At 57.6% G+C, this 115,343-nt stretch carries 89 protein-coding genes, 2 tRNA genes, 3 rRNA genes, 1 other RNA gene and 2 pseudogenes (2 of these 97 cut by a window edge); 43 read left to right on the forward strand and 54 right to left on the reverse strand.

Annotation, left to right across the window (positions count from 1 at the left end):
• Together KQP88_RS03275 and KQP88_RS03280 are read right to left on the reverse strand one after the other, a co-directional pair.
• Nucleotides 1–1,319 carry the 5' portion of a uracil-xanthine permease family protein gene (locus tag KQP88_RS03275; protein ID WP_200994956.1) on the reverse strand. Its footprint begins 79 nt before the window's first position, so 1,319 of the gene's 1,398 nt are visible here — the first part of the coding sequence; its start codon is at nt 1,317–1,319; its stop codon lies off the left edge, out of view.
• 176 nt (nt 1,320–1,495) lie between these two features.
• A complete protein-coding gene (locus KQP88_RS03280) occupies nt 1,496–2,416 on the reverse strand; it encodes a LysR family transcriptional regulator (protein ID WP_216704842.1) in 921 nt (306 codons plus the stop codon).
• Nucleotides 2,417–2,527: 111 nt separating this feature from the next.
• On the opposite strand from KQP88_RS03280, the gene KQP88_RS03285 reads away from it, so the two are divergent.
• From KQP88_RS03285 to recD, 10 genes are all read left to right on the forward strand, one after another.
• On the forward strand, nt 2,528–3,874 hold the full coding sequence (locus KQP88_RS03285; protein WP_200994954.1) for an aspartate aminotransferase family protein: 1,347 nt from the start codon (nt 2,528–2,530) through the stop codon (nt 3,872–3,874).
• A gap of 51 nt (nt 3,875–3,925) precedes the next feature.
• Nucleotides 3,926–5,419, forward strand: coding sequence for a CoA-acylating methylmalonate-semialdehyde dehydrogenase (locus KQP88_RS03290; protein WP_216704843.1), 1,494 nt, complete (start codon nt 3,926–3,928; stop codon nt 5,417–5,419).
• Nucleotides 5,420–6,006: 587 nt separating this feature from the next.
• A 16S ribosomal RNA gene (locus KQP88_RS03295) occupies nt 6,007–7,545 on the forward strand.
• Between the two features lie 64 nt (nt 7,546–7,609).
• Nucleotides 7,610–7,686 (forward strand) — tRNA-Ile (locus tag KQP88_RS03300).
• 7 nt (nt 7,687–7,693) lie between these two features.
• A tRNA-Ala gene (locus tag KQP88_RS03305) sits at nt 7,694–7,769 on the forward strand.
• A gap of 239 nt (nt 7,770–8,008) precedes the next feature.
• Nucleotides 8,009–10,901, forward strand: a 23S ribosomal RNA gene (locus KQP88_RS03310).
• Nucleotides 10,902–11,050: 149 nt separating this feature from the next.
• A 5S ribosomal RNA gene (rrf, locus tag KQP88_RS03315) occupies nt 11,051–11,166 on the forward strand.
• The 16S, 23S and 5S rRNA genes sit together here with 2 tRNA genes alongside, the layout of an rRNA operon.
• Nucleotides 11,167–11,339: 173 nt before the next feature.
• Nucleotides 11,340–14,816, forward strand: a complete 3,477-nt coding sequence (recC, locus tag KQP88_RS03320; RefSeq protein WP_216704844.1) for an exodeoxyribonuclease V subunit gamma — start codon at nt 11,340–11,342, stop codon at nt 14,814–14,816.
• The gene (gene recB, locus KQP88_RS03325; protein WP_407681812.1) at nt 14,813–18,514 is read left to right on the forward strand and encodes an exodeoxyribonuclease V subunit beta; all 3,702 of its coding nucleotides are present in this window, start codon (nt 14,813–14,815) and stop codon (nt 18,512–18,514) included. The genes recC and recB overlap by 4 nt, the downstream gene beginning before the upstream one ends.
• Nucleotides 18,511–20,595, forward strand: a complete 2,085-nt coding sequence (recD, locus tag KQP88_RS03330) for an exodeoxyribonuclease V subunit alpha (protein ID WP_216704845.1) — start codon at nt 18,511–18,513, stop codon at nt 20,593–20,595. The genes recB and recD overlap by 4 nt, the downstream gene beginning before the upstream one ends.
• 27 nt (nt 20,596–20,622) lie before the next feature.
• Here recD and KQP88_RS03335 read toward each other — a convergent pair whose 3' ends face one another.
• Nucleotides 20,623–21,156 carry a DUF3833 domain-containing protein gene (locus tag KQP88_RS03335; RefSeq protein WP_025258398.1) on the reverse strand — a complete coding sequence of 178 codons (534 nt, stop codon included), beginning with the start codon at nt 21,154–21,156 and terminating at the stop codon, nt 20,623–20,625.
• A gap of 220 nt (nt 21,157–21,376) precedes the next feature.
• Between KQP88_RS03335 and mmsB the strand changes: the two genes are divergently transcribed.
• Nucleotides 21,377–22,264, forward strand: coding sequence for a 3-hydroxyisobutyrate dehydrogenase (gene mmsB / locus KQP88_RS03340; RefSeq protein ID WP_216704846.1), 888 nt, complete (start codon nt 21,377–21,379; stop codon nt 22,262–22,264).
• Between the two features lie 4 nt (nt 22,265–22,268).
• Here mmsB and KQP88_RS03345 read toward each other — a convergent pair whose 3' ends face one another.
• The gene (locus tag KQP88_RS03345) at nt 22,269–22,475 is read right to left on the reverse strand and encodes a DUF6124 family protein (RefSeq protein ID WP_038400159.1); all 207 of its coding nucleotides are present in this window, start codon (nt 22,473–22,475) and stop codon (nt 22,269–22,271) included.
• 303 nt (nt 22,476–22,778) lie between these two features.
• Between KQP88_RS03345 and KQP88_RS03350 the strand changes: the two genes are divergently transcribed.
• The gene (locus KQP88_RS03350) at nt 22,779–24,755 is read left to right on the forward strand and encodes a TonB-dependent receptor domain-containing protein (RefSeq protein WP_216704847.1); all 1,977 of its coding nucleotides are present in this window, start codon (nt 22,779–22,781) and stop codon (nt 24,753–24,755) included.
• 126 nt (nt 24,756–24,881) lie between these two features.
• On the opposite strand, the gene KQP88_RS03355 is transcribed toward KQP88_RS03350, so the two are convergent.
• Both KQP88_RS03355 and KQP88_RS03360 read right to left on the reverse strand, forming a co-directional pair.
• Complete coding sequence (locus KQP88_RS03355) at nt 24,882–26,216, reverse strand: ATP-binding protein (RefSeq protein WP_216704848.1); 1,335 nt, start codon at nt 26,214–26,216, stop codon at nt 24,882–24,884.
• 29 nt (nt 26,217–26,245) lie between these two features.
• Complete coding sequence (locus KQP88_RS03360; RefSeq protein ID WP_216704849.1) at nt 26,246–27,004, reverse strand: response regulator transcription factor; 759 nt, start codon at nt 27,002–27,004, stop codon at nt 26,246–26,248.
• 238 nt (nt 27,005–27,242) lie between these two features.
• Between KQP88_RS03360 and ggt the strand changes: the two genes are divergently transcribed.
• The 4 genes from ggt (at nt 27,243) to KQP88_RS03380 (ending at nt 31,501) form a co-directional block, all read left to right on the forward strand.
• Nucleotides 27,243–28,970: a gamma-glutamyltransferase gene (ggt, locus tag KQP88_RS03365; RefSeq protein WP_025258404.1), complete on the forward strand. Its 1,728-nt coding sequence runs from the start codon at nt 27,243–27,245 to the stop codon at nt 28,968–28,970.
• A gap of 70 nt (nt 28,971–29,040) precedes the next feature.
• Complete coding sequence (locus tag KQP88_RS03370; RefSeq protein ID WP_216704850.1) at nt 29,041–29,805, forward strand: sulfite exporter TauE/SafE family protein; 765 nt, start codon at nt 29,041–29,043, stop codon at nt 29,803–29,805.
• Between the two features lie 172 nt (nt 29,806–29,977).
• A complete protein-coding gene (locus KQP88_RS03375; RefSeq protein WP_216704851.1) occupies nt 29,978–30,562 on the forward strand; it encodes an NAD(P)H-dependent oxidoreductase in 585 nt (194 codons plus the stop codon).
• Between the two features lie 39 nt (nt 30,563–30,601).
• Complete coding sequence (locus KQP88_RS03380) at nt 30,602–31,501, forward strand: LysR family transcriptional regulator (protein WP_216704852.1); 900 nt, start codon at nt 30,602–30,604, stop codon at nt 31,499–31,501.
• A gap of 133 nt (nt 31,502–31,634) precedes the next feature.
• Here the strand turns inward: KQP88_RS03380 and KQP88_RS03385 are convergent, their stop codons facing one another.
• A complete protein-coding gene (locus KQP88_RS03385; RefSeq protein ID WP_025258408.1) occupies nt 31,635–33,218 on the reverse strand; it encodes a peptide chain release factor 3 in 1,584 nt (527 codons plus the stop codon).
• 344 nt (nt 33,219–33,562) lie between these two features.
• Between KQP88_RS03385 and KQP88_RS03390 the strand changes: the two genes are divergently transcribed.
• The 4 genes from KQP88_RS03390 to KQP88_RS03405 are packed head-to-tail and all read left to right on the forward strand — an operon-like array spanning nt 33,563 to nt 37,015.
• A complete protein-coding gene (locus KQP88_RS03390; RefSeq protein ID WP_216704853.1) occupies nt 33,563–34,276 on the forward strand; it encodes an ABC transporter permease in 714 nt (237 codons plus the stop codon).
• A gap of 15 nt (nt 34,277–34,291) precedes the next feature.
• Nucleotides 34,292–35,185, forward strand: a complete 894-nt coding sequence (locus KQP88_RS03395) for a glycine betaine ABC transporter substrate-binding protein (protein ID WP_216704854.1) — start codon at nt 34,292–34,294, stop codon at nt 35,183–35,185.
• 13 nt (nt 35,186–35,198) lie between these two features.
• Nucleotides 35,199–35,852: an ABC transporter permease gene (locus tag KQP88_RS03400; RefSeq protein WP_216704855.1), complete on the forward strand. Its 654-nt coding sequence runs from the start codon at nt 35,199–35,201 to the stop codon at nt 35,850–35,852.
• Complete coding sequence (locus tag KQP88_RS03405) at nt 35,849–37,015, forward strand: osmoprotectant ABC transporter ATP-binding protein OsmV (protein WP_216704856.1); 1,167 nt, start codon at nt 35,849–35,851, stop codon at nt 37,013–37,015. The genes KQP88_RS03400 and KQP88_RS03405 overlap by 4 nt, the downstream gene beginning before the upstream one ends.
• A gap of 60 nt (nt 37,016–37,075) precedes the next feature.
• Here KQP88_RS03405 and KQP88_RS03410 read toward each other — a convergent pair whose 3' ends face one another.
• Complete coding sequence (locus tag KQP88_RS03410) at nt 37,076–38,200, reverse strand: DUF3472 domain-containing protein (protein WP_216704857.1); 1,125 nt, start codon at nt 38,198–38,200, stop codon at nt 37,076–37,078.
• A 542-nt stretch (nt 38,201–38,742) separates the two neighbouring features.
• On the opposite strand from KQP88_RS03410, the gene KQP88_RS03415 reads away from it, so the two are divergent.
• Nucleotides 38,743–39,906, forward strand: a complete 1,164-nt coding sequence (locus KQP88_RS03415; RefSeq protein WP_216704858.1) for a type III PLP-dependent enzyme — start codon at nt 38,743–38,745, stop codon at nt 39,904–39,906.
• A gap of 74 nt (nt 39,907–39,980) precedes the next feature.
• Here the strand turns inward: KQP88_RS03415 and KQP88_RS03420 are convergent, their stop codons facing one another.
• The 3 genes from KQP88_RS03420 to KQP88_RS03430 form a co-directional block, all read right to left on the reverse strand.
• Nucleotides 39,981–40,799, reverse strand: coding sequence for a hypothetical protein (locus KQP88_RS03420; protein WP_216704859.1), 819 nt, complete (start codon nt 40,797–40,799; stop codon nt 39,981–39,983).
• A 79-nt stretch (nt 40,800–40,878) separates the two neighbouring features.
• Entirely contained in the window at nt 40,879–41,883 is a 1,005-nt protein-coding gene (locus KQP88_RS03425) for an alpha-xenorhabdolysin family binary toxin subunit B (protein WP_216704860.1), read from the reverse strand.
• 2 nt (nt 41,884–41,885) lie between these two features.
• Nucleotides 41,886–43,133: an alpha-xenorhabdolysin family binary toxin subunit A gene (locus tag KQP88_RS03430; protein WP_216704861.1), complete on the reverse strand. Its 1,248-nt coding sequence runs from the start codon at nt 43,131–43,133 to the stop codon at nt 41,886–41,888.
• A gap of 411 nt (nt 43,134–43,544) precedes the next feature.
• Here KQP88_RS03430 and KQP88_RS03435 point away from each other — a divergent pair, with 411 nt between their 5' ends.
• Nucleotides 43,545–46,067 (forward strand): PepSY domain-containing protein, encoded by a 2,523-nt coding sequence (locus KQP88_RS03435; protein ID WP_216705878.1) that lies wholly within the window; start codon nt 43,545–43,547, stop codon nt 46,065–46,067.
• A gap of 60 nt (nt 46,068–46,127) precedes the next feature.
• Here the strand turns inward: KQP88_RS03435 and KQP88_RS03440 are convergent, their stop codons facing one another.
• The 12 genes from KQP88_RS03440 to KQP88_RS03495 all read right to left on the reverse strand — a co-directional run bounded on the left by KQP88_RS03440 (nt 46,128) and on the right by KQP88_RS03495 (nt 62,838).
• Complete coding sequence (locus tag KQP88_RS03440) at nt 46,128–47,102, reverse strand: peptide ABC transporter ATP-binding protein (RefSeq protein ID WP_200994813.1); 975 nt, start codon at nt 47,100–47,102, stop codon at nt 46,128–46,130.
• Nucleotides 47,102–48,070, reverse strand: coding sequence for an ABC transporter ATP-binding protein (locus tag KQP88_RS03445; RefSeq protein ID WP_200994812.1), 969 nt, complete (start codon nt 48,068–48,070; stop codon nt 47,102–47,104). Before KQP88_RS03445 ends, KQP88_RS03440 begins: the two co-directional genes overlap by 1 nt.
• Before the next feature lie 10 nt (nt 48,071–48,080).
• A complete protein-coding gene (locus tag KQP88_RS03450) occupies nt 48,081–48,992 on the reverse strand; it encodes an ABC transporter permease subunit (RefSeq protein WP_200994811.1) in 912 nt (303 codons plus the stop codon).
• An 11-nt stretch (nt 48,993–49,003) separates the two neighbouring features.
• Nucleotides 49,004–50,014: an ABC transporter permease subunit gene (locus KQP88_RS03455; RefSeq protein WP_200994810.1), complete on the reverse strand. Its 1,011-nt coding sequence runs from the start codon at nt 50,012–50,014 to the stop codon at nt 49,004–49,006.
• A gap of 70 nt (nt 50,015–50,084) precedes the next feature.
• A complete protein-coding gene (locus KQP88_RS03460; protein ID WP_200994809.1) occupies nt 50,085–51,680 on the reverse strand; it encodes an ABC transporter substrate-binding protein in 1,596 nt (531 codons plus the stop codon).
• A gap of 85 nt (nt 51,681–51,765) precedes the next feature.
• Complete coding sequence (locus KQP88_RS03465; protein WP_200994808.1) at nt 51,766–53,145, reverse strand: OprD family porin; 1,380 nt, start codon at nt 53,143–53,145, stop codon at nt 51,766–51,768.
• 156 nt (nt 53,146–53,301) lie between these two features.
• Nucleotides 53,302–54,900, reverse strand: a complete 1,599-nt coding sequence (locus tag KQP88_RS03470) for an ABC transporter substrate-binding protein (RefSeq protein ID WP_216704862.1) — start codon at nt 54,898–54,900, stop codon at nt 53,302–53,304.
• A 266-nt stretch (nt 54,901–55,166) separates the two neighbouring features.
• A complete protein-coding gene (locus KQP88_RS03475) occupies nt 55,167–56,789 on the reverse strand; it encodes an ABC transporter substrate-binding protein (protein ID WP_260406417.1) in 1,623 nt (540 codons plus the stop codon).
• Between the two features lie 264 nt (nt 56,790–57,053).
• Nucleotides 57,054–58,655, reverse strand: a complete 1,602-nt coding sequence (locus KQP88_RS03480; RefSeq protein WP_216704863.1) for an ABC transporter substrate-binding protein — start codon at nt 58,653–58,655, stop codon at nt 57,054–57,056.
• Between the two features lie 284 nt (nt 58,656–58,939).
• Nucleotides 58,940–60,493 (reverse strand): HET-C-related protein, encoded by a 1,554-nt coding sequence (locus KQP88_RS03485; RefSeq protein ID WP_216704864.1) that lies wholly within the window; start codon nt 60,491–60,493, stop codon nt 58,940–58,942.
• 235 nt (nt 60,494–60,728) lie between these two features.
• A complete protein-coding gene (locus KQP88_RS03490; RefSeq protein ID WP_216704101.1) occupies nt 60,729–61,700 on the reverse strand; it encodes an IS110 family RNA-guided transposase in 972 nt (323 codons plus the stop codon).
• Between the two features lie 424 nt (nt 61,701–62,124).
• Nucleotides 62,125–62,838, reverse strand: coding sequence for an SIMPL domain-containing protein (locus KQP88_RS03495; protein WP_200994804.1), 714 nt, complete (start codon nt 62,836–62,838; stop codon nt 62,125–62,127).
• A 185-nt stretch (nt 62,839–63,023) separates the two neighbouring features.
• Between KQP88_RS03495 and KQP88_RS03500 the strand changes: the two genes are divergently transcribed.
• The 7 genes from KQP88_RS03500 to garD all read left to right on the forward strand — a co-directional run bounded on the left by KQP88_RS03500 (nt 63,024) and on the right by garD (nt 71,839).
• The gene (locus tag KQP88_RS03500; protein WP_200994803.1) at nt 63,024–64,283 is read left to right on the forward strand and encodes an ATP-binding protein; all 1,260 of its coding nucleotides are present in this window, start codon (nt 63,024–63,026) and stop codon (nt 64,281–64,283) included.
• Entirely contained in the window at nt 64,280–64,843 is a 564-nt protein-coding gene (locus KQP88_RS03505; protein ID WP_025258431.1) for a response regulator transcription factor, read from the forward strand. The genes KQP88_RS03500 and KQP88_RS03505 overlap by 4 nt, the downstream gene beginning before the upstream one ends.
• Before the next feature lie 90 nt (nt 64,844–64,933).
• Complete coding sequence (locus tag KQP88_RS03510) at nt 64,934–66,655, forward strand: ABC transporter ATP-binding protein/permease (RefSeq protein WP_216704865.1); 1,722 nt, start codon at nt 64,934–64,936, stop codon at nt 66,653–66,655.
• 97 nt (nt 66,656–66,752) lie between these two features.
• Nucleotides 66,753–67,502 (forward strand): FadR/GntR family transcriptional regulator, encoded by a 750-nt coding sequence (locus KQP88_RS03515; RefSeq protein WP_200994801.1) that lies wholly within the window; start codon nt 66,753–66,755, stop codon nt 67,500–67,502.
• Between the two features lie 318 nt (nt 67,503–67,820).
• Nucleotides 67,821–68,732, forward strand: coding sequence for a 5-dehydro-4-deoxyglucarate dehydratase (kdgD, locus tag KQP88_RS03520; protein ID WP_200994800.1), 912 nt, complete (start codon nt 67,821–67,823; stop codon nt 68,730–68,732).
• Nucleotides 68,733–68,898: 166 nt separating this feature from the next.
• Nucleotides 68,899–70,275: an MFS transporter gene (locus KQP88_RS03525; protein WP_216704866.1), complete on the forward strand. Its 1,377-nt coding sequence runs from the start codon at nt 68,899–68,901 to the stop codon at nt 70,273–70,275.
• Nucleotides 70,276–70,285: 10 nt separating this feature from the next.
• A complete protein-coding gene (garD, locus tag KQP88_RS03530; protein WP_200994798.1) occupies nt 70,286–71,839 on the forward strand; it encodes a galactarate dehydratase in 1,554 nt (517 codons plus the stop codon).
• A gap of 85 nt (nt 71,840–71,924) precedes the next feature.
• Here the strand turns inward: garD and KQP88_RS03535 are convergent, their stop codons facing one another.
• Nucleotides 71,925–72,551: a Yip1 family protein gene (locus tag KQP88_RS03535; protein WP_216704867.1), complete on the reverse strand. Its 627-nt coding sequence runs from the start codon at nt 72,549–72,551 to the stop codon at nt 71,925–71,927.
• A 223-nt stretch (nt 72,552–72,774) separates the two neighbouring features.
• On the opposite strand from KQP88_RS03535, the gene KQP88_RS03540 reads away from it, so the two are divergent.
• Complete coding sequence (locus KQP88_RS03540) at nt 72,775–73,014, forward strand: PLD nuclease N-terminal domain-containing protein (protein WP_200994796.1); 240 nt, start codon at nt 72,775–72,777, stop codon at nt 73,012–73,014.
• 8 nt (nt 73,015–73,022) lie between these two features.
• Here the strand turns inward: KQP88_RS03540 and KQP88_RS03545 are convergent, their stop codons facing one another.
• From KQP88_RS03545 to KQP88_RS03555, 3 genes are read right to left on the reverse strand one after another with little or no spacing between them, the layout of a single operon-like run.
• The gene (locus tag KQP88_RS03545; RefSeq protein ID WP_200994795.1) at nt 73,023–73,793 is read right to left on the reverse strand and encodes an alpha/beta hydrolase family protein; all 771 of its coding nucleotides are present in this window, start codon (nt 73,791–73,793) and stop codon (nt 73,023–73,025) included.
• Entirely contained in the window at nt 73,777–74,901 is a 1,125-nt protein-coding gene (locus KQP88_RS03550; RefSeq protein ID WP_216704868.1) for a DUF3182 family protein, read from the reverse strand. Before KQP88_RS03550 ends, KQP88_RS03545 begins: the two co-directional genes overlap by 17 nt.
• Nucleotides 74,902–74,914: 13 nt before the next feature.
• A complete protein-coding gene (locus KQP88_RS03555) occupies nt 74,915–75,292 on the reverse strand; it encodes a termination factor Rho (RefSeq protein ID WP_216704869.1) in 378 nt (125 codons plus the stop codon).
• A gap of 194 nt (nt 75,293–75,486) precedes the next feature.
• Between KQP88_RS03555 and KQP88_RS03560 the strand changes: the two genes are divergently transcribed.
• Complete coding sequence (locus KQP88_RS03560; protein WP_216706046.1) at nt 75,487–75,699, forward strand: hypothetical protein; 213 nt, start codon at nt 75,487–75,489, stop codon at nt 75,697–75,699.
• Between the two features lie 255 nt (nt 75,700–75,954).
• Here the strand turns inward: KQP88_RS03560 and KQP88_RS25220 are convergent, their stop codons facing one another.
• On the reverse strand, nt 75,955–76,146 hold the full coding sequence (locus KQP88_RS25220; RefSeq protein ID WP_117184083.1) for a hypothetical protein: 192 nt from the start codon (nt 76,144–76,146) through the stop codon (nt 75,955–75,957).
• Nucleotides 76,147–76,375: 229 nt separating this feature from the next.
• Here KQP88_RS25220 and cysC point away from each other — a divergent pair, with 229 nt between their 5' ends.
• A complete protein-coding gene (gene cysC / locus KQP88_RS03565; protein ID WP_216704870.1) occupies nt 76,376–76,975 on the forward strand; it encodes an adenylyl-sulfate kinase in 600 nt (199 codons plus the stop codon).
• Here the strand turns inward: cysC and KQP88_RS03570 are convergent.
• Entirely contained in the window at nt 76,959–77,744 is a 786-nt protein-coding gene (locus KQP88_RS03570) for a sulfite exporter TauE/SafE family protein (RefSeq protein WP_216704871.1), read from the reverse strand. The genes cysC and KQP88_RS03570 overlap by 17 nt on opposite strands.
• Nucleotides 77,745–77,846: 102 nt before the next feature.
• A complete protein-coding gene (locus KQP88_RS03575; protein ID WP_216704872.1) occupies nt 77,847–79,661 on the reverse strand; it encodes a putative bifunctional diguanylate cyclase/phosphodiesterase in 1,815 nt (604 codons plus the stop codon).
• A 285-nt stretch (nt 79,662–79,946) separates the two neighbouring features.
• On the opposite strand from KQP88_RS03575, the gene KQP88_RS03580 reads away from it, so the two are divergent.
• Entirely contained in the window at nt 79,947–80,189 is a 243-nt protein-coding gene (locus KQP88_RS03580) for a con-10 family general stress protein (protein ID WP_216704873.1), read from the forward strand.
• A 159-nt stretch (nt 80,190–80,348) separates the two neighbouring features.
• Here the strand turns inward: KQP88_RS03580 and KQP88_RS03585 are convergent, their stop codons facing one another.
• Entirely contained in the window at nt 80,349–80,852 is a 504-nt protein-coding gene (locus tag KQP88_RS03585) for a GAF domain-containing protein (protein WP_216704874.1), read from the reverse strand.
• A gap of 358 nt (nt 80,853–81,210) precedes the next feature.
• Here KQP88_RS03585 and KQP88_RS03590 point away from each other — a divergent pair, with 358 nt between their 5' ends.
• Both KQP88_RS03590 and KQP88_RS03595 read left to right on the forward strand, forming a co-directional pair.
• Nucleotides 81,211–82,008, forward strand: coding sequence for a hypothetical protein (locus tag KQP88_RS03590; RefSeq protein WP_216704875.1), 798 nt, complete (start codon nt 81,211–81,213; stop codon nt 82,006–82,008).
• 130 nt (nt 82,009–82,138) lie between these two features.
• Complete coding sequence (locus tag KQP88_RS03595; protein ID WP_198726242.1) at nt 82,139–82,498, forward strand: I78 family peptidase inhibitor; 360 nt, start codon at nt 82,139–82,141, stop codon at nt 82,496–82,498.
• A gap of 25 nt (nt 82,499–82,523) precedes the next feature.
• On the opposite strand, the gene KQP88_RS03600 is transcribed toward KQP88_RS03595, so the two are convergent.
• Entirely contained in the window at nt 82,524–83,615 is a 1,092-nt protein-coding gene (locus tag KQP88_RS03600) for a tartrate dehydrogenase (protein WP_216704876.1), read from the reverse strand.
• Nucleotides 83,616–83,702: 87 nt separating this feature from the next.
• Here KQP88_RS03600 and KQP88_RS03605 point away from each other — a divergent pair, with 87 nt between their 5' ends.
• Complete coding sequence (locus KQP88_RS03605; RefSeq protein ID WP_253950544.1) at nt 83,703–84,620, forward strand: LysR family transcriptional regulator; 918 nt, start codon at nt 83,703–83,705, stop codon at nt 84,618–84,620.
• Nucleotides 84,621–84,760: 140 nt separating this feature from the next.
• Here the strand turns inward: KQP88_RS03605 and KQP88_RS03610 are convergent, their stop codons facing one another.
• Both KQP88_RS03610 and KQP88_RS03615 read right to left on the reverse strand, forming a co-directional pair.
• Nucleotides 84,761–85,336 (reverse strand): PIN domain-containing protein, encoded by a 576-nt coding sequence (locus tag KQP88_RS03610; RefSeq protein ID WP_216704878.1) that lies wholly within the window; start codon nt 85,334–85,336, stop codon nt 84,761–84,763.
• Nucleotides 85,333–85,800 carry a helix-turn-helix domain-containing protein gene (locus KQP88_RS03615; protein ID WP_216705880.1) on the reverse strand — a complete coding sequence of 156 codons (468 nt, stop codon included), beginning with the start codon at nt 85,798–85,800 and terminating at the stop codon, nt 85,333–85,335. Before KQP88_RS03615 ends, KQP88_RS03610 begins: the two co-directional genes overlap by 4 nt.
• Before the next feature lie 362 nt (nt 85,801–86,162).
• On the opposite strand from KQP88_RS03615, the gene KQP88_RS03620 reads away from it, so the two are divergent.
• Nucleotides 86,163–87,173: a PDDEXK nuclease domain-containing protein gene (locus KQP88_RS03620; RefSeq protein ID WP_216704879.1), complete on the forward strand. Its 1,011-nt coding sequence runs from the start codon at nt 86,163–86,165 to the stop codon at nt 87,171–87,173.
• Between the two features lie 49 nt (nt 87,174–87,222).
• Here KQP88_RS03620 and KQP88_RS03625 read toward each other — a convergent pair whose 3' ends face one another.
• From KQP88_RS03625 to KQP88_RS03705, 17 genes and pseudogenes are all read right to left on the reverse strand, one after another.
• A complete protein-coding gene (locus tag KQP88_RS03625) occupies nt 87,223–87,447 on the reverse strand; it encodes a DUF6124 family protein (RefSeq protein WP_253950545.1) in 225 nt (74 codons plus the stop codon).
• A 551-nt stretch (nt 87,448–87,998) separates the two neighbouring features.
• On the reverse strand, nt 87,999–88,292 hold the full coding sequence (locus KQP88_RS03630; protein WP_253950546.1) for an ATP-binding protein: 294 nt from the start codon (nt 88,290–88,292) through the stop codon (nt 87,999–88,001).
• 255 nt (nt 88,293–88,547) lie between these two features.
• Complete coding sequence (locus KQP88_RS03635) at nt 88,548–88,796, reverse strand: hypothetical protein (protein WP_216704880.1); 249 nt, start codon at nt 88,794–88,796, stop codon at nt 88,548–88,550.
• A gap of 487 nt (nt 88,797–89,283) precedes the next feature.
• Nucleotides 89,284–90,354: a hypothetical protein gene (locus KQP88_RS03640; RefSeq protein WP_216704881.1), complete on the reverse strand. Its 1,071-nt coding sequence runs from the start codon at nt 90,352–90,354 to the stop codon at nt 89,284–89,286.
• Between the two features lie 225 nt (nt 90,355–90,579).
• Nucleotides 90,580–91,281, reverse strand: coding sequence for a M48 family metallopeptidase (locus KQP88_RS03645; protein ID WP_216704882.1), 702 nt, complete (start codon nt 91,279–91,281; stop codon nt 90,580–90,582).
• Nucleotides 91,278–94,604, reverse strand: coding sequence for a type I restriction endonuclease subunit R (locus KQP88_RS03650; RefSeq protein WP_216704883.1), 3,327 nt, complete (start codon nt 94,602–94,604; stop codon nt 91,278–91,280). The genes KQP88_RS03645 and KQP88_RS03650 overlap by 4 nt, the downstream gene beginning before the upstream one ends.
• A gap of 299 nt (nt 94,605–94,903) precedes the next feature.
• Nucleotides 94,904–95,152, reverse strand: a pseudogene (locus tag KQP88_RS25700) (AlbA family DNA-binding domain-containing protein); the annotation flags it as partial.
• Nucleotides 95,112–96,509 carry a restriction endonuclease subunit S gene (locus KQP88_RS03660; protein ID WP_216704884.1) on the reverse strand — a complete coding sequence of 466 codons (1,398 nt, stop codon included), beginning with the start codon at nt 96,507–96,509 and terminating at the stop codon, nt 95,112–95,114. The gene KQP88_RS03660 and the pseudogene KQP88_RS25700, both read right to left, overlap by 41 nt.
• A complete protein-coding gene (locus KQP88_RS03665) occupies nt 96,502–98,997 on the reverse strand; it encodes a type I restriction-modification system subunit M (RefSeq protein WP_216704885.1) in 2,496 nt (831 codons plus the stop codon). Before KQP88_RS03665 ends, KQP88_RS03660 begins: the two co-directional genes overlap by 8 nt.
• 526 nt (nt 98,998–99,523) lie before the next feature.
• Nucleotides 99,524–100,003 (reverse strand): annotated as a pseudogene (locus KQP88_RS03670) (tyrosine-type recombinase/integrase); the annotation flags it as partial.
• Nucleotides 100,004–100,110: 107 nt separating this feature from the next.
• Nucleotides 100,111–100,502, reverse strand: a transfer-messenger RNA (tmRNA) gene (ssrA, locus tag KQP88_RS03675).
• 118 nt (nt 100,503–100,620) lie between these two features.
• Nucleotides 100,621–100,908, reverse strand: coding sequence for a hypothetical protein (locus KQP88_RS03680; protein WP_117184056.1), 288 nt, complete (start codon nt 100,906–100,908; stop codon nt 100,621–100,623).
• A gap of 123 nt (nt 100,909–101,031) precedes the next feature.
• Complete coding sequence (locus KQP88_RS03685) at nt 101,032–103,842, reverse strand: FAD-binding and (Fe-S)-binding domain-containing protein (RefSeq protein WP_216704886.1); 2,811 nt, start codon at nt 103,840–103,842, stop codon at nt 101,032–101,034.
• On the reverse strand, nt 103,839–104,510 hold the full coding sequence (locus KQP88_RS03690; protein WP_216704887.1) for a LutC/YkgG family protein: 672 nt from the start codon (nt 104,508–104,510) through the stop codon (nt 103,839–103,841). Before KQP88_RS03690 ends, KQP88_RS03685 begins: the two co-directional genes overlap by 4 nt.
• Nucleotides 104,510–105,967, reverse strand: a complete 1,458-nt coding sequence (locus tag KQP88_RS03695) for a LutB/LldF family L-lactate oxidation iron-sulfur protein (protein ID WP_216704888.1) — start codon at nt 105,965–105,967, stop codon at nt 104,510–104,512. Before KQP88_RS03695 ends, KQP88_RS03690 begins: the two co-directional genes overlap by 1 nt.
• Nucleotides 105,964–106,788 (reverse strand): (Fe-S)-binding protein, encoded by an 825-nt coding sequence (locus tag KQP88_RS03700; protein WP_200994769.1) that lies wholly within the window; start codon nt 106,786–106,788, stop codon nt 105,964–105,966. Before KQP88_RS03700 ends, KQP88_RS03695 begins: the two co-directional genes overlap by 4 nt.
• 97 nt (nt 106,789–106,885) lie before the next feature.
• The gene (locus KQP88_RS03705) at nt 106,886–108,577 is read right to left on the reverse strand and encodes a lactate permease LctP family transporter (RefSeq protein WP_216704889.1); all 1,692 of its coding nucleotides are present in this window, start codon (nt 108,575–108,577) and stop codon (nt 106,886–106,888) included.
• A 357-nt stretch (nt 108,578–108,934) separates the two neighbouring features.
• Between KQP88_RS03705 and KQP88_RS03710 the strand changes: the two genes are divergently transcribed.
• Nucleotides 108,935–109,702, forward strand: a complete 768-nt coding sequence (locus KQP88_RS03710; protein ID WP_200994767.1) for a GntR family transcriptional regulator — start codon at nt 108,935–108,937, stop codon at nt 109,700–109,702.
• Nucleotides 109,703–109,843: 141 nt separating this feature from the next.
• Here KQP88_RS03710 and smpB read toward each other — a convergent pair whose 3' ends face one another.
• Nucleotides 109,844–110,326, reverse strand: coding sequence for an SsrA-binding protein SmpB (gene smpB / locus KQP88_RS03715; RefSeq protein WP_122316933.1), 483 nt, complete (start codon nt 110,324–110,326; stop codon nt 109,844–109,846).
• A gap of 228 nt (nt 110,327–110,554) precedes the next feature.
• On the opposite strand from smpB, the gene KQP88_RS03720 reads away from it, so the two are divergent.
• Nucleotides 110,555–110,989 (forward strand): type II toxin-antitoxin system RatA family toxin, encoded by a 435-nt coding sequence (locus tag KQP88_RS03720; RefSeq protein WP_216704890.1) that lies wholly within the window; start codon nt 110,555–110,557, stop codon nt 110,987–110,989.
• Nucleotides 110,982–111,296: an RnfH family protein gene (locus KQP88_RS03725; RefSeq protein WP_216704891.1), complete on the forward strand. Its 315-nt coding sequence runs from the start codon at nt 110,982–110,984 to the stop codon at nt 111,294–111,296. The genes KQP88_RS03720 and KQP88_RS03725 overlap by 8 nt, the downstream gene beginning before the upstream one ends.
• 230 nt (nt 111,297–111,526) lie before the next feature.
• On the opposite strand, the gene KQP88_RS03730 is transcribed toward KQP88_RS03725, so the two are convergent.
• On the reverse strand, nt 111,527–112,048 hold the full coding sequence (locus KQP88_RS03730; RefSeq protein WP_025258483.1) for an outer membrane protein assembly factor BamE: 522 nt from the start codon (nt 112,046–112,048) through the stop codon (nt 111,527–111,529).
• A 98-nt stretch (nt 112,049–112,146) separates the two neighbouring features.
• On the opposite strand from KQP88_RS03730, the gene fur reads away from it, so the two are divergent.
• On the forward strand, nt 112,147–112,554 hold the full coding sequence (gene fur / locus KQP88_RS03735) for a ferric iron uptake transcriptional regulator (RefSeq protein ID WP_025258484.1): 408 nt from the start codon (nt 112,147–112,149) through the stop codon (nt 112,552–112,554).
• A 51-nt stretch (nt 112,555–112,605) separates the two neighbouring features.
• Here fur and recN read toward each other — a convergent pair whose 3' ends face one another.
• Nucleotides 112,606–114,279, reverse strand: a complete 1,674-nt coding sequence (gene recN, locus KQP88_RS03740; RefSeq protein WP_216704892.1) for a DNA repair protein RecN — start codon at nt 114,277–114,279, stop codon at nt 112,606–112,608.
• A gap of 271 nt (nt 114,280–114,550) precedes the next feature.
• On the opposite strand from recN, the gene grpE reads away from it, so the two are divergent.
• Both grpE and dnaK read left to right on the forward strand, forming a co-directional pair.
• On the forward strand, nt 114,551–115,114 hold the full coding sequence (grpE, locus tag KQP88_RS03745; protein ID WP_200994764.1) for a nucleotide exchange factor GrpE: 564 nt from the start codon (nt 114,551–114,553) through the stop codon (nt 115,112–115,114).
• Nucleotides 115,115–115,179: 65 nt separating this feature from the next.
• A protein-coding gene (gene dnaK, locus KQP88_RS03750) for a molecular chaperone DnaK (RefSeq protein ID WP_260412787.1) crosses the window boundary here: on the forward strand, nt 115,180–115,343 show its beginning. It continues 1,792 nt past the right edge of the window; 164 of the gene's 1,956 nt are visible here — the first part of the coding sequence; its start codon is at nt 115,180–115,182; its stop codon lies beyond the right edge, outside the window.

Consider the following 115,343-nt stretch of genomic DNA (forward strand, 5'->3'; position numbering starts at 1 on the left):
AGGCACATGACGATGGCCGTGATACCACCGCTGGTGATTGCCGAGTCGAACAGGTTCTGCACCAGTTGCGGCATGTGGTGCAGCAGCGAAGGTTGCGCTGCGATGCCCAGGCCGACGCCGAACGAGGTGGCGATGATCAGCATGCTGCGACGGTCCAGCGGGGCCTGGGCAAGAATGCGTACACCCGCCGCCGCGACACTGCCAAACATCACCAGCGTCGCGCCGCCAAGCACGGGCTTGGGAATCTGTTGCACCACTGCGCCAATGGTCGGGAACAGGCCAAGCATGAACAGCACCACACCTATATAGAGGCCGACATAGCGGCTGGCGACACCGGTCAACTGGATCACGCCGTTGTTCTGGGCAAAGGTGGTGTTGGGGAAGGCACTGAACGTGGCGGCAATCATGCAACTGACACCGTCGCCCAGTACGCCGCCCTTTAGCCGCGACACATAGCTCGGGCCGCTGATGGGCTGGCGGGCCAGCATGCAATTGGCGGTCAGGTCGCCGACGGTTTCGATGCTGCTGATCAGATAAATCAGCGCGACGGGCAGGAAAGCGGTCCAGTCGAAGCTGAAACCGAATCTGAACGGGACCGGCACGCTGATCAGGGGCAAGTCATGAATGGGTTGCGGGACCAGCTTGCCGCTCATCCATGCGGCGACACTGCCCACGGCCAGACCGATGATGATCGCGGACAAACGAATCCAGGGTGTGCGGGAGCGGTTGAGCGCAATGATGATCGCGAGTACGAATACACCCAACGCCAGGTTGAGAGGGGCTCCGAAGTCCGGTGCGTTGAAACCGCCTCCCAGGTCCGTGACGCCGACCTTGATCAGGCTGATGCCGATCAGGGTGATGACAATGCCGGTAACCAGCGGCGTGATGACGCGACGCAACTGGCCAATGAAACGACTGAGCACGATCTGCACCAGCGCCCCGAAGAAGCAGACCCCGAAGATCATCGCCATGATGTCTTCCGGGCTGCCGCCGCGTTGTTTGACGATAAACCCGGCAGACAGCACCGCGCCGAGGAAGGCGAAGCTGGTGCCTTGCAGGCAGATCATGCCTGCGCCGATGCCGAACGGGCGACGGGCCTGAATGAACGTCCCGACACCTGAAACCATCAGGGCCATGCTGATCAGGTACGGCATGTAAGCGCCCAGGCCCAGTGCCGAACCGATAATCAGGGGCGGGGTAATGATGCCGACGAAACTGGCGAGCACATGTTGCAGAGCCGCAAGTATGGCCGTTACCGGCTTGGGGCGATCATTGAGGCCGTAGAGCAGGTCATTGTTATCGGAGGTTTCAGGCTGCATGTCGAGGGCTCGGAATGAGGTGTGGTCACGTCTTAGCCAAGCACATTGCAAAAACCTGTCCACTTGCTCAGATTATTTTTCGCTCTCTCGATAAATGCATATCTATTTCAAGGGGATAAGCTGTTCCGCAGTTTTTTGGACCAGCCCCATTCAGCCTTTTATTCATCCTCGGTGCGTTATCGCGTAGCAGCCAGGCTCTCCAGAAAGCTCTCCAGCACCAAATGAGGGCGACGGCCTTTGCGGGTGACGGAGACCAGGCTCAGATCGTAAAACCGTGATTCCGGTTTCAAGGTGCGCAGCCTGCCTTGCTGGAGCCAGACATTGGCGTAGTGATCTGGCAGATAGCCTATATAGCGACCGGTCAGGATCAGAAAGGCCATGCCTTCGCGATCCGAAGCACTGGCGGTGCACTTGAGTGCCTGATAGTGAGCCTGAATATCGACCGGCAAGCGAAAGGTGGGGGCGATGGCTTCCTGGGCTGCAATCCGCTCATCTTCGAGTTCTGCATCGTTCACATAAAACAGAGGGTGGCCGACTGCGCAGTACAGCAGGGAGCGCTCGCTATATAGAGGCTGGTACTCGAGGCCGGGCAGGGCGTTGGTCTGCGGAACGACGCCGACATGCAGGCTGCCATCAAGCACGCCTTGCTCCACTTCCGAAGGGGAGAGCATGCGGATGTTGATATGCACGTCCGGGCCGCGTTCCTTCAATTGCGACAGGGCATTGGTGATGCGCATGTGCGGCAGCGTCACCAGGTTATCTGTCACGCCGATATTCAGCTCTCCGCGCAGGTGCTGGTGCAGGCCGTTGACCTCGGTGCGAAAACTCTCAAGTGCGCTGAGCAACTGCAGCGACGACTGATAGACCTCGCGGCCCTCATCTGTCACCGAGAAACCGGCTCGTCCTCGCTGGCACAGGCGCAAACCAAGGCGCTGCTCCAGGTCGCTCATTTGCTGGCTTATGGCCGAACGGCCAATGCCGAGCACGCTTTCTGCTGCCGAGAAACCACCGGCTTCTACTACGCTTTTGAAGATGCGCAGCAGACGGATATCGAAGTCGCTGACTTGTGCCAAGGGATCGGGGCGGCGAATGCTCATTGTTTAGTAATCGCTTAACTAAAGATCGTAAAAGTTGGGTTTTTTAAACCTTATGGTCATGTCACCTTGACTGTAATTGCTCCAATAACACACCTTGTGAGGCTCGTTGCAATGAATGCGTTCGAAGTGTCTGATGTGCCTTCAGCCACCCAATTGAAGCTAGATGCTCATTGGATGCCTTATACCGCCAACCGCAATTTTCAGCGTGACCCGCGGATGATCGTTGCGGCACATGGCAGCCATCTCACTGACGACAAGGGACGCACGATCTACGACGGGCTTTCCGGGCTTTGGACCTGTGGCGCCGGACACACCCGCAAGGAAATCCAGGAAGCGGTTTCCAGGCAATTGGGTGTTCTGGATTACTCACCAGGGTTTCAGTTCGGCCATCCGCTGTCGTTCCAGCTCGCGGAAAAGATCACCGACCTGACGCCGGGCAATCTGAACCACGTTTTTTATACCAACTCCGGTTCCGAGTGCGCCGATACCGCCGTGAAAATGGTCCGCGCCTACTGGCGCCTCAAAGGCCAGTCGACCAAGACCAAAATGATCGGTCGTGCTCGTGGCTATCATGGCGTGAATATCGCGGGTACCAGCCTCGGGGGTGTGAACGGTAACCGCAAGATGTTTGGCCAGTTGATGGATGTGGATCACCTGCCGCACACCTTGCTGGCCAGCAATGCATTTTCCAAAGGGATGCCCGAGGCCGGAGGCATCGCACTGGCCGATGAAATGCTCAAGCTGATCGAATTGCATGATGCCTCGAATATTGCCGCCGTCATCGTTGAGCCGATGGCCGGTTCGGCCGGTGTGATCGTACCTCCTCAGGGGTATCTCAAGCGCCTGCGTGAAATCTGCGATCAGCACAACATCCTGCTGATCTTCGATGAAGTCATCACCGGTTTCGGTCGCACGGGCTCCATGTTCGGTGCCGACAGCTTTGGCGTCACGCCAGACCTGATGTGCATTGCCAAGCAGGTCACCAACGGTGCCATTCCCATGGGCGCGGTGATTGCAAGCAGCGAAATCTATCAAACCTTCATGAATCAGGCCACGCCGGAATATGCCGTGGAATTTCCCCATGGCTACACCTATTCCGCTCACCCGGTTGCCTGTGCCGCAGGTCTGGCGGCGCTGGAGTTGTTGCAGCGTGAAAATCTGGTCCAGCAGGTCGCTGAAACCGCGCCGCACTTTGAAAGCCTGTTGCATGGCATCAAAGGCACGAAGAACGTCATCGATATCCGTAACTACGGTCTGGCAGGCGCCATCCAGATCGCGCCACGGGATGGCGATGCGATCGTTCGTCCGTTCGAGGCTGCGATGAAACTGTGGCAGGCCGGATTCTATGTGCGCTTTGGCGGCGACACCCTGCAGTTCGGGCCAACCTTCAACTGCAAGACGCAAGACCTGGATCGACTGTTCGATGCCGTAGGTGAAGCGCTTAACCTGATTGACTGATTGCCGGGGCTTTATACCGGTGGTGGACGCGAATTTTCTGGAGCCATTTGCATGAGCAGTATCCAACACTTGATTCACGGTGAGCTGACTTCCGATAACGGACGTACTGCCGACGTGTTCAATCCGTCGACGGGTCAGGCGATTCACCAGGTCGCGCTGGCCAGTCGCGAAACCGTGCAACAAGCCATCGACTCGGCCAAGACCGCTTTCCCGGCCTGGCGCAACACGCCGCCAGCCAAGCGTGCCCAGGTCATGTTCCGTTTCAAGCAATTGCTGGAGCAGAACGAGGCGCGTATCGCCCAGCTCATCAGCGAAGAGCACGGCAAGACTCTTGAAGACGCGGCAGGCGAACTGAAGCGCGGGATCGAAAACGTCGAGTACGCCTGTGCCGCGCCGGAAATCCTCAAGGGCGAATACAGCCGCAATGTCGGCCCGAACATCGATGCCTGGTCGGACTTCCAGCCGTTGGGGATTGTTGCCGGCATCACGCCGTTCAACTTCCCGGCCATGGTGCCGCTGTGGATGTATCCGTTGGCGATTGCCTGCGGTAACTGCTTCATCCTCAAGCCTTCGGAGCGTGATCCGAGTTCTACCTTGTTGATTGCCCAGTTGCTGCACGAGGCCGGTTTGCCCAATGGCGTGCTCAACGTTGTGCATGGCGACAAGGTGGCCGTCGATGCGCTGATCGAGGCGCCGGAGGTCAAGGCACTGAGTTTTGTGGGCTCCACGCCGATTGCCGAGTACATCTATAAGGAAGGCGCTGCGCGAGGCAAGCGTGTCCAGGCGTTGGGTGGTGCAAAGAACCATGCGGTACTGATGCCCGATGCCGATCTGGATAACGCCGTCAGTGCCCTGATGGGCGCGGCCTATGGTTCATGCGGCGAGCGCTGCATGGCGATTTCGGTTGCAGTCTGTGTGGGCGATCAGATTGCCGATGCACTGGTGGCCAAGCTGGTCCCGCAGATCAAGAGCCTGAAGATTGGTGCTGGCACCAGTTGTGGCCTGGACATGGGCCCGCTGGTAACCGGGCAGCATCGCGATAAAGTCAGTGGCTATATAGAAGACGGTGTTCAGTCCGGAGCAACGCTGGTGGTCGATGGGCGTGATATCCGCGTTGCGGGCAATGAAGAAGGCTTCTTCATGGGCGGCTGCCTGTTTGATCGCGTGACACCGCAGATGCGAATCTATAAAGAAGAGATCTTTGGTCCGGTGCTGTGCATCGTGCGCGTGGATAGTCTTGAGCAGGCGATGCAACTGATCAACGACCATGAATACGGCAACGGCACCTGCATCTTCACCCGCGACGGTGAAGCGGCACGCTTGTTCTGCGATGAGATCGAAGTCGGTATGGTCGGGGTCAACGTTCCGCTGCCGGTGCCGGTTGCCTATCACAGCTTCGGCGGCTGGAAGCGTTCACTGTTTGGTGACCTGCATGCCTATGGCCCGGATGGCGTGCGCTTCTATACCCGCCGCAAGGCCATTACCCAGCGCTGGCCGCAGCGTGCCAGTCATGAGGCATCGCAGTTTGCTTTCCCGAGTCTTTAAATAATGAATGCCGGGGATCGTCTTGTTAAGACAGTCCCCGTGTTTATTGGGGTAGCAGAGTTTTATGACAGTATTCTGAAATTAAGTGTTGACGGGCGATTTAATCTCTCTATAATTCGCCCCACTTCCGGCGCAGACGGAACTGAAAAAGCCTTGTAAATCAACAGTTTGCAAGTGTTTGGCGGTTCTGGAGTCGGGCTGGAAGTGCTTCGATCGATGTTGGATCGACAGCGGTGTGAGAAAGCGTTTGACACAGCCTTCGGGTCCTGTAGAATTCGCCTCCCGCTGACGAGCAACGCGAAGTTGATCGAAGCGCAAGTGGTTGAAGTTGCAAAGGAAACTTTGAAACTTGTTGAAATAACCGCTTGACAGATGCAGAGGGTGCTGTAGAATGCGCGCCTCGGTTGAGACGAAAGGCTCAACCCACCGCTCTTTAACAACTGAATCAAGCAATTCGTGTGGGTGCTTGTGGTGTAAGACTGAAGTCAACAGATTATCAGCAACGCAAGTTACTCCGCGAGAAATCAAAGATGTAACCAACGATTGCTGAGCCAAGTTTAGGGTTTTCTCAAAACCCAACGATGTTTGAACTGAAGAGTTTGATCATGGCTCAGATTGAACGCTGGCGGCAGGCCTAACACATGCAAGTCGGGCGGCAGCACAGGTACTTGTACCGGGTGGCGAGCGGCGGACGGGTGAGTAATGCCTAGGAATCTGCCTGGTAGTGGGGGATAACGCTCGGAAACGGACGCTAATACCGCATACGTCCTACGGGAGAAAGCAGGGGACCTTCGGGCCTTGCGCTATCAGATGAGCCTAGGTCGGATTAGCTAGTTGGTGAGGTAAAGGCTCACCAAGGCGACGATCCGTAACTGGTCTGAGAGGATGATCAGTCACACTGGAACTGAGACACGGTCCAGACTCCTACGGGAGGCAGCAGTGGGGAATATTGGACAATGGGCGAAAGCCTGATCCAGCCATGCCGCGTGTGTGAAGAAGGTCTTCGGATTGTAAAGCACTTTAAGTTGGGAGGAAGGGTCGTTACCTAATACGTGACGATTTTGACGTTACCGACAGAATAAGCACCGGCTAACTCTGTGCCAGCAGCCGCGGTAATACAGAGGGTGCAAGCGTTAATCGGAATTACTGGGCGTAAAGCGCGCGTAGGTGGTTCGTTAAGTTGGATGTGAAATCCCCGGGCTCAACCTGGGAACTGCATCCAAAACTGGCGAGCTAGAGTAGGGCAGAGGGTGGTGGAATTTCCTGTGTAGCGGTGAAATGCGTAGATATAGGAAGGAACACCAGTGGCGAAGGCGACCACCTGGGCTCATACTGACACTGAGGTGCGAAAGCGTGGGGAGCAAACAGGATTAGATACCCTGGTAGTCCACGCCGTAAACGATGTCAACTAGCCGTTGGAATCCTTGAGATTTTAGTGGCGCAGCTAACGCATTAAGTTGACCGCCTGGGGAGTACGGCCGCAAGGTTAAAACTCAAATGAATTGACGGGGGCCCGCACAAGCGGTGGAGCATGTGGTTTAATTCGAAGCAACGCGAAGAACCTTACCAGGCCTTGACATCCAGTGAACTTACCAGAGATGGTTTGGTGCCTTCGGGAACACTGAGACAGGTGCTGCATGGCTGTCGTCAGCTCGTGTCGTGAGATGTTGGGTTAAGTCCCGTAACGAGCGCAACCCTTGTCCTTAGTTACCAGCACGTCATGGTGGGCACTCTAAGGAGACTGCCGGTGACAAACCGGAGGAAGGTGGGGATGACGTCAAGTCATCATGGCCCTTACGGCCTGGGCTACACACGTGCTACAATGGTCGGTACAGAGGGTTGCCAAGCCGCGAGGTGGAGCTAATCTCACAAAACCGATCGTAGTCCGGATCGCAGTCTGCAACTCGACTGCGTGAAGTCGGAATCGCTAGTAATCGCGAATCAGAATGTCGCGGTGAATACGTTCCCGGGCCTTGTACACACCGCCCGTCACACCATGGGAGTGGGTTGCACCAGAAGTAGCTAGTCTAACCTTCGGGGGGACGGTTACCACGGTGTGATTCATGACTGGGGTGAAGTCGTAACAAGGTAGCCGTAGGGGAACCTGCGGCTGGATCACCTCCTTAATCGACGACTCAGCTTCACCATAAGCTCCCACACGAATTGCTTGATTCATTGAAGAAGACGATTGGGTCTGTAGCTCAGTTGGTTAGAGCGCACCCCTGATAAGGGTGAGGTCGGCAGTTCGAATCTGCCCAGACCCACCAATTGTTTGGGGCCATAGCTCAGCTGGGAGAGCGCCTGCCTTGCACGCAGGAGGTCAGCGGTTCGATCCCGCTTGGCTCCACCATTTACGGCTGTATCACATGCATCAAAGCTTAGAAATGAGCATTCCACCACACGGTGCCTGAATGTTGATTTCTGATCTTTATCAGAATCGTTCTTTAAAAATTTGGGTATGTAATAGAAAGTTAGACTGTGAACCACTTTCACTGGTGGAATCACAGGCTAAGGTAAAATTTGTGAGTGAATTGCAAATTTTCGGCGAATGTCGTCTTCACAGTATAACCAGATTGCTTGGGGTTATATGGTCAAGTGAAGAAGCGCATACGGTGGATGCCTTGGCAGTCAGAGGCGATGAAAGACGTGGTAGCCTGCGAAAAGCTTCGGGGAGTCGGCAAACAGACTGTGATCCGGAGATGTCTGAATGGGGGAACCCAGCTGTCATAAGACAGTTATCTTGTACTGAATACATAGGTGCAAGAGGCGAACCAGGGGAACTGAAACATCTAAGTACCCTGAGGAAAAGAAATCAACCGAGATTCCCTTAGTAGTGGCGAGCGAACGGGGACCAGCCCTTAAGTTGATTCGAGATTAGCGGAACGCTCTGGAAAGTGCGGCCATAGTGGGTGATAGCCCTGTACGCGAAAATCTCTTGTCAATGAAATCGAGTAGGACGGGGCACGAGAAACCTTGTCTGAACATGGGGGGACCATCCTCCAAGGCTAAATACTACTGACTGACCGATAGTGAACCAGTACCGTGAGGGAAAGGCGAAAAGAACCCCGGAGAGGGGAGTGAAATAGATCCTGAAACCGTATGCGTACAAGCAGTGGGAGCCCACTTTGTTGGGTGACTGCGTACCTTTTGTATAATGGGTCAGCGACTTATATTCAGTGGCAAGCTTAACCGAATAGGGGAGGCGTAGCGAAAGCGAGTCTTAATAGGGCGTTTAGTCGCTGGGTATAGACCCGAAACCGGGCGATCTATCCATGGGCAGGTTGAAGGTTAGGTAACACTGACTGGAGGACCGAACCGACTACCGTTGAAAAGTTAGCGGATGACCTGTGGATCGGAGTGAAAGGCTAATCAAGCTCGGAGATAGCTGGTTCTCCTCGAAAGCTATTTAGGTAGCGCCTCATGTATCACTGTAGGGGGTAGAGCACTGTTTCGGCTAGGGGGTCATCCCGACTTACCAAACCGATGCAAACTCCGAATACCTACAAGTGCCGAGCATGGGAGACACACGGCGGGTGCTAACGTCCGTCGTGAAAAGGGAAACAACCCAGACCGTCAGCTAAGGTCCCAAAGTCATGGTTAAGTGGGAAACGATGTGGGAAGGCTTAGACAGCTAGGAGGTTGGCTTAGAAGCAGCCACCCTTTAAAGAAAGCGTAATAGCTCACTAGTCGAGTCGGCCTGCGCGGAAGATGTAACGGGGCTCAAACCATGCACCGAAGCTACGGGTATCACCTTCGGGTGATGCGGTAGAGGAGCGTTCTGTAAGCCTGTGAAGGTGAGTTGAGAAGCTTGCTGGAGGTATCAGAAGTGCGAATGCTGACATGAGTAACGACAATGGGTGTGAAAAACACCCACGCCGAAAGACCAAGGTTTCCTGCGCAACGTTAATCGACGCAGGGTTAGTCGGTCCCTAAGGCGAGGCTGAAAAGCGTAGTCGATGGAAAACAGGTTAATATTCCTGTACTTCTGGTTATTGCGATGGAGGGACGGAGAAGGCTAGGCCAGCTTGGCGTTGGTTGTCCAAGTTTAAGGTGGTAGGCTGAGATCTTAGGTAAATCCGGGATCTCAAGGCCGAGAGCTGATGACGAGTGTTCTTTTGAACACGAAGTGGTTGATGCCATGCTTCCAAGAAAAGCTTCTAAGCTTCAGGTAACCAGGAACCGTACCCCAAACCGACACAGGTGGTTGGGTAGAGAATACCAAGGCGCTTGAGAGAACTCGGGTGAAGGAACTAGGCAAAATGGCACCGTAACTTCGGGAGAAGGTGCGCCGGTGAGGGTGAAGGACTTGCTCCGTAAGCTCATGCCGGTCGAAGATACCAGGCCGCTGCGACTGTTTATTAAAAACACAGCACTCTGCAAACACGAAAGTGGACGTATAGGGTGTGACGCCTGCCCGGTGCCGGAAGGTTAATTGATGGGGTTAGCGCAAGCGAAGCTCTTGATCGAAGCCCCGGTAAACGGCGGCCGTAACTATAACGGTCCTAAGGTAGCGAAATTCCTTGTCGGGTAAGTTCCGACCTGCACGAATGGCGTAACGATGGCGGCGCTGTCTCCACCCGAGACTCAGTGAAATTGAAATCGCTGTGAAGATGCAGTGTATCCGCGGCTAGACGGAAAGACCCCGTGAACCTTTACTATAGCTTTGCACTGGACTTTGAATTTGCTTGTGTAGGATAGGTGGGAGGCTTTGAAGCGTGGACGCCAGTCTGCGTGGAGCCATCCTTGAAATACCACCCTGGCAACTTTGAGGTTCTAACTCAGGTCCGTCATCCGGATCGAGGACAGTGTATGGTGGGTAGTTTGACTGGGGCGGTCTCCTCCTAAAGAGTAACGGAGGAGTACGAAGGTGCGCTCAGACCGGTCGGAAATCGGTCGTAGAGTATAAAGGCAAAAGCGCGCTTGACTGCGAGACAGACACGTCGAGCAGGTACGAAAGTAGGTCTTAGTGATCCGGTGGTTCTGTATGGAAGGGCCATCGCTCAACGGATAAAAGGTACTCCGGGGATAACAGGCTGATACCGCCCAAGAGTTCATATCGACGGCGGTGTTTGGCACCTCGATGTCGGCTCATCACATCCTGGGGCTGAAGCCGGTCCCAAGGGTATGGCTGTTCGCCATTTAAAGTGGTACGCGAGCTGGGTTTAGAACGTCGTGAGACAGTTCGGTCCCTATCTGCCGTGGACGTTTGAGATTTGAGAGGGGCTGCTCCTAGTACGAGAGGACCGGAGTGGACGAACCTCTGGTGTTCCGGTTGTCACGCCAGTGGCATTGCCGGGTAGCTATGTTCGGAAAAGATAACCGCTGAAAGCATCTAAGCGGGAAACTTGCCTCAAGATGAGATCTCACTGGAACCTTGAGTTCCCTGAAGGGCCGTCGAAGACTACGACGTTGATAGGTGGGGTGTGTAAGTGCTGTGAGGCATTGAGCTAACCCATACTAATTGCCCGTGAGGCTTGACCATATAACACCCAAGCAATCTGCTGACGCAGGTTGTGGTGTAGTGAAGATGACAAACCGAAAGTTTGCGCCACACACAAATTGAACCAGTAAAAACTCTATTACACACCCATTCGCGGGTACGTGAACCTTCACGCACCGGCTACCGAATTTCTTGACGACCATAGAGCATTGGAACCACCTGATCCCATCCCGAACTCAGCAGTGAAACGATGCATCGCCGATGGTAGTGTGGGGTTTCCCCATGTGAGAGTAGGTCATCGTCAAGATTATATTCCGAAACCCCCATCTGCACACGCAGGTGGGGGTTTTGTCTTTCTGGTCCCAACCTTTTGTCTGCTGGCTTGACACATCAAATGTGGTGGATTGCTTATGGCAATCCCGGCCGCTTGCCCTTATGGTTTGGCCTCAGGTTTTACTCGTTCGAGTCAAGGAAGCATACATGTCCGTCACAACCTCTCTGAGCGCCGGCTTCATGGTGGTTCATGGCAACCGCCCGGATGAACTGCGCAGTCTGGTTGTCTCCTGGATGCGACGCTATCCCCTGGCTCCTCTGGAAAACGAAATTGCCCTGGTACAAAGCAACGGCATCGCCCAGTGGCTCAAGCTGGCATTGGCTGAAGATGCCCAGGATGAAGACCAGGGTGGCTGCGGTATTGCGGCTGCGATAGATGTTCAACTGCCCGGCAGTTTCATGTGGCAGCTGTATCGCTCCGTATTGGGCCGCAATGAAATCCCGGAAGTCTCCTTGCTCGACAAGGCTCCGCTGACATGGCGCCTGATGCGCCTCCTGCCGCAACTGATCAATCAGCCCCATTTCGAGCCCTTGCAGCGCTTCCTCACTGACGACACGGACCTGCGCAAGCGCTACCAGTTGTCCGAGCGTCTGGCTGATCTGTTCGACCAATATCAGGTGTACCGTGCCGACTGGCTGAAGGACTGGGCGGAAGGTCGTCATCAACTGCTCAATGTCCGAGGTGAAGCCAAGCCGCTGAGTGCCGCCAATTGCTGGCAGGCCGAGCTGTGGCGTGCGCTGCTGGACGATGTTGGTGCCGAAGGCATGGCCCAGAGCCGTGCCGGTGTTCATCAGCGCTTTCTGGCGCGTATCAACACCCTTGACGAGGCTCCGCCTGGCTTGCCTGCACGAGTGATCGTTTTCGGTATTTCGTCCCTGCCTGCTCAGGCACTGGAAGCTCTGGCCGGTCTATCGAAGTTCAGCCAGGTGCTGCTTTGCGTACACAACCCTTGTCGCCATCACTGGGCCGATATCGTCGCCGACAAGGACTTGCTTCGCCATCAGTACAAACGTCAGGCACGCAAGAACGGCATGCCAATGGCGCTTGATCCAGAGGCTTTGCATCAGCACGCGCATCCGCTGCTCGCGGCCTGGGGCAAGCAGGGTCGCGACTACATCAACCTGCTCGACAGCCATGACGAACCCAACAGCTACCGCTCCTCTTTCAAGGATGAGCGCATCGACCTGTTCAGCGAGAGCGAGCCGACAACCCTGCTCAACCAGTTGCAGGATGACATTCTCGAACTCCGGCCTCTCGACGAAACCCGCGAACACTGGCCCGCTGTCGACTCCCTGAAGGATCGCTCGATCCGTTTTCACGTAGCCCACAGTGCCCAGCGTGAAGTGGAGGTGCTGCACGATCAGCTACTGGCACGTTTCAGCCGGGACCCAGGCCTCAGGCCACGGGATGTGATTGTCATGGTCCCCGACATCGACAGTTATGCCCCGCATATCCGGGCCGTGTTCGGGCAGATCGACTCCCATGACCAGCGCTTCATTCCCTTCACCCTGGCCGACCAGGGCCAACGCGGCCGTGAGCCGCTGCTGATTGCGGTCGAGCATCTGTTGAAGCTCCCCGACAGCCGCTTTCCGGTCAGCGAAATCCTCGACCTGCTGGACGTTCCTGCCTTGCGGGCACGCTTCAAGATTCAGGAACATGACTTGCCGACCCTGCATCGCTGGATCGAAGGCGCCGGGGTACGCTGGGGGCTGAATGCACGACAGCGTGCCGGCCTGGGATTGCCCGACGAGCTGGAACAGAACAGCTGGCATTTCGGTCTGCGTCGAATGTTGCTGGGCTATGCCGTTGGGGCGGGTGAAGCTTATGAAGGTATCGAACCCTATGACGAAATCGGCGGGCTGGATGCTGCACTGATCGGCCCACTGGTTGCCTTGATCGACGCCTTGCAGGTTACCCACGCCGAACTGTCCCTGCCCGCGACCCCCGAGCAATGGGGCGCACGTTTGCAGGCTCTGTTGCAGGTGTTTTTCCAGGCCGAAAGCGAACATGACGATTACCTGCTGGGTCAGCTTGAGATGCTTCGAGAAACCTGGCTGAAGACCTGTGAAACAGTGGACTTGTTCGATGAGTTGCCACTGACCGTCGTGCGTGAAGCCTGGCTGGCCGGTCTGGACAAGGGCCGTCTGTCACAGCGCTTTCTGGCGGGCTCGGTCAACTTCTGCACCTTGATGCCTATGCGTGCGATTCCTTTCAAAGTAGTCTGCCTGCTGGGCATGAACGACGGCGATTACCCTCGCGCCCAGCCGCCACTGGACTTCGACCTGATGGGCTGCGACTACCGCCCCGGTGACCGTTCGCGGCGTGAAGATGATCGTTACCTGTTGCTCGAAGCGCTGCTCTCGGCACGGGACCAGTTGTATATCAGTTGGGTCGGCCACAGCATTCGCGACAACAGCGACCGCCCGGCTTCGGTGTTGATCGGCCAGTTGCGCGATCACCTGGCCAGCGGCTGGAAACTGGCCACTGACGAAGAGCCTGACAGCAAACAAGACCCGGGCGAACGCCTGCTCGATGCCTTGACCCTGCATCACCCGCTACAGCCGTTCAGTGCCAGTTATTTCCATGCCGACACCGGCTACTTCAGCTTTGCCCAGGAATGGCGGCTGCTGCATGAAGACAAGGCAGCTCCGGTCAGCGCGGCGGCCTTGCCACCTCACGAGCAGGATGAACCCCTGACGATTGCGCAGTTGCAGGACTTCCTGAGAAATCCGGTAAAGCACTTTTTCAGTCAGCGCCTGAAGATCTACTTTGAAACCGCTGAAGCGCCGGTGCCAGATGAAGAACCTTTCGTGCTCGACGCACTTGAGCGTTACGGTCTTAGCGAAAGCCTGCTGGCCGCCGCCATGGCCAGCCCGGACGATATCGAAGGGGCGTTGCAGGCTCAGGCACTCAAGCTGCAAAGCAGTGGTCTGTTGCCCATGGCCGGTTTCGGCACTCGCCTGCAGGCCGAGTTGATCGAGCCACTGCCTGATGTGCTCATGCGCTATCAGGCGTTGCTGGCCCTGTGGCCCGAGGCGTTGAGCAGTGCCTTGCCGGTGAGCTTTACCCATAACGACGTGAGTCTCGAAGGCTGGCTCGGCGGCCTGCACAGCAATGGGCAAGGCCAGTTGCTGACCGTAACGGTCATCCCCAACAGCATTGGCTCGAAAAGAACCCGCAAATGGCATCGACTGATTCGTCCCTGGGTCACTCATCTGGTCGCCAGTGCTTGTGGCTTGCCGCTCAATACGGCGCTGGTGGCCACGGATGACACGCTATTGCTGGCTCCGCTGGAGCAGGACGCCGCCAGCGCAATCCTCAGCGATCTTCTGACCACCTGGATGTTCGGCATGCAGCAACCTCTGCCGGTAGCGGTCAAGACCGCCTTTGCCTGGCTGGGGCAACCACTGGACAAGGCCGAGGCCGCTGCACGCAAGGCGTATGAAGGCGATGGGGTCACCAGTAACGGTGAGCTAGGTGAAAGCACCGCGTTGGCCCGGCAGTTCCCGGACTTCAATGCGTTGATGGACAGCGAAGAGTTCGTCGGCTGGTGTGAAGCGCTCTACAAACCTATTTACGAAGCACCCTGGCAGTCTCTGTCCGGCGGGGAGGCCAGCGCATGAGTACCTTGCAAGAACACGCCGTTCCTCTGGCGTTGCGCTTTCCACTTCGCGGCAGCCAGTTGATCGAAGCCAGCGCCGGTACCGGCAAGACCTTCACCATCTCGGCGTTATACCTGCGTCTGGTGCTGGGCCATGGAGATGACGCATCAGGTTTTGGCCGCGAGCTATTGCCACCACAGATCCTGGTGGTGACCTTTACCGATGCCGCGACAAAGGAGCTGCGTGACCGAATTCGTACCCGTCTGGCCGAAGCTGCCCGTTTCTTTCGTGACGAAATCGCCGCGCCCGACGACCTGATCGCCGACTTGCGTGCCCAGTTCAGCGCCGAACAATGGTCGGGCTGTGCCAACCGTCTGGATATCGCCGCGCAATGGATGGACGAGGCCGCTGTTTCGACCATTCACAGTTGGTGCCAGCGCATGTTGCGCGAGCACGCTTTCGACAGCGGAAGCCTGTTCACCCAGAGTCTGGAAACCGATCACAGTGATCTGCTGGGCGAAGTGCTGCGCGATTACTGGCGGCGTTTCTGCTACCCCATGAGTGGCGATGCTCTGGATTGGGTGCGGGAAAAATGGGGTGGTCCGGCCGCCTTGCTGCCACGTATTCGTGGTCTGTTTGGCCGCGAGCGCAGCCAGGTGACTCAAGAGCCGGCCGAGCTGATTCTCGCCTCCCTGCAACAACGTCGCGAAGCGCTGCAAACGCTGAAAGCGCCCTGGACCGATTGGGCCAACGAGCTGCATGCGATTTGTCAGGACGGCGTCAAACGCAAGATCGTCGATGGCCGCAAGATGCAGGAGCGCTACTTTGCGCCCTGGTTTGAAAAGCTCAAGGCCTGGGCCGCAGACGAAACCCAGGTAACGCTGGATCTGGGCACCGGCTTCACCCGCCTGACTCCAGATGGCGTTGCCGAAGCCTGGAAAAGCGACCCGCCGTCGCACCCGGCCCTGGAGGCCATGCCCGGACTGAAAGCGGCCATCGACGCACTTCCCAAACCCGATGCCGCCGTGCTGCAACATGCCGCGCAGTGGGTCAGCGCCCGCTTTGAAGAAGAAAAGCGTCGCCGTGCGGAAATGGGTTTCGACGACATGCTGCTCAGGCTCGATGCCGCACTACAAGGTGCTGGTGGGGAACGTCTGGCGACGCTGATTCGTGAGCAATTCCCTGTCGCGCTTATCGATGAATTCCAGGATACCGACCCGGTGCAGTACCGGATCTTCGAGAGCATTTATCGCCTTGAAGAGAACGACGAGCAGACCGGCCTGTTCCTGATCGGTGACCCCAAGCAGGCAATCTATGCCTTCCGTGGCGCTGACATCTACACCTACCTGCGCGCCCGTACGGCAACGGCGGGGCGCTGGCACACACTGGACACCAACTACCGTTCCAGTCATGCCATGGTCGAGTCTGCCAATCACATCTTCGATCAGGCCGAGCAGCGTGCCGAAGGGCGTGGCGCGTTTCTGTTTCGCGAGGGCGACAGGAATCCGGTGCCGTTTACCAAGGCTCTTGCCCAAGGCCGCAAGGAAACCCTGCAAGTCGATGGCGCACCACTCGCGGCCCTGACGGTCTGGCATCTGCCAAGTGACCAGCCGGTGTCCGGCACGGTTTATCGCCAGCAACTGGCAGCCAGTTGCGCCAGTGAAATCGTGCGTCTGCTTAAGGGCGGGCAACAAGGACAGACCGGCTTTGCGGCACCCGATAAAGCGCTGCGTGGATTGCTGCCTGCCGACATCGCGATTCTGGTGCGTGATGGCAAGGAAGCCCAGGCCGTGCGTAATGAGCTTGCGGTGCGCAACGTGCGCAGCGTCTACCTCTCCGACAAGGATTCGGTGTTCGCGGCGCAGGAAGCCCATGATCTGCTGGCCTGGCTCAAGGCCTGTGCCGAGCCGGACGCCGAACGCATTCTGCGTGCGGCTCTGGCCTGCATCACCCTGAACCTGCCGCTGGCCGAACTGGAGCGCTTGAATCAGGACGAACTGGCCTGGGAGCAGCGCGTCATGCAGTTCCGCGGCTATCGAAGCCTGTGGCGTCATCAGGGTGTGCTGCCGATGCTGCGCCGTCTGCTGCATGACTTTGCCTTGCCCCAGACACTGATCGCTCGCAACGATGGCGAGCGGGTGCTGACCAACCTGCTGCACTTGTCCGAATTGCTGCAGCAGGCCGCTGCCGAACTGGATGGCGAACAGGCCTTGATCCGGCATCTGGGCGAGCAGCTGGCGTTGTCCGGTCAGGCTGCCGAAGAGCAGATTCTGCGCCTGGAAAGCGATGAGCAACTGGTCAAGGTCGTGACCATCCACAAGTCCAAGGGCCTGCAATATCCGCTGGTGTTTCTGCCGTTCATCTGTTCGACCAAACCGGTGGATGGCAGCCGCTTGCCCTTGCAGTTCCACGATGCCGAGGGCAATGCCCAGATCAGCCTGCAACCCACGGAAGAGCTGATCGAACTGGCCGACAATGAGCGTCTGGCCGAAGACCTGCGCTTGCTCTATGTGGCCCTGACCCGTTCCGAGCATGCCTGCTGGCTGGGTGTCGCCGACCTCAAGCGCGGCAACCTCAACAGCTCCATGCTGCATCGTTCTGCGCTGGGTTACTTGCTGGGCGGTGGCGTGGCGCTGGGCGAGTCGGCCAACCTGAAACTCTGGTTGCGGGACCTGAGTCAGGGCTGTGAAAGCATTGCTTTGCAGCCAGTCCCCGAGCCCACCGCCGACACCTTCAGCCCGCCCCGCAATGAAGCCCGACTCGTCAAGGCACTGATGCCCAAGCGTCGAGCTGCTGAAAACTGGTGGATCGCCTCCTACAGTGCGCTGCGTATCGGCGACACCGTGACCACGAGCGGCGATGCGTCTCCCGACAGTCCGCAGGCGCAGAAGCTGTTCGACGACGAACGCCTTGATCCGCAGGCACCTCGCGAAGTGCTGGCAGCGGGTGACGATATCCATCGTTTTCCCCGTGGTCCCAACCCCGGCACCTTTTTACACGGTCTGCTGGAGTGGGCAGGCAACGAAGGCTTTGCCGCCGCAGCTCATGACCCGGAACTGCTGAGCGACGCCATTGCCCGCCGCTGCAACCGACGAGGCTGGGAAGGCTGGATCAACACCCTGACCGGCTGGCTGACACACCTGCTCAACATGCCTTTGCACTTGGGCAATGACGTGACGCCGGTCGCCCTGGGGCAACTGGATCAACCCAATCAGTACCGGGTTGAAATGGAGTTCTGGTTCGCCAGCAGCCAGGTCAACGTCACACAGATGGATGAACTCGTGCGTCATTACACCCACGGCAATGCGCCGCGACTGGTGACCCAGACCACGTCGCTCAATGGCATGTTCAAAGGCTTCATCGACCTGACGTTCGAGCATGAGGGGCGCTATTACGTGGCGGACTACAAATCCAACTGGCTGGGCGGTGACGAGACGTTCTACACCGAGCAGTCCATGGAAGCGGCCATTCTCGAAAACCGTTACGACCTGCAATACGTCCTCTACCTGCTGGCATTGCATCGCCAACTCAAGGCGCGGCTGGCCGATTACGATTACGACCGGCACATGGGCGGCGCGGTGTACCTGTTCCTGCGTGGCAGCCGCTCATCCACCCAAGGCGTGTACTTCACCCGGCCACCCCGTGAGCTGATCGAGAGCCTGGACCTGTTGTTCCAGGGCCAACCCCTGTCCACCGCCCAGCCTGGAGCGTTCGCATGAGCCGCACGTTTGCCGAACTCTTGCCCGCGCAACTGGATGCCGAGAGCCTGACCCATCTGAACCCGCTGAGCCGGGTCGACGATTTGCTGCTGTTGCTCGATCGCTGGGTGGAGCGTGGCTGGTTGCGTGCGCTGGACCGGGCTTTCGTGGCCTTTCTTGGCGAACTCGACCCGCACGCCGATTCCCGGGTATTGCTGGCGGCAGCCTTGAGCAGCCATCAGCTAGGTCACGGGCATGTATGCCTGGACCTGTATGAAACCCTCAAGGAGCCGGACTTCGCCCTGTCACTGCCACCGGAAGGCGACATGCAGAGCGTGCCGGTGATGTTGCCCTCCGAACTGCTCAAAGGGCTGGATGGCGCGACATGGTGTCGGGCACTGGCTGACAGCCCTTTGGTCGCCTTGGCCGAAGACGTGAGCCCGGCCGCTCTGCAAAAGCCGCTGGTGTTGTCTGATCGACGCCTGTACCTGCGCCGTTACTGGACGTATGAGCGCCGCATCGCAGCGGCCTTGCGTCAACGGCTGGCCCAGCCGGAAAGCGCGCCACAGGATCTGGCCCAACGCCTGGACGCTCTGTTCGGCGCGGCCAATACTGCGCCGGACGCCGTGATCGACTGGCAGAAACTGGCTTGCGCCCTGGCCACTCGCCGTGGTTTCAGCATCATCACCGGCGGGCCGGGCACCGGCAAGACCACGACCGTGGTGCGCCTGTTGGCCTTGCTGCAAGCGCCCGCGGTGCAAAGCGGTCAGCCACTGCGCATTCGTCTGGCGGCACCCACCGGCAAGGCTGCGGCGCGGTTGACCGAGTCCATCAGCCAGCAAGTGCAAAGCCTGGACGTCAGTGATGGTGTTCGGCAGAAGATCCCCAGTGAAGTCACCACCGTGCATCGTCTGCTGGGCAGTCGTCCGGGAACGCGGCACTTCCGTCACCACGCGGGCAATCCATTGCCGCTGGATGTGTTGGTGGTCGATGAAGCTTCGATGATCGACCTGGAAATGATGGCTAACCTGCTGGATGCATTACCGCCCGATGCACGCATGGTGCTGTTGGGCGACAAGGATCAACTGGCGTCTGTGGAAGCGGGCGCTGTGCTTGGGGATCTGTGTCGTGATGCGGAACAGGGTTTCTACAGCCCGCAGACTCAGGCCTGGCTGGAAGCGATCAGCGGCGAAGACTTGAGCAGGAGCGCGCTGCAACAAGGCGATGCCCAACAGCATCCACTCGCGCAGCAAGTGGTGATGTTGCGTCACTCGCGGCGTTTCGGGCAGGGCAGCGGTATCGGCCAGTTGTCGCGGCTGGTCAACCAGCAACAGGATCACGAAGCCCGTGGGCTGCTGGCGGCTCGCACTCACAAGGACCTGTTCAGTCTGGCCCTCAAGGGCGAGCAGGATCAGCGTTTTGAAAGCCTGTTACTCGACGGTCATGGCGACGGGCCGCAGGGTTATCGCCATTATCTGGGCGTGCTGTCCGGGCAGCGTCCGGCCGATGGCTCGCCACTGGAAGATGAATGCTGGACCCGATGGGCGCGTGAGGTGCTGCAGGCCTTCGATGCGTTCCAGTTGCTGTGTGCTGTGCGCAAGGGACCTTGGGGCGTCGAGGGCTTGAACCAGCGGATCACTCAGGCCCTGTCCGGCGCAGGCCTGATCGAAAAGGACCAACTGTGGTACGAAGGCCGCCCGGTTCTGATGACCCACAACGATTACGGCCTTGGTCTCATGAACGGCGACATCGGCATCGCCTTGTACCTGCCTGAACGCGATGGGTCAGGGAAGCAGGTCTTGCGTGTAGCCTTCCCGCGCAACGACGGCAGCGACGGTGTGCGCTTCGTGCTGCCCAGCCGGCTCAATGATGTGGAAACCGTGTACGCCATGACCGTGCACAAATCCCAGGGCTCGGAGTTCGCCCATACCGCCCTGATCCTGCCCGAAGCCCTTAATCCGGTGCTGACCAAGGAACTGATCTACACCGGTATCACCCGGGCCAAACACTGGTTCAGCCTGATCGAGCCACGCCAGGGCGTGTTCGAGGAGGCGCTGCGCCGCAAGGTCAAGCGCCTGAGCGGGTTGATGCTGGGGCTTTAGCGAAACCGTCAGAGGACGCCTGCCGACTCAGTGATTGTCGGCACCGCGTCTGAAGAACAGCGTCACTTGTCCCAGCTCGACCCCGAACTTGGACATGAACGAGCGATTGATCAGCGTGTCCTCGTCCATCAGGTACATCCAGTCGTCGAACTGCACCGGGTAGAACTTGCCATCGACCTCCAGGTTGAGGGTGTAGCGCCAGCGCAGTGCATTGCCTGCCACTTCGCCAATGGCCTCGCCGATGACATCGCCAGCGGTTCCTTTCCAGCGCCCCGGCCCGTCCGGTGTCAGGGTCCAGACCCGGCGTTGCAGCGTACCGTCGCTGTAGACAAAGTGTTCGTCGAGGATCAACTGCTCGCCTTGTTTGCGGCCTTCGATGGTGACCGTAAAGCGTTTGACCACTTCACCCGAACGCTTCTGAAACATGCCCCAGGCCTTTACCGGTTGCGAGAAAAAAGCAGGCAGATCCAGCTCGGGTTTCTCGTTACGGTACTGGCCGACTTCGATGCTTGAGCAACTGCTGAGCAACAGGCAGCAAGCCAGTAGCCAGGACTTCCACATTGCGACGTGATTCATTGCTTTTTCCTCGGAAGGCGCTGGTGCAGTTGAATTCTTGGTGGACAGCGATATCGACCTTCGCTTGTGTGGATAAATCCGTTTTCACCCGTATTTGAGTGACGAAGCCTGTTCCTCGGCTACCCGTGGCAGGGCTCTTCTATACTCGAGACTCTACGTATTGCGAGCTGACCTCTCTCACGCCAATCTGCCACGGAGAACAACAATGAAAATCGCATTTATCGGCCTGGGCAATATGGGAGCGCCCATGGCGCGCAACCTGATCAAGGCTGGTCATCATTTGCACGTGTGTGACCTCAACAAGACCGTACTGGCCGAACTTGCCGCCTTGGGGGCAAGCATCCGCGAAACCCCGAAGCATGCCGCTCAGGGCAGTGAACTGGTCATTACCATGCTGCCCGCCGCCGTCCACGTGCGCAGCGTTTATCTGGAGGAGGACGGCGTGCTGGAAGGCATTGCTGCCGGTGTGCCTGCCGTGGATTGCAGCACCATCGATCCACAGACCATTCGTGAGATATCGGCCATTGCCGCGAAAAAAGGTGTGGTTGTCAGTGATGCGCCGGTCTCTGGAGGAACGGCTGGCGCTCAGGCCGGGACGCTGACTTTCATGGCGGGAGGAACGCCTGAACACTTTGCCGTGCTCAAGCCGGTGCTGGAGCAGATGGGCCGTAATATCGTGCATTGCGGGGATGTCGGGACCGGGCAGATTGCCAAGATCTGCAACAACATGCTGCTGGCCATTTCCATGATCGGCATTTCTGAATCCATGGCTCTGGGCAATTCCCTGGGGATCGATCCTCAGGTGCTGGCGGGGATCATCAACACGTCGACCGGGAGTTGCTGGAGTTCAGAGTTCTACAATCCATGGCCGGGCATCGTGGAGACCGCGCCTGCTTCGCGAGGCTACACCGGCGGTTTTGGCGCAGAGCTGATGCTCAAGGATCTGGGCCTGGCAACCGAAGCCGCCAAGTCAGCGCATCAGCCTGTGATCCTTGGTGCCCTGGCCCAGCAGCTTTATCAGGCGATGAGTCTGCGGGGTGATGGCAACAAGGATTTTTCAGCGATCGTCGAAGGGTATCGACGCAAGGAGTGAAGGCTCAGGCCACTATCGAATCCAGTGAACGGTCGACCATTGCCTTGGCCATTTGCGCCAGGTGCAGGATCGAGATTGTCAGGTCATGGTTATGACCGTCACTGGCTTCATTGGCGGTGGCAATGATGCAACGCAGCAAGTCGGACGCGAGATTGAGTCCATCCTGCTGGCTGAGGGCTTCGTTGACGATGAACGGTTTGATGTCGGGCATGGGCAACTCGAAGATAAATGAAGCAGAGAAATGCATTCGCGCATCGGTGAGACTGCTTGAAATACAGACTCGCCTTCGCTCGAAGACATTGCCCGCAGAGCCTAGAGAGGCCGATTCCGGCACGCAATAGGGTGTAGCCGTCTCGGAAACTTCACTCAATAGAGCAAGATTCATCCCGCATTCGTGGCAGCGAATCTCTGGCAATCAGAGTGTGTTTCTGCCGTCTTGTCACATCTTGTCCAACCTTCGCGAATGTAGATGCATACGATTCTCTTTTACTTTAAAGAATCGTAAGGACGTTCCATGCATTCTCCCCTCCGTTTGCGGCCTTCGGCTGTGATGATCAAACTGGCGCTGGCTTGTCTGGCCTCGGGTCAGGCCTATGCGCAAGAGCAGACCGAACCTCAGGAATCGGCCAACGTGCTGTCGATTTCAGACGTGGTGGTCACTGCTGCCGGTTATGAGCAGAACCTGGAGGATGCACCGGCGTCGATGACTGTCATTACCGGTGACGAACTGCGCAAGAAGTCCTTCCGCGACCTGACCGATGCGGTGCGTGACGTGGAGGGCGTCACCGTCAACGGCGGGGCCAACGAAACCGATATTTCCATTCGCGGCATGCCTGCCGATTACACGCTGATCCTGGTGGACGGCAAGCGCCAGAGTGCGCGCGAGTCCCGGGTCAACGGCAATAGCGGCTACGAGCAGAGTTTCATTCCGCCAGCCGAAGCCATCGAGCGAATCGAAGTGGTACGTGGCCCGATGTCGTCGTTGTACGGCTCCGATGCCATCGGCGGCGTCATCAACATCATCACCCGCAAGGTAACGCCGGAGTGGGGCGGTTCGATCACCTACGATTACTCGGCTCGCCAGCACAGCGACCAGGGCAATGCCCGTCAGACCCAGTTCTACCTCAGTGGCCCGATCAAGGAAGACTTGCTTGGCTTGCAGGTGTGGGGACGTTATCTGGATCGTCAGGCGGACGACGATATCGAACAGACCAATGGCTTCAGCAAGGCGGATCACCGTGACCTCACTGCGCGGCTGGCGATTACCCCGAACGCCGATCACGAGATTCTGCTGGAAGCCGGTGCGACACGCCTGAAGAACGGCGATGGCCTGAGCGCCAACTGGGCGACTCGCGAGCAGGAAAACAACCGCGATCACTGGTCGATTTCCCATCAGGGACGCTGGGGCTGGGCGACTTCCGATGTGTCGCTGGCGTACGAAAAATCCAGCCGCGAAGGTCTGGCCGATTCGACCCAGACCGATGTGCTGGGCCGCAAGCCGGAAGTCGAGAACACCGTATTCGACGCCAAGCTGGTGATGCCCACCGAACACAACATCACCACGGTCGGCATGCAGTGGAACGACACCACGGTCACCGACTGGAACCAGGGCCTGGGCGATCGCCGGAACTACGAGTTCTCCGTTGTGCAGAGGGCGCTGTTCGCCGAAAACGAATGGTCGATGACCGATACGTTCTCTCTGACTACCGGCCTGCGCATGGACGATCACGAACAGTACGGCGTGCATTTCAGCCCGCGGGTCTATGGTGTCTGGCGTGCGACGGATGACTGGACCTTCAAGGGCGGCGTGGCCCGTGGCTTCAAGGCGCCTGAAGTGCGGGCCGTGGTTCCCGGCTACTCCTACCTGCGACGCAACAGATTCGTGATGTTCGGCAACCCCGACCTCAAGCCGGAAACCAGCACCAACTATGAGCTGTCGGCGCTGTGGTCCAACCGCAATAACCTGTCGGCCGGCGCGACGGTGTTCTACAACGACTTCCAGGACAAACTGTCGACCGTGACCACCACAGAGGTGTGGAACGGTTTCATTGTCATGGATCGGGTCAACGTCGACAAAGCCGTGATTCAGGGCGTCGAGCTGAATGGTCGTTGGGATGTGACATCGGCCGTCGCGCTCAAGGCCAACTTCACCTACACCGACTCCGAGCAGAAGAGCGGCGCCAACGCCGGTGCGCCACTTGCACTGACCCCGGAGCGCAAAGCCAACCTGCGCGCCGAATGGCAATTGAACGACCGCACCCAACTGTGGGCGGTGACCAATTACTACGGCAAGGAATACGGCAATACCATCACCGACGAAGCCTCACCGGCCTACACCACGGCTGACTTTGGCGGGTCTTACGAACTGAGCAAAAACATCTCGCTCAATGGCGCGCTGTATAACGTGACCAACCGGCGTCTGGATGATGAAACCTATGGCACCGTGAACTATGGCCGTACGCTGTGGGCGAGTACGACAGTGCGGTTCTGAGCGAATGTGAATCACTTTGTGGGAGGCAGCTTGCTGGCGAAAAAGGCCTGAAAACCGGCAAATATTCTGCGTCTGTAAAAGTCGCCAGCAAGCTGCCTCCCACAAGTGTTGTTGTGCCTTAATTAGTCATTCGCGAATAAAAGGCAGCCGCACAACCGCACATAGCCCCGCAGGCGGGCGGTTTTCCAGGGTCAGTTCGCCGCCATGGGCCTGGATGCAGGAGCGGGCGATGGCCAGGCCGAGGCCCAGCCCGCCCTGTGTGTTATCCGCTCCGTTATGGCTCAACTGCACGAAGGGCTCGAACACCTGGGTCAGCCAGGCCTGTTCGATGCCCGGTCCGTGGTCGAGGATTTCCAGGCGGATTTCCGGGCCCTCGACAGCCAGGCTCACAGTCGCATCCCCGGCATGGCGCAAGGCATTGTCGATCAGGTTGGTCAGCGCCCGCTTGAGCGCCAGCGGTCGGCAGTAGCAATGTACTTCTTGCCCGCGCTCCCAGACTATCGGTTGGCCCATGCTCTGATAACGTCGTGCGAGGTCGTCGAGCAGGGCGCTCAGGGATATTCTGATCGTCGCTTCCTGCACGGCATCGCCGCGCACAAAATTCAACGTTTCGCGCACCATGGCGCGCAGCTCATCAAGGCTGTCGAGCATGTCATCGCGTTCAGGGCTGTCTTCCAGCAACTCCATTTGCAGACGCAATTCAGTGATCGGCGTGTTCAGGTCATGGCTGATGGCGGCCAGCATCCGTGTCCGGCCTTCGACATGGCGGGCGATGCGCTCCTGCATCACGTTGAAAGCCCTGGTCAGATCCCGAGCCTCTTGCGGACCCGAGAGCGGCAGCGGCGAAATCCATTCTCCGCGACTGACCCGCTCGGTCGCCTGCGCCAGTGTCTTGACCGGCTGCACCACCCGACGCATGAAAAAGATCACGATCAGCAACACCGGAATGGTGGTGACCGGCAAGGTATAGGCCAGCATGCGACCCCATTCGTAACCGCCCGCCGGATGCTGGATGGCGTTTAACTGTTTGCCGTCAGGCAACCCGATGCTGGTGCGCAGCCGCAGGGGTGCCCAGCCGGCTGCCACAAAGACATGCTCCCGTGCCGGGCCACCGCTGATGCGTTCCAGTTGCATGCCGATAAGGGGATTGGCGGGCAGCGTCAGGCGCTTCCTGAGATCGCTGACCAGACGCTGTTCTTCCGGGCGCATGCCGCCGTTATCGGCGATGGCGTTGCTGTCGACCCAGAAGTGCGAGTCAGGCGTCTGCATGGAGGCCAGCAGGCGCGAGGCATCTTCGGCGGACAAGCCTTGTGCGACATGGTAGGCGGTGATCAGTCGTTCAATGGCCAGCGTGCGTGACAGTGGATGAATCAGGGCGCCTGTGCGTTGCAGGTAGAGCATGGCGATGGCATTGGAAGCCAGCAGCGCAAGCAGCAGCAAGACGCCCAGTTGATGGGCCATGCGCCTTGGCCATAAACGACGCAACAGCTTCATGCGTCGAGCAGGGTCACAGTGGCCGCCAACATATAACCGTCGCCCCAGATGGTGCGCAGCAGGTCCGGCTCCAGCGGGTTGTCATCGAGTTTGCGGCGCAGGCGGCTGATCTGCCGGTCGATGGCCCGGTCGAACACTTCAGTGCCGGGACGGCTGGTCAGGTCGATCAGTTTTTGGCGGCTCAGGACGGTATTGGGGTGGGCGAGCAGCACCTGCAGCAGACGGCTTTCCACCGTACTGAGCCGCACCGCCGAGCCATCAGGGCGAGTCAGGGTGCTGTTGCTTGCGCTGAAACTCAGCCCGGCGAATGCGTAACTTTGTGACAGTTCCGAGGTGTCGGCGGGAGGCAGCGTGCTGTCCGACCGGCTCAGGCCAGTGCCGCGCCGACGTAACAGGCTGTGGATCCGCGCCACCAGTTCGCGCGGTTCGAATGGCTTGGTCACGTAATCGTCTGCGCCGATATCCAGGCCGCGAACCCGGTCGGCACAGGTGTCGCGGGCTGTGAGCAGAATCACCGGAATCTTCTCGCGACGATGCAGCCTGCTGCACAGCTCGAAACCGTCGCCATCGGGCAGCATGACATCCAGCACGATGACATCGAATGCCTGCTGCCGGAGCAACTGCCACATGCCAGCAGCATCTTCCGCCGTGCGCACCTCGAACTCGTGACGACGCAGGTAGACGGCCAGCGGGTCGCGGATCTTGCGGTGGTCATCGACGACCAGAATGCGTGGAGCGGCGACAGCGGATGTCATGGTGTTCCTGGAAGGCAGCGGGACGATGGTGATATGGATGATTCTCATTTCAAGGCGCGATCTTATCCCATAAACCCCATGGTCGTTGAGTGTCTCGCCAGGCCCGGTTGTTGGCAGCGACGGCAGGAACCGCTACTTTGGACGGCGTTTGATCCGCGCAAGAGTGCCGCACATGGCCTTGAGGCGTTTTGCATGACGCTCGTCAAACGTCCCCCGACCTAAAAGAAGAAGGAACGACATGAAGTTTGAACCCCTCGCCAAGTCGCTGATCGCGACCGCACTCATTCTGGCTTACGCTCCCGTTCACGCCGCCTCCCAGGCACCGGTCGCCGCCGAAAACGGCATGGTGGTGACTGCCCAGCATCTGGCGTCACACGTGGGTGTCGACGTCCTCAAGAACGGCGGAAATGCTGTCGATGCCGCCGTGGCGGTGGGCTATGCACTGGCGGTGGTTTACCCCGCGGCAGGCAACCTGGGCGGTGGTGGTTTCATGACCATTCAACTGGCTGACGGGCGCAAGACGTTCCTGGATTTCCGCGAGAAGGCCCCGCTGGCGGCCACGGCCGACATGTACCTGGACAAGCAGGGCAATGTCATTCCTGACCTCAGCGCCAAAGGCCACTTGTCCGTGGCCGTGCCGGGAACGGTGGCGGGCATGGAACTGGCGCTGAGCAAGTACGGGACTCGCAAGCGTGAGGAAGTGATTGCTCCGGCCATCAAGCTCGCCGAAGACGGTTTTGTCCTGCAGCAGGGCGATGTCGATCTGCTGTCGACGGCCACTGAGGTGTTTCGGGCGGACATGGCCGACTCGGGTTCGATCTTTCTCGACAAGGGCGAGCCGATGAAGGTCGGTCAGAAACTGGTGCAAAAGGATCTGGCAAAGACCCTGGAGGAAATCTCCAGCAAGGGTAACGATGGTTTCTACAAGGGCTGGGTCGCCAAGGCTTTGGTGGATTCCAGTCAGGCAGGCAAGGGCATCATTACCCAGGCCGACCTCGATCACTACAAACCCCGTGAGCTGGCGCCCATCGAGTGCGATTACCGTGGCTATCACGTGGTGTCGGCACCACCACCGAGTTCGGGCGGTGTGGTCATCTGCCAGATGCTGAACATCCTCGAAGGCTACCCGATGAAAGAGCTGGGCTTCCGCTCGGCCCAGGGCACGCATTATCAGATCGAAGCAATGCGTCACGCCTATGTCGACCGCAACAGCTATCTGGGTGACCCGGACTTCGTCAAGAACCCTATCGAGCACCTGCTGGACAAGAACTACGCAACCAAGCTGCGTGATGCCATCGAGCCGCAGAAAGCCGGTGACTCCAACAAGATCAAACCGGGCGTCGCGCCCCATGAAGGCAATAACACCACCCATTACTCCATCGTCGATAAATGGGGCAACGCGGTTTCGGTGACCTACACCCTCAACAACTGGTTCGGTGCCGGCGTCATGGCCAGCAAGACCGGCGTCATTCTCAATGACGAAATGGACGACTTCACCACCAAGGTGGGCGTACCCAACATGTACGGGTTGGTGCAGGGCGAAGCCAATGCCATCGCTCCCGGCAAGACGCCGTTGTCTTCCATGAGCCCGACCATCGTCACCAAGGACGGCAAGGTGGTGATGGTCGTCGGTACGCCAGGCGGCAGCCGGATCATTACCGCGACCTGGCTGACCATGCTCAACGTGATCGACTACGGCATGACCATTCAGGAAGCGGTCGATGCGCCACGCTTCCATCAGCAATGGCAGCCGGAGACGACCAACCTTGAAGCGTTCGCCGTCAGCCCGGATACCCGCAAGATCCTCGAAAGCTGGGGGCACAAATTCGCCGGGCCTCAGCCGCTCAACCACGTTGCTGCGATCCTGGTGGGCGCGCCTTCGCTGGACGGCAAGCCGGTGGGCAACAACCGTTTCTACGGTGCCAATGACCCACGCCGTAATACCGGGTTGTCGTTGGGCTACTGAGTAAGCGGGATTGTTTGCGACCTAAAGACCTCGCCTCGGTCCTTGATCGAGGCGGGGTCAGGATAGAGCCATGAATACACTCCTGGATTTTTACCAGGCTGCCGGCTGGGGCCTCACGGCGCTGGTGATCGGCACTTTTCTGCTGGCCGGAACAGTCAAGGGCGTGATCGGGCTTGGTTTGCCGACCGTGGCCATGGGGCTGTTGGGGCTGGCCATGTTGCCAGCACAGGCTGCGGCCCTGCTGATCATTCCTTCGACGGTCACCAACCTCTGGCAACTGGCGACCGGCGGGCATCTTCGACCGCTGCTCAAGCGCCTGTGGCCGCTACTGAGCCTGATCGTGATCGGCACGAGCCTGGGCTCGTTCTGGCTGGGTATGAGTGGCGGGCACTCTATGACTCGGGCGCTGGGTGCAGCCTTGTTGCTCTATGCACTGAGCGGGCTGTTTCTACCCACGCTCAGGGTTGCCGCCAGTGCCGAGCGCTGGCTCGGGCCGGTATGCGGTTTCATTACCGGGATCATCACATCGGCCACTGGCGTGTTCGTGATTCCTGCCGTGCCTTACCTGCAAGCGCTGGGGCTGGAGCGCAATGAGCTGGTGCAGGCCCTGGGATTGTCATTCACCGTTTCGACACTGGCGCTGGCGGCTGGCCTGTTGTGGAACGGTTCGCTGGGTGGCGGTGAGTTGGGCGCTTCACTGCTGGCGCTGATCCCGGCCTTGCTCGGCATGCAACTGGGCCAATGGCTGCGGCAGCGAATCAGTGCCCTGATGTTCAAACGAGTGTTCTTTATCGGCATGGGGGCCTTGGGGCTGCATTTGCTGATAAGTGGCTGATCATCGAAAAATCAACAATGGGTGATTGATTCGTGATTTTCAGGCAAAAGTATTTTGCTTGATGGCTTATTACTCACCCGCACGTGTTTCTTTATTCTGCCGCCCATCGTTTTTGACTTTCGATCCGGCTTCCACTGGCCGGGTCTTCAAGCATTTATCCATGAGGCTCGGCATGAAAAAGATTCTGTTCCTGAACGGCGGCAAACAATTCGCTCACTCTGAAGGGCGCTACAACGCGACCCTTCACGAAGCCGGTGTGGCTTTCATGGACCGTGCAGGTTTTGACGTGAAGGAAACCTTTATCGACGGTGGCTACGACCTCGCCGAAGAAGTGCAGAAGTTTCTCTGGGCGGATGTCATCGTCTGGCAAATGCCGGGCTGGTGGATGGGGGCGCCGTGGACCGTGAAGAAGTACATCGATGAAGTCTTTACCGAAGGTCATGGCAGCCTGTACGCCAACGACGGTCGTACCCGCTCCGATGCTTCGCAGAAATACGGCAGCGGCGGCTTGCTGCACGGCAAGCAATACATGATTTCCGCGACCTGGAATGCCCCGCAGCAGGCGTTCGACGACCCGACCGACTTCTTTGAAGCCAAGGGCGTGGATGCGGTGTACTTCCCGTTTCACAAGGCCAACCAGTTCCTGGGCATGACCGGCCTGCCGACCTTTCTGGCTGTGGATGTCATGAAACGCCCGGATATCGACAGTGATGTGCAACGTTATGAGGCGCATCTGGCTCAGGTTTTTGGCGTCTAACAACGCTACTATCCAGCCTGTCTTGCGTAGAGAGCAGCCATGAAAGCCAGGTCCGATGAATTGCAGGTCTTTGTTTCGGTCATCGAAAGTGGATCGATTTCTGCCGCTGCCGAGCACATGGGGCAAACGCCTTCGGGGATCAGCCGGACCCTGGCGCGGCTTGAGGCCAAGCTGGAAACCACGCTGATCAACCGCACTACGCGTCGTATGGACCTGACGGAGGAGGGCAAGTTTTTTCTGGCGCGTGCCCGGCAGATCCTTGAGCAGATGGAGGACCTGGAAGAGCACCTGTCCTTGTCTCGGCAGAAGCCGTCCGGTCGTCTGCGGATCAACGCCGCTTCGCCGTTCATGCTGCACTCGGTCGTGCCTTATGTGGCCGAGTTTCGCGAGCTTTATCCAGACATTCAGCTCGAACTCAACAGCAACGATCTGGTCATCGACCTGTTGGAGCAGAACACCGACATCGCCATCCGCATCGGCACCCTGGCCGACTCGACCCTGCATGCCCGTTCTCTGGGATGTTCCCCAATCAACATCCTGGCCAGCCCGGATTATTTGAAACGACATGGTGTACCGACCTCGGTCGAGGAATTGGCGAACCATACGTTGCTGGGGTTCTCCCACAGCGAAACCCTGAATAACTGGCCGCTACGTCATGCGGGTGGAGATCGCTGGCTGATTCAGCCGGCATTATCGGCATCCAGTGGCGACACGTTGCGTCACCTGGCACTGGCGGGAGAGGGGATCGTGTGCCTGTCGCACTTCATGACCCACGAAGATATTCGCGAGGGGCGTCTTCAGGTTGTGCTGGCCGATGCCCACAGCGGGTACCGGCAGCCCATCCATGCGGTGTACTACCGAAACTCGAAGCTGGCGCTGAGGATTCAGTGCTTTCTGGATTTCATACAGGAAAAGCTGGCGCAGTACGCCTGTAAGTAATTCTGGAGCTCGTACCATCACTTGTGGGAGGGGCCTTGGCCGCGACGACCTGCTTGAAGGCAACACATTTTCAGCGTCTTCAAACATGCTGTCGCGGCCAAGGCCCCTCCCACGGATTGTGGCCCAGCCTGTATCAATGATGCTCGCGGGTTGCGCGGAATTTCACGTCCGGCCAGCGCTCTTCCATCAGGGCCAGGTTGACGCGGGTCGGGGCCAGGTAGGTCAGGTGACCGCCGCCGTCCAGTGCCAGGTTTTCCACGGCCTTGTTTTCAAACTCTTCGAGCTTCTTCTTGTCCGCGCAGTCGATCCAGCGGGCCGACCAGACGGTGATCGGCTCGTAGGCGCATTCGACCTTGTATTCTTCCTTCAGGCGGCTGGCGACCACATCGAACTGCAGCACGCCGACGGCGCCCAGGATGATGTCGTTGCTGCGCAGCGGGAAGAACACCTGCGTTGCGCCTTCTTCGGCCAGCTGTTGCAGGCCCTGGCGCAGTTGCTTGGACTTGAGCGGATCTTTCAGGCGTACGCGACGGAACAGTTCCGGAGCGAAGTGCGGGATACCCGTGAAGCCCAGGCTTTCGCCTTCGGTGAAGGTGTCGCCGATCTGGATCGTGCCGTGGTTGTGCAGACCGATGATGTCGCCTGCATACGCCTCTTCAAGCTGCTCGCGCTCGGAAGAGAAAAAGGTCAGGGCGTCGCCGATCCGCACGTCCTTGCCCAGACGCACATGGCGCATTTTCATGCCCTTGTCGTAACGGCCCGAACAGATGCGCATGAAGGCGATACGGTCGCGGTGTTTAGGGTCCATGTTCGCCTGGATCTTGAACACGAAACCGCTGAACTTCTCTTCCACCGGCTCCACGCTGCGCTCGTTGGCGACTCGCGCCAGAGGCTTGGGAGCCCAGTCCACCACGGCATCGAGCACGTGATCGACACCGAAGTTGCCCAAGGCAGTACCGAAGAACACCGGGGTCAGTTGACCGTTGATGAACTCTTCCTGATTGAACTCGTGGCAGGCGCCCTGCACCAGCTCAAGTTGCTCGACGAAACGGTCGTACTCGTCACCCAGGTGGGCGCGGGCTTCGTCCGAATCCAGCTTCTGGATGATTTTGGTTTCGGTGCGCTCATGACCATGACCGGCGGTGTAGACGATGATGTAGTCGTCGGCCAGGTGATAGACACCCTTGAAGTCGCGGTAGCAGCCAATCGGCCAGGTGATCGGCGCAGCCTTGATCTTCAGGACCGCTTCGATCTCGTCCAGCAGCTCGATCGGGTCGCGGATGTCGCGGTCGAGTTTGTTGATGAAGCTGACGATGGGCGTGTCGCGCAGACGGCAGACATCCATCAGGGCGATGGTGCGTGGCTCTACGCCTTTACCGCCGTCCAGCACCATCAGCGCCGAGTCCACTGCCGTCAGGGTGCGGTAGGTGTCTTCGGAGAAGTCTTCGTGGCCCGGGGTGTCGAGCAGGTTGATCATGTGCTCGCGATACGGGAACTGCATGACCGAGGTGGTGATGGAGATGCCGCGCTGTTTCTCCATTTCCATCCAGTCGGATGTGGCATGACGATCGGATTTACGGGATTTGACCGTACCGGCCACGGAAATGGCCTTGCCCATCAGGAGCAGTTTTTCCGTGATGGTGGTTTTACCGGCGTCCGGGTGGGAAATAATGGCGAAAGTGCGGCGTTTCGCGACTTCGGCGGCCTGTTGGGTCATGGGAAATCGCCTGAAAGAGAGTCAAAAAAGGGCGCAGATTATAGCTCAACTCAAAGCAATAACCGAGCCGTTCAGTCGATTCGGGGTGGCCAATTGGTGTCTCACGTGGGAACCTTTCAGACCGTGGAGACGTCCACTCTCTTGTAACCGGTTATGTATAGCCTGCTTCAAGAGCTGATAAATCAGCAAGTTAGCTTGACGAAGCTGCGCTCATGGCCTGTGTCTTCGCCGAGGAAAAATCCTCACTGGCGATCCACCTGCTGCTCTTCGCGAACGTGACTGCTGGCGCTCATTACCGGGCGTCAAAGACAGCGCGTTCGCCGACTGAAATAAGGAGTCCGCCCGTGGCTAATCGCTATGGCAAGGGGCTATTGGGAGGGACGGCTGCCATCGTCCTCCTGGCCCTGCTGGTCCACTGGATCGGCATCGATACGTTTGTGAAGTACAAGGATGATCTGCTGTTCTACCTGCAGGCCCATCTGGTTCTGGTTCTGGTTTCAATGTTGGCGGCTGTCGTGGTCGGTATTCCTGCCGGCATTGCCCTCAGCCGATCGAACATGGTTGGCCGCGCCGAACGCTTCATGCAGATCTTCAACATTGGCAACACTGTTCCTCCTCTTGCGGTTCTGGCCATCGCTCTCGGGATTCTCGGGATCGGCAGTGGTCCGGCCATCTTCGCTTTGTTCCTCGCCTCGTTGTTGCCCATTGTGCGCAACACCTACGAAGGCCTGAAAAACGTTCAGGGTTCACTCAAGGAAGCCGCCACCGGCATCGGCATGACACCGCGTCAGGTGTTGCTGCGTGTCGAGCTGCCCAATGCCGTGCCGATCATCGTGGGCGGTGTTCGCGTGGCGCTGGCGATCAATGTGGGGACCGCGCCGCTGGCGTTCCTGATCGGTGCCAACAGCCTGGGCAGCCTGATCTTCCCCGGCATTGCCCTGAACAATCAGCCGCAATTGCTGCTGGGTGCGGCGTGTACGGCGCTGCTGGCCCTGGTGCTCGATGGTCTGGTCACTCTGGTGAGTCGTCTCTGGCTGGAGCGCGGCCTGAGCCGCTGAGAGAAAGGAATTACCATGAAAAAACTAGCTTTGTTACTGGGCCTCGGGCTGCTGTTCAGCGGTTTTGCCCAGGCAGCCGAAAAGCCCTTGCTGCGCATCGGCGCACGGGTGTTTACCGAGCAGACCATGCTCGCCGAACTCACTGCGCAATACCTGCGCACCAAGAACTACGACGTGCAGATCACGGGCGGCCTGGGCAGCAATCTGGCCCGCAGCGCACAGGAAAGCGGTCAGCTCGACTTGTTGTGGGAATACACCGGTGTGTCGCTGGTGGCCTACAACCATATCGATGAAAAGCTCGACAGCGAGCAGACCTACGCGCGGGTGAAGGAAGTGGATGCGAAGAAAGGCCTGGTCTGGCTTTCCCCGTCCCGTTTCAACAACACCTATGCCCTGGCACTGCCGAAGAACGTTGCCGATCGGTACCCGCAGGTCAACACCATGAGCGACCTGACCAAGGTGCTCAAGGATGAAGCCAAAGAGGGTCATGTCGTAGCGCTGGACACCGAGTTTGCCAATCGCTCCGATGGCCTGCTCGGCATGGTCAAGCATTACGACATGAATCTCGGTCGCGAGAACACCCGGCAGATGGACGCCGGGCTGGTCTACACCGCCTTGCGTAACGGGCAAGTCTTCGCCGGGCTGGTGTACACCACCGACGGCCGCCTGAACGCCTTCAAGCTCAAGGTGCTGGAAGACGACAAGCACTACTTCCCGGATTACACCGCAGCGCCGGTGATCCGTCAGGAGTACCTGGATGCTCATCCGGAAATTGCCACGCTGCTCAAGCCACTGGCCGACCTTCTGGATAACCAGACCATGATCGAGCTCAACGCTCGCGTCGATGTCGGTCATGAAAGCCCGTCCACGGTGGCCGCAGACTTCCTGCGCCAGCATCCACTCAATTAAGGAAGGAGACGATATGAGTTTCTTGAACGCCTTCTCCCATCTGGACTGGGCACAGGTCATGCAACTGACCTGGCAGCACATCACCCTGGTCGGCATCGCCGTGAGCCTGGCGATTCTGGCGGGTGTTCCCCTGGGCATTCTGATGACCCGTTTTCCGGCGCTGGCCGGGCCGCTGCAAGCCAGCGCCACGGTCTTGCTGACCGTGCCGTCCATTGCGTTGTTCGGCCTGCTGCTGCCGTTCTACTCCAAGTTCGGCCAGGGCCTTGGTCCGTTGCCTGCGATCACGGCGGTGTTTCTCTACTCACTGCTGCCGATCATGCGCAACACCTACCTGGCTCTGACCGGTGTCGACGCCGGTATCCGCGAAGCCGCCAAAGGCATCGGCATGACCTTCGGCCAGCGCCTGCGCATGGTTGAACTGCCGATTGCCGTACCCGTGATTCTCGCCGGCGTTCGTACTGCCGTGGTGATGAACATCGGTGTCATGACCATCGCCGCCACCATCGGTGCCGGTGGCCTGGGCGTACTCATTCTCGCGTCAATCAGCCGCAGCGACATGTCGATGCTGATCGTCGGCGCGGTGCTGGTCAGCATTCTGGCCATCTTCGCTGACCTGCTCCTGCAATGGCTGCAACGCAGCCTGACTCCAAAAGGATTGCTCAAATGATCGAACTTCAGAATCTGACCAAAACCTTCACCTCCAACGGCAAAGACGTCAAAGCCGTGGACTCGGTAAGTCTGACCGTCAATGAAGGTGAGATCTGCGTCTTCCTCGGGCCTTCGGGTTGCGGCAAGAGCACCACGCTGAAAATGATCAACCGCCTGATCGTGCCGACCTCCGGCAAGGTGCTGATCAACGGCGAAGACACTACCGATCTGGACGAAGTGACCCTGCGTCGCAACATCGGTTACGTGATCCAGCAGATCGGCCTGTTCCCGAACATGACCATCGAGGAAAACATCGTGGTCGTGCCCAAGCTGCTCGGCTGGGACAAGAAACGCTGCCACGACCGTGCCCGCGAACTGATGAACATGATCAAGCTTGAGCCCAAGCAGTATCTGCATCGCTATCCGCGTGAGCTGTCCGGTGGTCAGCAGCAGCGTATCGGCGTGATTCGCGCCCTGGCGGCCGAAGCGCCGGTGTTGCTGATGGACGAGCCGTTCGGTGCAGTCGACCCGATCAACCGCGAGATGATCCAGAACGAGTTCTTCGAGATGCAGCGTGCGTTGAACAAGACCGTGATCATGGTCAGCCACGACATCGACGAAGCCCTCAAGCTGGGTGACAAGATTGCGATCTTCCGGGCGGGCAAACTGCTGCAGATTGACCATCCGGACACCTTGCTGGCGCACCCGGCTGACGAGTTCGTCAGCAACTTCGTCGGCCAGGACAGCACCCTCAAGCGCCTGCTGCTGGTCAAGGCCGAAGACGCCGCCGACAACGCCCCGTCGGTGAGCCCTGAAACTCCGGTGGCCGATGCGCTGGAAGCGATGGACGAAAACGACCGTCGTTACATCGTCGTCACCGACGGCGATAACAAGGCGCTGGGTTACGTGCGCCGTCGCGACCTGCATCGTCAGCAGGGAACCTGTGCCCAGTTCCTGCGCGAGTTCAACGCCACGGCCGCCTACGACGAGCACTTGCGCATCCTGCTGTCGCGCATGTACGAGTTCAACCGCGCCTGGCTGCCGGTGCTGGATGCCGAGCGGGTGTTCCTGGGTGAAGTGACGCAAGAGTCGATTGCCGCTTACCTGAGTTCCGGCCGTTCACGTGGCATGAAGACCAGCATTGTGTCGCCGGCGGAAGTGGCGGCGGAAGCGTTGAGCTGAGTGTGTCCGCCAGCCCGGCGCTGCAATGGCGTCGGGCTGGCATGATGATTCGGCTTCAGTTCAGGAGACACTGAATGACGTCGAGTAGTGCATTGCACCCAGATTGAAAATATTGGTGATGGCCAGTGTGGCGCTGTAACTGCCCGGAGCCAGTGTTCCAGTCTGGAACGTGGCATCTCTCTGTTCTGGCCGAGTGTTTGAGTTGGATGCGATGACCGTGCTTGATCCATCTTTACGAATTTCGATCCGGTAACTCAGTTGTGGCGGCGATGTATCGGGCACTCCCCATTCCACCCGCACGGCGGCAACTGACCCGAGATAAGTGGCCTGGAGCCAATCTACCCGCGATGCCTTGACGACTTTTGGTTTGTCGTCGAACTGATTGGGTTCAAGGTGGATGGAGGTTTTGTCATTGTTGAAGTAGCCGCCGGCGATGAGTTTGATATTGGCCGTTCCGGGAGTGTCTCCGCTGCCTACCAGCATTGCATTCCATGTGTGTGGATCACCCCCGGCAGTCGCTACGTAATGGGTCGGTTTTTGCCATGTGCCGTCTTTGCTCATTCTGAAGTTCTGGCCGTAGATGCCGAAATAGCCAAGCGCGTTGCCTGAAAAGCGTTCAAGAAACCCGCTGTTGTGCGCCGATGTAAAAGAGATATCTCCATCGGGTATGGAGGCTGACATGTAGTGCGTCCAGCGGTCATGGGTATACGAGTACATGAACATCCCCATGTGCGTCACACTTTCTCCGGGAATGAACCACCGTCTTATCACCATGCCGTACCACTGACCTGGGGTCCAGGGCATGGGGTGGGAGGTATGCAGGCCGGTGCCCTCGCCGCCGAAGTGCTTGGTATGCAAGCCCTTGAGTCCATAGTCCAGACTGACCTCAGGTTTCCCCGGGCTGTCTGCGAGATCCCATATCGAGCAGATGTTGTTATAGGTAAAGATTTGCCCATCGATCAGCACATTGTTTTGATGCTGAATGCCTGCGTAGCCCCCTCTGGGGCCGAAATTAAAATTACAGCCAGACCAGTAAATGTGGATGTTGTCTCCTGCTGACGGCACACACTGTTCTACGTATATCAGCTCGGCTGTGGTTTCTTTGTAGAAGGAGGCCACCGATGGACCGGAAGTGGGGACGTCTCCACTGCTGGCGTTATTGTTCGATTCGGTTTTCTCTGTCATGGCGATCACCTGATAGGAGTTTTGTCCCGATTGTGGGCCGCTCCTGAAACGCTTCGCATCTGTAGGAAATGACAGTTTTGAGATCGTTTTCAGCACGCAGGCAAGGAATCGGCAGATGTCTGGTGATATGAGGCAGTTCGCTGGCGATTGGCACATTTTTTACCGAAACGAGGTTGGGTAGGTCGCGAGGCGGTGCGATAGGGCCTCACTTGAATGGCTCTGAAAATGAACATCAGCCTGTCATGAGGGTCGGTTATAACGACGATCAACTCGGCAATCTGCCGAACGTGTGTCAAAACGCGACATTTTTTGTTGATCTATGGCCCCTCAGGTCCTAAAGTTCGCGCCGAACGTCCATGCTGGAAACGATCCATCCGGCTCAAGTACTGACGACGAGACAGCAAGGCCAAGGGGCATGATCCCCATGGCCTTTTTGCTTTCGGCGACATGCCTTGGGAAGTAGGCGAACCAAAGTGGGGATACGGAGGGCGTTCATTTACACCCATTTATATTCATCTGTTTGCCAAGTGGAGTTCCCAAGCATGCCGATCAAGGTCGAAGACTATTTCTCTGATGCTTCCTTCAAGAAAATCAAGTCGTTCGCTGACAAGCAAGAAACCCCTTTTGTCGTTATCGACACCCAGGTGATCAGCCAGGCCTATGACGACCTGCGCGCCGGTTTTGAATTCGCTCAGGTCTACTACGCGGTCAAGGCCAACCCGGCGGTCGAGATCATCGACCTGCTCAAGGAAAAAGGTTCGAGCTTCGATATCGCTTCGATCTATGAGCTGGACAAGGTGCTGAGCCGTGGCGTCGGCCCGGATCGCATCAGCTATGGCAACACCATCAAGAAGTCCAAGGACATTCGTTACTTCTACGACAAGGGCGTGCGTCTGTACGCGACCGATTCGGAAGCCGACCTGCGCAACATCGCCAAGGCCGCGCCAGGCTCGAAAGTCTACGTGCGTATCCTGACTGAAGGCTCGACCACCGCTGACTGGCCTCTGTCGCGCAAATTCGGCTGCCAGACCGACATGGCCATGGACCTGCTGATTCTGGCTCGTGACCTGGGTCTGGTGCCTTACGGTATCTCCTTCCACGTGGGTTCGCAGCAGCGCGACATCAGTGTCTGGGACGCCGCCATCGCCAAAGTGAAGGTGATCTTCGAGCGTCTGAAAGAAGAAGACGGCATCGAACTCAAGCTGATCAACATGGGTGGTGGCTTCCCGGCCAACTACATCACCCGTACCAACAGCCTGGAAACCTACGCTGAGGAAATCATCCGCTTCCTGAAGGAAGACTTCGGTGATGACCTGCCGGAAATCATTCTGGAGCCGGGCCGTTCCCTGATCGCCAACGCCGGTGTGCTGGTCAGCGAAGTCGTGCTGGTTGCGCGTAAATCGCGTACCGCCGTCGAGCGTTGGGTGTACACGGATGTGGGCAAGTTCTCCGGCCTGATCGAAACCATGGACGAAGCCATCAAGTTCCCGATCTGGACCGAGAAGAAAGGCGAGATGGAAGAAGTGGTCATCGCCGGCCCGACCTGTGACAGCGCCGACATCATGTACGAAAACTACAAGTACGGCTTGCCGTTGAACCTGGCCATTGGTGATCGCCTGTACTGGTTGTCCACCGGTGCCTACACCACCAGCTACAGTGCTGTTGAATTCAACGGCTTCCCGCCGCTGAAGTCGTATTACGTTTAAGCATTCAGCCTGTAGTACAAGAGCCCGCAAGCAATTGCGGGCTTTTTTTTGAGAGTGCTCCAGACCGGAACCCTTCAGGCAGGGCTGGCAGTCAGGCTGTTGTACCATTGTGTGAAACGCCGGACTTCCTTCAGGCTTGCCAGCATCAGCTTTGTCTCCACATAAGGGCGTGAAGCCGGGATGGTTTTGCGCATTAGCAGGGTGTGGGCGAACGAGATCCCGAGCAGGTCGCATACCCTTGTGATGTAAGAGTCCATATTGGCTGCTGCGCAGTAGGCTTCTGCATATTGTTTCTGGGCGAGGAACACGTAGCTTCGTGCTCCGTTGAGCCGTGCCTGTGGAGAAAGTGCAGGGCCTTTCTGGTTAAAAGGAATCGAGGCGGTGAGATTTTGCAGTGCAGCACTCTGCGCGTCGTTCTTTTCTATCAGGTTGTATTGATGGGCATGACGATAGATGTTGCTGTTCATGAAATCGATGAGGCGAGGAAGAATCGTATAGATGCCGTTGGTCAGGGTTTGCAGGGTTTCCCTGTGATCATCGATCTCTTCCAGAAAGATGCTCAGCCGGTTTCTGCTTTGCTCTATGAATTGCTGAGTGACATCCTTGCTGCTCCTGATGTTCTCGATCGATTGCACGATTTTCTCCAGAAATGTCTCGAGCTCTCTGTGCAGGTCCGCGATGGCTGGCAGGATTTTCAACCAGATGGATAAATGCTGGCTTGCCTTGGCCAGTAGTTTTGCAATTTCCGGTATGCGGTAGGAGCCGTATTCGCTTGCCGGAACCAGATCGAGATTGACCTTGAATGAGCGGGTGGAGTCCGGGAGTCTGCGCAAGACCTGTATGTAGTTGTCGAGCCCCGTAAGGTCGCTTTTATGAATCAGATTCCCGGTCATTATTGAGTCCTTGATGGGGCGTGCAGTGGACAAGGGAAATGGAACAGATCATTTCCCTTGTATTCAGCGTGTGAACTAATCAGCGGATGGGTTGCAGATAGCTGGCCAGTTGCAGCCCGGTATTGATGAAGCGCCTGCTGAACTCTTTTTCATCCAGTGCGACTGCCTGATTGATTGCCAGGAAGCTGTCTAGCGTTTGGGCGATTTTCTGATATTGCTCGACGTAAAGAGTGCGTTGATCGTCCATGGCGTGGAAGCATGCGATCAGCTCGATACGTTGAGTCAGCGCCAGCTTTTCCTTCTCCTTCTGGTTAACTTTTTCAAACAGCTTGTCGATTCGCTCGCGCATGCTGTCACGACGCTTGGTCATGGCGATGAAGTTGATGCCCTCGGCGCCATATTCCAGAGTTGCTTTCATTTGCTCGATTGCCAGGGTGATCACCGCTATTTGGGGTGGCTGTACACCCAGAGCAATGACTTTCTCTGCCGTGAGAAGGGTGTCCTTGGCAATGCTGGCGAACCCTTTGCTTTCAATGGCATCGATGGCTTCGGTCAACACCCGGCGCTCTTCCTGAAGACTGGCCAGCAGTGTGTTGGTCTCGTTGATTCCGGTTGTTGCCTTGAGAACGTCCTGTTCAAGGCTTGTCTGGAACTCCTGGGTCTGCTGACGACTGAAGGCTTCTTTCATCTCGTTCAGGGCATTGGCCAGCTTCACTGCTTCTGCACTTGCCGTGGCCGTGGCGTTTTTCAGGGTGTATACACGTTCTTCCTGAATGTCATTGAGATCATCCTGATCCTTGGTTTCGGCCAGTTCCTGATCGTACTTTCTCAATTGGGCGATTCGGGACTCGATATCGATCCTGAGCTTCATGCAAGCCCCGCCCAGGCGTTGGCGTTCAATGATGACCGCGTTATTGATCCGCTTGAAGCGTTGATAAATATTGGGCAAGTAGGCGGTCTTGGAATAAAGAATATCTGCTGTGACCAGTTTGCTGCTCAGGGCATTCTGGCTATTGGACATGGCCTGAAGGTCCGGTGTCTTGATATTCAGGGGGGTATCAATGGCGCTGATGGTATTATTCATGTTTATTTTCCATAAATCCGTTTGAATTCTTCGTCAGCCTCTTTGAATACGTTAAGTAACGCATCGGAGTCCTGTTCGATGGTCTTCCATGGTTGTACAACTTTTCTGAAACGATTCATGAATACTCGAAGTGACAGGGCGTCATTGATTTCGGCGGACGACTGTGCTGAGGTTTCAATGAATATGTATAGTTTGTTCCAGACAGTGATCAGGTTTTTGGTTGCGATATCTGCGTCAATCACGACGGTCACGAGATTCTGCAGATCAAACTTGACTCTGTTCAATGAGCCAAGAATCTTGTTTTTTAGCTGCAGTTCATCGATATCTCGGGTTTGTTGTGAAATCAGTTCGTTTCTTGCTTTACGAACACCTTCAGCTTCAACACCAAAGTAGATGCCCAGTGCAAGGCCGGCAATATTCAGTTTGCTGACCGATCCCAGAGATCTTTCAACAGCTGCCTTGTATTCCTTGTTCTTTTCATCGATATCCTTTGCTCTGCGCTCGATACTATCATTCAGCTTTGTGACATCAGCAGGCAATGAACTGTTATCGATTGCGATGACCTTGCGCTGAATCTCTGGCGTGACATAAAGCGCAAGATCCAGGCCGAATTTTTCCAGCTCCTCCTTGATGCCCTGAGCGTCTTCCTGGCTTTTCTTGACCTTGTTCAGTATCTCGGAGAGGTAGAATCCGATATCTTTTGCGGTTTCCTTGTCACCGTCGCTCAGCTCGATCCCCGGAAATTTATCACCCAGCTCCAACTTCAGTCGCTTTACATCTTCCGGTGTCTTGATGTCGAACTGTTCTACGATAGCCCCACTTTTGATATCGTTATAAATATCGTCCATGCTCGTGCCGTAAACCAGCATCTCTCCGGCAAACAGTTTCAGTTTGTCGCCTACCGTCAGTAACTGGGTGCGCAGTGGGCTCCAGCGCTTCGCATGCGTATGCACAATTCTATAACTTTTCAGAAAGTCTTCAGGCTCGAGCCCCGCACCGGCACCACTGCTGTAGCCCAGATAGGAAATGACGGCGTCAATATCTGTGGGTAATGCCAGGCCGACCAGTTCATATTGTTTGAGGTTGACGATCTGCTGCTTGGTCAGTATCAGGCCCGGTGTGCGTTGAACCTCGGAGTCATTACCCGAAGAAACATTAAAGAATACTTCCGGTGCCTTGACTGCTTCGTCGGTGACCGGGTCTCCGGTGGTGTTGTCAGCAGAGGCTAATCTTTCAAGTAATGCGGTCATTGGACATATCCTTATTTTCCAAGGGGACCGTTATTGGATCCCTGTTTGTGTGTTTCATTTGTTGCTTGAGACAAAGGTTAGGGGGCTTTGAATGTGAGTGTCAAAGGCGAAAGACAGTCGTGTCTTGTAGGATAAAAGTTTTGGATTGGTAAGTAGTTAAGTTAAGGTTTTGTGACAGTGTCTGAATGGGGTTTTATGCCGCTAGTTGATGTTATGGCGTAACTGGAAAGTTGGAAAATGTATGAGAATGCTTCTTTGTCGTAAGGTACGTGATATGCCATGCAGGGTTTCTGGCCCCATGCCCCGCGTGCGCAAAGCTGCATGTGGTGGAACTCCGTGTCTTAGAGATGAGAATAAATAACATTTAGCGCATACTACGACCCGCAAAATGCCAGCGAGGTAGTGGGTGTGCTGAAGAAGGTTCTGTTTCAGGTTCATTGGTTCTTCGGAATTACGGCGGGTCTGGTGCTGGCCTTGATGGGCATTACCGGCGCGCTGTATTCGTTCGAGGACGAGATTCTCGACGCACTCAACCCCGATGTCCTGCTGGTCCAGGAGCGTGCGGCCACCTTGCCTGCGCCCGAGCTGGTGCGCAGGCTCGAAACCGCCACAGGCCTGAAGGTGGCGATTCTTCGTGTCCAGACAACGGGCAATCGCGTTGCACAGGTCTATTTCACGCCTGAGCCAGGTCAGCGACGCGGTCCCAAGCGCAATTTCGATCCTTATACGGGGGAAATCAGAGGCAATGGTGTCGGTGAAGGGTTCTTCGATTTTGTCCTGAATCTGCATCGCTATCTTGCTGCTGGCGAAGTCGGCAAACAGATCACGGCTGCCTGTACCTTGATTCTGGTGTTCTTCTGTCTGTCCGGCCTTTACCTGCGCTGGCCGCGCAAGGCGCTGGACTGGCGCGTCTGGTTGACCATGGATTGGGCGAAGAAGGGGCGCAGTTTCAACTGGGACCTGCACTCGATATTCGGGACCTGGTGCCTGCTGTTTTACCTGTTGTTTGCTGTGACCGGATTGAACTGGTCCTATGACTGGTTCAGCAATGGCATGAACAGGCTGCTGGCCGATCCATCACCTGTCGAGCAGGGCAAAGTCGAGAAACGTGCGCAGCCTGCGGGCCCGCTGGTGGTTGATTACGATGCCGTCTGGGCCAGCATTCAGGAGGTGGCCGGACCTGAACTGGGTTCCTATAACCTGAGATTGCCCGCAAACGGCGGCCAGCCCGCGACGGTGTTCTACCTGCTCAAGAGTTCGCCCCATCCTCGGGCTTTCGGCACGATCAATCTTGATCCGGCCACCGGCAAGGTCAACTTCGTTTCGCGCTATGAAGAAAAGAGTCTGGGTGCTCAGTTGCTGACCAGTAACTATGCCCTGCATGTGGGCAGTTATTTCGGGCTCGGCGGGCGTATTGTCATGACGGCCGCATCGCTGATGATGCCGCTGTTCTTCATCACCGGCTGGTTGCTGTATCTGGACCGTCGCCGCAAGAAACGTGAGATCAGAAATGCTCGCGGCGGTCTGGCGGACAGTTCGGGTAATGACGCAGCATCGTGGTTGATCGGCTTTGCCAGCCAGAGCGGTTTTGCCGAGCAACTGGCCTGGCAGACGGCGGGGCAGCTGCAATCGGCCGGGTTGCCAGTGCGCGTGCAGAGTCTTGGAAACCTGACCGAACAGGACCTGCGCCAAAGCCAGCATGCCGTATTCGTCGTCAGCACCTTTGGCGATGGCGAGGCACCGGACAGCGCTCGTGGCTTCGAGCGTAAATTGCTGGGCAGCCCTCTGGCCCTGCATCACCTGAACTACGCGGTGCTGGCTCTGGGCGATCGGCAGTATCAGCACTTCTGCGGTTTTGCTCATCGCTTGCATGGCTGGCTGACCGAGCGAGGTGGCAACACGCTATTCGCGCCTGTTGAAGTGGACAGCGCCGACCCCGTTGCCCTGCAGCATTGGCAACAACAACTCGGGCTGGTGACCGGCAGCAAACCTTCCACACTCTGGCAGGCTCCGGTGTTCGAGAGCTGGACCCTGACCCGTCGCGAGCTTTTGAACCCGGGTAGCAGTGGCTCGAAAGTCTTTTTGCTGGACCTGACTGCACCTGACGCTGCGAACTGGCAGGCCGGTGATCTGGTCGAGGTGCTGCCGCGCAACAGCGAGGCCGCCATTGAGCATTTCTTGAGCGGCCTGGGTCTGGCGCCGGACACACCGGTCAGCGTGGACGGTTTGCAGGAAACCCTGGCCCAGGCGCTTGCTTCCCGCCAGTTGCCGCAACACCGGGCGCATCTGGTGGGCATGCATGCCCAGGCCTTGATCGATGCTCTGGTGCCGCTGGCCGCACGTGAATACTCCATCGCGTCCATTGCCGCTGATGGTGTGTTGCAACTGATCGTGCGTCAGGCCCTGCATCCCGATGGCAGCCTGGGGATGGGCTCCGGCTGGCTGACCGAGCATGTTGCGCTTGAAGGCGCCGTCAGCCTGCGCCTGCGTCGTAACAGCAGTTTCCATCTGCCGGTCGAACCCGTTCCCCTGATTCTGCTGGGCAACGGCACCGGCCTTGCCGGGCTGCGCAGTCTGCTCAAGGCGCGCATCGCTCAGGGGCAGTCCCGTAACTGGCTGCTGTTTGGCGAACGCAATGAGGCCCATGATTTCTATTGTGCCGGCGAGCTTCAGGGCTGGTTGGCCTGTGGCGATCTGCAGCGCCTGGACCTGGCGTTTTCCCGTGATCAGGCGCAGAAGATTTACGTGCAGGATCGCCTGCGCGAAGCTGCCGACGAGTTGCGTGCATGGCTGGATCAGGGCGCGGCCATTTATGTCTGCGGCAGCCTGGAAGGAATGGCGTCGGGTGTGGATCAGGTATTGAAGGATGTGCTGGGCGAGCAGGCGGTAGCCGAGTTGGTCGAGCAGGGGCGTTACAGGCGAGATGTGTATTGATGGCAATCGCGAATGAATTCGCTCCCACTCTGTAGGAGCGAATTCATTCGCGAAGAGTGATTACGCCGCCACAAACTGCTCGGCGTAATGACAGGCTACCTGACGGTTATCAACCGCCCGTAACTCGGGTATTTCCTTGGAGCAGCGCTCGGTCGCGTAGGGGCAGCGCTTGTGGAAGGCGCAGCCGCTTGGCGGGTCGAGCGGGTTAGGAAGCTCGCCGACGATCTTGATCTTCGGTTTCAGCGGGTCCGGGTGAATGGTCGGTGTCGCCGAGAGCAGCGCCTGGGTGTAAGGGTGCAGAGGACGATTGTAGATCTCTTCCTTCGGCCCCATTTCCGCAGGCCGTCCCAGATACATCACCAGTACCGTGTCGGCCACGTGACGCACCACCGACAGGTTGTGGGAGATGAACACGTAGGCGGTATTGAACTCCTGCTGCAGGTCCATGAACAGGTTCAGCACCTGTGCCTGGATCGACACATCCAGCGCCGAAGTCGGCTCATCGGCCACCAGCACCTTGGGTTGCAGCATCATGGCGCGGGCCAGGGCGATACGCTGACGCTGACCACCGGAGAACATGTGCGGGTAGCGATGGTAATGCTCAGGACGCAGGCCCACCTGACTCATCATCGCCTGAACCTTTTCCCGGCGTTCGGTACGGCTGAGGTCAGTGTTGATCAGCAGCGGCTCGCCCAACTGGTCACCGACTTTCTGCCGGGGGTTGAGGGAGGCATAAGGGCTCTGGAACACCATCTGCACGTCTTTGCGCAATTGCTTGCGCTCAGCCTTGCTGGCCCCTGCGACTTCCTGCCCGGCGATTTTCAGGGAGCCGGACGATGGCTCTTCGATCAGCGTCAGGGCACGGGCCAGGGTGGATTTTCCGCAGCCGGATTCACCGACTACAGCCAGTGTCTTGCCCGCTTCCAGCTCAAAGGACACGCCGTTGAGGGCACGCACCAGTGCAGTGCCCTTGAACAGGCCGCGAGAGACTTCGTAATGACGGGTAAGGTCGCGGGCGGTAAGTACGACGCTCATCACGCCACCTCCTGATTCAACGGATAGAAGCAACGAGCCAGACTGTGTGCTTTAGGGTCCAGTGCCGGGCGCTGGATGCGGCAGTTTTCCTGGGCGTAAGGGCAGCGCGGTGACAGCAGGCAGCCCATCGGGCGGTCGTAACGGCCAGGCACCATGCCGGGCAATGTCGCCAGACGCGCTGCACCCATGCTGTGTTCCGGGATCGCCGCCAGCAGTGCTTCGCTGTAAGGATGAGCCGGGACATCGAAGAGGCCGGGTACCTGACCGACTTCCACGGCTTGCCCGGCATACATCACGCAGACGCGCTGGGCGGTTTCGGCAACGACGGCCAGGTCGTGAGTGATCAGCACCAGAGCCATGTCCTGATCCTTTTGCAGGCTCAGCAGCAGGTCCATGATTTGTGCCTGGATGGTGACGTCCAGTGCAGTGGTCGGTTCGTCGGCAATCAACAGCTTGGGTTCACCGGCGATGGCCATGGCAATCGCCACACGCTGGCTCATGCCGCCGGACAGTTGATGCGGATAGGCATCCAGGCGCGAAGCGGCACCGGGGATTTCCACCTTTTCGAGCAGTTCCAGCGCTCGCTGACGGGCAGCCTTGCCGGACAGTTTCAAGTGTTGGCGCAGGACTTCTTCGATCTGAAAGCCCACGGTGTAGCTGGGGTTCAGGGCGGTCATCGGGTCCTGGAACACCATCGCCAGGTCCTTGCCGATGATGCGGCGGCGTTGACGGGCATTGAGCTTGAGCAGGTTGTTGCCGTCGAAGTTCAGCGCGTCGGCGGTGATGATGCCGGGAGCGTCGATCAGCCCCATCAGCGCCATCATGGTCACGGACTTGCCGGACCCGGATTCGCCGACGATGGCCAGGACTTCGCCTTTCTCGACACTCAGGGACAGGCCATCCACAACGGGAACGGCCTTGGCGTCGCCGAAGCGGACGTTGAGATTCTGGATTTGCAGAAGTGACATACGAATCTCCTCAGGCGGCATTCTTGAGTTTCGGGTCCAGCGCATCGCGCAGGCCGTCGCCCATCAGGTTGATTGCCAGCACGCTGAGCAAAATGGTCAGACCGGGCAGGCTCACGACCCACCAGGCGCGTTCGATGTAGTCGCGGGCCGAAGCGAGCATGGTGCCCCACTCAGGCGTCGGCGGTTGCACGCCAAGGCCCAGGAAGCCCAGTGCGGCGGCATCGAGGATGGCGGAGGAGAAGCTCAGGGTCGCCTGAACGATCAGCGGCGCCATGCAGTTGGGCAGCACGGTGACGAACATCAGGCGTGGCAGTGTGGCGCCCGCCAGACGGGCAGCGGTCACGTAGTCGCGGTTCAGTTCGCCCATGACCGCAGCGCGGGTCAGACGCACATAGGAAGGCAGCGACACGATGGCAATGGCGATCACGGTGTTGATCAGGCCAGGGCCGAGGATCGCGACGATGGCCACCGCCAGCAGCAGCGACGGCAGAGCCAGCATGATGTCCATCAGGCGCATGACCGTAGGGCCGAGGAAGCGCGGGAAGAAACCGGCCAGCAGGCCCAGCAGGATACCGGGGATCAGCGACATGACCACGGACGACAGGCCGATCAGCAGCGACAACTGTGAGCCCTGGATCAGGCGCGACAGCAGGTCACGACCCAGTTCGTCGGTGCCGAGGATGAACTGCCATTGACCGCCTTCGAGCCAGACCGGCGGGGTCAGCAGGAAGTCGCGGTATTGCTCGCTCGGATCGTGGGGCGCAACCCAGGGGGCGAAGAGTGCGCAGAACACGATCAGGATCATGAACATCAGGCCGGCAACGGCACCTTTGTTCCGGGAAAAGGCTTGCCAGAATTCTTTGTAAGGCGATGGGTAAAGCAGGCTTTGATCGACTGCTACCTCAGGAGTAGGTGTGCTCATTGGTCAGGATCTCAGCGCTGGTGACGGATGCGTGGGTTGGCAAAGCCGTAGAGGATGTCCACTACGAAGTTGACCAGGATCACCAGACAGGCGATCAACAGGATACCGTTCTGCACGACCGGGTAATCCCGTGCACCAATGGCTTCGATCAGCCACTTGCCGATGCCGGGCCAGGAGAAGATGGTTTCTGTCAGTACGGCACCTGCCAGCAGCGTGCCGACTTGCAGACCGAATACGGTCAGGACCGGGATCAGCGCATTGCGCAGACCGTGGACGAATACTACGCGAGCGGGCGACAGGCCTTTGGCCCGTGCGGTACGCACGTAATCTTCGCGCAGCACTTCAAGCATCGAGGAGCGGGTCATCCGGGCGATCACCGCCAGCGGGATGGTGCCCAGCACGATGGCTGGAAGAATCAGGTGATGCAGGGCATCGAGGAAAGCGCCCTCTTCATCGCTGAGCAGGGTGTCGATCAGCATGAAGCCGGTTACCGGCTGAATGTCATACAGCAGGTCGATGCGTCCCGATACCGGTGTCCAGCCCAGGGATACCGAGAAGAACATGATGAGGATCAGGCCCCACCAGAAGATCGGCATCGAGTAGCCCGCCAGAGAAATCCCCATGACCCCGTGATCGAACAGCGAGCCGCGCTTGAGTGCGGCAATCACCCCGGCCAGAAGGCCGACAATGCCAGCGAAGATCAAGGCTGCGATCGACAGTTCAAGGGTCGCGGGAAACAGCGAGGTGAACTCGGTCCAGACACTTTCGCGGGTGCGCAGGGATTCGCCGAGGTCGCCCTGGGCGAGCTTGCCGACATAATCGATGTATTGCGCATAAAGCGGTTTGTTCAGACCAAGGCGCTCCATGGCCTGGGCGTGCATTTCCGGGTCGACCCGGCGCTCGCCCATCATGACTTCGACCGGGTCGCCCGGGATCAGGCGAATCAGGGCGAAAGTCAGCAGGGTGATGCCGAAGAAGGTAGGGATCAGTAACCCCACCCGGCGGGCAATAAAACTAAACATCTTGTGGTGTACCTCATCAGCCTTTCAGGCATGCCGCCCTTGATCTTGTGGACGCGGGCGGCTGTTTTTCTTACTTCACCTGTGCAGTGGTGAAGTTGTTATTGGTCAGCGGGCTGATATGAAAGCCTTCGACATTCTTGCGCATTGCTACGAACAGTTTTGGATAGGCCAGGCTTATCCATGGCTGCTCCTGGTTGAACACTTGCTGGGCTTTTTTGTAGAGCGCGGCACGTTCGGCAGGGTCGGTTTTTTCCCTGGCCTGGGTGATCGCGTCTTCGAACTCCTTGTTGCACCAGCGAGCATAGTTTTCGCCATTTTTTGCGGCTTCGCAGCCGAGGTTCGGCGTCAGGAAGTTATCCGGGTCGCCGTTGTCGCCTGCCCAGCCCGCAAAAACCATGTCATGTTCGCCATTCTTGGCGCGTTTAAGCATTTCACCCCATTCCATGACGCGAATGTCCAGCTTGATGCCTACCTTGGCCAGATCGCCCTGAAGCATCTGCGCCCCCACCAACGGATTGGGGTTGGTCACGGCACCACCATTGCGAGCGAACAGGGTAAACACCTGTCCCTCTGGAACACCGGCCTCTTTGAGCAAGGTACGGGCCCGTGCCGGATCGTACGGCGGGCTTTGGCTATCGTTGTCGTAGCCGATCATGGTCGGTGGGTATGGGCCGACGCCCTCGGTGGCCTTGCCTTCGCCAAACAGAGCCCTGATGTAGGACTTCTTGTCGAAAGCCAGGTTGATCGCTTGCCGCACGCGCACATCGCCAAGGTATTTGTGGGATGTGTTGATGGCGACATAGCTGGTCATCATGGCTTCCATCTCGTCGATCTTGAGATTCGGGTCAGCCTTGATGCTCGCAATATCGTCAGGTTTTGGATAAAGCGCAACCTGACATTCGTTTGCCTTGAGTTTTTGCAGGCGGGTGTTGTTGTCCAGCGTGATCGCAAAGATCAGCGCTTCACTGGGGACTTTCAGCTTCCAGTAGTCAGGGTTGGCTTTATAGCGGACCTGGGCATCCTTGGCATAGCGCGTCAGGATGAACGGACCGGTGCCAATCGGCTTGCTGTTGAGTTCGGCGGTCTTGTCACGCTTGAGCAGCTGATCGGCGTATTCGGCCGAGTAGATCGAGGTGAAAGGCATCGCCAGGTCACGCAGGAACGGTGCTTCGGCTTTGGTAAGGGTGAACTTCACCGTGTGCTCGTCGATCTTTTCGACGCTCTTGATCAGGTCCTGGAAGCCCATGCTTTCGAAATAGGGGTAACCCACCAGTGAGCGTGCATGCCAGGGATGGTTGGCGTCCATCTGCCGCTGGAAGCTCCAGAGCACATCGTCGGCGTTCATGTCGCGGGTGGGCTTGAAGTAATCGGTGGTCTGGAACTTGACTCCCTTGCGCAGCTTGAAGGTATAGACCAGGCCGTCGGGGCTGATCTCCCAGCTCTCGGCAAGACCGGGAACGGTATCTGTGGTGCCAGGCGTGAACGCGACCAGACGTTCAAGGATGGTTTCTGCCGAGGCGTCTGCCGTCACGGCGGTGGTGTATTGCACGATGTCGAAGCCTTCCGGGCTGGCTTCGGTACAGACCACCAGCGGTTTGGCGCAGACACTGGCGGCGAGGCCGAATGCAGCGACGGCAATCGAGGCGCGTAGTGTGAGCAGTTTCAATGGAAACCTCCTTGAGTAGTGCGAAGACCGTGGCTGCGGCGTGTGTCATGCCCAGGCACGACGCACGCCGCAGAGGCATGGCTGTTTACAGGATCTTGAATGGGATCGTGGTTACGAGGCGGAATTCATTGATATCGCCATCGATCTGGGCTCCAGTGGAGCGGTGTGTCGTGTAAGTGGCGCGTACGGTTGTGGCCTTGAGCGGGCCGGACTGCAAGGCGTAGCTGGTGCCGATGCCGTATTCGTAATGACTTTCGCCGCGCAGATCGGTGACGTCAGAGTAGCCTGTGCCTCTGTAGTGGGTCCCGTCGATGCCCCAGCCACGTGCCTGATAGGCATTGAATTTCAGGCCAGGTACGCCGTATTCGCCCATGTTGATGACATAGCTGAGTTGCAGGGATTTTTCGTTCGGGCCGTTGAAGTCCGACAGCAGGGAGTTGGCCAGGAAGATGGCGTTGGTGTCCTTGGCATAGTCGAAGTACTCGTTGCCCATGACTTCCTGGTACGCGATGCCGAAGCTGTGCGCCTGGTGAGTCGCGGTGAACGACAGGCTGTAGGTGTCGTTATCGATAGGGCCGAGCTTGCTCTGACCCGAGTCCTTGGTCTTGTAGTAGTTCAGGTTGCTGCTCAGCGCCACGGCCTTGCTGTCGCCGATCTCGTGGGTAAAGCCGAAGTAGTACTGCTTCCAGAAGTCTTCCAGATCCGAGGCGTACAGGCTGGCGGTCACATTGCTGAAAGGCTTGTAGTCGGCGCCCACCATGCTCATGCGGTCTGAGGTCGCATTGATGTTGGCATACGTGGAGCGGAACTTCGTCAGGCTCTGTTCGCTACGAGGTGAAATTCGATCAAAGGTCGCAGCCTGAATGGACAGGTTGTTCAGCTCGTCGCTCTGCAGGGCAAAGCCCTGGAAGCTGGAAGGCAAGGCCCGGTTGCCGAGATAGGCAACGACCGGTGTGTTGATCGACTGGCGACCGGCGGTCAGGGTGGTGTTGGAGATGCGTGCCTTGACGTTGCCCAGGCCCAGTTTGCTCCATTGTCCGACGGCGTCGCCGTTGTTTTCGGCCAGTGTGCGGTTACCGCCGCCGGCAATGTCCTTGCGATCCCTGTCCAGCGCGATGGCGTTGTACAGCGCCACTTCGGTACTGAAGCCGACAGTGCCTTGGGTGAAGCCCGAGCTGTAGTTGACGATGGTGCCTTGCACCCAGTTGATACGGCGCGGAGTCGGGGTTGCCACACCGTTCTTCCGGTAGCTGAAGCGGTCATCTCCACGGAGGAGTTCATTGGCGTACCAGTTACGAGTCGTGCCCGTCAGATGCTGGTCTTCAAAGAAGCCTTTTGCCTCGTCCTGTGCGTTCGAGGTGTTTAGCTGTGTCGGGACGAAGCTGGTGCTGCTTTCTTCTGCCTGGGCGACCGCGCCGAAGGAGGCCAGAGAGAGGGCAAGCAATGCCGTGCTGGTTGTTTTCAAGGGGTACCGCTCCTTTGTTATCACTTTTAAAGCGCCAGTTTTTTTCTGTCTGGCTTGGTGGTGCCGGGTTTGGGACCGGCTTTTTTTATGTATCCGGCCACCCGCCTGCATCACTCGACGTCTGAGCGTGAGTGATGCAGGCGGAGGGTTTGAGGATCAGTCTTTGACGCTGACGCCCGAGAAGCTGTTGCGACCGAAGGGGCTTACGTGGAAACCCTCGACTTCAGCGCGCAATGGCTGGTTGACCGTGGAGTGGGCAACTGGTGTGATCGGGACTTGTTCCTTGAGATAGCGCTGCGCCTGTTTGTACAGGTCGGTGCGTTTTTCCCGGTCGGTGGTGGAGATGGCCGACTTGATCAGGGCGTCGTATTTTTCGTCGCACCACATCGAGTAGTTATTGCCGCCAATGGCTGCACAGCTGTAGAGCGTGCCGAGCCAGTTGTCCGGGTCACCGTTGTCACCGGTCCAGCCGATCAGCGAGATATCGTGCTCGCCGTTCTTGGTGCGCTTGAGGTATTCGCCCCATTCGTAACTGACGATCTTGACCTTGATCCCGACCTTGGCCCAGTCGGACTGGAGCATTTCGGCCATCAGCTTGGCGTTGGGGTTGTAAGGGCGCTGGACCGGCATGGCCCACAGCGTCAGCTCAGTGCCTTCCTTGACGCCTGCCGCCCGCAACAGCTCCTTGGCTTTTTCCGGGTTGAAAGGCGTGTCCTTGATGCTGTCGTCATAAGACCACTGGGTCGGTGGCATGGCGTTGACCGCCAGTTGCCCGGAACCCTGATAAACGGCGTTGATGATGGCCTGCTTGTTGACCGCCATGTCCAGCGCCTGGCGCACCTGCAGATTGCCCAGCGGCTCATGACGCACGTTGTAGGAGATGTAACCCAGGTTGAAGCCCGGACGTTGCAGTATCTGCAACTGCTTGTCGGCTTTCAGGGCGTCGAGATCGGCAGGCCTTGGGTTGAGCGTGACCTGGCATTCGTTCTTGCGCAGCTTCTGCATGCGTACCGAGGCGTCGGTATTGATGGCGAAAATCAGCTGATCGACTTTGACGCGGCTCGGGTCCCAGTATTCCTTGTTGGCCTTGTAGCGGATCTGCGAATCCTTCTGATAGCGCTGGAATACAAACGGGCCAGTGCCGATAGGCTGCTGGTTGATATCCCGTGGGTCGCCCTTGGCCATTAGTTGCTCGGCGTATTCGGCAGAGAGAATCGCGGCGAAGCTCATTGCGATGTTCTGGATGAAAGCGGCGTCGACGGTATTGAGGGTAAATACGACGGTCAGTGGCCCGGTCTTTTCAATGGACTTGATCTTCTTGTTCAGGCCCATGCCGTTGAAATAAGGGAACTCTGTGGGATAAGCGACACGAAACGGGTGGTCGGGCTTGAGCATGCGGTTGAACGTGAAAATCACGTCGTCTGCATTGAAGTCGCGGCTGGGCTTGAAGTCTTTGTTGCTGTGGAATTTGACGCCTTCGCGCAGGTGGAAGGTGTAGACCAGACCATCGGGCGATACGTCCCAGCTGGTGGCCAGTGCCGGCAAGACGGTTGTGTCGCCGGGCTTGAATTCAGTCAGGCGGTTGTAGATGGGTTCGGCGGCATCGTTGTCCGTTGCGGCAGTGTACTGAGCCGTATCGAAGCCGGCAGGGCTGGCTTCCGAGCAGAACACCAGGCTGCTGGCGGCCTGGGTTGCAGTCGCCGCATTGAGTAGTCCAAGGCCAACTAATGATGTTATTGCGATTGTTTTACGCATAAGGATTCCTGTCCTTCCACGGGCGAGTGATAGCGCTCATATGTAACGACGCGTCCGAAAACAATATCTGAAGTAAGTAAAACTGCCACGACGGTATGTCGGCCAGCGCTTGCGGTAAATAGGTTCGCAGGCTCTAGTTGTTGTAGGAAAAAAACTTTCACCAAGTAGGTAACTGCTTTTAGCCGCAATTACGCAACTTGGCGAATTTATTTTTCAGGCCGACATTCAATTGCCTGCGCTGCAATAACAGCGCAGGCATATTGCTATTACTTCACGCTGACACCGTAGAAGGAGTTCAGTCCGAACGGGCTGATCTTGAAGTCCTGAACGGTATTGCGCATCGGCTGATAGACGGTGGAGTGCGCGATAGGCGTCATCGGCACGGCATCCTTGAGCAGGTGTTGCGCCTGTTTGTACAGCTCGGTGCGTTTGGCCTGGTCAGGTGTGGCCTTGGCCTGCTTGATGATTGCGTCGTAAGGCTTGTCGCACCACTTGGAGAAGTTGTTGCCGTTGATGGCGTCGCAGCCAAACAGGGTGCCCAGCCAGTTGTCCGGGTCACCGTTGTCACCGCTCCAGCCAATCAGCATGGCGCCGTTTTCACCGCCCTTGGAGCGCTTGATGTATTCACCCCACTCGTAGCTGACGATTTTTGCGTTGATACCGATCTTCTTCCAGTCGGACTGAAGCATCTCGGCCATCAACTTGGCGTTGGGGTTGTAAGGACGCTGGACCGGCATCGCCCACAGGGTGATTTCGGTGCCTTCCTTGATGCCGGCTTCCTTGAGCAGGGCCTTGGCTTTCTCGGGGTTGTACGCGGCGTCCTTGATGGTGGTGTCATAGGACCACTGGGTCGGCGGCATGGCGTTGACGGCCAGTTGGCCTGCGCCCTGGTAGACCGAGTCAATGATCTGCTGCTTGTTGACCGCCATGTCCAGCGCCTGACGAACCTTCAGTTGCGCCATCGGGTTCGGCGTGTCGCTGCCCTTGATCTTGTCCATCACGTTGTAGGCGATGTAACCCAGGTTGAAACCTGCCTGATCAGGCATTTTCAGGTTCTTGTCGGCCTTGAGTGTTTCAAGGTCGGCAGGGCGTGGGTAAGCGGTAATCTGGCACTCGTTCTTCTTGAGCTTCTGGATGCGTACCGAGGCGTCGGTGGTGATGGCGAAGATCAGGTTGTCGATCTTGACGTCTTCAGGCTTCCAGTAGTCCTTGTTGCCGGTGAAGCGGATGTTCGAGTCTTTCTGGTAGCTCTTGAAGACGAACGGGCCGGTGCCGACAGGTTTGCTGTTGATGTCCGCAGCCTTGCCTTCCTTGAGCAACTGGTCGGCGTATTCGGCAGACTGGATCGAGGCAAAGGACATGGCCAGGTTCTGGATGAACGCGGCATCGACGGTATTGAGGACGAACTTCACGGTGTAGTCGTCGACTTTCTCGACCTTGGCAATGTTGCTGTCCATGCCCATGTCGGTGAAGTACGGGAATTCGGTCGGGGCCGCTTTGCGGAACGGCTGGTCCTTGTCGATCATGCGGTTGAACGTGAACAGCACGTCATCGGCATTGAAATCGCGACTTGGTTTGAAGTACGGCGTGGTGTGGAACTTGACGCCCTTGCGCAGGTGGAAGGTGTAAGTCAGCACGTCGGGGGACACATCCCAACTGGTTGCCAGACCTGGCTGGACAGCCGTGCCGCCGCGCTCGAACTGGGTCAGCCGGTTGAACATGGTTTCTGCCGAGGCGTCGAAGTCGGTACCGGTGGTGTATTGGGCCGGATCGAAGCCCGCCGGGCTGCCTTCTGAGCAGAACACAAGGTTGGATGCCGCCTGAGCGAAGGGTGCGCTGGCCAGCAGGCTTGCGCCGACGATGAACGGGATGACTGCGTGTTTGAGCATGGAGGCCTCAGTTATTGTCATTTGGAGGGAACGACCTCGTGAGCCGATCCATCCGATACTTATGCAGGGGTCGTACCCGAAGCAAGGTGCTGACGACAAAGGGGCCGTAAAAAGTGGAACGAGCGTACATGAATGTCGCGTAAGTGTAATTTCTGCGCAGTTGATCGTTTGCGCAAAGGATTTTTGCCGTTTATCGCACCATAAACGCGCAACCGGGCGTGTTGAATGCACCCGGTTGGTGTGTGGTTGTTACCTTTTATGAGCTTACTTGCTCAGACTCACCCCATAGAAAGGCGTCAGGCCGAACGGGCTGATCTTGAAGTCCTGGACTTCCTGGCGCATGGGCTGGAAGACTTTGGAGTTGGCAATCGGCGTGATCGGCACCTGTGCCTTGAGCACTTGTTGCGCCTGTTTATACAGTTTGATCCGCTCATCGCGATCGGCGGTCACTTTGGCCTGTTGCACCAGCTTGTCGTAGGCCGGATCGCACCATTTGGCGAAGTTGCTGCCCTTGACTGCCGCACAGCTGTACAGCACGCCCAGCCAGTTGTCGGGGTCACCGTTGTCGCCGGTCCAGCCGTAGATCATTACATCGTGCTCGCCTGCGCGAGAGCGCTTCATGTACTCGCCCCATTCATAGGTGACGATGTTGGCCTTGATGCCGATCTTGTCCCAGTCGGACTGGATCATCTGCGCCGACATTCGTGCGTTGGGGTTGGAAGCCCGCTGCACCGTCATGGCCCACAGGTTGATTTGTGTGCCCGGTGCGATGCCCGCTTCCTTGAGCAACTGCTTCGCCTTGGTCGGGTCGTAAGGCGCGTCCTTGATGTCCGGGTCGAAGCTCCACTGGCCGGGCGGCAGGGCGTTCTGGGCCAGTTGCCCGGCGCTCTGGTAAACCGCCTTGATAATGGCCGACTTGTCGATGGCCATGTCCAGCGCCTGACGCACCTTGAGCTGGTCCAGTGGCGGGTGTGTGACGTTATAGGCCAGGAAGCCCAGGTTGAAACCCGGCTGGCTCAGAACCTTGATCTTCGGGTCTTTCTTGAATTCTTCGATGTCTTGCGGGCGAGGGTAGCCGCTGACCTGGCACTCACCGGCCTTGAGCTTTTGCAGACGCACCGCGGCATCGTTGTTGATGGAGAAGATCAGGTTGTCGATCTTCACGTCTTCGGGCTTCCAGTAGTCCTTGTTGCCCACGTAACGGATCTGCGAATCCTTCTGATAGCGCTTGAAGACGAAGGGACCGGTACCGACAGGTTTCTGGTTCAGATCGGCTGCCTTGCCTTCCTTGAGCAGTTGCGCGGCATATTCGGCGGACTGGATCGAGGCGAAGCTCATGGCCAGGTTCTGCACGAACGCGGCATCGACATTGTTCAGGTTGAACCTGACGGTATGGGCATCGACCTTTTCAATGTTCTTGATGGTCTTGTTCATGCCCATGTCGGTGAAGTAGGGCGACTCTGAAGGATAAGCCTTGCGAAACGGCTGCTCGGGATCAAGCAGACGGTTGAACGTGAACAGCACATCGTCGGCATTGAAAGCCCGGGTTGGCTTGAAGTAGTCAGTGGTGTGGAACTTCACGCCTTCGCGCAGGTGAAAGGTGTAGCTCAGGCCGTCTGCAGAAACGTCCCAGCGAGTCGCCAGCCCTGGCTCCACTTCCGTACCACCGCGCTTGAACTGGGTCAGGCGGTTGAAAACCGTTTCGGCCGAGGCATCGAAGTCGGTACCGCTGGTGTACTGGCTCGGATCGAAACCGGCAGGGCTGGCTTCGGAGCAGTACACCAGGGTACTGGCGGCCTGGGCCAGCGGCGCGCAGGCCAGCAGTGCGGTAGTCAACAGCAGCGGTTTGAAGATCGTATGTCCCATGAAACCCCTCGCAAAGTGCGGCAATAACCGTTCTGAATATCATCGTGCAGATAGACAGCGGATAGTGCCGCATTTGTCGGGAATCCAACAACGCTCTCATCAAACATAGCGCAACATCTTGAATTGCAAGGTTAATGTAGGAGCGCGCTTGCCCGCGACCGAGTGCGAAGCGCTCGCAAAATCTACGACTGCTGCGCAGCCGGTCGTCGGAGTGCCGCCCAGGGCAAGCGCGCTCCTACACCTGTTTGCTGCGCGACAGCGGCGCCAAGGCGGCGGGTGGTCTCTTACTTGCCCGTGATTTTATTCCACAGGTCCGACAGCGAAGTGCTCTCGAAAAAGGTATTCAGAAAACGGGAGCCTTCTTGATTGAATACCCTCAAGCCTACTTGTGTGCTGTTTCGCAAGTGCTCATGGGTGCGCTCCAGCTCGGTTTTGACTGACGCATGTTTGACCAGCCCCGGATTCCGGTTTGCCCAGTCGCGAACCAGTTCGTCCTGCCAGTTGCTGTCCATGGGATGGGCAAAGAACCTGGCGGCCACATGTGCCGGGTGCTGCACGCCGTCCTTGCCGAACCAGTTGCCCTTTACCGCCTGTCCCACTTGCAGCACCGCTTTTTCCGCCAGCAGTGCAGACAGTGTGTGCAGCGGGTGTTCGGCATGGTCCTTGGCAAGCTGCGAGTGTGACGGGTCAGTAGAACCGTTGGTATTCGGGTCATCGCCCAGTGTGGTCTGGAGATCGTCGATGCTGTTGCCAAACCAGGTGGTCAGGCCCTGCATGGCCGTGCCGATTGCATTGTTGACGATTCTTCCCGGTGTCCCGATAAACGAATAGAAGCGTTCAACCTGTTCGGAGAACGGCAGGCTGGCCCATTGGTCGCGGGTGGTCAGGAATGCTTCATAGCCCTGAAGCAGTTGCTCGTTGGGGTGCTCGCTGAGCAGGATCTGAATGATCTGGTCGCGCTCGTAGCGCACCCCGGCCTTGATGGGTTCAAAGGGTTTGTCATCCGTCGAGAACAGGATCTTGCCCAGTGGTGCAGCAAGGCTGGCGATGATGTCGCTGCCGCCGAACATGCCGGTCACCAGAGGCAGGCGATGCCTGCAGGCTGCTGGGGATGTCCATGGCAGGACGCTGGTATGGCCGAGCTTTATCAGGCTCAACTCGACGAAGTTGGAGTGGGAGAAAAAGTCTTCGAGGATATGCAGGCCCGAACCGAGTGCCCGCAAGCCATCGGTGGATTGCGGGCCAGCCTTCAGGGCCATGTCCAGCTCATTGCTCATGACATCCACCGAGCGCTGGATGTAGCGTTTCATGGATGTGTTGTAGTCGACCTGCAAGACCGGATCGTCGGGTTTCACCCAGTCCTCGAAGTCGGCGTCGCGCTCCTTGGGGTTGGCTGGCTTCGGGTTCACGGCCTTGGGGTTGTCGATGTGTTCGCTGGGGCGATAAACGCCAAGTCTTTCAGGGGTGACGATGAATTTCGAGCGGTCGATCTTCATCAGATCGGTGAACTCCTTGACTGCCAGCACATCCACGATTCTGGTCAGGGCTTCACGGGACAGCAGGTCCGGGAAGCTCTTGGGCATGGTGGTTGCGCGCACGATCTTGGGGTCGAGCAGTTGCGAGTAGTCGCGCAGCCAGTTGCCATAGTAGATGGCGCGTATTTCATCCTGCCTGAAACCGGCCGTTTCAAGGATCGCTTCTATAGAGCCATGAGTGGCCTTGGTTTTTTCGCCTTGGCCTGCTTCAAAGCGGGCTGCAACGGGCAGAGGCTCGTGAACCTCACTGGTCTTGTCTTCATTTTGCTGAGGCTGGACTGACGCGATAGTGCCAGGATTCATCCTTGATTCCTTTTATTGAAATGCGATTGGGGTTTCAGGATGAGTCTACGGGTTACACGGTAGGGGAGAATCAGGCTGGGCGTTGAGTGGTGTAGGGCGAGGAGACACGGTCTGTCGGGAGGAGGAGATGCAGTAGGAGATCACCCGCCGCCTTGGCGCCGCGCTGTCGTGCAGCAAACAGATGTAGATACCGTCTTGATCAGCCCCTTGCAATACCGGATGTAAGGGGCGTCTTTTACACAGCCATCGCATATTTAGGATCGTATGGCTTGCCTGACTTGATCACGCCATACACCAGGTGCAAGAGCTTACGCATGGCTGCGCAGATGATCTGTTGGGGCGCTTTGCCTCGCGCCTTGAGCCTATCGCTTTGAGCCTTAATCACGGCGTTATGGCGGGAGGCCACAATGCCGGGCATATACAGGCTTTTACGCAGTCTGGCGGACCCGGTTTTGGAGATGGGCGTCGGCCCTGTGTATTCACCTGATTGGTCAGGTACCGGGTTAAGGCCGGCAAATGCCACAATGGCACGAGCCCCTTTGTACTTAAGTGGATCCCCAAGCTCTGCCAGCAGAGAGGCCGCACTTGTGTCACCCAGACCGTCGATTGATACGATCAAATCACGCTTGCCGCGCAGATCGGGATCGTCATCAATGTGCTGACGAATCTTTTTTCTGGTGTGTTCGATCTGCTCGTCAAGGGAGTCGATGAGCGACCGTATGGAGTGCTGAACGCTGACGTCGCAAACTTCCAGGCGATTGGCTTCCATCTGCCGCATTTCCTGCAAGTCCTCCAGTCGGCGTACCAGCGCCCGTAAACGCCGCTGTGACGGAGGTTCCGGTGTCCACTCTCGCAGTTTGTGAGTTCGCTCAGAACCGTACCGGGCAATGAGCTTGGCGTCTGCCTTGTCCGTCTTGACTCGCCGCAGATCCTCTTTGCCATAGGCATGAATGATGGCTGGATTGAGCACTGCGACCTTGAATCCTCTGGCGTAGAGAAATTCAGCCAAGGCTTCGTAGTAGATGCCCGTTGCTTCCATGACGACCCAGCAGGCTTTCTCTGCATGCGTTTCCAGCCACTGCTCGAACTGATTGAAACCAGCCTCCGTATTGGCCAGCTTGGCTTTGGTACGAAATTTTTGGTTGCCCTGGAGCAGAGCGATATCAAAGGTTTTCTTAGCGCAATCGACGCCGACAGCTACAGGCATATGGGCTCCTTGATCAGTTGGGTGATGATCGAGCTGCACTCTGTCCAGCCTTGCAATTCAATACGTGCTCACGTCACTGACGGGCACCAGATACCGTTCGGACTTGCTGAGTGAGGGTGGAGGGCCAGAGCTCAATCTACGTATTGCAGGCTCTGGGCCTTAGGAGCGCGACAGCTTCTTGGCCCTCCCTCGATGATCAGTCGAGAACTATCGACACCAGAAATGTCGATAGTTGCCATACAAGGAGCGCGCTTGCCCTGGGCGGCACTCCGACGACCGGCTGCGTAGCAGTCGTAGATTTTGCGAGCGCTTCGCACTCGGTCGCGGGCAAGCGCGCTCCTACAATGACGCATGTTCCATCTTGTTTGATTCAAAATGGTTTCGCGAATGAGCGGAGCGCCGCCCGATTCTACCCAGTGATCACCTAGGGAATCTGCACCTCGATCACACCATCGGCCGCAACGCTGACCTGGCTGGTGCCGGCTTCGACATCAGGTGTCGGCGCTGCGTCGGCGCGTTCGGCTTTCATCATCATGACCGGCGCGCGCAGGTAGGGCTGTGGATAACCCGAAGTATTGAGGTTCAGGTTCACCAGTTTGTAGCCCGTGCCACCCAGCGCTTCGGTGACCAGTTGGGCGCGGGCCTTGAACGCGGTCACTGCATCCTTGAGCAGGGCATCTTCACTGGCCTTGCGGGTTGGCGTGGAAATGGAGAAGTCCATGCCGCCCATTTTCAGGTCGGTCAGCAACTCGCCCGTCAGTTTGGACAGCGCGGCAAAGTCGGCACTTTCCAGGCGCAGTTCGGCGCGCTCACGCCAGCCAGTGATCGACTGACCTTTCTCGCCGTAGATGGGGTAACTGTTGCGGCTGCCCTGGCGGATGGTCACGTCCTTGACCTGACGCGCCTGGCCCAGCGCCTTGTTCAGGGTTTCGGTGATCTGTGCCGCAAGCTTTGCCGGGTCGCTGTTCTGCGCTTCGCTGTAGAGCGTGACGAGCATCAGGTCGCGCTGGACCTCTTGATTGACCTCGGCGCGCAATGAAATCTGGTTGTAACGAGGTTCCTCGGCAATGGCCTGGGCACAGGCCAGGACCGTGATTCCCAGCGTGATGACCAGGGCGACAGGGCGAAGATTGAACATGAGTAACTCCTTGTTATAAAAGCGTCATCCGACGATTGTCGGACTGATGCAACTTCATATGACTGTAGTCAGGAGTTCCGGTTCCGGACAGTTCGGTATGTGGCGCTTTGACGCACTTTTCCAGTTTTGCCTCTCGCTTGGTTATACTCGTTTCGATCCGCCTGGAGCGCTCATCAGGAGAGCTCATGCTCGCCCCCGTTCAAATGCTTTCAGCCTCGCGCCAGAACCTGTGGCGCCTGACGTTCATTCGCACCCTGGTGCTGGCTGCGCAGGCCGGTTCGGTCGGCATTGCCTGGCTGTTCAACGTGCTGCCGCTGCCCTGGCTGCCGCTGTCGATTACCTTGGGCTGTTCGGTCGCGCTCTGTGTGCTGACTGCCGTGCGCTTGCGTACTTCCTGGCCTGTCACTGAGTTGGAGTATGCGCTGCAACTGGCGCTGGACCTGATCATCCACAGTGCCTTGCTGTATTTCTCCGGCGGTTCGACCAACCCGTTCGTGTCCTATTATCTGGTCCCGCTGACCATCGCTGCCGTCACCTTGCCATGGCGCTATTCCCTGATCCTGTCCGGTATCGCCCTGACGCTCTATACCGCGCTTCTGTACCGATCCTATCCGCTGGAAACCTATCCCATCTCCAGAGAGAACATGCAGATCTATGGCATGTGGCTCAGCTTTGCCCTGGCGGCGTCGGTCATTACGTTCTTTGCCGCGAAGATGGCCGAAGAACTGCGTCGTCAGGAGCAATTGCGAGCGGTGCGTCGTGAAGAGGGCCTGCGTGACGAGCAATTGCTGGCCGTCGCGACCCAGGCCGCAGGCGCAGCCCATGAGCTGGGCACGCCTCTGGCGACCATGAGCGTGCTGCTCAAGGAAATGCGCCAGGATCATAGCAATCCCGAGTTGCAGGACGACCTTTCTGTCCTGCAGGAGCAGGTCAAGCAGTGCAAGCAGACACTCCAGCAACTGGTACGTGCCGCTGAAGCCAACCGGCGCATGGCGGTGGAATATCAGACGGTGACTCAGTGGATGGACGAGTCGCTGAACCGCTGGCATTTGATGCGTCCTGAAGTCAGTTATCGTTTTTTCCAGTTGGGCAAGGACAAGGTGCCGATGCTGGCGCCGCCGCCTGACCTGACCCAGTCGCTGCTCAACCTCTTGAACAATGCGGCCGATGCCTGTCCCGACGGGCTGGAAGTCAACCTGGATTGGGACAGTGCGGAAATCTGTATCAATATTCGTGACCACGGGCCGGGTGTGCCGCTGGCCATTGCCGAGCAGATCGGCAAGCCATTCTTTACCACCAAGGGCAAAGGTTTCGGCCTGGGCCTGTTTTTGAGCAAGGCCAGCGTTACCCGCGCCGGGGGTTCGGTAAAACTCTACCGTCATGAAGAGGGCGGCACGCTCACCGAGCTGCGCTTGCCTCGTGACACGCAAGGAGATGAAGCATGAGTGATGATGACATCCAGGTCGAAGGCGAAGAGCTTCCGCATTTGCTGCTGGTCGACGACGACGCAACCTTTACCCGGGTCATGGCGCGCGCCATGAGCCGTCGTGGTTTTCGCGTCAGCACCGCAGGTTCTGCCGAAGAAGGGCTGGTGATTGCCCAGAACGATATCCCCGAATACGCCGCGCTCGACCTGAAGATGGACGGCGACTCCGGTCTGGTGCTGTTGCCCAAGCTGCTGGAGCTGGACCCTGAAATGCGCGTGGTGATCCTCACCGGTTATTCGAGCATTGCGACGGCGGTCGAGGCGATCAAGCGTGGCGCCTGCAACTACCTGTGCAAACCGGCGGATGCCGACGACGTGCTGGCGGCCCTGCTGTCCGAGCATGCGAACCTGGACACTCTGGTGCCGGAAAACCCCATGTCGGTGGATCGCCTGCAGTGGGAGCACATCCAGCGGGTGCTGACCGAGCATGAAGGCAACATCTCGGCCACGGCCCGTGCGCTGGGCATGCACCGCCGCACCTTGCAGCGCAAATTGCAGAAGCGTCCTGTGCGTCGTTGATGAAGTTTTATTCATGAGGTCAGAGGGCGTTTTTGCTTCATTGTGAACGGGCATTGTTCTTCTTTCTGATAGAGAAGCCGGGCCTGAATCATGAATCGCAATCTTGAAGTCAACGACGCCCCGAGCGGTACGTTCCTCCCCAGAGTCTGGAAGCTGATCACGCCTTACTGGCGTAGCGAAGACCGGCGCATGGCCTGGTTGCTGCTGGCGGCGGTAGTTGGCCTGTCGTTGTTCAGCGTGGAAATTTCGGTGCAGATCAACAGTTGGTACCGGGATTTCTACAACGCTCTGGAAAAGAAAGACTTGGCGTCTTTCACCCATCTGACACTGTATTTCTGCGCGATTGCCGCCCTGGCGATCCTGGTGGCGGTGTATCGCCTTTACCTGACGCAGATGCTCACCATTCGCTGGCGCCGCTGGCTCACCGAGCAGCATTTTGCCAAGTGGCTCAGCCACAGGAATTACTACCAGCTGGAGCAGACCGGTCACACCGATAACCCTGACCAGCGTTTGTCCGAAGACCTTGATGAGTTCACGAGCCGAACCCTCTCGCTGGGTATCGGGCTGATGAGTACCGTGGTCAGTCTGGTGTCGTTCTCGGTCATTCTGTGGGGCGTTTCCGGCAGCGTCGAAGTGATGGGTGTCACGATTCACGGTTACATGTTCTGGGCGGCACTGGTGTATGCCGTGGTCGGTAGCTGGCTGACGCACCTGATCGGGCGGCGTCTGATCGTGTTGAACAACCAGCAGGAACGCTTTGAAGCCGACATGCGTTTTGCCCTGGTGCGGGTGAGGGAAAATGCCGAGAGCATTGCGCTGTGCGATGGCGAGCCCAACGAGAAGCAGCGGCTGAGCAATCGTTTCGGCATGATCTGGAGCAACTTCCGCTCGATCATGAAGGTTCAGAAAAGCCTCACCTTCTTTACCGCAGGCTATTCACAGATTGCGCTTATCTTCCCGTTTATCGTTGCGGCGCCGCGGTATTTCGCCGGGAAGATCGAGCTGGGGGATCTGATGCAGATCAACTCGGCTTTTGGCAATGTGCAGGAAAACTTCAGCTGGTTCATCGAAGCCTATGCCTCGCTGGCTTCATGGCGCGCCACCTGTGATCGCCTGCTCAGCTTCCGCCAGGGCATGGATGACAACGAAGCGCATCTTCCGGCTATTACCCTCAGTCGTGACAGCGAAGCTTTGCAACTGCAGGCGCTTGGGCTGGCTGGTGGCCGCGAACTGCTGCGCGATGCGAGTCTGTCTATCCAGCCGGGCGAGCGGGTCATGCTCAGTGGCCGTTCGGGAAGTGGCAAAAGCACTTTGCTGCGCGCCCTGGGCGGTTTATGGCATGAAGGGCAGGGGCACATCCGGTTGCCGGACGAGCGTTATATGTTCATGCCACAAAAGCCTTACCTGCCCATTGGTACGTTGCGCGACGCCTTGAGTTATCCACTGGCCGCGACCCAGTATCCGTCCGAGCGATTTGTCGAGGTGTTACACACCTGCCGTCTGGAGCATCTGGTCGCGAGACTGGATGAAGAAAACCATTGGCAGCGTCTGTTATCACCCGGCGAGCAGCAGCGGGTCGCTTTTGCCAGGGCTCTGTTGTTTGCGCCGAAGTGGTTGTATCTGGACGAGGCCACGTCGGCCATGGATGAAGAAGACGAAGCGGCGCTGTATCAGGCGCTTATCGATGAGCGGCCCGACATGACGATTCTCAGCATCGGGCACCGCAGCAGTCTCAAGCGTTTTCATGATCGATATCTGCGGGTGGAAGGGGGAAAACTGCTTGAACAGACGAGGCAGCAACACCTTGTCTGAATTCTCTCTGTCCCCCTCCTCAGGTTTTCAGGGTGTTATCGTATAACCGCTGAGCTATGATTGGTCTTTGTTAACAGTGCCGAGATCGATGTTGGATATGGAAAAGCAAACCGCAGCGCCTCGCGCACGCAGAAAGCACCGCAGCCTTGCGCAGGAACTGGTGACTGAGCTGTCCGAGCGCATCAGCAGCGGGCAGCTCAAGCGCGGCGACAAACTCCCTACCGAATCCGCCATCATGGAAGAGCAGGGCGTGAGTCGCACAGTGGTGCGCGAAGCCATTTCCCGCTTGCAGGCTTCCGGTCTGGTCGAGACGCGGCACGGTATCGGCACTTTTGTGCTGGATATCCCGAGCCCCAGCGGTTTTCGGATCGATCCGGCCACCATCGTCACCTTGCGTGATGTCCTGGCGGTTCTGGAGTTGCGTATCAGCCTGGAAGTCGAATCCGCAGGCCTTGCAGCACAGCGTCGCAGCGATGAGCAACTGGCCGCCATGCGTGCCGCCCTCGATGCCCTGAACGAAAGTGCCGCCCATGCCAGCGATGCCGTGGCTTCGGACTTCCAGTTTCACCTGCAGATCGCGCTTTCCACCGGCAACCGTTACTTCACCGATATCATGACCCACCTGGGCACCAGCATCATTCCGCGCACGCGCTTGAACTCGGCACGTCTGGCTCATGATGATCAGCAGCATTACATGAGTCGCCTGAGCCGCGAGCACGAAGAAATCTACGACGCCATCGCCCGCCAGGACTCCGAAGCCGCCCGCGCCGCCATGCGCCTGCACCTCACCAACAGCCGCGAACGTCTGCGTCATGCGCATGAAGAGGCCGAGTCGCAGAGGGCATAAGAGCGAGTTTCAAGCTGCAAGCTCTAAGCTTCAAGTCAAAAGCTTGTAGCTTGTAGCTTGTAGCTTGTAGCTTGTAGCTTGTAGCTTGTAGCTTGTAGCTTGTAGCTTGTAGCTCTCAGTGATCATATAACCCATCCATTCCCTCCAAAATCCCCAACCCCCCGTCTTTAAAGGCCTCGAAGCCCTTTCATCGCTTTAGTTCCGAAAAACCTGCAAATCCCTGTTGAGACATTTTATTTTCAGTTGTACGATGACTTACGACATCGGATCTGCCCCCGGTGATCCTCTAATAATTCTGTCCCACAGGGTGTTCGAATAATGAATCCACAAGAACTGAAGTCCATCCTCTCCTCCGGTCTGCTGTCTTTCCCGGTTACCGATTTCAATGCCCAGGGCGATTTCAATCGCGCTGGCTATATCAAACGCCTTGAGTGGCTGGCTCCGTACGGCGCAAGCGCGCTGTTCGCAGCAGGTGGTACTGGCGAGTTTTTCTCCCTGGCTGCCAGCGAATACTCGGAAATCATCAAGACTGCCGTCGACACGTGCGAAACCAGCGTGCCAATCCTGGCCGGTGTGGGTGGCCCGACTCGTCAAGCCATCGAATACGCTCAAGAAGCCGAGCGCCTGGGCGCCAAAGGCCTGCTGCTGCTGCCGCACTACCTGACTGAAGCCAGCCAGGATGGCGTTGCCGCTCACGTTGAAGCGGTCTGCAAGTCGGTCAAGATCGGTGTGGTCGTCTACAACCGTAACGTGTGCCGCCTGACCGCTCCGCTGCTGGAAAAACTGGCCGAGCGCAACCCGAACCTGATCGGCTACAAGGATGGCCTGGGCGATATCGAGCTGATGGTTTCGATCCGCCGCCGTTTGGGTGACCGCTTCTCGTACCTGGGTGGTCTGCCGACCGCTGAAGTCTATGCCGCCGCTTACAAGGCGCTGGGCGTGCCGGTCTATTCCTCGGCTGTATTCAACTTTGTTCCGAAATTGGCGATGGACTTCTACCACGCTATCGCTCGTGACGATCACGAAGCGGTCGGCAAGTACATCGACGACTTCTTCCTGCCTTACCTGGAAATTCGCAACCGTAAAGCCGGTTATGCCGTGAGCATCGTCAAGGCCGGCGCAAAAATCGCTGGTTACGATGCAGGTCCGGTTCGCGCACCGCTGACTGACCTGACTTCCGAAGAAGTCGAAATGCTGGCTGCGCTGATGGACAAGCAAGGCAAGCAGTAACACCGCTACAGGCAAACCGCTGAGAGATCAGCGGTTTTGTCGTTAGGCCGCAAGACCATGCAGGTAAAAGTTGTCGTCGCCGCCGACACTTTTAAGGGGCCTGCATCGCTGGACCCAAAAAAATGTATTACCCGCGTAAAAAAATAATGAGTGGGAGTTCAATCACATGCAAAAGTCCAAGCCGACTCACGTCCGCTATTTGATCCTGTTGATGCTGTTCCTTGTCACCACGATCAACTATGCAGACCGAGCCACCATCGCGATTGCCGGTTCAAGCATTCAGAAAGACCTCGGCATCAGTGCCGTAACCCTTGGCTACATCTTCTCTGCATTTGGCTGGGCCTACGTGGCCGGTCAGATTCCCGGTGGCTGGCTGCTCGACCGTTTCGGGTCGAAGAAAGTCTATGCCATGAGCATTTTCACCTGGTCCCTGTTCACCCTGCTGCAAGGCTATGTGGGTGAGTTTGGCGTCTCCACTGCAATCGTCGCGTTGTTCATGCTGCGCTTCCTGGTAGGCCTGGCCGAAGCGCCGTCCTTCCCGGGCAACGCCCGCATCGTGGCTTCCTGGTTTCCGACTGCCGAACGCGGCACTGCCTCGGCGATCTTCAACTCCGCGCAATACTTCGCCACGGTACTGTTCGCTCCGCTGATGGGCTGGATCGTTTACACCTTCGGCTGGCAACATGTCTTCATCGTTATGGGCGCCGGCGGCATCGTGTTCTCGCTGCTGTGGATGAAAGTCATCTATAGCCCGCGCAACCATCCGCTGATCAACGAAGCCGAAATCGAACACATTGCCAGCAACGGCGGCATGGTCGATCTGGATACCCAGGACAAGACCAAGGGCAAGAAGGGCGGACCGCGCTGGGATTACATTCGCCAGTTGCTGACCAACCGCATGATGCTCGGTATCTACCTGAGCCAGTACTGCATCAACGGCATCACCTACTTCTTCCTGACCTGGTTCCCGGTGTACCTGGTGCAGGAACGTGGCATGACGATCCTCAAGGCCGGTTTCATCGCGTCCTTGCCGGCCATCTGCGGTTTCATCGGTGGTGTGCTCGGTGGTGTCATCTCCGACTACCTGCTGCGCAAAGGCCATTCGCTGACCTTCTCGCGCAAGGCTCCGATCATCTGCGGCCTGCTGTTGTCGACCTCCATCGTCACCTGTAACTATGTCGATGTTGAATGGGTCGTCGTAGGTTTCATGGCGCTGGCGTTCTTCGGTAAAGGTGTCGGTGCGCTGGGCTGGGCTGTGATGTCCGACGTCTCGCCAAAACAGATCGCCGGTTTGAGCGGTGGCCTGTTCAACACATTCGGTAATATTGCCTCGATCACGACTCCGATCGTGATTGGTTACATCATCAGCTCTACGGGTTCCTTCAAGTGGGCACTGGTGTTCGTCGGCGCGAACGCGCTGCTGGCGGTAATCAGCTACATCTTCATAGTGGGTGAAATCAAGCGAGTGGAATTGAAAGAGCCGCCAACCAAGGGGCCTTTGCTGGACGACCAGGCCAGCGACCTTTCACAAGCCAAATCTTGAGGTAACCGTGATGAACCTGATTCAACATGCCGATTCTCCACGGTACATCCAGCTGCATCCGCTGGATAACGTGGTGGTAGTGGTCAATGACCAGGGCGTTCCAGCCGGAACCGAGTTCGACAACGGGCTGGTGACTGTCGATAACGTACCGCAGAGCCACAAGGTCAGTACTGTGGATCTGGCTGAAGGGGATGCCGTGATTCGTTACGGCCACACCATCGGCTATGCATTGCAGCCTATTCCTCGTGGCAGTTGGGTCAGGGAAGACCTGTTGCGCATGCCTTCTGCGCCTGCGCTGGACAGCCTGCCGATGTCCGATGCGGTACCGGAGAAAGGTGAGCCGCTGGAGGGTTATACCTTCGAGGGCTACCGCAACGCCGACGGTACTGTGGGCACTCGCAATATTCTGGGCATCACCACCACCGTTCAGTGCGTGACCGGTGTTCTGGATTTTGCGGTCAAGCGTATCCGTGACGAACTCCTGCCGCGCTATCCCAACGTCGATGACGTGGTGGCCCTGACCCACAGCTACGGCTGTGGCGTGGCGATCTCGGCGACTGACGCTTACATTCCGATCCGCACCGTTCGCAACCTGGCGCGTAACCCGAACCTGGGTGGCGAGGCGCTGGTCATCAGCCTGGGCTGCGAGAAATTGCAGGCCGGGCAGGTCATGCATGAAGACGACAGCTCCGTGGACCTCAGCGAGCCATGGCTGTACCGGCTTCAGGACGCCAGCCATGGCTTCAATGAAATGGTCGAGCAGATCATGGAGCTGGCTGAAGTGCGTCTGAAAAAGCTGGATCAGCGTCGTCGCGAAACCGTGCCGGCATCTGAGTTGATCCTGGGCATGCAATGCGGCGGCAGTGATGCGTTTTCCGGCATCACCGCCAACCCGGCACTGGGTTACGCCTCGGACCTGCTACTGCGTGCTGGCGCGACGGTGATGTTTTCCGAAGTGACCGAAGTACGCGATGCCATCTACCTGCTGACTTCCCGCGCACAGGATGAAACCGTCGCGCAGGAACTGGTACGCGAGATGGACTGGTACGACCGTTACCTGGCCAAGGGCGAAGCGGATCGCAGCGCCAACACCACGCCGGGCAACAAGAAAGGCGGGTTGTCGAACATTGTCGAGAAGTCCCTGGGGTCGATCGTCAAGTCCGGTAACAGCGCCATCAACGGCGTGCTTGGCCCGGGCGAGCGGTTCAAGAGCAAAGGGCTGATCTTCTGCGCCACACCAGCCAGTGACTTCGTGTGCGGCACCTTGCAGCTTGCTGCCGGGATGAACCTGCATGTGTTCACGACCGGACGTGGTACGCCTTATGGTCTGGCCATGAGCCCGGTGGTCAAGGTTTCGACCCGTACCGAACTGGCCCAGCGCTGGCCCGACCTGATCGATATCGACGCCGGACGCATTGCAACCGGTCGCGCGACCATCGAAGACCTGGGTTGGGAGCTGTTCCACTTCTATCTGGATGTGGCCAGCGGCAAGAAAAAGACCTGGACCGAGCATTACCGTCTGCACAACGACATCACCCTGTTCAACCCGGCTCCGATTACCTGATCCGGTAAGCCAGTGGGAAACCTGTGTGAGCGAATTCATTCGCGAATGAATTCGCTCCCACACAGCCTGCACAAGTTATATTTGCTCAACCCTGCACTTCTCCCAGCGAATGGCGCACATACTCCGGCGTCAGGCCGTTGTACCAAAGCAGAATCGTCGATACCAGAATCGTGACCAGCACCAGCAGCCCTACCGCCCAGATCGCAGCGGCGTAGAGCGGTGCCTTGCCTTCTGGCAGGCGCATGAAAGGGGCTATGCCCACGAACAGCAGTACCGTCGAATAGACCGAAGCCAGCCCCAGCACCAGAATTGCCAGCCAGCGACTGGGATACAGGCCTGCAATACCCGCCAGGAAAAAGGGTGTCGTGGTGTAGGTGGCAAAACCGATGCTCTGGTTGAGGGTAGGCCGGGCTTCAAAGGTGCGAGACATCCAGCGAATGAAGCTTCCCATGATCAGTGTCCCGATCAGAAAAGCCACGTACAGCAACGCACAGAGCTGCAATGCGCTCTTGGTGCTGAGTTTCACGTTTTCACCTTCAGCCAGGCTCCAGCCGACCTGAGTGGTGCCTATGTACAGGCAGACGACCGGTATCAGCGCCAGCAGTATCAAGTGGGGCAGGTAGTGCCGGGGCTCCTGTTCTTCCTTGCATCTGGCGGTTTTCCAGGCCTCTCTGGGCTGGGTGAAAAGTTTGATGATCAATGGCGTGTGCATGGCTGACCCCTCGGCTCAGTGTCTGCTCGCAACTTTCCCTGTTTCCTGCGAGCCCCCGACGACTTTACTGGCTGATGCCTGAATGGTTTCGCCCCATGGGACAGTCGGAGCAATGAACGCATTGAGTTTTCCTACTTCTCTGAACTTTCTGGTCGGTCGGGGCCTCTTCTATTTCAAGGGCGCCTGTTCGGTGGCCTCTGTTCAAACAGGTGGGAGGTTTCAAATGCCTTGGATATCTGAAAGTGGTTTATGGCTCTTTACGGCATTGGTCGCACTCATTGTGCTGGCCGATATCTGGGCTGTGCTGCGGGTGCGTAAGAGCGACACATCCTCCAGCAACAAATTGATGTGGTTCATCGTGATTGTTGCCGTGCCGGTGATCGGTGTGCTGCTGTGGGTACTGACCGGGCCACGGCATGTCTCCAAACCTGCGAACCCGGCTCAGGAAGCCAGCAAGTATTGATGCTGGCTTCAGGAATACTTCGCCGAATGGTGAGGGTAATTGACCAACCGTGCGCCGATGACCATTTCGCTGATCCAGTTCGTCAGCATGGAGCTGTAAAGGCTCTGGCTGAGATCACTGCTCAGCGCATGGTCGGCGCCATCCACCAGCCGATAAGTCAGTGAATGGGCGCGCTCGAAAGCGCTGCGATAGCTCATCAGCGTGGCATGGGGCACGTAGTCGTCCTGTTCTGACTCGATCAGCAATACATCACCCTTGAAATCCTTGCAGGCTGCCAGAGCTCGATTGTCGGCGGCGGTCAGGGCCGAGCGCCTGTAGTGCGCAAGCTTGTCGCGATCAAGCTCTTGCTTGGGCATCTCCCAGTCGGCATCCCAGTACAGTGCCGGTACGCGCAAGGCGAGCCATTTGACCGGGCGCATGGAACTGAGAATGGTGGCCAGGTATCCGCCATAGCTGCTGCCGATAACGGCAATTTCTTCTTTGTCCACCGCCGGATGGCTGGCCAGCCGATCATAGGCCGCCAGCAGATCGTTCAGGCTCTGCTCCCGTGAGACGGTGGCGCGCAGCTCATGGGTGCGCTCATGACCGCGCAGGTCGAAGGTCAGGCACACACAGCCAAGGCCGGTGATGTTCTTGGCGCGGGCCAGGTCGCGCTGTTGACTGCCGCCCCAGCCGTGAACGAAGAGGATGCCGGGTATCTTCGCGCCGGGAGTCAGGATGGTTCCGGATATGGACTGGTTTTCAACGTCTATCTCGATGCTTTCACTGCGCACACTCATAAGGCTCGACCTGTATGAATTTGGTGATAACGCCCACTTGAGGATCTTCGCCCTCATAGAGAAGGTGGGCGTTGGCGGGGAGTCGGGTCTGGCCATAGATTTCATGGGTGGACACCTGAATACGTTGCAGCGCGGGATCAGCAGCGAACGCCATCAACGCTTCGATTTCTGCCGGGCTTGCGCCCCCGATGCGCCAGGACTGCTCAAGCACACCGAAGCACACCTGGCCTCGGGCATTGGTGCCCTTGGCGATGTCGTAATTGCGCCGTGAAGCGACAAGGCCGGGAAAGCAGTCGCAGGCTGCCTTGTCATAGACAATGGCGTGCTCTATTGCCTGACGGACCGAAGTGTCCATGTCCTGGCTGAGCAATACGTCATAATCGCCGCGCACGATCCACAGCCGGGATCCGCCATAGACGGTTTCTCCCAGGTTGTCGGTGGTCAGGCTCTGGGTGCCATGGTAACTGGCGGTGATACCCGCAACCTGTACCTGACCCACACTGTAGGTGACCACGTCCTGCAGGTTTTCCTCCACCACCAGCCCCCAGTGACGGACTTCATCGGCATCTTGCCTGGCGATGGCTTTTGTCAGTTCCTCTTCGGAAAGCGCCACGATCTGCCCTCGGCCCGCAGTGGCCAGTACCGGTTTTATCCGCACCGGGCCGTTGGCCAGTAATTGCGTTCCTGCCTTGAGCGCATCGTTCAGGTCGAAAGCTGTGAACCCCGTGAGTACGGCAGCGCCAGCCTGGCGATGAAACTCATCGGACCAGCCGCTCGGCCGTGCCGAAGACGACTCAGGCAAGGGATGAGAAATGGCCTTGGTTGCCATGAAGGGCTCGTTGGCCAGACCGCCGAACAGATCGTCCATCGAGCGAATGTTCAGGGCATCGCCCATGTCCGCACCAATCAGGGTATCGGACGGTATGAAGTACAGGCCGTGGCCTTTATGCCGCGTGCTGTCATGGAACCCGTCAAATGCAGCACCCAGAAGCACAGCTATTTTTCGGGCCAGCGCCTGGTGAACCGCAATTTCATGAGGGGCGAGTTGTTTGTGCGTGGCTAACAGAACGACCTCGGCTTTGGTGGTGCCTGTTCTTGACCCGCTCATAAGGCAACTCCTTTCATGAAAGTTTTTTCAGGGCCTGGATCAGCTCCTCTTTGTTCATGGCTGAGCGACCGGCAACGTCAAGCGCTCGTGCGCGCTGCATCAGGTCGTTTTTGGTCTGCTCTTCCAGGGGACGGTCATTGCGCGGGATGCCTTTTCTGGTTTCGGCTGCACGCTTGGCCGAGTCCTGACGCGCCTCGGTCTTGGCCTTGGCGGATGTGTGGGTTCCCGAGCCACCCTTGCGCTCGCCACCACCTGATTGTTTGTTCACCGTGGCCCATGCACGTGCTTGTGCTTCGTCTTTGGACACGCCTTTTTGCTCGTAGCTTTCTTCGATGCGGGCGGCTTTGCGTTTCTGTTTGGCGGTGTACAGGTCTTTGTTCGAGGTAGGCATGACATTTCTCCTCTCGTAGTGAAACAGCCTGGACAGGTTTTTCTTACCTCATGGGTTATGAAGTGAGGTCGCCTGCAGGAGTTCCTCCGACAAGATGAGTGACCGGGGTGGATAAAACGCCGTTTTCTGCAATTCTTCTGCAATGCAGGGATGTTTATATCCTCGCCATCACCAATCCGTTATGGAGAAAACACATGTCGATAATTGCAAAGTGGGCGTTGCAGGTTGTTGCCTTGTTTCTGCTCGGCTGGATGGCGACCGTTGTGGGGCAATGGAGCAACACGATTGTCAGCGGCACGGGAAGTGATCGCCTGGCACAGTTGAACGAGAGCGGTTTGCTCAATGGCGGAGTGAGCGGCAAATCGGTTGCGGGTCAGGAAAACGCATTTGCCAGTCAGGGTGAATAGAGCGGTTTGCCAAAGGCGGGACTGACCGATTTCTTGCAGGCAAAAAAATGGCCCACAACACGGCGGGCCAAATGGGATTCATCAAAGGAGTGATGTGAATGTACAGAGCCAAACGTGAAGAGGATGTGAAATGAATGTTGGCAAAACGAGAACGGATTTTCAGGGGGCGATGCACGGAAAATAACGGGCTCGATGCAGCGAAAGCAGGCCCCCCGGAGTTTATCCGTCAAGCACCGGAGGGCTGGGGAAAGGATGTCAGGTTGCAGTGGCACGTTCTGGTGTCGCTCGTCGGGTAGAGCGTGGCAGGGGATGAGGCGCATCGATGCGCGATTTCATTCGCTCGGCGAATTCCCTGGCTTCTTGCCAGCTCCGGCAGGTCACTGGGTAATCGTCCAGTTTCACTACCCAGTTTGCCCCGTGATTACCTTCTTCAATTCGGATAAGCATTGTACGCATCTCCATTTTGTAAGGTGAGCAGATGCCGAGTCACCGGCACGGAAAGTTGACGCACGAAATCCTGCGCCAAAAGCGGCGATTGAGCTACAAAAAATTACATATCCCGATGAGCGTGTTTCATCTCCCTTGATCGGGATCAACTTGTTGATAACATCCAGCGGCAAGGGTGCCGGAAACGGTACTGTTCGGGACCGGGTAAACCACAAGGACAGGGCTGATAATGGCCAATGAAAGTCAGCCGCATATCCATCGCCAGACGCTCAGCATCAACCGCCAGGGCAGAGAACGTCTCAATGGTCATACCGGGCAGGTCATCTGGTTGACTGGCCTGTCGGGCTCCGGCAAATCGACCCTTGCCAATGCCCTGGAGCAGGTTCTGCATGCCGAGGGCAAACGCACTTACGTGCTCGATGGCGACAATGTTCGTCAGGGATTGAACCGGGACCTGGGGTTCAGCGACGCAGACCGCGTGGAAAACATTCGTCGGGTCGCGGAAGTGGCCCGCTTGATGATGGATGCCGGGCTCATCGTGATTACGGCGTTTATCTCGCCCTTTCGCCGGGAGCGGGAAATGGCCCGGCAGGTGATTGGTGAAGACGACTTCACAGAGGTGTACGTGAGCACGCCGATTCAGGTGTGCGAAGAGCGTGACCCCAAGGGGCTGTACAAGAAGGCCCGCAGCGGGCTGATCCCGAACATGACCGGTATCGATAGCGTCTATGAAGCACCGCACAGTGCCACTGTGACGATCGATACCTCCGAGCTTGCGGTGCCAGAAGCCGTCAGCCGGGTTCTGGCCTCGATCAGAACGCCAGCTTGAAGCCGATCATCCCCAGCATGATTGCCAGGAAGGGCCGCAGCAGTTCATCGGATACGCGCCCGGCCATGTGGCTGCCCAGATAAATGCCGGGCAATGAGCCCATCAACAGCCAGGCCAGCAATTCCCAGTTCATGTTGCCCATGCTGGCATGCCCAAGGCCTGCGACCAGCGTGAGCGGCACGGCATGCGCGATTTCCGTGCCCACCAGGCGCCGGGTGGCCAGCAAGGGATAAAGAATGAACAGCGCCACTGTGCCCAGTGCGCCAGCGCCGATGGACGTCAAAGCCACCATGGTGCCCAGGATCAGCCCGGTCACCACCGTCAGAACGTTCAGTTTGGAGCCGCTGAAGAACGAAATCCCGTTGCCGCGACTGTGGGCAAAGGCCAGGAGTCTTTTCTTGAACAGTACGGCCAGGGCCGTCAGAAGAAGGACGATGCCAAGCGCCTGCTTGATGATTGCATTCAGGGCATCGGGCGCCGAGTCCAGAGTGCTCAGAAACCATAGGGTCATCAACACCGCTGGTACGCTGCCCAGGGTCAGCCAGCCGGTGATCTTCCAGTCGATGTTGTCGTTCTTTTTGTGAACCACCACGCCACCGGCCTTGGTGACCGCGGCATAGAGCAGGTCCGTGCCCACGGCAGTCGCCGGATTGATGCCGAACCAGAGCAGAATGGGCGTCATCAATGAACCCCCACCTACGCCCGTCATCCCGACAATGAAACCGACCACCAAACCCGCTACTACAAAACCCAGACCGCCGACGTCCATATATGACCCTGTAAGACCTGTTGTCAGGTAAAAACCGGCGGGCAGCATAACGATTTATGTTCTGAGCGGTTATGAATATGTGGTCTAAGGTTATAACCGTTTTTACAGGGTCCGGATTTCAGGCGGCGCGTCGACAGCGATGTGCATGACCTGACTGGGTTGCAACCAGCTCAGCAGAGCGTCTGCTTCCATGGGCCTGGCAATCAGATAGCCTTGCCCTTCATCGCAGCCCCATTGCTTGACCAGTTTGCGTATGGTTTCTGTCTCGATACCTTCGGCCACTACGCAATAGCCCAGCTTCTTGGCAAGGCCGATCAAGGCCTTGACCAGACGCTGGTCCGCCTCTTCAGTGTTGAGGTTGCGCATCAGTGACTGGTCAATCTTCACGGTTGTGGCAGGTAACTGGCGCAGGTAGTTCCAGTTGCTGTAGCCCGTGCCGAAGTCATCGATAGCGATATGCATGCCCAGTTCGCGCAAGCGTTCCAGTTGGCTGCGGACTTCTGTCGGGTTCTGCATCAACGCGCTTTCGGTGAACTCCAGCTCGAAGAGTGAAGGTGAAATGTCATGCTTTTTCAGCAGCCAGATCACCCGGTCAGTGAACACTGGCCCTGTCAGGTCGTCAGGCGTTACGTTGATTGCTACACGGATATCGAAACCTTTGCGCTGCCAGCTGGCAGCCTGTTCAACGGCCGTCTGCAACACCCACAGGCTCAAGGGGCGCATGAGTGCAGTCTTTTCAGCCAGGGGAATGAACTCGGCAGGCCCGATGGGGCCCAGTGTCGGATGAACCCAGCGCAGCAGCGCCTCGACCGACGTGCACTCACCTGAGGTCAGATCAACGCGTGGCTGATAAACCAGACGCAATTGATCGTGGGCATGCACTGCACTGGTCAGTGAGCTGAGAAGCTGGAACGAGCGTTGTTGGGTCGCGTCCATGTGCGGTTCGTACAAGGCCCAGCCAACCTGGCGGGCGCGGGCATTGTCGGCGGCACTGATGACCAGGCGCACCCAGTCCTGCTCCGTTGCCTGACCACCACCCAGCAGAGGCACAATCCCGAGACCGACCTGCAACTGCACCGGAATGCCGTGGCATATCACGGGAGACTTGAGATCTTCGATGATGGCGTGATAGATCGACTCATCCGGCATGTCGCCCGGCAACTGAAAGCCGAAGCGTGTAGGGCTCACCTTATACAGCGGGCAGTCTGACGGCAGCATGGCCTGCAGACGGTTTCTCATCGCCACGATCAGATCCTGAGCGAAGTTGTAGCCCAGGGCCTTGACGATATCGTTGAGGAATTCGGGAGTGATCATATCGACGGCCACCAGGCGCATCTCTTTACCGGCTTTGAGCGTCAGAAGAATGTCTTCTTCAAGGCGCAGACGGTTGTAGAGTCCGGTGGTCTGATCGACGAAGCAACTGCGGCGCAGGTCGACGATACGTTTCATCACCAGCCCGGCCAGACGCTTGAGCATCAACGCCTCACGCTCGCTCATGGGCTCGCGAGGCACCGTGTCGATAACGCACAGCGTACCGATCGCAATACCGTCATCGGTCACCAGTTGTGCGCCTGCGTAATAACGAATGCCCGGCTCTCCGGTCACGAGGCTATTGTTCTTGAAGCGCTCATCAAGCGTGGCGTCGACTACTTCCAGCGAGGCGTCCGTGAGAATCGCATAGGCGCAGAACGAGACATCACGTGGAGTTTCCTGAGCCTGCAAGCCAACCCGTGCGCGGAACCACTGCCGATGTTCGTCGACGATGGAAATCAGCACGATGGGCGCCTGGAAGAACTCGGCGGTCATCGCCACGATCTCCTCGAAGACGTCATCCACCGTGTTTTCAAGCACGCACAGTTCGGTAATAAGTAACAAACGTTGCGTTTCGTTCAGCGGAAGGGGGGCGCCGGTGCTCATAAAACTCTCGAATCAACAGGGTGGTGACTAATTGCCACTACGCAGGGTCACTCTATCAGACACTGGTGCCACTGTTTTGATCGCCGAGTAACAAGGTTTTCCGAAGAAAAATATTTTCATCGCCATTAAACCTGCACGCCTTGATAACCGTGGCCTGTAGCCATGAGGGGCAGTGCTTACCACTCGTCGAAGAAAAGCGACTTTCATGGACCGACCGGTTTTTCCCTCCCTCTCAATAAATACGACACGCACTAAAGCGGTCGATTAACCCTGGAGGATAGGGAGATGGCTAGCACTGGAGACAACAATCCCGGCAACTTCGCCAATGACACTGAGCGTGCATCCAAAGCCGGTAAGAAAGGCGGTCAGGTATCGGGCGGCAACTTCGCCAATGACCCTCACCGGGCATCCGAAGCTGGCAAGAAAGGAGGCCAGACTTCCGGCGGCAATTTTGCCAAGGATTCGGAAAAAGCCTCTGAAGCGGGCAAGAAAGGCGGGCAGAGCGGTAATAAAGGCAGTGATGAATAAAAAATGAAGAGTGGGCAGGACGTGGGATGGTTTTTCTTGCTCGTCGTTCAGGCAGTCGTTAATTCACTTGACCCGTCGCGAGCAAGCTCCCTCCCACGAGGGTTGTGGGAGGGAGCTTGCTCGCGACGGTGTCATGAAGATATCGCTGCCAAATCGTCCTTAACAGCTCATCTCCACCTGACTTTCCAGCAACTGCTCATGGGCATACAGCGTACTGCCCAGCAATGTGCAGAAGACCTTCAGGGTATCGACAGTCTCCGGGTTGCCAAGCTTGGCCGGCAACGGATCGAGCCCGCACAAGGTGCCGAAGAATACGCCATTGGGAAAAATGATCGGCATGGAAAAGTAGCTCTGGAACCCATAGAGCTTCGGCACCGGATGGTCGGCATACACCGGATCCGTCGCCACCTCGTCGATCATTACGATATGGTGATTGGCACGGATCTCGTTGCAGATAGTGGTTTCAATCTCAAGCTCGCTGCCGGGCTCGACACCGAACTGGAGTTCATCGCAGACCGCGCAGGCGACCCAGTTGGTTTCGGTCACCTTGGCGATGGCAGCAAATCTCAAGCCGGTCAGCCGCGTCACCAGCTTCAAAAGGCTGGATGTCGCTTCTATTTCACTGATCACGGCCAGTTCCGAAACCGTCAATTTGCTGTTCAAGGTGCTCTACTCCAAGGCCTCGCGCTATGTCGAGCCTGATGATCTTTCAATTTGCCGTTGCGGCCGTGCTTGATCGTGACATATTTGTTCGAAGGCTTCATGGCTTATTAACGCCATGCGACAGGCTGTCATGGCAACGTGATAGTGCTGGCGTGTGAAGTCCTCCCAAAAACCCTACGTGTCTTGGCCGCGCAACGTTGCCTCAACGACCCGCGGGCCGACGAAATACTCTGTGGAAAACCCTTTCTCAGACATCGACCTGCTTACTAAGGGGCGCCACTTAAAACTTGCTTGTTTGTAACTTGAAGCTGAACATGCGCGCCGGCATTAAGCCATTATTGATAGAAGGGAGTTGTAAATGCGCACCGTTTCGCTGTTTCTGGGGTGGATCTTTGGCGTGCTGTTGATTCTGATTGGGCTTTTCTCGTTTGGCGCAAACGCATTCGCAGCATTGCTGATTCTGATTTCGGGTGTGATATGCCTTCCTGTGGTCAGAGGACAAATCCAGGCAAGAACAGGCAAAGTCATCAATGGCTGGTTAGTCGCAAGCGTCGTTTTTGTGTTGTCGTTAACAGGTATTATCCTGTCGTCGAATACCCACCAGAAAAACATTGCCGAAAAGGGCTTTGTGTCTGCAGATGAGTATCGTGAGGCCAAGGAAAATGGAGCCACCACCAAGGAAGAGTGGGACAGGATAAAAGACGGTATCCATGCCAAAAAAGCCTTGGCAGAAGACGCAGCCAAAAAAGCAGCATTGGCGAAAGAGCAGGCGGATATCGCCGCTGCCGAAAGCGCTCGCAAAGAATCCGAAGCCAAGGTGCAGGCAGAAAAGCTGGCAAAAGAGAAGAGCGATGAGAAGTGCCGGCTCGATGTTACATGCTGGGGCGAAAAGCATTTCGTAGCGGCTGCCGTCTTCTGCAAGACCCCGATCGAGAAACTGGCGCAATACGACGTCAAGTGGACCGATGGCGTGCTGGAACCGAAGTTCAGCCGCTATAAGTGGGCTGACAAAGAGCGCGGTGTCATTACGTTCTTTGGCGACAAAATCCAGTATCAAAATGGTTTTGGTGCGTTTCAGAATCACATCTATTCCTGTGACTACAACACCCTCACCGAACAAGTCGTGAAGGTCAATGCCCTGCCGGGAAGGTTGTAACGCTTGACGTTGTAAGCACAGGGCAGGTGACTGCCCTGTGTAACCTCCGGCATTTCGCTCCAGAGCAGATATCAGTAGCGAACGGATCGGTAAAAGCGATGTCTTACGGCAACTTCGGAGTGTTGCCTTTATGGAAAAAATTATCCCTTCAACTGTCGTGAGCTCATTTGCCGCGGCGATGTTCTGTGTGCTTCTGAGCCTGCCGGGCGAGCACTCTTTTGCCAGTGAGCAGTCTCTCGATCATGGTCATGGCACTTCTCAGCCTCCCAAAGGAAAGATGACCGTATACGGCTGCTATGCCGCACGAGCATCCTCCATGCTGGGAGAGGAATTCACTACTGAAAACAGAATGGCCATAGAGAAACTCGCGCGTGCACGTGGCTCTCGTGTGGTTTCAAGTGGTGGGCCACGGGACCTGAGCTACAGCCCGCTCCGGCTCAATATCGAAGTCAACGGGCAGAACCGTATCGAGGATATTTCCTGCGGTTGAGCGGGCTGATCACTCCAGGCGGATTCTACTCAGCCCGACGCACCTGCTCCTCAATGGCCTTGCCCAGTGTCATCGTGGATCCTGTACCGCCCAGGTCAGGCGTCAGCGGCGCATTCTCCGGCCCTTGGGCCAGCACGGCTTCAATCGCCGACAGCACGGCAGCCCCGGCCTCTGCATGGCCGAAATGCTCCAGCATCATGCCGCCGCACCAGATCTGCCCGATGGGGTTGGCGATGCCTTTGCCTGCAATGTCCGGTGCCGAACCATGTACCGGCTCGAACAGGCTGGGGAACGTCCGGTCCGGGTTGATATTGGCCGAAGGCGCAATGCCGATGGTGCCGGTACAGGCCGGCCCCAGATCGGAAAGAATGTCACCGAACAGGTTGCTCGCGACGACGACATCGAAGCGATCCGGGTGCAGCACAAAATGCGCGGTGAGAATATCGATGTGATATTTGTCGACCAACACCTCAGGGTACTTCTTGCCCATCTCCACGACGCGCCCATCCCAGTACGGCATGGTGATGGCGATGCCATTGGATTTGGTGGCTGACGTCAGATGCTTCTTGGGCCGGCTCTGAGCCAGGTCATACGCATACTTGAGAATGCGGTCGACGCCGACGCGGGTCATCACCGTCTCCTGAATCACGACCTCCCGCTCGGTGCCGGCAAACATGGTGCCGCCGACGCTGGAGTATTCGCCCTCGGTATTTTCCCGCACCACATAGAAATCGATATCCCCCGGCTTGCGACCAGCCAGCGGCGCTTTCACGCCGGGCATCAGGCGGCAGGGGCGCAGGTTCACGTACTGATCGAAATCACGGCGAAACTTCAGCAAGGAATCCCACAGGGAAATGTGGTCCGGCACGACATCCGGCCAGCCGACCGCGCCAAAGTAAATCGCATCGTATTGCTTGAGGGTTTCGAACCAGTCATCCGGCATCATCTTGCCGTGCTCTAGGTAATAGTCGGCGCTGGCGAAATCGAACCAGTCCCATTGCAGACCGATCCCGAACTTCTGTGCCACGGCGTCCATGACGCGGACCCCTTCGGGCATCACTTCCTTGCCAATACCGTCTCCGGGAATGACGGCGATCTTGTAATTGTATTGAGTCATGGCAGCGGTTCTCGTGCTTGTCAGGTGATGCACTCCAGTGTATTCATTCGTCCATCGAGCACAATTTGGCCTGCGGGAAATCCATTCTTGAATTCAAGTAAAGAGTTGGTCACCAACACCGATGACCTCAGCTTCTTCAACCGCGTGGCCACCCACGGCAGCCTGACCGCCGTGGCACGGGAACTGGGCCTGTCGCTGCCCGCCGTCAGCAAACGCCTGACCCAGCTTGAACAGCGCCTGGGCGTGCAACTGATAAGACGCACCACCCGCCGACTGGACCTGACACCTGAAGGCCTGCTCTACCTGGAAGGTGCCCGGCCGATCCTGCGCCAACTGGAAGAACTGGAAAGCGCCCTCGACAATCGCCAGCCAGTGCTGCGAGGCAAACTGAGCATCAATGCCTCGTTCGGTTTTGGCCGCCGCCACATCGCGCCCTTGCTGTCCGAGTTCGCCGCCCAACACCCGCATCTGGAACTGTCACTGCAACTCTCCAGCCTGCCGGTCAACCTGCTGGATGCCGGCATCGACATCGACATCCGCGTGGGCGAACCACCCGATTCACGCCTGATCGCCCACCACGTCCTCGACAACCCCCGCATCCTCTGCGCCTCACCTGCCTACCTCGAACGCGCAGGCAAACCCCAGGACGTCGCCGACCTGGCGCACCACAACTGCATCGTCCTCAAGCAATACGGCAGCGACTACGCCATCTGGCGCTTCACCCGCGACGGACGCGAATACAGCCAGAAAGTCTCCGGCACCCTGTCCAGCAACGACGGCGAAGTCGCCATGCGCCTCGCTCTGGACGGCCACGGCCTGATCCTCCGCTCCCGCTGGGACGCCCAACAATACCTTGCCCGCGGAGAACTGATTGCCGTATTGCCCGAGTACCACCCGCCGCGAGCGGATGTGTATGTGGTTTACCAGCATCGGCAGCATGTGCCGCAGCGGATATCAGCGTTTGCACGGTTTTTGGGGCGGGAGTTGGGGGAGAGGTTTTTGTGATGGGTAGCCTGTGGGACCGGATTTATCCGGGAAGGCGTTACTTCTGACGATGAAGATGCAGTGAGTGTCCAGACTTCTTGAAATAACCGCCATGCGCAAGGCCTTGGCCAACACCAAGACTTTTTGCCCCGGTAAAGCAGTCAAATCAGGAACTCAAAACCAGACAGCAGTTTTACGGTTTCCGGAAGCTGCTGCTGTAGCAACTTGTCCAGGTATTGTCGCGCACTATGCGGTGGGTTTTTCAGCGATGCTCTCTGCCGTTGCGCCGCTTCAAGAACCGCAGCCTGATCCAGATCCCAAAGGTCGGCAATGAAGTCATCAGGGTGCAGAGGTTCGATATCAAACGCTTCAAGAGCGCTCTTTGGAAAGTCTTTAAGGTTAAACGTAACAATGACAGACGCATTGCATTTGATTGCGGCAGCAAGTACGTGACGATCATCTGTATCGGGCAGTGTAAGCCCTTCAATTAGAGGTTCGTAGTCCATCACTAAGGCATCAGGTACAGCTTTATCCATCAAGGCGGCAGTTCGATCCAATTGCTCGCGAGTGAGTTCGGGACGATTGATGAGAAGATTACGTTTCCACTCCTCATGTATCTGAGCTGAACAGCGTGCGCGATACACGCCGCTCAGTGCCAAGTGCATCAAGAAGTCACGTAGAGGTGCAGGATAGAGAACATTCGCGTCATAGAAAGCAGTGAACGGTGAATGCCTCATTCGTACCCCATCCCTAACTCCTGTGCTTGTGCTGCGAGTTCATCCATGGCATCCCGGCTTGCCTGGTCGCGCTGCTCTTTGTAAGCCATCAGGTCTGCGAATTTGATCCTGCGATGTCGACCGGTTTTTGTGTGCGGCAACGCGCCTTGGTCCAGTAGCTTTACCAGGTGAGGTCGAGAAACGTTGAGCATGTCAGCGCCTTCCTGAGTAGTCAGTTCTGCATGAATAGGAACGACTTTGACGGCATTGCCCAGCGCAAGCTCGCTCAGGATTTCTCCGAGTAAGCGCAGGGCGAAAGTAGGTAATTCAACGACTTCACGCTGCTGCGTGTCATCAATCAACTCAATGCACTGAGTTTCACATTTTGTCGAAAGAAATGCGGCTAACTGGCGGCTTGACGCCACAGCCGCAGCGATTTCTTTCTCATCGGGGAGAACGGTGCGAGTGAGGCCGACGGTGGTCATGGCTGTCTCCAGTAATGGTGTATTCGACTTGATCGGGTACCCGTTCAGATACCATTGCTGACGTTTTATTCGAAATAAACGAAAATCGCAATAGTCGAAATGATTGAGCGACAAAAGGATGGCGCTGGTGCAATCGTGAGCTTGATTCGGGGTGAGGTGTCCGGAAAAGTTGACCACTGCAGTGCGCACTCTGTGGGGCCGGATTTCACAGCCACAAGCGGTCGAGATTTTCTCGGAAACTTCACTCAAGGGACACAGATGGTGCTGGCTGGTAAGAAGGGCAGAAGCTGAACCAACATGCTGCGCAGCGACGTCAGGCTATTCCGGTATGACTGCAAGCAGATGATGGAGATATTGTCGACATGAGTGAGCCCGCCACTCCCAGCCCTTTGGCACACGAACGCTTTGATGAAGTGCTCGCACTGATCTACAACGCCAGGCAGCAGGTCATTCAGGCAGTGAATAGCCGACTGATCGAGCTTTACTGGCAGGTCGGTGCCTATATCAGTCGCAAGCTGGAGCAAGCCGAGTGGGGCGATGCCGTTGTCAGCCAGTTGGCTGATCATCTGGCCCAGACCCAACCGGGACTGCGCGGTTTTACCCGCTCGAATCTGTTCCGCATGCGTCAGTTCTACGATACCTACCGCTTCGAGGAAAAAGTCGCGGCACTGCCGCGACAATTGTCCTGGACCCATAACCAGATCATTCTCGGCCAGAGCAAAAGCCCGGAAGAGCGAGAGTTCTACCTGCGCATGGCGATCCAGGAAAAGTGGTCCAGCCGCGAACTGGAACGCCAGTTCAAAGCTGCGCTGTTTGAGCGCAATATCACCCAGCCAGCAAAAATCTCGGCAGTGCTGAAGCAATCTCATCCCGCTGCGCTGGAGATATTCCGAGATGCCTACATGGTCGAGTTTCTCGACCTGCCCGGTGGCCATGCCGAGTCCGATCTGCATAAGGGGTTATTGGTTCGGCTCAAGGATTTCCTGATCGAACTGGGTCGCGATTTTTGCTTCGTCGGCTCCGAATATCCGCTGCAGGTCGGCGCGCGTGACTTTGCCCTGGACCTGCTGTTTTTCCATCGCGGCCTGAACTGCCTGGTGGCCATCGAACTCAAGGTCGGCCGCTTCGAGCCGGAATATCTGGGCAAGCTCGACTTCTACCTGGAAGCACTGGACCGTAACGAACGCAAACCCCATGAAAACCCCGCCATCGGCGTGCTGCTGTGTGCCAGCAAAGACGACGAAGTGGTCGAATACGCCCTCAACCGCAGCCTGTCGCCAGCGTTGATTGCCGAATACCAGACCCGCTTGCCGGATAAGCAGCTATTACAGGCCAAGTTGCATGAGTTTTATGTGATGAATACCGCGCAGTGAGTCGACGCAAATACAAAACCTGCGCAATGCAGGTTTTGTAATCCACACATCAACGAATCGAAAGACCCTCCAGCGAACGATCAACCTCGGCCTTGGCCATCTCCACCAGATGGACAACAGACAAGGCCAGATGCCGATGCGAACCACTCAAGCGGTCGCCGCTTTCATAGGCTGTAGCAGCGGCACAACTCAATAGCTCGGAAGCACGCGCAAGGATATCTTCAAGGTTGCGAGCGGGGTGTTGGCAGGGTAGTTCGGACGTCATCTTGAGCATCATGTAACTCCAGTCGGAAGTGGAGCTGACGCCTTTTGCTGCTAAACGCCGGGCGGCAGCCATGCGCAGGTTAGCAGACCGGAGACTGGCACCCGGCGCACCCGAAGGTGCCCTGCGCACGACCACCATAAATGCAGGCCGTAAAAAAGCGCCTCGCAAAAGGTGGCGCAGTGCGCCCAGTCGGGTCCGGGCTGCTAAACCCGTTCGCTGAATATGCAGCGACGGAGGGAGAGTAGGGACCGGATTTCATGGGCGCAAGCGGTTGGGATTTTCTCGGAAATTTCTTGCGAAGGAAAGGGAGGGATCTTTCGGTTCAGGGTGCTTAGGCAGTGTCAGTCTGCTTCCCGCTTCTCGGATGCTGCTGAGTTGGCAGCGTTTAGCGGCTGTTGGTGCAGTTATGGCGCAGTTTTTAGAACTGCGCCATTTTGGATGAGGAATGTGGCGCAGTTTTCGTGGTGCTGAAAGGTGTGTTACCGGATCTTGTTTTTCTTCTGGTGTCGACTCGATTTCTACTTGGTCCCGACTTAGTCCCAACTTGGTCCCGCAAGAGGTCATTTTTCAACGGCGCGCTGAGTCACTACCTTGAACGGGTTATCTTGTAGTTCGTCGAGCGTGATCATTGCCCAGGCATCGATTGCGCGCGGGATGCCCGTGCCCAAACCGCGATAGGGCAGTATATGTACAGCATGGGAGGTGAGCGTCGAGTTCCGGCGGTTGGACAGGCCGAATTGAGTTTTCTCGGTGTCAAGCACGTCAGGCAGGTGCCCTGGGCTGGTCAGTTCAGGTGGTTTCCAAACCTGTCTGTTCGGGAATTTACTAAAAGCGTCTTTGGAAGTATTCGCCAAGCGCCTTGGCGTCGATACCCCTCACGCTGCTGCCCGCGATCGGTACCGCATCGGCGCAGTGCTGGAACAAACGCTGCTGCTCTCCCCCGAGTATTTTTTCGTCGTCCTGACTGCTTATCTCGGATCGTTAATAAGGTATTGCCGGGCCCAAAGCATAAGCGATTGCCCGCCTACGATCACAAGACTGTAATCATTGATAGCGGGCGGTAGACGCGCTGAATGAGTTTAAGCAGGAAGGCGAAGAGCTTTGAGCGTTCAAGTAGGGCGAACGGAACCTCTTCGTTTACCGCTTCGGGCATCAGTTGCTAAGCGTAGGAAATCGTTGTGGGCGGGCGATTGCGCCAGAGTTGCCGCGAAGGACGGCTTTGGCACGAGCAGCAACCACTCAAGCATCTGAAGGTCAACTGTATAGACAGTATCAACCTGACGGTCACGTGAGCTGTTTTTAATACTCATCATTTTTGCGAAGCTAAGATCTTTTGAATGTTGGTTGTCGTTGATCATGGAGAAATTATTCAAGAGTGTGGCATAAACTTGGATTCGAGATTAGCCCATTCAATTGAAGCATTTACAGACGAAGGGCTGTCAGTGCAAGGTTTTAACCGAAGAAATGCATAGATATGGAACCTGTGTAGGCACAAAAAAAGATGCCCTGAGGCGTCTTCATTTGTCAGATTTGGTGGGCCGGGGTAATCTGAAATGATCTGATAAATATAGAGTTTTCTGGTTGAGATTTCTTCGTGGAATACCATTTGGAATGCGCTGCGCAGGATTGAGCCGGAATGCTGAGGCGTGACCCTCCTGAGGCAATCATCTGGAGTCATTTCGTAGTGGCCAATCACGTGGTCGTCATCCCATTTTCTGCCCAGTTTGGATGAGGATAGGGTACAGGTATGAGCATTTTCTTTGATCGCTCATCATTAAAATTAAGGTACTAAGAGTAAAGGTGCGTGGTTGAGCAATATCTTGTACCTGTACCCTGCACGGCCGACTATGTGGGCTTGAAAACAGAGAAAAATTCGCTGAAGCCATTTGTGGTTAATGTATTGTGTATGCGTGGTAATCCTGTCTCACCTAAAGGGGAGGTTCCTTTGCCGTTTTGGCTTCTCTCGTGCTGGAGTTGCTCTTGTAATTCATCTACTGATAGCCAATAGTTGCATGTCTGCTGATCATGTGATCGATTGATGCTGAAGTATTTCCCATCTCGCTCACCTGCGACTGGATAATGATGAATGGACTCGCTCAGCCAGTATAGCTTGGAGTCCAATGTGGCTATCCATGTGTCCTGAGTCTTGCCGTAAAAGTTCTCTTTGGAAAACTCCAGGGCGCCTTTTATGTACTTGAGGTCTTGAACGCCATTGAAGATATTTTTGAATCGCTGCGCTGGCTTGTTGCTCCCACTCATGAAGTTATTCTTGATGTCTTCGATTTTTGCGTTAAGCTCGTCGGAATAGTTGGGCTTTTTATCACAGAAGCAGTACTTGGCAATTTCGGCTTCAACAGCGCTGAGCATATCAATTTCATCACAGACACGGCTCATATATGTTTTGAATTTTTCAACGCCTGATAAGCTCGGCTTCGTGGCGTTGATAATATGTATCTGCATGAGCGAGAAAAACGGCACGCTGTAGAGGTACTGCTCTTCTATGCTGAGTTCTGAGAACTCATACGCTCGGGTTCTTTCCACTTCATTCGAAGTGTTTCGTGTCGCGGTTGGATGATCGACCATCTGGGGGCAGAATATCGAAAGAAACAATTCATACATCTCAAAGCTTAGTTTTTTGAATTTCGGGTGGACCTCGTTAAGGGCAAGCCCGGGTGTTAGGCACAGACTTTGTGGTGGGCAAGAGTTTATGAAATTTATAAGTCTAGTTAGGTCGAAATCGTTCGGGCTGTGGCGACGAAGAATTACATCTTCCATTCTCACCAAGATGTTAAGGTCAAGAATCAAAGTCGTTTCTATGCCTTTCCGCTTGTTCTCGGTCACGATGCTTGGGGTGAGCTGCGGGGAACTGTCGGTTTTGCGGCAAGGTTTTATAAAATGTAGGGTATGTGAAGGCATTGTGATTTACCTAACTCCTTTCTGATAAGACTGTGTCCTTAGAACGTGAGCTGCTATACAGCGTATCGCCTGCATTGGGGGTCTATCGTCTGGCTCGAAGGTTAAGTGCTGAGAGTTATCGGGTCGATGTAATCCTGATGCTTGTAAGCCATCTTCAGAGTCAAGTTGTATGGTTCTGACCAGTACCTATACCGCGTGCGCTGGAGACATCGTCCGCTATGATACTCAGATGCCTTCAACATCAATTCCGTGTTCTGCCAACCATGTCTTGCGCTGTGCGTAGTCAGGCATGACGCGCTCCAGGCGTAGCCAAAATTCTGGGGTGTGATGTGGCTCTTGCAGATGCACCATCTCATGCACCACCACATATTCCGCAATGGGCTTGGGCAGCAGAATGGTCTTCCAATGAAAGTAGAGCTGCGCGCCCTTGCCACAGGAGCCCCACCGATAGCCCAGATCCTGCACACGTACACCGCTTGGGATCAGGTCCATGCGGGCTTGGTGGTTCTTGACGCGCAAGGCCAGCCAGCTGCGCGCATGTTCGCTGTACCAGCGAATGAAATGCTCGCGAGCTCGTGGCAGTTCGCTGCGCAGCAGGCGAAAACGACCCCCAGAGAGTTTCAGCGGCACATCCTGCTCATCAACCAGTTTGAGGCGATGGCTTCGTCCTAGATATAGAAACCCTTCCCCGTCGACGTATTCCTTGATCGGAATTGCGCGCTGCAGGCGTTCCTTTTCGGCCAGCCGCGAGTAAATCCAGAAGCTTTTTTCCGTTACGAATTGCCGCAGCGCTTGCTCCTCAACCTCTGGTGGGGCTGACAGGATAAGGGCGCCGTCACGCTCGACAGTGATCTGTAGCGTCTTACGCCGCGCGCTGCGGCGTAGCGTCAGTTGCAGCTCGCCTACGGTGAGGGTCTGGCTGCTCACAGTTGCATCAACCGATCATGGCTAGCTCTCGCTTGGTCCATCAGCCGGTCAGACAGTACACCCGCCGTATCGCTGTCCACCAAGGGAGGACGTAGCCGCATCAGGTAATCGAATAGCTGCCCGGCTAGTTCCTCCTGTGCCGCTCGCTTGCGCGGGCTCCAGATATCGCGGTGGCTTTGGAGTTCGCCCACCAACAAATCGACCAGTTCCACTGTCACATCCTTCAAACACAGCAGCTCGGCGGGCTGCGGATTGGCGTCGGCACACACCACATCCAGCAGGGTGCGCAGGAAGGGTGCATAGTGCTCGGGCAGATCCAGGGGGCTGTAGTCATCGCTCATTTGACCGCTGCGCAGCTCGTTGATGATCTTCTGCATCTGTTCAACCAACTGATCCCACTGCGCGCCCAGCGACTTGAGCAGCTCGTTCAGGCGTTCAGACAGCTTGCGATAAAGCACCGGATCTTCATCAGCATGCTTGCGCACATGCGAGCGAATGGCGTGCTCCATCTCTGAGGCCTTGGCGCGGTCGTTGACGCTACGAGACAACTGTTTCTCGAAGTCTGCATCGGTGAGCTGGATCGGCGGAATCTTCGGGTCGATGCCCAGCGAAATAACGTGATCGTCGATCAGCTTGCGCACCTTGGCACCGACATCCTTGCCCAGTTGTGGCAGGTCCTTGTAGCGCCCGCGCGCTCGTGCATGGATATAGGCCAGACGCTTGGCATCTTTGACGAAGGGCAGGCCCTCGGGGCGTGGCAGTACGGTGTCCAATGAGTCGAGAAACGCTTTGAGCTTTACCGCAAATTCGGCGCGCACCTTTTCCGACTCCAGTGCGGCAATGCAGGCTTCGGCATCTTCCAGCGATTCGATGCCCTGGCGACGTAGCACATCCACCACACGCAGATGACGATCTCGCAATACCGGCACCTCGTCCTTGATGCTGCTCAGCGCACCTTCGATATCCTCGTCGGCATAGGCTGCCAGGGCTTCGCGCAGGTGGTTGGCGACCCCGTAGTAGTCGACCACTATGCCACAGCGCTTGCCGAAACCAGTACGGTTGACCCGCGCAATGGCTTGCAGCAGCTCGGCTTCCTTGATTGGCCGGTCAAGGTACATGACCCCTTCGATGGGGGCGTCAAAGCCAGTGAGCAGCATAGACTTAACGATCAGGAAAGCCAGCGGGTCGGCCTTGCCCGGCTGCTCATGGCTCAGGGGCTTCTTGAAGCGCTGGATCAACTGCTCGTGCTTGCTGGCATCCGTCCAAGTTTTCCACTCGGTCGGATCGTTATTTGAGCCGGAAATAATCGGCGCGAACTCCAGGTTGCGTAGCCTGTCGCGATAGCGCCACGCCTGCACGCGCGCCTGCAGCTTGGGTGGACGCTGGCACAGTGCTTCATCGTCGAGGTCCTTGTCGGTTGCTGGTAACGCTTCGGCCTCGGCCAGCAACTGATCGCGGGCGGCCTGCAGCGCGTGGAAATAGCGGATTGCCGCAATCCGGCTATAGGCTACAACCTGCGCCTTGTAGCCATTGGGCAGAATATTGGTGACGTAATGTCTGAGGATGTCGCGCGCCTTATCAGCGATCAGCGCGGGGGCATCAAAGATATGGCCTTTGGTGGCGTATTTTTTCTTGATCAGCTCCAGCTCGTCCTGACTGTGCTCACGGAACAAATCCTCGAACAGTTCATCCAGGCTCGCCCCATCTTTCACCGCGCCTTGGGCAGTGCGCCCTTCGTAAAGCACCGGCACCGTCGCGCCATCTGCCTCGGCTTCCTTGATGGTGTATTTATCGATGAACGCGCCGAAGATTTCGTGGGTGCGTTTTTTATCGCCCATGATGATCGGTGTACCGGTAAAACCGATGCGCACGCAGTTGGGCAGGCCTGCCAGCAGGTTCGCGTGCAGATCGCCGGCCTGGGTGCGGTGCGCCTCATCGATCAATACCAGAATGCTCTCGTCGTGGTTGAGCACCTCGAACGGTTTGTTCACAAGATAGGGGGCGCGCTTTTCTGCGGCTTTGAGGGGGGCCGCAGCTTGCACAGGGATCGGCGCCTCCCCATCTTCCTCCTGCTCGGAATTTCGATACTTTTGGATGGTGGCGAATACCAAGCCGGGGCCCTGGCGACGTGCCAAGGCCTTGACACCCTGAATACTGGAGGCCACCTCCGGCAGCTCGCCGCTCAGTGTGGCAGTGGCGGCGAGCTGATTTTGCAGGTCTTTACGGTCGGTGACCACGATGATCTTGAAGCGGCGCAGTTGTGTATCCGTGCGCATCTTGCGCACCAGAAATACCATGGTCAGGCTTTTGCCCGAGCCTTGAGTGTGCCAAACGATGCCGCCGCGTTGGTCACTCTCGCCATGCTCAAGACGTGTCTGCCCGCGTTTCATGCGGGTCACTGTGCGGTTCACCGCGCGGTATTGCTGGTAGCGGCAGACCGTCTTGATGGTCTGCCCGCCAACCTGCATAAAGAGCATGAAATGTCGTATCAGATCGAGCAGGTGGGCTGGCGTGAGCATGCCTGCCACCAAGCGTTCCTGCTCGGACAGTTTGGCTTTGCCCAACTGCTCGGCTACTGACTGCTCGCTGCCGTTGCCATCCGGGCCAACCACGGTCTTCCATTGGGAGAAATGCCCGAAGCCAGCACCAATGCAGCCCACCCGTGCTTCGTCGTAGCTACTGGCGACCAATAGCTGCACACTGGCGAACAGAGTCTCGTTGCCCTCGTTCTCCTCGACCTCGAAGGCCGCCTTGCGCTGGTTGCTGTAACGACGTAATTGATCGACAGCCTCGGCAAGCGGTTCTGGAATCGAGGGGCTCTTGCACTCCACCAACACCAGCGGGATGCCGTTCGCCAGCAACACCAGATCCGGGACGATAAATTTCTTGCCGCTGTTATACCCTGGCGGGCAATCCACTCGGAACTGGTTGATCACACTGAAGTGGTTATTGGCCGGGGTGGCCCAGTCGATGTACTGGATGGTCTGGCCACGCCCGCCTTCCCAGCCTGGGAGACCTTCGACAGTGATGCCTTTGAGCAACAGCTCAGTGACTGTTTGGTTGGCTTCCATCAACTTGCCGGCGCCCACGCGGGTAATTGCCGCCAGTGCTTCGGCAATGCGCTGTTCATCCAGCCAGGGCTGACCGTCGCGCAGGTTGATGGCACACAAGCGCTCGGCCAGTGCGGCCCGCTGAATCACTTCACTGAAGCTTTTGCGGCCAGTGATGGCCGGGTCGTCGAGGCTGCCCTGGATATGCTTCCAGTTCAGCCCCTGTAACTGAGCCACAAAGGGTTTTTCGACGTCTTCCAATTCCCAGCCCACGGGTTACTCCTTTAATCCAGTTCAGGCGTGTATGGGCTCATACAGGCTCATAGCGGCTCATAGAATTTTTAGCCGAGCCTATAGGCCGACCAGCGTCGCTCACCTTGCAGTATCAATGCGCCCTTGTCTTTCATGCGCTTAAGCAGTTTTGCCGTCTGATCAGGTGAGAGCAGGCAAAGATCCATTACTTCAGCGAGTTGAATCTGCTCCTGCTGCACATAGTTCAAAACCATTTGCTCATGTTGAATAGGTGTGACGCTAGCCTGGCGGGTATAGGCGGCTGTGGGCACATCGATGCGCGCCTCGACCTGCACGTTCAGCGACGGCGAGGTGCGCGCTGCGATCATCCCGGCTAAGCCGTCCAGCAGATGATGCTCGGCATGCAGGCTGGTGGGCGTACCGTCGTCCTCGACACCTAGCCATAGCTCGCCGCCCTCGGCATTGGCCAGGCAGATTAGCGCCTCGATCAGCTCGGGGTCGGGGAGCTTGCTTCGGTCGCTCTTGAACTCAACGTTGAGAGTTTCGCAGGGCGGTAGGCGTCGGGGCATACCAGGCTTCCGTTTGTGCATCAGCTTGCTGAATAGATTCCAGTAGCGGGGTGACACGGACGCGGCCGGAAAGCAGGTCGTCCATAAGACCTACTTTGACCGCCCGTAGTACCTCTAGTCCCTGCAGCTCGCGTTGCAGTTGAGCATTTAGTGTCTTTGTGCGGCAGAGGATAACTGTCTGCTCGTTAGTTTTCGGAATCGCGACTTTCAAGCTCGTCACGATAGAGGAGCTGATTTTTACCATACTCTCAGACGTCCCAGATGCGGCAGCTTGGACTTGTCTACGCACTTTTTTTGACTGCAAGACCAACTCTAGGAACTCGGCACTGGTCTCCTCGGAGGGCAGCAGTCGCATCATCAAGTCCGGATAAGTGCAAGGCGTACCCACATCGCGATATACCCCCACGAGACCAACCAATTCCCTTGTGTTGGCTCGGCTGATGAGAAGGTCTCCCTCGTTCAACCGCGCCCTATCTAACCCTTTATCTGCAGCAGGCGCAGGTTTGAGCTGGGTGGGTAAGAATCCTTCCTTAGTGAGGCAACCCAATCCGAGCATCTGAATTCCTGTCCACTCTCCTGCCTCCTTTGGGGAGTAACCGTTCTTGGGCTTTCCAGTCAGCCAGTGGTCGAGTGTGTCCCAGCTCCACTCTTTAGGAATCCATCCCAATGGCGATGCCTTGTACAGCTCTGGCGCTTGGCTCTGTGGCGGGCGCAGTTGGCCGTTGGAGTCGATGCCGCGGGTCAGTAGGTCGTGCAATAGGCCCAGTTTAACGGCCTTGAGCTTGTCGATCAGCACCTCGGTTTTGCAGATGGCAGTGTCGAGGGTATCGAGGACTTGAGCGATGAGTTTTTTCTCATAAATCGGCGGGTTTGGTACCTCAATGCTGCCAAACTCGGCACCTGAGATTTCGAGAAAAGTTGTTCCTGATGCTCGACGGACCAGCTCAGGTTTAACCTTCTCAAAAAGGTGAAAGTAGTACCTCCCATCGGCGAGGTTCTTGAAAATAATCGACTTGAAGCCTTGATTGGTTGCCATCGAAACAGCATTGATAGCTCTCGCCCCAAGTGTTGCCCGAGTCGTCACCATCAACGAGCCCGCAGGAAGCAAATTGGCTCCGCTACCAATGAGCCCAGCGTGACTGATGTGCTCTTGTGTGCGATGCAGCAGTTGTGTTTGCGTGTTACTGATCTCGCCAGGCGTAACCCACGGGATATCGCCATTCCAGTAGGACGGTATTTCCCGTGAGGGCGTACCCCCGCCAGCAACTGTGCCGAGTTTGCGAATCTCAAGCCGCTCCCAGTCGCAAGGTAACTTTTGCAGGAAATCTTCGTATGGGTTCTTGGGCTGCTCACACATACCCTAGCCCCCTCAAGAATCCTTGCAACGCCACCGCCGCCGTATCTCGCTTGTGCTCGATTTCATTTAATGTCACGCGGTACTTGTCCCACCAGTTCTCGAAAGCCGTTACGATCTGTTTTCGCTGGGCGGAGACATAGCGCTCAAGAATGGCCTGCATATCGTTGTGCAGGATGGTCAGCAGCAGCTCAGCGGCTCGTGGCTCATCCAGCCCGTCGACGCCTTGATTCAGGTGGCTGGTGAATTTTTCCTGCTGGGTTTTGAGCTGCTTCTTTACCTTGGTCAGCTCGGCTTTCCAGATTTTGAGCTGAGCTTCATTGATGGGTTTTTCCTCGCTATCGGCACCCGCATCGATATCGGCTTCTTCCGAATCCTCCCCCTTGGTTGGGGCGGCGGCCTTGAGCTGACTATCTAGTTCGACCTTTTTCGCTTCCAGGTCGGCCAACTCGGCAACGAAATCGCCGAGCAGGAATTCCACCAGCTTGTGCTCCAGAGGGCTTTGCTTGCTGGACTTGTCTTCCAGGGCGGTGATGATGCTGGTACGCCAGGCATCAATCACGCCCCGGCTGCCACGGGCCATCAGGCCGAGAAAGTCATATTTGCTCTGGTACCAGAAGCCCGCGACGATGCCCCTGACCTGAAAGGGGTCGAGTAGGCCGATGCCTTCCAGCGTCTGGCTAAAGCTGGCCAGCAGTTCGCCTCGCAACTGGACCAGGGCAGCGCTGTTATCCAGCTTCCCAGCCATCGCGGTGATACGCGGGCTGTGTTCGTGCCACCAGCGCTCGAATGCCTCACGGAGGGAGGCTTCCTTGACCCGCAGGCCTGCATTGCTTTCGATGGCCGGCTTGAGGTCGGTGCGGCAGCTCAGCTCGCTGCGAAAGTCGAGATATTGTGCGTCGCGCGCCACGAAGAGGTCCTGCGGGTCGAGGCCGTGGGCGGAGAATAGCGGAGCTTTCGCTTCGACTTCGGCCTTGGGCACCCCGCCAAGCAGGTGAGCACGCACATCATGCGGCTCAGGCGGCGGTGCGTTATCCACATAGCGGCGAATATTCAGATTGTAGTTGTTGGCGCGCAAGGTGGTGATATCCACTACATCGCTGAGGCCATCGATCCCGCGGAATTCATCGAAAGCAGTGGTGATCTTCTCGATATGTTCTGGCAGTAGATAGTTCTGCGCACGGCCCTCGAAGTACTCGCGGTCGGCGTTGATAAACAGCACCTTGCCTTGGCGCTCGGCAGGCTTGGCGCTGACACGGTTGGCGCCTTCCTGCTTTTGTTGGCGCAGGATAAGGATGCATGCCGGAATGCCGGTGCCATAGAACAGGTTGGCCGGCAAGCCGATCACTGCTTCGAGCAAGTCGTTCTCGATGATGCTAGCGCGGATGCTGCGTTCCTCACCGCTCCGGAAAAGCACTCCATGAGGAAGTACGGTGGCAATCATGCCCTCGTCGCGGGTCACAGCGAGCATGTGCTGGAGGAACATCAAATCGGCCTTTTTCGAGCCCAGTGGCACCTCGCCGAAGCAGAAACGTTGCTCGCGGAATGTCGGGTTCCAGGCCAGGCTGCCATCTGGACTTTTCTCGGTATGGCCCCAGTTGATGGAGAATGGCGGGTTGGTGAGAATGCGGTCGAAGCGACGTAATTCGCCGCCCTCGATATGCCGAGGGTCAGCCAGGGTATCTTCGTTTTCCAGCCAAGCGTTGCTGATGCCGTGCAGCAGCATATTCATCTGCGCGATCGACCAGACGGTGCCGTTGAATTCCTGGCCGAACAGGTTGGCCTTGCGGCCGTCCTCGCCGTGCTCATCGATATATTCCTTGGCAGCAATCAACATGCCGCCCGAGCCGCAACAGGGGTCGTACACGTCGTGTGCCAGAGTCGGCTTGAGCAAGTGCACCATTAGCCGCACTACCGAGCGCGGAGTATAGAACTCGCCACCTTTCTTGCCGGCTGAGTCAGCGAATTCGGCGATCAGGTACTCGTAGGCGGCACCCAGCAGGTCGGGGAATTCGAAGTCACTGTTGCGCAGGCGCACTTCACCGAAGTGGGTGATGAGCTGGCGCAGCTTCTGATCGGGAATCTTGCCCTGGCCGATCTTGCGGGTGAAGTCGATGTGCTCCAGCACCCCTTCCAGGGAGACGTTATCTTCCTCAATGCCGCCCAGCGCTTTGTTAAGCAGGTCTCCGACATTGATGTGCGCTTCGTTGAGCAAATACTTGAAGCGCGAATGGCTGGGCACCCAGAAATTGCCATCACGTTTATACCAGCGTGGGTTTTCCGCCGTGACAAAGGCCTCGGCCTTGCTCTTGCCAGCGTTTATCTCATCGGCTACGACCTGCTCATAGCGTTCCTCGAATACGTCGGAGCAGCGCTTGAGGAACAGCATGCCAAAAATGTATTCCTTGAACTCCGAGGCATCCATCTTGCCGCGCAGAATATCGGCAGCCTTGAACAGATGACGTTCCAGTTGTTGCAGCGTGAGGGGCATTGCGAAATCTCTTGTGTGCACCCAGGGAGCGGATGCCGATCCTGATGGCATAAAATGCCGGTGATTGTACCCCAATCTAAGCTCGGCACTGAGCAGTCTCGGTTGCAGGGGGGCAGGTATATAGGCATCCATCACCGAGGAGGTGACCGGGCGAGCTACCGGATGCGAATCGCCATTTGGGGGGAGAACCACCGCGAGAACGGCGTGACCTTCAAGGTTCGGGTCACCTGGGTTGCTGTCATCGACAGCGCTTGCACGGCCAGTTCTACGCCTGTGGATAAACCCGCTCAAGGTTCGAAATTCAGCGCCACTTTGGACTTGAAGAGCGTTTATCCACCGGTGGAATTCCGTGGTAAACCCTGGACAACGTGGTGGCTTTTAGCTCTTCAATGTAAGGCCCATCCAAACAGAGCGGCTTTGCAGCCCTGTTTGGATGGGCCCGCGCTGAGAAGCGGATAAGCGAGGTTGCTTGCCCCGAATCTTTAACGTTCAGTTGTCGCTGCTGCAGTTCTTGCGCCGTAAAGATCTAGCGAATCGGCACCACGTTCTTGTCTCTGACTTGGCCGTACGCTGAGGCGAGCAGGCTGCCGGTGGCGGCTTTCTGGATGTAGTCACTCCACCAGGCCATCATCGGGCGCCGGCGCTCGATGTAGTCGGCTCGGTTGTAGGCGCTCCGCACCTCATCCTTATCGACGTGCGCCAGTGCCACTTCGATGAGCTCCGGGTCCCACCCATGTTCATTCAAGATGATGCTGGCCATTGAGCGCATGCCGTGGCTGACCAGCCGATCTTGAAAGCCCATGCGTTTCAACGCCATGTTGGCAGTCTGGCTATTGGCGTGGGGGCGCGGATTTCTGTCTGACGGAAAGACGTATTCACGATGGCCGCTGTGAGTCTTCAGTGACTCCAACATTGCGACGGCGTGATCACTCAATGGGATGCTATGTAGGCGACGCTTCTTCATCCGCTCCGCTGGGATAGTCCAGACACGCCTTTCAAAGTCGAGCTGGAACTCAAAAAATCGCAACAGCCCATAAAAGCGCTGGAAACCGCGTATTTACTGAATTTCAGACACAAAAAAAGACGCCCTAAGGCGTCTTCATTTGTCAGATTTGGTGGAGCCGGGGGGATTTGAACCCCCGTCCGCCAGTACTCCGCTGTCGGTACTACATGCTTAGCCGTGTCTATTAAGTTAACCCTCAGCGACCCGACGGGCAGGGTGCTTTGGGCGAGTTGCGTAAGATTTAGTCGCGTCGGCCACAACGTCCTAAGCGACGATCCTGTTCTATATGACAATCATTTCGGGTTTACAGGCATCCCCTGATGATTGCTGGAGCCGAAGCTACCAGAAGGAAGGCTAGCGCCGCTTACGCAGCGAGAGCTTGTTCCCCGTAGGTTTCGTCATTGGCAACTATAGAAAGTTGCAACAGTGGATTTACGACTTCTGTTACCAAGTCGGCATGCACCTAAAGTTTCATCACCGGCGTCGAATCCTAATCGGCCCCGTGACGGCTTTCGCTGTCATTGGGCGGGAGTCTACGCCAATTGAGGCGGCGCGTCGACCCGCGTCTTGCTTTGCCGACCGAGGCCCGCCCGCTGGCTGGCCTCGGTGCGTGGTTCTTCTTACTTGCTGCCGCCTTCGCTGCCCGAGCCGATATTTTTCAGTTCGGTGATGGCCTGGGTAGTCAGTTCGACGCAGGTCTTGTTGTCGCCTTTGGCCTGGGCGGCGCGTGCGTCGGTTTCGGTTTTGGCCAGGGACTGTTTCAGGTCGGGGCTCAGGTTGGCGTTGGTGGAAACCTGGGCATCCTTGATGGTCTGCAAGTTGCTGCCGCACAGATCGTCGGCGGCGAACACCGGGGAAGCCAGCATGACAGAGCTGAGGAGTAGTCCAGTCAGGGCGGTACGCTTCATATGTCTCTCCTTGATTACCGGTTGCTTGGGCGGATGCCCATGAGGTGAATAAACCCGTTCGTGTAGGGGTTAAAAGGATGGACTGTGACGAAACGCAGGGGTTCTATTTATTTTCATGGCCCATTACACGGGTTTCGCCCGGGTCACCCGGTCAACCAGGTACACCAGCCCGTGGTAGTCGATGCCGCCGTGTTGCGACAGGCCGATTTCACAGGTGCGGCTGGTGGAGATGCCTTCGTTGCAGTGCTGCACCGCATCCTTGAGCGAGCGCAGGGCGTGGGCGTTCAGTTCGGGAGTGGTGAAGCCTTTGTCGCCCGCGAAGCCGCAGCAATGAATGCCTTCCGGGATGACGACGTTGACGCTGCACAGGCGAGCCAGTTCGATCAGGGCCTGGCTTTCGCCCAGGTGCTGGGTGCTGCAGGTGACGTGAACGGCAATGGGCTCCTGTTGCGGGGTGAAGGTCAGTTTGTCCAGCAAGTGAGTGCGGATGAAACGCACCGGGTCGTAGAGGTCCAGTCGGCTGTCTTGCAGGTCCTGCACCAGTCGCAGGGTGCAAGGGCTGGTGTCGCAATAGATCGGGTCGAGCCCACCGCGGCTGGCTTTGGTCAGGGCGGCCAGCAGTTCCTGGCGTTTCTCGTCGGCCTGCGCGTTATAGCCTTTTGAGGCGAAGGGCTGGCCGCAGCACAGGCTGTCCTGATTGTCCGGGAACACTACTTGGTAACCGGCTTTTTCCAGCAGGCCACGGGTTTTGTCCAGCAGTGAAGTCTGCTCGTGATCCCTGGCCGATGGTCCCATCACCCGCGAAACGCAGGCCGCCAGATACACCACTCTGGGGCGCTGATCGTCCACGGGCGCGGTGAAGCGAATGGTGTTTTCGGCCTGTGGCATGGCCGGTGTCCATTGCGGGATGCGCCCGGCGGATACCTTGTTTAGAGTGGCCGACAGTCTGGCCAGGCGCGGCGCACCCAGCAGCATGCGTGCGCCGTTGGCGGCGTGGAGGGTAAAGCGTGCGCCCTGTAGCGCGGTCTTGAAGTTGTGCGCCAGCCAGTTGGCCGTTTTGCCGTGGCTGGCTTCCTGTTGGCGCAGCTTCCTGACCAGTTCGCCGGTGTTGATGCCGACCGGGCAACGCTGGGCGCACAGGCCGGTGGCGGCGCAGGTGTCGAGGCCTTGGTAGTGGTAATCCTGTTCCAGTTTTCGGGTGTCGGCACCGGCGCGTTTCTTTGCCTGAATGTCGCGCCAGATGACGATGCGCTGTCGCGGGCTCAAGGTCAGCCCCTTGGACGGACAGACCGGTTCGCAGAAGCCGCACTCGATGCATTTGTCGACGATTTCATCCGCGGCGGGCAGCGGTTTCAGGTGCTTCAAGTGGATCTGCGGATCGTTGCTGAGCACCACGTCCGGGTTGAGAATGCCGTTGGGGTCGAGCAGGCGTTTGAGTTGCCACATCAATTGATAGGCGTCGCTGCCCCATTCCTTTTCGACGAAAGGCGCCATGTTGCGCCCTGTGCCGTGTTCGGCTTTGAGCGAGCCGCCAAACTCCACGGCCACCAGTTCCGCCACGTCCTCCATGAAGGCCTGATAGCGGGCGATTTCTTCCGGGTTGTTGAAGCCCTGGGTGAAGACGAAATGCAGATTGCCCTCCAGCGCGTGGCCGAACAGGATGGCTTCGTCGTAGTGATGTTTGTCGAACAGAGCGATCAGGCGACGCACGCCGATGGCCAGTTGTTCGACCGGGAAGGTGACGTCTTCGATGATGACCGTGGTGCCGGTCTGGCGCACGGCGCCGACAGCCGGGAAGGTGTCTTTGCGGATGGCCCAGAGGCGGGCGTTTTCCAGCGGGTCTTCGGTGAAGTCGACCTGCTTCTCCACCGGGAAGGACGCCAGCGACGCCATGATCTGCGCCAGTTGTTCATGCAGTAAATCTCGGGACGCTGCCCGAGTTTCGATCAGCAGGGCGCAGGCATTTGCCGAGAGTTCGCGGACAAAGGCCGGCATGCCGGGTTTGTCCTGCACCGAGCGCATGCTGCGCCGGTCTAGCAGTTCGACGGCGGCGACCGGCTGGTTTTTGAGCGCGGTGACGGCGTTGCAGCAGGTTTCCACATCCGGGAAGACGATCAGCGCCGAGGCTTTGTGCGGATGGTCGGGCACGGTGTTGTAGGTCACTGCGCTGATAAACCCCAGCGTGCCTTCGGAGCCCACCAGCAGGTGGCTGAGGATATCCAGCGGCTCGTCGAAATCCACCAGGGCGTTGAGTGACAGGCCGGTGGTGTTTTTCAGGCGATATTTGTGGCGAATTCGGGCGGCCAGTTCGGTATTGGCGCGGGTGGTGCGGCCCAGATGGGCGAGTTGTTCCAGCAGGTCGGCGTGGCTGGAGCGAAAGGCACGCACGCTCTCTGGATCTTCAGTGTCCAGACGTGTGCCATCGGCCAGTACGAGACGAATTCCGGCCAGCGTGTGATAGGTGTTCTGCGCCGTGCCGCAACACATGCCGCTGGCATTGTTGGCGACGATGCCGCCGATCTTGCAGGCGTTGATCGACGCCGGGTCCGGGCCGATCTTGCGGCCGAACGGTGCCAGCCAGGCATTGGCCTGTGCGCCGATGACGCCGGGTTGCAGGCGAATCTGTGTGCCTTGCTCCCGTACTTCCCGGCCATTCCAGTTGTCGCCCAGCACCAGCAGCACCGAATCGCTGATGGCCTGGCCAGACAGGCTGGTGCCTGCGGCACGAAAGGTCACCGGGACGTTTTCAGCCTGGGCCAGCTTGAGCAACGCCACCACTTCGTCTTCGGACTCGACCCGGATCACCAGTTTGGGAATCAGTCGATAGAAGCTGGCGTCAGTACCGAAGGCCAGTGTCGAAAGCGGGTCGTCGAAGCGCCGGTTTTCCGGGATCAGGCGGCGGGCTTCGTGGATGAAGTTCTCTGGCAGGCTCATGCGTCTTCCACGATCAGGACCACAAGGTCTTTGGGGCCATGGGCGCCGTAGGCCAGCACCTGTTCGATATCAGCGGTCTTGGACGGGCCGGAAACCAGCAGGGCATTGGTCGGCATGCCGCCGCTCCAGTGCTGGATGCGCTGGGCTTCACAGAGGTTGTCGTAGATCTCGCTGGCTTTGAGCAAGGCGAAATGCACCGGCGGCACCAGGCTCATCAGGCGCGGCTCTTCTCGTGTCGGCCAGATGATCAGGCTGCCGGTGGCGGCGATTGCACCGGCTGTGGTGGTGAAGCTGGCCGGTGTGTCATCGAACAGTTCTTTTTTCCATTGCTCGATGGGCCGGTCATAGGTCTTGAGGGCTGGCAGGTCTGGGCGGGTTGCCCAGTGTTCGGTGACACGCTGCCCATGGGCGGTGGTGGGCGCGATCAGCAGGCTGGGCAACTGGCGATCATGCACCAGTTCTGCGAGCCGTCGAGGCCAGTCCGCTTCCGTACAGAGGTGGATTTCCGTATGCACGGCTTCCATCAGTTTGCGCAGTTGGGCGACCCGTTCCTGTGGCGCGTAGGTCCAGGGTTTCGTCACCAGGACTTCATCGAAGTTGTCAGCAATCGGTGTCGTTCCCGTCAGGCTCTGGCGCAGTTTGGTAAGGATGTTTTGCTTGGCGCTCATCAGAGTTCTCCGGGCTGCTTGCTCAGGTGCTCGCGTGCCATTTCATGCAGGGAGCGGGCAGCGGGTTTCGGGGCGCTGTGGTTCTGTGTCCAGGGACCGACATTGCCGGGCATCAGGCCACGCAGGCGAGTGGCCATGAGCGCGAATGCTTTATAGAGGGCGGGCGAGGTGTTGAGTTTCGTCCAGGCGTTCCAGATCAGGCGTTCCTTGCGTGAATATTTGCGGCCCTGATCGCGCATCACCCGTTCAGGTGCGTCCGGTGCCTTGACGTTTTCTTCGCGCAGACGGCGCAGCAAGGCCGGAATCGGGATCTTCACCGGGCACACTTCGCCGCATGCACCGCAAAGCGATGAGGCGCTGGGGTGGTCTGGCACTTTGCTCAAGCCTGCCATGTGCGGGGTGATGATCTTGCCGATGGGGCCGGGGTAGACCTCGCCGTAGGTGTGGCCGCCGACGCGGGTGTAGACCGGGCAATGATTCATGCACGCGCCGCAGCGAATGCAGTTCAGGGTCTGGCGCAGTTCGCTGTCGGCAAAGGCCTGGGTCCGACCGTTGTCCAGCAGCACCAGATGCACTTCCTGCGGGCCGTCCAGTTCATGCGGCTTGCGCGGGCCGGAGATCATGTTGACGTAGGTGGTGATCGGAATGCCCAGCGCCGAGCGGGTCAGCAGTGATAGCAAGGGGATGGTGTCGCGCAGGTTTTCGACGACTTTCTCGATGCCGGTCACAGCGATATGCACGGGCGGCACGCTGGTGACCATACGGCCATTGCCTTCGTTTTCCACCAGTAACAAGGTGCCGGTTTCGGCAATCGCAAAGTTGACGCCGGAGACGCCGATATCCGCCTCGAAGAATTTCTGGCGCAGCACGCGGCGGCCGATCTGGATCAACTGATCGACGTCGGTGGTGTACTCCACGCCCAGCTTTTCATGGAACAGCTTGCCCACCTGACCGGCGTTCTTGTGGATGGCCGGCATGATGATGTGCGAAGGTTTTTCGTGGTCCATCTGCACGATGTATTCACCCATGTCCGCTTCCAGGCACTCGACGCCGCGTTCGCCCAGGAAGTCGTTCATCTCCATCTCTTCGCTGACCATCGACTTGCCTTTGATCACTTGCCTGGCTTCGTGGGCATTGACGATGGACAGCACGATATCATTGGCCTGTTCGACGGTTTCGGCCCAGTGCACATTCACGCCGTTGCGGATCAGATTGCGTTCCAGTTGCTCCAGCAGGTCCGGCAATTTGGACAGGGCCCGGGCGCGAATCGCATTGCCCAGTGCACGCAGGTCTTCACGTTCTTCAGGGTCGCTGAAGGCCGCGGCACGCTTGCTCATCAGCGAGTCCATGGCGCGCCGGAAGTTACCGCGCAGTTGCTTGTCGCCAAGGGCTTCATGGGCGCGGGAGCGGAAGTCCGTTTCGACTTCCATGGCAGGAATGCGGGTTTGCGTATTCATCGCTGTTCTCCGGTGCGTTGCCACAGGAAGCTTGCCAGGTGCAGGCCGCGCAGGGATTCGCGTTGTTTCTCCAGCGCGCCGTTGATGTTCATCAGGCAGCCGCAATCGGCGGTGAGGATCTGGTCTGCGCCGGATTCCTTCAGCGCGTGTGTCTTGTCGGCGACCATGGCCCCGGAAATATCCGGCATGCGCACGCTGAATGTTCCACCGAAGCCGCAGCATTCGCTTTCATGGTCGTGCTCGACACGCTGTACATTGGCCAGTTGGGACAAGAGTTCACGAGCATGCAGATGCGTGTTCATTTCGCGGCGTGCCGAGCAGGAGGTGTGCAGTGCGATCTTGATCGGTTGCCCTTGATCGTTCAGTCGGGCCTTGCAGACGAACAGCAGGAACTCGGTCAGCTCATAGGTGCGCGCTGCCAGGGCGCGGACCTGTTCGAGGGTGTCGGGTTCGTCCTTGAACAGGTCGGGGTAGTGCTCGCGAAACATGCCGGCGCAGGAGCCGGAGGGCACGATCACCGGGTAGTCGTCCGCGAACAGTGCCAGTTGGGCGCGGGCCACTTCACGGGCCTGATCGGTGTAGCCGCTGGTGTAGGCCGGTTGTCCGCAGCAGCTTTGTTCTTGCGGGTATTCGACGGCGATGCCTTCCCGTTCCAGCAGGTGGATGGCGTCCATCCCGGCTTCGGGGAAAAACAGGTCGACCACGCAGGTGCCGAACAGGTAGACCCGCTTCGGTTTCTCGGTGGGGTATTGCCGTGGCCCATGACGCGCTGGCGCGACTCGGGTGGCATTGGGTGAGGCATTGTAGAAAAGCTCGCTCATCAGGTGTTTCTCCGGGTGGGCCCGGTTATCCGTGCAGGGCATGAATGGCTGACGCCGGTGGTTGGGGCCGACGTCAGGGCTTCGCGTCTTTTTGTAATCAGTGAACGATCATGCCGGTGAACCAGTAGGCCTGGGCATAGGTGATGCAGCCCACGATGGTGGCAAAAAACAGGCTGTGCTTGAGTGTGAAGCGGAACAGGTCCGACTCCTTGCCCACCAGCCCGGTCGCGGCGCAGGCTACGGCTATGGATTGCGGCGAGATCATCTTGCCGGTCACGCCGCCGCTGGAGTTGGCGGCGACCATCAGCACGTCACTGACGCCGATCTGGTGTGCCGTGGTGGCTTGCAGTGAGCCGAACAGCGCGTTGGCCGAGGTATCGGAGCCGGTCAGGAATACGCCCAGCCAGCCGAGGAACGGCGAGAAAAACGGAAACGCCGCGCCCGTTCCGGCCAGTACCAGCGCCAGTGTCGAGGACATGCCCGAGTAGTTCATGACGAAGGCGAAGGCCAGCACCATGCCGATTGAAACGATGGCCCAGCGCAGCTCGATCAGCGTCTCCTTGAAGGTGGTCAGACCAATCTTCGGGCTGATGCGCAACACGATCATGGCCAGAATCGCCGAGAACAGAATCGCTGTGCCCGATGCGGCGATCAGGTCGAACTTGTAGACCGCTGGCATGGCGGTGGCCTTGGCGACGATGGGTGCGCCCTTGATCACCAGTTGGTCCAGGTAGGGCACCGCGATGTTGATGGTCCAGGCTTGCAGGGCACCGCCTGCGGCGAACATGGCCTTGAACGGCTTGAGGGTCCAGATCGTGACCATGGCAGTCAGAATCAGGAAGGGCGACCAGGCCTTGATGATCTGGCCAAGGGTGTAAGGCGATTTGACGGTGGTGCGTTGCTGGCTGAAACCGCCTGGACCACCAGCCATGGCCGCTGAGCCGCCACTGACGACAATCGAATCCGCAACGCGTTGCGGCTGCCAGACTTTCAGGAACAGCGTCAGGGACACGATGCTGACCAGTGCCGACGTGATGTCCGGCAGCTCGGGGCCGATGAAGTTGGACGTAAAGTACTGGGTGATCGCAAAGCTCAGGCCGGCAATCAGCGCGGCAGGCCAGGTTTCCCTGACGCCCCGTACACCGTCCATCATGAACATCAGCCAGAACGGTACGAATACCGACAGCAGCGGCAACTGGCGGCCTGCCATGGCGCCGATCTTGAACGCATCGATCCCCGAAACCTGCCCGGCCACAATGATCGGAATACCCAGCGCGCCAAAGGCTACGGGAGCGGTGTTGGCGATCAGGCACAGGCCTGCGGCGTACAACGGATTGAGTCCCAGCCCTACCAGCAATGCTGCGGTAATCGCCACCGGCGCACCGAAACCGGCAGCGCCTTCCAGGAAGGCTCCGAAGCAGAAGCCGATCAGCAATACCTGCAGACGCTGGTCATCGGTAATCGACATGACCGAGCTGCGAATGATCTCGAACTGGCCGCTCTTGACCGTCAGTTTGTAGAGAAACACCGCCGCGACGATGATCCAGGCGATAGGCCACAAGCCATAGGCGAATCCGTAGCCTGCGGCTGCGAGGGCCATGTCTGTGGGCATCTGGAACGCGAAGATCGCCACCAGCACCGACAGCGCCAGGGTGATGCTGCCCGCTATATGGCCTTTGAGCCTGAAAACGGCCAGTGCCAGAAAGAAGAACACGATGGGGATGAGCGCAGCGGCGGCGGAAAGGCCCAGACTGCCCAGAGGTGTATAGAGTTGTTGCCAGGTCTGCATGTAGGTGGCCCCTAATTGTTTTTGGTAAGGCCCGGTGTTCTGTGTCGTGCGTGCATGGCCGATGTGGATGGACGAATCGCACAGTTCACCAGCTCAAGACTTCCTGATCGGAAGGTCTTGCAGCGTGATGGAGGTCAGCCATCGGCGCCGGCATTGGATAATTGGTAATACCAATTTACAATGTCTGATCGCTAGGTTAGAAGCCTTGCTGTTGCTGTGTCAATTTGTCTTGTCGCGACTTTGGTCGGGTGCACGGGAAAATGCGGTTAGCCTGCTGCATCTGGCAGGTGCCTGAAGGGCGGCGATAAGCGAGAATGCGCGGTCCCGCTAATGAGTCGGGTGGTGGAGTGAGGGGTTATGGGTTTTGATCAGGTGCGTCAGCGCCGTTTGTCTGATGATATTGTCGAGCAACTGGAACGAATGATTCTTGAAGGCACGCTCAAGTCGGGCGGACGCCTGCCTGCCGAGCGGGCGCTTGCCGAGCAGTTTGGTGTTTCCCGTCCGTCCTTGCGTGAAGCCATCCAGAAACTGACCGCCAAGGGGTTACTGGTCAGCCGTCAGGGCGGTGGCAACTATGTGGTCGAAAACCTGGGCTCGACCTTCAGTGACCCGTTGCTGCATCTACTGGAAAGCAGCCCCGATGCCCAGCGCGACTTGCTGGAGTTTCGTCACACCCTGGAAGCTTCCTGCGCCTACTACGCGGCCCTGCGCGCCACCGATGTGGACCGTGAGCGCCTGCGTGAGGCCTTCGATGCCTTGCAGGCCTGTTACACCTGCGCCGACGAAGTCAGCCGGGCCGAGGAGGGCGCTGCCGATGCCAGCTTCCATCTGGCCATTGCCGAGGCAAGCCATAACACGGTGTTGCTGCATACGATTCGGGGGTTGTTCGACCTGCTCAAGCGCAATGTCGTGATCAATATCGGCGGGATGTATCAGCAGCGCGCCGAGACTCGCGACATGCTGATCCAGCAGCATCGTGAGTTGTATCTGGCGATTATCGAAGGCCGCGCCGAGGATGCGCGAGAGGTGTCCAGCCGCCACCTGACCTATGTGCAGGAAGTGCTGGAAGAGGTACGGCAACAGGTTCAGCGCACAGCACGTGCGGAGCGCCGCAACAATATGTGATGCTTGTTCACTGATCTGTAGGAGTCTGTAGGAGCGGATTCATCCGCGATGACTTCATTCAAGGCGATACATTTCTTCGGCTGTACCAGCCTTTCGCGAATGAATTCGCTCCCACAGCAGTTTGCACCTGGGCAGTAAGGATCAGTCGTCCTTGCCCTTGCTGCGCACGGCCCGTTGCAGTTCGCGATCCGAATCGCGCTCCCGCTCGGTATGGCGCTTGTCGTATTCCTTCTTGCCCTTGCCCAGAGCAATTTCGCACTTGATCAAGTGCTGCTTCCAGTAAAGGGAAAGGGCTACGCAGGCATAACCTTTCTGCTGCACCGAAGTCGTGAGCTTTTCGAGCTCGCGCTGGTTCAGCAACAGTTTACGGGTGCGTGTCGGGTCAGCGATGACGTGTGTGCTGGCGGTCTTGAGCGGCGTGATATGGCTGCCCATCAGCCAGGCCTCGCCATCCTTGAGCAGCACATAACTGTCAACCAGCTGCACCTTGTTGGCACGCAGGCTTTTTACTTCCCAGCCAGCCAGGACCAGACCGGCCTCGAACTTGTGTTCGATGAAGTAATCGTGACGCGCCTTTTTATTTTGCGCGATGGTCCCTGTGGGATGTTTCTTGAGCTTAGCCATAGGGGCCGCATTATAGGGAGTTGCTTCAATGTCGGCTACGGGAAAGCGTGCCCTTGAGCACGAAGGATGAATCCCGGACAATGTGTACTCTTTTCAAGGCTGTCCTGTTGTGATGCTTGCAGGCGAGGCAAGGGATTTGATGAGCCTTGAATTCTTTTTTACTGCGCTACGTGGCACCGTTAGGCATTTTTGTGGTGTTTGCCGCTCAGCTTTGGAATTGACGCTCACATGACTACGCATATTCAGCGCTCGGCTCTCTTGCCGTATCCGGCCGGGTTCTTGTACGACCTGGTCAATGATGTGGCCCGCTATTCCGAATTCCTGCCCTGGTGCGCTTCGGCAGTGGTGCTTGAGGAAAGCGATACACACATGCGCGCAAGCCTGGAGGTCGCCAAGGGTGGCTTGAGTCAGAAATTTGTAACGCGCAATGTACTGGTGCCCGGAGAGTCCATCGTGATGGATCTGGTCGAGGGGCCTTTCAATCAGCTGCATGGTGTCTGGACATTCAAGCCGCTGGGTGAAAAGGCCTGCAAGATCAGCCTGGACCTCACCTTTGACTATGCCGGCTCGATTGTGCGCGCCACGCTGGGGCCGCTGTTCAATCAGGCCGCCAATACTCTGGTGGACGCTTTTTGTCAGCGAGCCAAAGAGCTGCATGTCTGACGAACTCATCCAGATCGAGGTGGTACATGCCGCCGTTGATCGTCAGGTGTTGCTCAGCGTTGCCGTGCCGGCAGGCTCATCGGTGCAGCAGGCGCTCGTCGCTTCAGGCATGCAGGAGCAGTTTCCTGAACTGGATCTGGCCCAATGTCCGGTAGGGATTTTCGGCAAGGCAGTAAAAGATCCTTCCGTGCGCGTGCTGGAGGCGGGGGATCGTATCGAGATCTATCGCCCGCTGTTGGCGGACCCGATGGAAGTGAGGCGCTTGCGTGCTGCCAAGGCGCGTTTGAACAGAGACGCCATGCCCTAATGTCGATCAGTTAAGATCAATGAATCACTTTGTGGGAGGCAGCTTGCTAGCGACTTTGGCGCCCAGGCGCAGAATATCTGCCAGTTTCAAGGCCCTCTCGCCAGCAAGCTGCCTCCCACAGGTTTTGTTTGTGCCTTAACTGATCGGCATTACGCCATGCCCTGATTTCTTAGATCGGCAGACAGCAAAAAGCCCGGCATGCCGGGCTTTTTTGTGGAAAACGTTTCCGATTAATGCGGAGTTGTTTCCAGGGGTTCCTGCACAGGCACCGGAACAGTTTCGACACTGTCCACGTCCTTCTGGATCTGGTCCAGCAGCGAGCCTGGCTTGGCTGGCGCTTCGGGTGCTTGTTGTGGCTGGTTTTCAGCTGGAACTGTCTGGTTGCTGCTGTTGCCGAGAATGGCTTCATCGCGGCTTACGCCGGGCATGAAGTCGCCGGACAGGCTGACCAGTTGATCGTTACCGTTGAAGATCAGGCTGACGCGCTCCTGCTGGCGTTCACCGCCACCAGGCTGCAGGCTGTACAGGTAGTCCCAGCGATCAGTGTGAAATGTGTCGGTCAGCAGAGGGTTGCCCATGATAAACCGTACTTGCCGCCGGGTCATTCCGGGACGTAACTGGTCTATCATGTCCTGCGTGACGACATTTCCCTGTTGGATGTCGATTTTGTAAACCCCGGGGAATGAACAACCGGCGAGTGCGAGCAGTCCCACAAGGGTGAAACTGGTTAGCAAGAGCTTGGTGTTTTGCATCGGTGGGCGACTTCCACTATCTTGGCTGGGACAACGTAAACCCGGATCATACCTGCATTAAGAGAAGCTGCGAAGCAGCGTCTGCGAGAAAGCTGACCATGGTTGAAAATAGCGAACTACGTAAAGCAGGACTTAAGGTGACCTTACCACGGGTCAAAATCCTTCAAATGCTCGATTCTGCCGAGCAGCGCCACATGAGTGCCGAAGATGTCTACAAGGCGCTGATGGAGGCTAGCGAGGATGTCGGTCTGGCCACGGTCTACCGTGTTCTGACTCAGTTTGAAGCTGCTGGATTGGTGGTTCGCCACAATTTCGACGGCGGTCATGCTGTGTTCGAGCTGGCTGATGGCGGCCACCACGACCATATGGTCAATGTGGAGTCCGGCGAGGTGATCGAGTTCTTCGACGAAGAAATCGAGAAGCTGCAAAAGGCTATCGTCGAGAGACATGGTTACGATCTGGTCGATCACAATCTTGTGCTCTACGTTCGTAACAAGAAGGCTTAAGCCAGAGACGACAAAGGCGACCTCAGGGTCGCCTTTGTGCTTCATGGGTCATCAGTTTTTGGCTGTGATGACCATTTTCTTCGCGTGTGCCAGGGATTCCTTGGTCAGGTCGATGCCGCCGAGCATGCGCGCCACTTCTTCTATACGTTCGTTCTTGTTGAGTTTGGAGACGGCGGTGCGGGTCGCGTCGCTGCCTCTGACCTTGTGCACGAACAAATGCTGATGGCCCTGCGCTGCTACCTGCGGCAGGTGGGTCACGGTCATCACTTGCCCGCGCTCACCCAGTCGGCGCAGCAACTGGCCGACAATCTCGGCTGTCGGGCCACCGATACCCACATCCACTTCGTCGAATACCAGCGTCGGTACGCGGGAGGTCTGTGCGGTAATCACCTGAATGGCGAGGCTGATGCGTGACAGCTCGCCCCCGGAGGCCACCTTGGCCAATGCCTTGAGTGGCTGACCCGGGTTGGCGCTGACCAGCAGTTCGACCTGTTCAAGGCCATGGGGCAGCAGGTCGCTGCCGGAGTTGGGTTTCAGTTCTATGGTGAACCGCCCGCCGGGCATGCCCAGTCGGTGGATTTCTTCCTCCACGGCGCCGGCCAGCTGGTTTGCGGCGCGCTGGCGAAAATCGCTCAGCTCTCTGGCTTTTTCCTGATAGTGACGGGCAAAGGAAGCCAGTTCGTGCTCAAGTCGCTCGATGGATTCGTCGTTGGCATTCAGGGTTTCAATTTCATCCAGCAGCTTCTGTTGCAGTTCGCTCAGCTCGGTTGGCTGGATGCGGTGTTTGCGAGCCAGTGTGTAGATGCTGTCCAGGCGCTCTTCGAGCTGTTGCAGGCGGGCCGGGTCGGCGTCGAAGTGATCCAGGAAACGATTCAGTTCGCCGACGGCTTCTTCTATCTGGATCTGTGCGCTGGACAGCAGGCCGGTGGCTTCGCTCAGGGCTGTGGGTGAATTGTTGATGCTGCCCAGGCGGTTCAGGCTGGCGGTCAATGCATTCAGCACATTGCCCGAATCGCTCTCGCTGCATTGCTCCACGACCTGACGGCAAATGCTCAGCAGGCTTTCGGCGTTGGTCAGGTTCTTGTGTTCCTGCTCGAGCTGCTCCAGCTCGTTCTCACCCAGGCTCAGGCTTTCCAGCTCTTCCAGTTGATAGCTGAGCAATTGATGCCGTGCGCGCTGCTCGTCGCCGGAGTTGGAAAGCCGCTCCAGCTCCTGACGGGTCTGGCGCCAGCGTTGGGCGGCCAGTTGGACCTGACGCGCCAGCTCGGTGGCGCCGGCGTATTCGTCCAGCAGGCGTCTGTGGGTATCGGTTTTCAGCAGCGACTGGTGTTCATGCTGGCTGTGGATGTCGATCAGCAGTTCGCCCAGGGCCTTGAGGTCGCCTTGAGGGCAGGGCGTGCCATTGATGTAGGCGCGTGAGCGCCCTTCGGCGGTAATGACTCGCCGCAGGATGCACGGGCCGTCGTTATCCAGGTCGCGCTCTTTGAGCCAGGCCTGCGCTTCGGGAATATCGGCCAGATCGAAGGTGGCCAGGATGTCGGCCTTGTCGGCGCCGGGACGAACGACGCCACTGTCAGCGCGATCGCCGAGCGTCAGGCCCAGGGCGTCGAGCATGATCGACTTGCCGGCACCGGTTTCGCCAGTGATTACGCTCATGCCTCGATCCAGTTCAAGATCAAGGTGTTCGACGATGGCGTAGTTATGTACGGAAAGGTGCACCAGCATGGAGTGGCTCCCAAGCGATTTGTCTGGTTATTTATACAGTGTTTTATTTGGTTCTGACAATGCTTGGGTTTAGCTCGTTTTGATCGGGTTGCACGCTTTTTTAGTCCGGATGGCGATGAAAACCGCTCCGTTCTGTGTGTGCGACACGCGGAAAAATTTCAGGCAATGCACATATCCATCATGCCGAGCCCTTGAAGCCTGAAAATCCGTTCCCATATAGGGGGGCAGAAGCGCGAGATGGGTTCGCGGACGTTTTTGAGAGGAGAACACTATGGCTGACGAACAGAATCTGGATGCGCAGAACCAGGACCAGGCTGGCGAGACAGCTTCGGGTGACGATCTTGCAACTCGTGTGCAGGTGCTCGAAGAGCAACTGGCAGCGGCTCAGGATCAGTCCCTGCGTGTAGCTGCGGATCTGCAGAACGTACGTCGTCGTGCAGAACAGGATGTGGAAAAGGCGCACAAATTCGCTCTTGAGAAGTTCGCAGGCGATCTGCTGCCTATCGTCGACAGCCTGGAGCGTGGTCTGGATCTGTCCAGCCCGGACGACGAAAGCATCCGTCCGATGCGTGAAGGTATCGAGCTGACGCTCAAGATGTTCAACGACACCCTCAAGCGTTATCAGCTGGAGGCCATCGATCCGCACGGCCAGCCATTCAATGCCGAGCATCATCAGGCAATGGCCATGCAGGAAAGCGCGGATGTTGAACCAAACACTGTTCTGAAAGTGTTCCAGAAGGGTTATCAGCTCAACGGTCGTCTGCTGCGTCCGGCCATGGTCGTGGTCAGCAAGGCACCGTCGCCTGTTTCGCCATCAATTGATGAGCAGGCTTGAAATCGGCTGTCTGGCCCCCATTTATAGGCCAAGCGTTTAAGAGCTACCGCAATTTGTAAACGCAGTTGCGGCAACCAAATCAAAAGTTTCGGGAGAGTCAAAAGATGGGCAAGATTATCGGTATTGACCTGGGGACCACCAACTCCTGCGTCTCTATTCTGGAAAACGGCAACGTCAAGGTTATCGAGAACGCTGAAGGCGCTCGTACCACCCCTTCGATCATTGCTTA

Origin of the sequence: Pseudomonas lijiangensis (assembly GCF_018968705.1) — a bacterium.
Lineage (GTDB): Bacteria > Pseudomonadota > Gammaproteobacteria > Pseudomonadales > Pseudomonadaceae > Aquipseudomonas > Aquipseudomonas lijiangensis.

What these genes read in the sequence shown, in the direction of transcription:
- KQP88_RS03280 (WP_216704842.1), bottom strand. Translation starts at nt 2,416, where the DNA reads ATGAGCATTCGCCGCCCCGATCCCTTGGCACAAGTCAGCGACTTCGAT.
- KQP88_RS03285 (WP_200994954.1), top strand. Translation starts at nt 2,528, where the DNA reads ATGAATGCGTTCGAAGTGTCTGATGTGCCTTCAGCCACCCAATTGAAG.
- KQP88_RS03290 (WP_216704843.1), top strand. Translation starts at nt 3,926, where the DNA reads ATGAGCAGTATCCAACACTTGATTCACGGTGAGCTGACTTCCGATAAC.
- recC (WP_216704844.1), top strand. Translation starts at nt 11,340, where the DNA reads ATGTCCGTCACAACCTCTCTGAGCGCCGGCTTCATGGTGGTTCATGGC.
- recB (WP_407681812.1), top strand. Translation starts at nt 14,813, where the DNA reads ATGAGTACCTTGCAAGAACACGCCGTTCCTCTGGCGTTGCGCTTTCCA.
- recD (WP_216704845.1), top strand. Translation starts at nt 18,511, where the DNA reads ATGAGCCGCACGTTTGCCGAACTCTTGCCCGCGCAACTGGATGCCGAG.
- KQP88_RS03335 (WP_025258398.1), bottom strand. Translation starts at nt 21,156, where the DNA reads ATGTGGAAGTCCTGGCTACTGGCTTGCTGCCTGTTGCTCAGCAGTTGC.
- mmsB (WP_216704846.1), top strand. Translation starts at nt 21,377, where the DNA reads ATGAAAATCGCATTTATCGGCCTGGGCAATATGGGAGCGCCCATGGCG.
- KQP88_RS03345 (WP_038400159.1), bottom strand. Translation starts at nt 22,475, where the DNA reads ATGCCCGACATCAAACCGTTCATCGTCAACGAAGCCCTCAGCCAGCAG.
- KQP88_RS03350 (WP_216704847.1), top strand. Translation starts at nt 22,779, where the DNA reads ATGCATTCTCCCCTCCGTTTGCGGCCTTCGGCTGTGATGATCAAACTG.
- KQP88_RS03355 (WP_216704848.1), bottom strand. Translation starts at nt 26,216, where the DNA reads ATGGCCCATCAACTGGGCGTCTTGCTGCTGCTTGCGCTGCTGGCTTCC.
- KQP88_RS03360 (WP_216704849.1), bottom strand. Translation starts at nt 27,004, where the DNA reads ATGACATCCGCTGTCGCCGCTCCACGCATTCTGGTCGTCGATGACCAC.
- ggt (WP_025258404.1), top strand. Translation starts at nt 27,243, where the DNA reads ATGAAGTTTGAACCCCTCGCCAAGTCGCTGATCGCGACCGCACTCATT.
- KQP88_RS03370 (WP_216704850.1), top strand. Translation starts at nt 29,041, where the DNA reads ATGAATACACTCCTGGATTTTTACCAGGCTGCCGGCTGGGGCCTCACG.
- KQP88_RS03375 (WP_216704851.1), top strand. Translation starts at nt 29,978, where the DNA reads ATGAAAAAGATTCTGTTCCTGAACGGCGGCAAACAATTCGCTCACTCT.
- KQP88_RS03380 (WP_216704852.1), top strand. Translation starts at nt 30,602, where the DNA reads ATGAAAGCCAGGTCCGATGAATTGCAGGTCTTTGTTTCGGTCATCGAA.
- KQP88_RS03385 (WP_025258408.1), bottom strand. Translation starts at nt 33,218, where the DNA reads ATGACCCAACAGGCCGCCGAAGTCGCGAAACGCCGCACTTTCGCCATT.
- KQP88_RS03395 (WP_216704854.1), top strand. Translation starts at nt 34,292, where the DNA reads ATGAAAAAACTAGCTTTGTTACTGGGCCTCGGGCTGCTGTTCAGCGGT.
- KQP88_RS03400 (WP_216704855.1), top strand. Translation starts at nt 35,199, where the DNA reads ATGAGTTTCTTGAACGCCTTCTCCCATCTGGACTGGGCACAGGTCATG.
- KQP88_RS03405 (WP_216704856.1), top strand. Translation starts at nt 35,849, where the DNA reads ATGATCGAACTTCAGAATCTGACCAAAACCTTCACCTCCAACGGCAAA.
- KQP88_RS03410 (WP_216704857.1), bottom strand. Translation starts at nt 38,200, where the DNA reads ATGACAGAGAAAACCGAATCGAACAATAACGCCAGCAGTGGAGACGTC.
- KQP88_RS03415 (WP_216704858.1), top strand. Translation starts at nt 38,743, where the DNA reads ATGCCGATCAAGGTCGAAGACTATTTCTCTGATGCTTCCTTCAAGAAA.
- KQP88_RS03420 (WP_216704859.1), bottom strand. Translation starts at nt 40,799, where the DNA reads ATGACCGGGAATCTGATTCATAAAAGCGACCTTACGGGGCTCGACAAC.
- KQP88_RS03425 (WP_216704860.1), bottom strand. Translation starts at nt 41,883, where the DNA reads ATGAATAATACCATCAGCGCCATTGATACCCCCCTGAATATCAAGACA.
- KQP88_RS03430 (WP_216704861.1), bottom strand. Translation starts at nt 43,133, where the DNA reads ATGACCGCATTACTTGAAAGATTAGCCTCTGCTGACAACACCACCGGA.
- KQP88_RS03440 (WP_200994813.1), bottom strand. Translation starts at nt 47,102, where the DNA reads ATGAGCGTCGTACTTACCGCCCGCGACCTTACCCGTCATTACGAAGTC.
- KQP88_RS03445 (WP_200994812.1), bottom strand. Translation starts at nt 48,070, where the DNA reads ATGTCACTTCTGCAAATCCAGAATCTCAACGTCCGCTTCGGCGACGCC.
- KQP88_RS03450 (WP_200994811.1), bottom strand. Translation starts at nt 48,992, where the DNA reads ATGAGCACACCTACTCCTGAGGTAGCAGTCGATCAAAGCCTGCTTTAC.
- KQP88_RS03455 (WP_200994810.1), bottom strand. Translation starts at nt 50,014, where the DNA reads ATGTTTAGTTTTATTGCCCGCCGGGTGGGGTTACTGATCCCTACCTTC.
- KQP88_RS03470 (WP_216704862.1), bottom strand. Translation starts at nt 54,900, where the DNA reads ATGCGTAAAACAATCGCAATAACATCATTAGTTGGCCTTGGACTACTC.
- KQP88_RS03475 (WP_260406417.1), bottom strand. Translation starts at nt 56,789, where the DNA reads ATGCTCAAACACGCAGTCATCCCGTTCATCGTCGGCGCAAGCCTGCTG.
- KQP88_RS03480 (WP_216704863.1), bottom strand. Translation starts at nt 58,655, where the DNA reads ATGGGACATACGATCTTCAAACCGCTGCTGTTGACTACCGCACTGCTG.
- KQP88_RS03485 (WP_216704864.1), bottom strand. Translation starts at nt 60,493, where the DNA reads ATGAATCCTGGCACTATCGCGTCAGTCCAGCCTCAGCAAAATGAAGAC.
- KQP88_RS03490 (WP_216704101.1), bottom strand. Translation starts at nt 61,700, where the DNA reads ATGCCTGTAGCTGTCGGCGTCGATTGCGCTAAGAAAACCTTTGATATC.
- KQP88_RS03495 (WP_200994804.1), bottom strand. Translation starts at nt 62,838, where the DNA reads ATGTTCAATCTTCGCCCTGTCGCCCTGGTCATCACGCTGGGAATCACG.
- KQP88_RS03500 (WP_200994803.1), top strand. Translation starts at nt 63,024, where the DNA reads ATGCTCGCCCCCGTTCAAATGCTTTCAGCCTCGCGCCAGAACCTGTGG.
- KQP88_RS03505 (WP_025258431.1), top strand. Translation starts at nt 64,280, where the DNA reads ATGAGTGATGATGACATCCAGGTCGAAGGCGAAGAGCTTCCGCATTTG.
- KQP88_RS03510 (WP_216704865.1), top strand. Translation starts at nt 64,934, where the DNA reads ATGAATCGCAATCTTGAAGTCAACGACGCCCCGAGCGGTACGTTCCTC.
- KQP88_RS03515 (WP_200994801.1), top strand. Translation starts at nt 66,753, where the DNA reads ATGGAAAAGCAAACCGCAGCGCCTCGCGCACGCAGAAAGCACCGCAGC.
- kdgD (WP_200994800.1), top strand. Translation starts at nt 67,821, where the DNA reads ATGAATCCACAAGAACTGAAGTCCATCCTCTCCTCCGGTCTGCTGTCT.
- KQP88_RS03525 (WP_216704866.1), top strand. Translation starts at nt 68,899, where the DNA reads ATGCAAAAGTCCAAGCCGACTCACGTCCGCTATTTGATCCTGTTGATG.
- garD (WP_200994798.1), top strand. Translation starts at nt 70,286, where the DNA reads ATGAACCTGATTCAACATGCCGATTCTCCACGGTACATCCAGCTGCAT.
- KQP88_RS03535 (WP_216704867.1), bottom strand. Translation starts at nt 72,551, where the DNA reads ATGCACACGCCATTGATCATCAAACTTTTCACCCAGCCCAGAGAGGCC.
- KQP88_RS03540 (WP_200994796.1), top strand. Translation starts at nt 72,775, where the DNA reads ATGCCTTGGATATCTGAAAGTGGTTTATGGCTCTTTACGGCATTGGTC.
- KQP88_RS03545 (WP_200994795.1), bottom strand. Translation starts at nt 73,793, where the DNA reads ATGAGTGTGCGCAGTGAAAGCATCGAGATAGACGTTGAAAACCAGTCC.
- KQP88_RS03550 (WP_216704868.1), bottom strand. Translation starts at nt 74,901, where the DNA reads ATGAGCGGGTCAAGAACAGGCACCACCAAAGCCGAGGTCGTTCTGTTA.
- KQP88_RS03555 (WP_216704869.1), bottom strand. Translation starts at nt 75,292, where the DNA reads ATGCCTACCTCGAACAAAGACCTGTACACCGCCAAACAGAAACGCAAA.
- KQP88_RS03560 (WP_216706046.1), top strand. Translation starts at nt 75,487, where the DNA reads ATGTCGATAATTGCAAAGTGGGCGTTGCAGGTTGTTGCCTTGTTTCTG.
- KQP88_RS25220 (WP_117184083.1), bottom strand. Translation starts at nt 76,146, where the DNA reads ATGCTTATCCGAATTGAAGAAGGTAATCACGGGGCAAACTGGGTAGTG.
- cysC (WP_216704870.1), top strand. Translation starts at nt 76,376, where the DNA reads ATGGCCAATGAAAGTCAGCCGCATATCCATCGCCAGACGCTCAGCATC.
- KQP88_RS03570 (WP_216704871.1), bottom strand. Translation starts at nt 77,744, where the DNA reads ATGGACGTCGGCGGTCTGGGTTTTGTAGTAGCGGGTTTGGTGGTCGGT.
- KQP88_RS03575 (WP_216704872.1), bottom strand. Translation starts at nt 79,661, where the DNA reads ATGAGCACCGGCGCCCCCCTTCCGCTGAACGAAACGCAACGTTTGTTA.
- KQP88_RS03580 (WP_216704873.1), top strand. Translation starts at nt 79,947, where the DNA reads ATGGCTAGCACTGGAGACAACAATCCCGGCAACTTCGCCAATGACACT.
- KQP88_RS03590 (WP_216704875.1), top strand. Translation starts at nt 81,211, where the DNA reads ATGCGCACCGTTTCGCTGTTTCTGGGGTGGATCTTTGGCGTGCTGTTG.
- KQP88_RS03595 (WP_198726242.1), top strand. Translation starts at nt 82,139, where the DNA reads ATGGAAAAAATTATCCCTTCAACTGTCGTGAGCTCATTTGCCGCGGCG.
- KQP88_RS03600 (WP_216704876.1), bottom strand. Translation starts at nt 83,615, where the DNA reads ATGACTCAATACAATTACAAGATCGCCGTCATTCCCGGAGACGGTATT.
- KQP88_RS03610 (WP_216704878.1), bottom strand. Translation starts at nt 85,336, where the DNA reads ATGAGGCATTCACCGTTCACTGCTTTCTATGACGCGAATGTTCTCTAT.
- KQP88_RS03615 (WP_216705880.1), bottom strand. Translation starts at nt 85,800, where the DNA reads ATGACCACCGTCGGCCTCACTCGCACCGTTCTCCCCGATGAGAAAGAA.
- KQP88_RS03620 (WP_216704879.1), top strand. Translation starts at nt 86,163, where the DNA reads ATGAGTGAGCCCGCCACTCCCAGCCCTTTGGCACACGAACGCTTTGAT.
- KQP88_RS03625 (WP_253950545.1), bottom strand. Translation starts at nt 87,447, where the DNA reads ATGCTCAAGATGACGTCCGAACTACCCTGCCAACACCCCGCTCGCAAC.
- KQP88_RS03635 (WP_216704880.1), bottom strand. Translation starts at nt 88,796, where the DNA reads ATGATCAACGACAACCAACATTCAAAAGATCTTAGCTTCGCAAAAATG.
- KQP88_RS03640 (WP_216704881.1), bottom strand. Translation starts at nt 90,354, where the DNA reads ATGCCTTCACATACCCTACATTTTATAAAACCTTGCCGCAAAACCGAC.
- KQP88_RS03660 (WP_216704884.1), bottom strand. Translation starts at nt 96,509, where the DNA reads ATGTGTGAGCAGCCCAAGAACCCATACGAAGATTTCCTGCAAAAGTTA.
- KQP88_RS03665 (WP_216704885.1), bottom strand. Translation starts at nt 98,997, where the DNA reads ATGCCCCTCACGCTGCAACAACTGGAACGTCATCTGTTCAAGGCTGCC.
- KQP88_RS03680 (WP_117184056.1), bottom strand. Translation starts at nt 100,908, where the DNA reads ATGAAGCGTACCGCCCTGACTGGACTACTCCTCAGCTCTGTCATGCTG.
- KQP88_RS03685 (WP_216704886.1), bottom strand. Translation starts at nt 103,842, where the DNA reads ATGAGCCTGCCAGAGAACTTCATCCACGAAGCCCGCCGCCTGATCCCG.
- KQP88_RS03690 (WP_216704887.1), bottom strand. Translation starts at nt 104,510, where the DNA reads ATGAGCGCCAAGCAAAACATCCTTACCAAACTGCGCCAGAGCCTGACG.
- KQP88_RS03695 (WP_216704888.1), bottom strand. Translation starts at nt 105,967, where the DNA reads ATGAATACGCAAACCCGCATTCCTGCCATGGAAGTCGAAACGGACTTC.
- KQP88_RS03700 (WP_200994769.1), bottom strand. Translation starts at nt 106,788, where the DNA reads ATGAGCGAGCTTTTCTACAATGCCTCACCCAATGCCACCCGAGTCGCG.
- KQP88_RS03705 (WP_216704889.1), bottom strand. Translation starts at nt 108,577, where the DNA reads ATGCAGACCTGGCAACAACTCTATACACCTCTGGGCAGTCTGGGCCTT.
- KQP88_RS03710 (WP_200994767.1), top strand. Translation starts at nt 108,935, where the DNA reads ATGGGTTTTGATCAGGTGCGTCAGCGCCGTTTGTCTGATGATATTGTC.
- smpB (WP_122316933.1), bottom strand. Translation starts at nt 110,326, where the DNA reads ATGGCTAAGCTCAAGAAACATCCCACAGGGACCATCGCGCAAAATAAA.
- KQP88_RS03720 (WP_216704890.1), top strand. Translation starts at nt 110,555, where the DNA reads ATGACTACGCATATTCAGCGCTCGGCTCTCTTGCCGTATCCGGCCGGG.
- KQP88_RS03725 (WP_216704891.1), top strand. Translation starts at nt 110,982, where the DNA reads ATGTCTGACGAACTCATCCAGATCGAGGTGGTACATGCCGCCGTTGAT.
- KQP88_RS03730 (WP_025258483.1), bottom strand. Translation starts at nt 112,048, where the DNA reads ATGCAAAACACCAAGCTCTTGCTAACCAGTTTCACCCTTGTGGGACTG.
- fur (WP_025258484.1), top strand. Translation starts at nt 112,147, where the DNA reads ATGGTTGAAAATAGCGAACTACGTAAAGCAGGACTTAAGGTGACCTTA.
- recN (WP_216704892.1), bottom strand. Translation starts at nt 114,279, where the DNA reads ATGCTGGTGCACCTTTCCGTACATAACTACGCCATCGTCGAACACCTT.
- grpE (WP_200994764.1), top strand. Translation starts at nt 114,551, where the DNA reads ATGGCTGACGAACAGAATCTGGATGCGCAGAACCAGGACCAGGCTGGC.